This is a genomic window from Shewanella sp. S1-58-MNA-CIBAN-0166 (assembly GCF_040310085.1).
In the GTDB taxonomy this organism is placed as follows: Bacteria; Pseudomonadota; Gammaproteobacteria; order Enterobacterales; family Shewanellaceae; genus Shewanella.
Genome location: NZ_JBEOPN010000003.1, coordinates 1 through 115343, shown reverse-complemented (window position 1 = coordinate 115343; position 115343 = coordinate 1). Strand labels below are relative to the sequence as shown.

Sequence of the window (115343 nt, the reverse complement as noted above, 5' to 3'; positions counted from 1 at the left end):
AATATTATCCAAAAAAAGGGTTACGGTACCGATTGAACGTTCAGGCAAAGTGCCTTTGCCGTATACTAAGTCACGAATACTATCGACTATGTCGGTATTGTGGTTAAACAACATCCCACCATCTAAATACCAAAATACATTTCCCGACTGATCGGCTATTGGCAGTAGCGTTCGACTTAATAAACCTCGGGTTTCCATGGTTTGTTTAGGGTTTTTAGCATGTAATGTCGGGATCAATGTAATTTGAGCTTGTTTTGCTAAACCTGAGTTAATTCTTTCGAGACGTTTGGCTGGCAATACCATTAAACCCGAAAAAACCTTCTGTTTGGTTTGATGTAACATCAAACGTAAATCAGGATCTCCAGCGGCATCGGCAACACTAATTAAACGTAAAAAGTCTAACCCTAACTCTTTTTTCTGTTGTGCCAAAAGAATATTTAATGCACTTATCGCACTTGGATTAGGTTGTTGCTCACTGTGTTTTATTAGCCTAAATGCATGTTGAAAATCCCATGATTCACTTATCGAGTCGAGCTTGTCTTGTTGGCGTTCCTGCACTTGCACCAAGGTACTATTAGCGACAACCAAGTCAGCCTTTACCTTCATAAACAATTGCTTACCTGTGTATATCACATTCCAGTAAATGGTAATAAATACTAAGCTAATTAAGGTTAATAAGATGGGTAATGATGTCAAAAACAAAATCCGATAACGCACTTTGGCTTGCATTTGCAGCCAACTAATACCGAAAACTCGCGTAAAAACACCAGTAGAATGCACCACTATTATTCTTCCTCAAGGCCTTGTTTTTCATGGGTTAGCCAATCTTTAAATTTTCTATCTAATGTTTTTCGTGACACTCCTAAATCTCGCGCTGCAGCAGATTTATTACCACTATGGCTATCGACCACTTTGGTCACATGTTGTTTTTCAACTTCTTTTAATGGCCAATTTAACGGGTAGCCCATCGCATCATTCACCATAACTGACACTGGTTTTTTCCAATATTCCGCAGGCGGTTTGCCTAATAAGATGCAACGTTCAATCATATTACGCAGTTCACGAATGTTACCGGGCCAATCATGCTGTTGCAGTACTTGTAGGTCTTCGTGACTCCAAATAACATCTTTAATACCCAGCTCTTGTGACAACTGCAAGGTAAAGTAATGAGTCAGCTCAACAACATCTTCTGGCCGAGAGCGCAAAGATGGAATAACAATGTTCAATACATTCAAACGATAAAATAAATCACGTCTGAAACGACCCGCTTCAACTTCATCAATTAATAAACGATTAGTGGCCGCGACAACGCGCACATTAATATCGATTTCTTTTTCACTTCCTACAGGACGAATAGCACGTTGCTCAAGCACTCTGAGTAAAGCGGTTTGCATGTTCATCGGCATTTCGCCAATTTCGTCCAAAAATATCGTGCCACCAGAGGCATAACTAAATAACCCTTCACGATTACCTTTAGCCCCGGTAAATGCGCCCGCTGTATGGCCAAATAGTTCACTGGCTAACAATTCAGGGGCGATGGCACCACAGTTTACTGGGACAAATGCACCACTTCGGCCACTCTGTAGATGTAATTGTCTGGCCACCAGCTCTTTACCTGTGCCTGATTCGCCCTCAATTAGTACAACTGCGTTAGTCGGTGCGATGCGTTCAATGACCTCTTTCACATCACGGATAGCTTCACTGTTGCCGATAATGGTGGATGACTGTCCGTGCGATAGTTCTCGCCTTAGCATAAAATTTTCACGCTTTAGCAATCGTTTCTCGATACAGCGGTCAACGGCGGTAATCATTTGTTCTAAGTGAAACGGTTTCATAATGAAATCAGAGGCGCCAGCACGTAATGCTTTGATTGCCACATCCATATCAGCATAACCGGTCATAAAAATGATATCTGATTGACGATCTGGATCATCTAGCGCTTCATGCCACTCGATACCTGAACGATCGGGCAATCGAATATCAACAATCAATAAATCGAAATGGCCGTGACTGCGTAATTCTTCTGCTTGGGCAATTGTGGAGGCGGTTTCTACCAAGGCAAACTTCTTTGCCAAGGCTTTCATCAAAAAACTACGCATGCCAGGCTCATCATCAACGATAAGAACCGACATAGTGGTCTTGCTTACTGGGGAAATATGTTCATTTGGACTCATAAATGGACTCTTATTTGGACATTTTGACGCGCTTTTCACTACTGTATCATCGAAATCACAACACTTGGTCACTATGAACCACAGAAAAGTGATCGTGGGACAATTTGTCTAAGATAAATGATTAAAGCTTGGGAGCAAGTTCACAGTTTCGATTTTATGCGTGAACTGTATTTGCATTAACACTGCTTGGCATCTAACTTGCTTATTGCATTAGTAATTAAGCAAAACGGCTTAATGTTTTGTACAAGTTTTCAGTATGAACATCATGATTATTAATATATCAAGGAGCGGCAATGTTAAAACTCAAAGCAAGCGTTAGTATTCTGTTGGCGGCATCGGTACTCAGTGGAGCAATGTTCAGCCAAACTGCACTCGCAAATGAAGTGATCAAGTTAGCGACCACAACCAGTACTGAAAACTCAGGATTACTTGGGGCGCTGTTGCCAAAATTTGAAGCGGAATCAGGCTATAGTGTACAAGTGATTGCTACGGGTACAGGTAAAGCATTGAAGCTGGCAAGTCAGGGAGATGTTGATGTTGTTATGACTCATGCTCCAGAAGCCGAAGCACAGTTTGTTGCTGACGGTTATGGTATTGAGCCTCGCGGTATTATGGAGAATGATTTCATTGTATTAGGGCCTAAAAATGATCCTGCTGGGCTCAAGTCGAGCAAAGATGCCACTGAAGCATTTAGCAAAATAGCTCATAAGCCAAGTAAATTTATTTCTCGTGGTGATAACTCTGGTACTAATATGAAAGAGTTAACCATTTGGAAAGATGCTGGCGTTAAACCTGAATTTAACGGCTATACCTCCGTTGGCCAGGGCATGGGTAAAACCTTATTAATGGCCAATGAGTTTCAGGCTTATACATTAGCGGATCGCGGTACGTTTATTGCTTATAAAGCTAAGCTAGACCTTAATATTAGTTTTGAAGGTGGCGCGGAATTAGCTAACCCTTACCAAATTATTTTGATCAACCCTACAAAATACCCAGACTTGAATCATAAAGGGGCAAGAGCATTAAGCGATTGGTTTATCAGCCCTGCAACGCAAACTATGATCAATAATTATAAAGTGCAAGGAGAGCAATTGTTTAAGGCAACTTATAAAAAATGAGTGACGGCTGGTTAGCCCTATTGCAGCAAGCATTTAGCTTGCTGCTATCTTTTGACCCACATGTGTGGGCAATTATTAACATCTCATTTTCGGTGTCTTTTGCCGCGCTGTTGATCACCATTATTCCGTCGATGATGTTAGGTTTTATCCTCGCGTTTAGTCATTTCAGAGGCCGCTGGATCGTCACTAATTTAGTGCAAACATTGCAATCCATTCCCACTGTCGTGATTGGTTTATTAGTGTATTTATTGTTAACTCGCAATGGTGTCTTAGGCGATTTAAAGTGGCTATTCACCCAAAAAGGAATGATTTTAGGACAGATGTTAATTTGTGCTCCAGTATTAATCGCATTGTCGCAAGCCGCTTTTGCCAGTGTAGATCGTAGAGCGTGGGAAACATCTCGTACATTAGGAGCTTCATGGCTACGCGCGGTTTGGACCTTATGTCGTGAACTGCGGGGCCCCTTACTACTCGCCATTATTGCAGCGTTTAGTCGCATTTTAACTGAAGTAGGTTGCTCGATGATGGTAGGGGGTAATATTATGAATGTTACCCGTAATATTCCCACCGCAATAGCACTTGAAACGAGCAAAGGCGATTTTGCACAAGCTATCGCGCTAGGATTAGTCTTATTGATATTAGCGGTAGTGTTAAACTTCATCTTAGGTTCATTGCGAGGCAAAGCCGTCCCGAGGAGTCATTAAAATGACATTATCACATGACTCAGACACCTCTTTGGCCAGTATTCATGCAACTAACCTACTGGTAACCTTTAATCAGCAGAGACTCTTTAGCGCAACTGATTTACATTTTAGCCAAGGTGATGTCATTTACCTGCAAGGTGACAATGGCTCGGGTAAATCGACCTTAATGAAACTCCTCGCTGGATTGATTAAACCAAACCAAGGCCAGATCACCAGCCAGGGTTTTGCGCCTCAAACGTGGTGGCGACCGTCATCTCTTTTAGGTAAAGCGGTTTATTTACATCAACATCCTTATCTTTTTGAAGGCACAGTAAAGTACAACTTAACCTACGCCTTGGATCAGCGGGCTTTAGTGCCTGAACAACGTAAAAAACGGATCCAACAGGCCATTCATATGGCTCAACTCACCGATTTACTGAATCATAATGCTAGCGATCTATCGGGGGGCGAGAGACAACGTCTTGCCATTGCCAGAGCTTGGATAGCACAACCTAAACTGTTAATGCTTGATGAACCGATTTCGAATATGGATAAACACTCACAGCGCTTAGTGCTCGCGATGATTAATCAACTCAAACAAGACGGCACAGGACTGCTAATTAGCAGTCATCAAACCTGTGGCCTGACCGCGTTGTGTCAACAACATTGGCATATAAAGCAACGCACAATTCATACCAGTATTCATGTACCCCAAACAGATGATTTACATGATACCCACACAACGGAATTACATTATGGCACCACAAATTGATGCGGTGATTTTAGCTGGCGGCATGGCAAGACGAATGGGCGGCAATGACAAAGGCTTAGTGGATCTCAATGGCCAAGCGATGATTTGTCATACAATTAATAAGCTGTCGACTCAAGTGGATCAGATCCTGATTAACGCTAATCGGAACCAAACTCAATATGAGCAATGGGGTTACACCGTTTTCAGCGATCAAGACAGTGGCTATTTAGGCCCTTTAGCTGGAATGGTGACCGCCTTAAAACAGACTCAAGCTGATTATTTACTTGTGGTCCCTTGTGACTGTCCTATGCTGCCAACCGACTTAACAGCAAGGTTATTAGCGGCTTTAGAGCAACAACAAGCCGACCTTGCTGTTGCTAGTGATGGTGAATATGAACAACCCGTAGTGTTATTGCTAAAACCACATCTGGCAGCATCGATGCAGGCTTTTTTAGATGCGGGAGAGCGCAAAATTGATTTTTGGTATCGCCAACATAAAGTGGCAGTAGAAAGTTTTGCTGACCAACCCAATGCATTCGTTAACATCAATACACCAGAACAAAAACAGCAGTTAGCAACGCAAATTGCCAAGTAATTCAGTAGAGGTACTTCATGACAGCATTATTTTCTAATCCATTGTCCATTCCCGTTTTGGGATTTTGTGCATACAGTGGCACAGGTAAAACCACTCTACTTAAACAGCTTATTCCGGCCTTAATTGAACGCGGTTTACGTTTAGCCGTTATTAAGCACGCACATCATAATTTTGATGTTGATGTTCCGGGTAAAGACAGTTTCGAAATGCGCAAAGCTGGGGCCAGGCAAGTATTGGTAGCGTCTCATGTGCGCTGGGCATTAATGACTGAAGATCCTGTTGATGACGACCCACAATTACAACATTTACTGCGTCAAATTGAAGCAGAAAAAGTCGATATCGTACTGGTAGAAGGCTTTAAAAAACTGGCATTACCTAAAATTGAATTACACCGTGCAGCACATAATAAACCTTTGATTCATATACATGATGACAATATCGTTGCGATTGCCTGTTGTGATGAAACCACAGTACCAGATTCATTAACGCGCTTAGATTTAAACAACGTGGCGCAAATTGCTGATTTTGTACAACACTATCAACAAAATTGGCAGGCAGAAGAGGTCCGCTTGCCGATTGATGCGAGCAAAGCAGCTCAAATGGACGATACGGAAAACAGTCCACATGGCATTAGTGTATCCCAAGGCGTTGCGGCGGTATTAAGTCAAGTTACCCCTATTGTGGACACTGAATTAGTCAGTCTTTTCGATATTGATAATCGCGTACTGGCACATGATATTATTTCTGAAATAAACGTACCTCAACAAACTAACTCAGCAATGGACGGTTATGCCTTTGCGTTTAGTAACTTATCTAATAAACCTCTTAAAATCGTGGCAGAAGTATTAGCAGGACATCATTACTCCAATATGCTGCAAGACGGCGAAGCCGTGCGCATTATGACCGGAGCAACAGTGCCAAAAGGCGCTGACACCATTCAGCCACGAGAGCTAGCAAACGAACAAGATAACCTGTTAACCCTTCTTGAGCATGAGCACATCGTTAAAGGTCAGCATGTACGTCTAGCAGGTGAAGATATTGCTAGCGGTGACGTCGCTTTAGCGGCAGGAAAACGCTTAGGTGCCGCTGAACTAGGTCTATTAGCATCACTTGGATTTGATCGACTACCTTTATTTAAACGCCCTACCGTCGCGGTATTTTCAACTGGCGATGAAGTCAGCCAACCAGGACAAACACTCAAACCAAACTGCATCTATGACTCAAATCGCTATACCGTATTATCGATGGCTAAAAAGCTCGGTTGTCAGGTTATCGATTTAGGCATTATTGAAGATGATGAACACATACTCACCGCGACGTTACGCAGTGCGGCAGAGCAAGCAGATATCGTCATCAGCTCTGGCGGCGTATCGGTGGGTAATGCCGATTACATTAAAACGGCACTCGCCAATGTGGGCAACACTCAATTTTGGCGAATTAACATGCGACCAGGTCGCCCTCTCGCGGTAGGGAATATTGACCAAAGCCTATTTTTTGGCTTACCGGGAAACCCTGTGGCGGTTATGGTGGCATTTTTACAGTTTGTGCAACCTGCTATCCGTAAATTAGCTGGCGAACTTCACTGGCAACCTCAGTTTATTCCTGCCATTGCACAGCATGCATTACGCAGTAAAACGGGGCGTACTGAATTTTTACGCGGTATTTATGCTATTGGGTCAGATGGCAGAGTCAAGGTAAGTACCACGGGTGCGCAAGGGTCTGGCATGCTCAGCTCAATGGTCAGCGCTAATTGTTTAATTGTTATTGGTGATGATACTGCCAGCATACCTGCTGGCGAGTCTGTGTTTATTCAACCCTTTGCTGATTTACTGTAAGTGCTGATATGAGCCAACTTATCGACAGCTTTCAGCGAAAAGTAGATTATTTACGCTTATCGGTAACCGATCGTTGCGATTTTCGCTGTGTATATTGCATGAGTGAAGATCCGATTTTTTTACCTAAATCACATGTTCTTAGTTTGGAAGAATTATCGTGGATAGCCCAAGCTTTTACAGAGCTTGGGGTAAAAAAAATACGCCTCACTGGTGGCGAGCCACTAGTGCGATCCGACTGTGACAAACTGGTCAAATTGTTAAAGCAATTGCCTGGTCTTGAAGAACTCTCTATGACCACTAATGGGTCTCGGTTATCTAAGTTGGCGCAGCCACTGTTTGATAATGGTCTTAGCCGATTGAATATCAGCCTTGATACCTTAAACCCCGATGTGTTTGCGCAGCTAACACGTAACGGTAAACTGGAGCGTGTCATCGCTGGCATTGATGCCGCAATAGCGGCTGGCTTTCGTAACATCAAAATTAATACGGTCATTCTACGCGGGCAAAACGATCATGAAGTATTAGATTTAGTTGAGTTCTGTCGCCAACGCCAACTCGATATTGCTTTTATTGAAGAAATGCCAATTGGACTCATGGATGATCGCCATCGTCACCGTCATTGCTCAAGTGACGAAGTCCGAAACATTATAGAAACGCGCTATCCCTTAATCGCTTCATCTAAACGCACAGGCGGCCCCTCTCGATATGTAAAGATGGCCGACAGCACGATTCGGATCGGATTTATATCGCCACACAGCAATGACTTTTGTCATCAATGTAATCGCGTAAGAGTGACTGTTGAAGGGCAATTACTCTTGTGCTTAGGTAATGACAATGCCATTGATTTAAAATCAATTGTGCGACAATTCCCCGCCGATATTGAACGCCTTAAACAAGCCATTACCGATGGAATGCAATACAAGCCGCACTCTCACCAGTTTAATCTCGACGCTGCTCCACAAATACTTCGCTTTATGAATGCCACTGGCGGCTAATTGTTTTTGCTATCGTCAGTGGTACACTTATGCCATGATTTACCGCTTCAAACTTGCGCGTTACATTACCAGTTTGAGATAGTTTTAATCCACATTAAGGTGATTTATGGCCCTGTCACGCAAAAATTGGAACTATATTATTATTGGTGCCAGTGTGTTTATGATTGTGGTGTTGTCTTTTATCAATGATAAAACCGTCAATGTTCCGGATGATACAGTGCCTTTATTTGATCTGCAGCTGCCTTTGAAACAATTACAACTTGATGGTATTTGGTTAAGTCAACAAGACGGACAGTGGCAGTGTCATTCGCAGGTGCTCAATTGTCAGCAATGGGCTTTATCATGGCAAAATATTAGTGTATCACCATTAAAAAATCAGCCTGAACATAGCCTTAAAGAGCAAACACTGTCTATTGCCATCGATAATATGCAAACAACACAATTATGGCGCTACTTTCCAAATGAAGGCTTGTTACAATCGTCCAGTCAAAATTGGTATCTAGTACCGCCGAGTTTACGAGCTGGGCTACAACCTATATTAGCCATACCTCCTCAATCAAAATAATGAGTCATTATGCCCGAATTACCAGAAGTTGAAGTGACCCGTCTAGGGATCAGTCCATATCTTATTGAGCAAACGGTAAGTGAATTGATTGTGCGCAATGCCTCACTTCGTTGGCCTGTGCCGGCTATTGCTCAAAACATTGTTGGTCAGCGTATTACCAATGTCCGCAGACGAGCGAAATACTTACTCATTGATACCAATGCAGGAATGACAATAGTGCATTTAGGCATGTCAGGCAGCTTACGTATTTTACCGCGCAATACCCCAATCGAAAAACATGACCATATTGATTTAGTACTCGAAAATGGGCGCATGTTACGTTTTAACGATCCACGTCGCTTTGGTGCTTGGTTATGGTATGAGTTACCAGAAGAAGCCCATCCACTGCTATCAAAGCTTGGCCCAGAGCCACTAAGCCCTCATTTTACGCCATTGCAATTGCAAGCAGCACTTGCGGGCAAGAAAAAGGCGATTAAGCTGTGCTTAATGGATAATCACATCGTAGTTGGAGCCGGTAATATTTACGCCAACGAAGCTTTATTTGCTGCCGGGATCCACCCAGAAGCCGCGGCAGGAAGTATTGATTTAGAACGGCTAACGATTCTTGTCAGTGAAGTTAAACAAATTTTGGCACACGCCATTGAACAAGGCGGAACAACATTAAAAGACTTTACTAATGCAGACGGTAAGCCAGGTTATTTTGCCCAAAAGCTGCATGTTTATGGCCGTGGCGGCAAAACCTGTACAGCCTGTGGCAATTTATTAAGTGAGATAAAACTGGGCCAACGTACCACGGTTTTTTGTGGTTTATGCCAACAGCGTTAGTCGGATAAATAACGCCTAAATCGCATGTCAATTTACACATAAAAAAGGGAGCCGTTGGGCTCCCTCATATCATCAACCTCAACTCGGGTTAATCAACCATAAGGCTTAAAACTTATATTCGTAAGTCGAAAAAACAGTGCCTTGAGTATCATCATCTTGTACTTCGAACTCTGAATTAGCCACACTGCCACCTAAGGTCAACATGCCGTTAAACATAGGCAAACGATATGACAATTCCAGCATCATGATATCTTCTTTCAATGGCTGTGGAGCCCAAACACTATCAAAGTTTTCACCGTCTTTATTAAGCTGAGCATATCGTAGTAACGTAGTAAACCCATGACTATTATCAAATTGGCCTATTAACCCTAAAACATACACATTAGCGTCACTGTCGTAGGTGCTTCCAAAAGCACGACCATAATAACGTGAGCCACTTTGGTATGTTGAATGCTCATAAAAACAGTTAAATTGATCTTTGTCTTCACCGCAATACACCATAGTATCGGTGTACTCGATAAATAATTTATATTGTTGTTTGGCAATATTAAAGCGTGTGTCTGCACCAACCATTTTACCGCAATCAACGATTTGCCATGGATCACCTTTTGAATCTTCGCAGGTGCGTTCTAAGTACAAACCAACAGGCACATCAAACCAGGTATCTGCATAACGGACATCAAAGCCCGCCATCTGGTTACCATAGTTTGAACAACCAAATTCATCGACATTATCTGCTCGACAATCACGCTGACCAGTAATGGATTTAACCGCGGTATTGAAGCTACATTCTTGGCCTTCACCGCAAAACTGTGTAGTCCAAGACAAACCAATTTCTAACTGCCTAAATGGCTTAATTACCCCACGAAGATTCCATAATAGGGTATGTGGAGCATAACGATCTTCTTCGGTCACACTCACGCCACCAGTTAAACTCCAATCGCCTATCCATGACAGCCAAGGCGTTTCAAATGCTTGTGAATTATTACGACTGATCATTAAAGACGGCATTGGACGAGCATTATTTGATTTATGAAGGGATGAGTCAAATCCAGGTCCCCACCATTGGCCGACGCTGCCGGCAGTGACAATCCAATTGCCTAGCACCACCGCAATATAAGAATCATCTAAACGGATTTCTTCGTCGTCCGCAGGGTTATAATTTGCCGATGCAGAAATCTTATAAGAAAATCGCTCTCCAGTGTATTCGTGTGAGCCTTGTAACTGGCCCTTTTCACGATAATCAGAGCCAAAATGTTGAAAACGCGCCTCATCAGATGCTGCTGCTACTTTTATACTGGTGTTACCACGATTCCCTACAGCATTTTGGTAGTAAAAATTAACTCGTGCAAATGCATCCACCAAATCTGGCGTTAACAAAGCAGGTTCAGCTTGAGCTAAATCAGTTCCAATACCAGACCACATCAATGGAAATGTATTAATAGGTGCACTAATCACTCCGGCATCAGCTAAGGCTTGAATATCTGCACGCACATAGATATCAGAAGTATCGACCCATGGTGCAGCTTGAGCACTGCTATAGAGCATCATCGCGCTTAATCCAAGTGCGGCAGCAACCTTAGTTGACTTAAATCCTTTTATCATGAAATTACTTACCTTCTTTATCTAATTGAATTTGTGCTACTTTCAGCTTTAATGCAGCTGCGATCTGTGGATGAACAAATTGACTCACATCACCCCCATGTAATGCCACTTCTTTTACTAACGTAGAAGAAATAAATGAGTTTTCTTCCGCTGGGGTTAAAAACACACTTTCAAGATCAGGGCTTAAACGGCGATTCATATTTGCCAACTGAAACTCGTATTCGAAATCAGATACCGCACGAAGCCCACGGATCAACACACTCGCATGTTGCTCTTTAGCGAAATCAACCAACAACCCAGTAAAGCCGACAACTTCGACATTTTTTAAATGTGCTGTCACTAAGTTAACTTGAGCGACACGTTCTTCGAGAGAGAAACGAGGCTGCTTAGAAGGATTTGACGCTATACCAATAATCACATGCTTGAATAAGCGGGCTGCACGTTCGATTAAATCGGCATGACCGTTAGTTACAGGGTCAAAAGTACCTGGATAAATTGCTCTTCTGTGCATAATATTTCGCCTTTACATCATTTGTAGCCGCTAGTTTAGCGACTTTTATCACCAGAATGAATCACCATTTGGTTTAGGTATGGGTTAATATCACATGGCGACATGACTATTTTTGTATTTTGGGAAGTGATGGCAGATGTTGTTTATGTTTCAACAATTTCAGCTCGAACTTCACTTTTTGCCAAATACGCAATAAATGATGACGTTCAACATGAGTACGTCTACCTTGTCGATTAATATCACTGTCTAAATCGGTTCCAATCACAGGAAAAGGTCTTACAACAAAGCAACGTAATTGTTTTTCGAACCAAAATTGAATATCAATATCAACAGGACGGGCAATAGGGTATGCCGTTGCTAATAATTTTTGTGCTCCAGCAAATGACACGCATTGGCCGCGGGTTGAAGCTGGTAACTTTAAACATGTGGATAAACTAAAGCGCTCATCAAGCACAATCGATTTTACAATACCTTTGGGCTTACGCCCGTGACACAATTTAATGTAATCCCAATCAGCAGAAAGATTATTAATGTGTTGTATCACCGTCATTAACGCAGGATCTAGGATAGAGTCATCCTCAAGAATTAAAGCGTAATCTAACTGTTGTTCAATAATCATTTGCCAACATTGGACATGGCTTAGGTAGCAGCCAATTTCACCCAAATTAAGCTTTTTGTCGTATTTTTGAAGGTTTGTTTGCGGATCATACACTTTCGCAATATCGATATCGTGCAAATCCTTACCGTATACGGCGGAAATACGTTGGTATTCGATACCTAATTGTTTTAGCTGCTCATCCATGAACGTAAATCGTTCAGTACTGTTATCTAAATTAATGAGAAAAACTTTACATTTCATATATTACTAACCCAAACACCCAATTTAATCATGTTCAACTACTGATATTTAACCCTAGAATATTCAGTAATGGCGACATCTGCTGAATAAAATGGTTGATGCTACCGTTAGGTTACTTTTACTAGTGACATTTGATTTAATCCATTGAATAAATTGAAAACAACCCTTAAGAAAACCGTGGTTGTTTTGCGTCCTTGCACTCACATGCATTTCACCATTTTTACAGTGAGAGGTTTGGGAGTATATCATTAATATTCTGGCTTTAGCTTGTTGTCAAAAAATTCATCACAATGGCTAGATTAGTTAACAATAGCAACCGATATTTGTTAACCCTTGATACAATTCCGCATGCAAACGATGAACAAACGGTCTTGAGTTGATATACTCTGTGACAGCTCTTGCGCCAATCATCATGGCCGTTGAGAGAATCGTTAAAAGTCACAATACAATAAGCCCCATCATCTGATGGAATTAAGTTAATATTTTATCTTTCAGACAGTCATATGAAAAAAATCTTAGTCATCAAACACGATAAAATTGGCGATTTTGTACTGACATGGCCAGCACTTTATTTACTCAGAAAAGCAATGCCCGAAGCGACTATTGATGTATTTGTCGCACCGGTTGTTAAGTCCTTTGCTGAAGCCTGTCCATATGTAGACAACACTATTATCGACTCAAAAGATGATACAGACATTGCTGAGCAAATTGCGAAGCAACATTACGATGCTGTAATCATTCTGTTGTCAGAATTTCGAATTTATAAAATTCTTAGCAAAAGCAATATTCCATATAAATTAGTACCTAAACATAATTGGTATCAATATTTATATAAACATCGAGCAAGCAATGAATACTTAAACAGTGAAGGCTGCTGGCGAGGTGCGTGTATGCTTGTAGAGCACTTCTTAACTCACCACGGTTATGCCATTCCTAAACTACCTGATAGATTTTGGGATATGAGTGATCGCAAAGAATATTGGCAACAACACTACCAAAAGTTAACCAACGAAAAGCTAATTTTTATTCATCCAGGTACCGGTGGCTCTTCTGGTTGCGTACCTGTAGAAAAGCTAGTTCAGTTAATGATAAATGTTGATCAACAAACTCAATCAGCATGCCATTTTATTTTAACATTTAACGGAAGTGAACTGGAGCTAGCAAAAGAAATTCAAACGTTACTGGCCAATACCTCAATTAAAATATCGCTGGCTAAGCCGTTAGACCGTTTGATTGATTTTTCCGAATCATTGGTAGCTGCAGACATGTTTATTGCCGGCTCAACAGGGCCTCTGCATATCGCGGGCTTACATAATGTGCCTACTGTTGGATTTTACGCAGGAAGACGCTCAACACCTCATATTAGATGGGGAACATTATCTGAACCAAGCAAACGATTTGCTTATACGCCTCCCGTAGGAAAAAGAACGGGTCGTAATATGGCATTAATCAATTTTGATCAGGTATCGAATGAAATAGCCGACTTTTTGAACAAACAATCTTAGATTGTCGCAGTGTGTTAAATTAGCTCATCGCGAGCAACAATAATGGAAATACGAATATGATAGTTGTGACAGGCGCAGCCGGGTTTATTGGTAGTAATTTAGTAAAACAACTTAATGCCATGGGCCGAAATGACATTATTGCGGTAGACGACTTAACTGACGGCACCCAGATGTTCAATTTAGCCGATTGTGAAATTGCTGATTATCTTGATAAAGATGATTTCATCAAGCAAATCAAAGCGGGCGATTTTGATAACAAACTTGAAGTCATTTTCCATCAAGGCGCTTGCTCATCGACCACCGAGTGGGATGGCAAGTTTATGATGGCCAATAACTATGAGTATTCAAAAACATTATTGCATTACAGCCAAGCTAATAACTGCCAATTTATTTATGCTTCTTCTGCATCTGTCTATGGTGGCAGCGAAAAGTTTATTGAGCAACGCGAACTCGAAAAACCGCTCAATGTCTACGCTTACTCTAAGTTCTTATTTGATCAATATGTAAGACAGCAAAAGCTCACTGGCCAAGTGGCAGGATTACGTTATTTCAACGTCTATGGTCCACGTGAACAACACAAAGGTGGCATGGCCAGTGTGGCTTTCCACTTTAACAATCAAATTAACGCTAATGGTGTGTGTCGTTTGTTTGAAGGTGTTGATGGTTATGAAAATGGTCAGCAACTTCGTGATTTTGTGTTTGTCGAAGATGTGGTTAACGTCAATTTATGGCTATGGCAGAACCCATCTGTATCGGGCATATATAACTGTGGAACTGGCCAAGCGCAAAGCTTTAATGATGTTGCCAATGCTGTGATTGCTTATCATGGTAAAGGGCACATTGAATACATTCCTTTCCCAGACAAATTGAAAGGCGCTTATCAGAGTTATACCCAAGCCGATTTAACTCAATTAAGAGCGGCTGGTTATCAAGCTGAGTTTAAAACGGTTGAGCAAGCTGTACCTGAATATTTAGATTGGCTTAAAACCCAACATTTTATTGGTCAATAACGGTTTATAGCTCTTACGAAGCGAAAACTAGCTTAACAGCAACATGCTATGGCGTTTTTTATCCATAGCATGTTTCTGTTTCATAGAAATGATGAACTCACTATCTAATTTCTTTAACGATCTCAATTAACATTGTTGTTGAAATCGCAGGGGTTCTTGGTAAATACACCACTTTACATAGATGAGATAGATGATCAAAACGTCCCTCCCAATCATCCCCCATCACTAAGTAATCAGCTTGATACTTTTGAATGTACTCGGCTTTAAGCTCTAATGACTCTTCAAGAAAAACTTGATCTACACAGGATAGAGCCGCGACAATTCTCATTCGATCGATTTCATCGCAAATAGGGTTTCGTTGTTTTTTACTAAAATTAAGAGCATCAGATGACACCCCAACAACCAACTTACCGCCTAACTCTTTCGCTCTTTCTAAAATATTTAAATGACCAATATGAAACATGTCAAAAGTACCGAATGTAATAATGTTCATCTAAATCCTTATTCTAATAAATAGTCAGTAATTCGTTGGCTACAAAGGCCATCAACAACACCCACTAGCTCTGCCGTATATTGCGTCCGTTGAGGCGCAAACAACTCTGGATGTGCTATCTGTTGATCAACAACTTGCTTTAATTCTTTATATGTTCTGGCGTGCGCAGCAATGTCTGCGTAGCGGTATAAATCTTGATCGACACGATTCTTAAACCTGAATTTAAAAATCCCACGATAAGACCAACGTAAGTGATAAAAATCACACCATACAACAGGTTTATTTAATGCGGCAAATTCAAATAAGGCAGATGAAGCATCGCTAATTAATACATCAGCAGAGACCATGAAAGGTAATAAATTTGCTTCTTCAGCAGGCGCTAAATAAACATTGTCGAAACTAGCCCAGTGAGTTAGCAGCGCTTTTTGTTTTTTATAATTTGATTTACTCAATGAAAAATAATGTGGTTTGAGCAATATATTATATTCAGAAAATTGAGATGGCCAATTTTTAGCCATTTCTTCAATGCTGCTTGGATAAAATGTTGGCGCATATAACAAGGTTTTTTTATTAGTATCTAATCCTAAAGAAGCTAAGTCTAAACCCTGTTCATCTCCTTGGATAATTGGATCTAGCTTGGCATAACCAGTATCAATGAACACTTTTTCAGGAAACATCTCCTGTAATCGCTTTAAACGATATTGCCCTTCCACAAAGCGAACTTCAATATCGCCTTTTGAAACAGTATAATATACCGACTTTGGCCCGACACCATGCTGCATCAAGGCAGTCTGACTGATCCCTTTTAATCGTGACGCTGAAGCAAATGCATTACCGAACACAACCCATTGAGGCTTGTTCAACAAATAAAATTCAAGCGCTTCTGATTCATCATTAACCCAGACAACATTTAGCTGATGCTTACTTACAAGCGCTTCCAATACCGACTGCTGATCAACACTCTTGTAGATAACATATGTCACAGGAACCGAACGCTTCTGTAGCTCTGCAGCGACAGGAAAGTATTGTGGTAAATAATAGGGATGTAAAACATCAAAACAAATCATCGCAAGTCAATTCCTATTAATAATTCCGCATCAGAATTTGCAAAGAGCACTAGTATAAATGATAACACGCCTCAATTTACATCTAATCCTCTCAACCGACCAATCTGATATCAAATGAAATCAATACATCTATTAGCTTTTCTCAAGGTATTGATTCAAAAAGCCCTCTTTTCAAGGTATTATTTCAAGTATAACTATCAACAAAGCTGTCTATTCATATGCCAATAGTGTCTATAAAGCAATTGCAAACATGTCAACGCTTACTGTTTATTTCGCCAGTTGCGTTAGGTGACTTTCTTTACTTAAAAACCTTTCTTATCGCTTTAAAAAAGCAATATTCTCATATTGAAATCGACATATGGTTAGATGATATTCGTTGTAATAGTGATAGCTGGCGCTTATCTAGAAGCAAAATTTTGCAACAATGGATGGATACAGAGGGTGCCTTTAAGCTCACTTACGGCTGCACTGATTCAAAATTAGCAATGCAAAGCCATGTGGAGCAAGCCAAATTGCGTAAGTATGACATTATTTTTTGTCATTCTGTCAGTAAAAGTCGACAATATTCACAAATCGCTCGCAGCATAAACGACAAAGCGTTTATCGTGTCGAGTATCCCTAAAAGTGCTTCATTTGGATGGTTAAACAAGATATTTTTTCGCCATTCAGACCATACTTTTATTTTAGATGAGAGTAACTTACCTAAGTCGCACCACATTACTGACAGATACAATATGATATTTAGTGAAGTTTTGGGGCTTACCTTAACTTCCGAGCAATTAATGCCGACGTTAAAGACCCCGGACGCAATTGAACCCATTACTCAGTCGTGGTTAAACTCCAAATTTAGTGACCCAGAAAAACAAGGGAAACTCATATTTTTAAATCACTTATCAACCAATGAGAAAAAAGATTGGAAATTATCACAATTATTCTCCCTCATTGAAAAAATATCGGCAATTGATTCTAGCCAACGTTTCATTATTAATGTCACTCAAGAAAACTTTGACTCTGTTAGTATTGAAACTGAAAAATTTACGGCTCGAACAAATACGCAAACGGCTGTTTTCACCGTTAACGAACATTTTTTTGAACTACCATCACTCATTGCACACTCTGATTTTGTGGTAACAGTCGATACGGCAATATTGCACTTTGCTTTTGCAGCTCAACGCCCTTTATTAGCAATGATGCGTGAGAAAAAGCCTTATTGGGCACCACCAGAAAGTGAGGTATCGCATGTCATGTATGCAACAGAAGGTAGAGGCCACATTGAAGACATCAGCGTTGACCGAGTATTCCAACAATATAAAAAAATGAACTCTCTCGGTTAAAGACTTAACACCCAATACATAAATATACGCAAGGTGAACGGATGAAGAAGGCTATTTTTACACTCGCTATTGGCGATAACCCAATGTATCGCGCTGCCATTGCCAGCTTTAAAGCTTATGGTAAAAGAATTGGGGCTGATGTCATCGTTTCAGATCAACTGCATTATAAAATTCATGTCAGTAACCCTAAATTTGATGCCAGCCCGGCATGGTCTGAAAAGCTATATATTTCAGAGATACTCAAAGAATATGATCGAGTACTGTATCTAGATGCAGATATTATCGTGACGCCATGGGCGCGAGATATATTTGAACTCTATTCTGACCTTGATACGGTTTATATGTTCAATGAAGGGGCTCATCGCGATCGCGGTGAGCAAGCGGTGCAAATTAATAATATCTTAGGCGAGGTCGACTGGCCAAAAGAAGACAATAAAATAGTTTATTACAACTCTGGGATGTTTTTGCTATCTAAAGAAACCGGACTATTTGATAAAGCCAATATTGAAGAAATGCAGGCCATTTGTAACAACGTTAAATTTTACGACCAAACCTATATTAACTATCTCATCAGGAGAGATAATATAAAAAGCATAGGTGTGGAAGCTAACTTTAATCGTATGCAGCTTTTAGGACATGATGATTATCAAAAAGCAGATTTCATTCATTATTCAGGTAGAGGTTACCGCCAAGATATCCCGATGAGAGAATTGAAATACATCATCGATTTCTGCGATATGTTCAACGATACATTAACAAATGAACAAATTCTTGAGTATAAAAAACAAGCTTGGAATTGGTACATACTCAAACAACATCGAAAAACAAAGTTACCTGTAGCACTTTTGAGTGCGATATTTGGTTTATTCCGTGGCAAGTATAAATATTAAATCCTAATTCAGATAATGACAGCTCGCTTCAAGGCGAGCTTTTTACTGCTTAATGAATTGATCAAACTGAGCCTTTACCTGATCAACTTCTATCATCACCATTAAATGCTCACCTTTAGCACGCGTGCCCCATTTAACAGGTGCATCAAATTGCTTGGCTATCACTTGTGGGTAAACACTGACAGTGTACTGGCGATAAAGGTAAGGTCCAGTTCGCCCTGGGTTTGAGTGAGCATATAGACCAATCACTGGCGTACCTTGAGTAACAGCCATATGCAAAGGTCCGGTATCGGGTGCTAGCACTAGCTTGGCTTGTTTTAACACTGCAAGCAGCTGAGTCAAAGATGTCTTACCTACTTGGTTCTCCAATGGCTGTTGGCTATGAGATTGAATCACATCCGCTAGATTTTTTTCTAACGCGGTTGGGCCGCCGCACAACATTACTCTGAATCCCTGCGTAATAGCATAATCAGCAACGGCAGCGTAACGCTCTGGCAGCCAGTTGCGTTCGGCCTTACTGGCTGCTGCGCAAATCACCATGACTTTATCATCGCCCACCAGTTGTTTGGCAAAGTCGGTATCGGCTTGTGGTACAGGAATATTCCAGCTTGGCGTTAAGTCTTCTACACCAATGGCTTTAGCAAAGCCCATAAAACCGTCTAACACATGCGGTGTCGTCAATGGCTCAACGGCGTGATTGGTCACCAACCACTGGCCTTCTTTGGCTCTGGCCTTATCAAATCCGACTCGAATTCGCGCCTTGATCATTAATGAGGCTATGGTCGCACGAAGTGCAACTTGCATATGTAGCAGCACATCAAAACGTTGGCCTTGTAAATCACGACGTAACTGAATATAGCTACGCCAGCCCTTGGACTTGTCGAAAATAACAAACTGGATCCCAGGCAAATGCTTGAGTAATTGATATTCAACCTTACCAATAATCCACGTAATACTCAGGTCTGGATACTGTTTTTGAATAGCCTGCACCATTGCTACTGCGTGGCAAACATCACCAATGGCAGACAAACGCAGTAAACATAATGAACGTATCGCACTAAAGTCAGCTTTCATTGATTATCCAATATGCTTGAGTGAAGAATTAAGGCGGTGAAGGCAAGTTAGTGATCTTAAGGTATAATGTTATTTCGATCCACAATCTAACCAATGCTATTGATAATTAGATGCAAATAAAAAACACCCAACTTGGCCATATTGCATGGTGTGAAACCACTGCCCAACACTTAGCACCGCAAGACTTCGCGGTTGATGGTTGGCGAGAAAAAAATGCAGTGGTGGGTCAGTCCAAAGGCCGTTACACCACATGGTTTGTCAAAACCGAAAACTCGGACAGCCCGCAAACATGGGTGTTACGCCATTATTGGCGCGGTGGAATGATGGAAAAATTCAGCCGTGATGCCTACTTCTATACCGGCCTACAACGAACCCGTGCTGTGGCAGAGTTAGCGATTCTTGAAGTTTTGTATCAAGAAGGATTTGCGGTTCCACGCCCTATTGCAGCGAATGTTGAACGTTTTGGTTTATGGTATCGAGCCGATATTATTATTGAACATGTTGCTGGTGCAAATGATTTAGTGGCTTACTTAAGCCATAACCCAATGACAGAATCGCAATGGTATTTACTAGGCGAAACCATTGCCAAATTTCATCAACGTGGGGTATATCACGCCGATTTAAATGCCAAAAACATCTTACTGGCACACGGAAAATTCTATTTAATTGACTTTGATAGAGGTGAATTACGCACACCACAGCCTACATGGCAACAGGCCAATTTAGACCGCTTGCTACGTTCTTTTAACAAAGAGCACGCTAAACTGACTACGCTGCAATTTAGTCAACAGCATTGGCAGCAATTACTTGCCGGTTATCAAAGCATAAACCTAATCTAAAGCTAACTCTGGTATGGAGTAGTAATAAAAATAGACGCTAACTTGCGTCTATTTTTATACGTTTTTGTTCAGATGGCTGGCAGCAAAATGTTAAACGACAAGCTCATTAATGAGGGTGAATTGCTTTAAAAGTGCGCCCCGATTTTGCTCAACGACCGCCAAGCCTGCAAAGGACGCGGATTGATACATATGGCTATCGGTAAACTTATTTTGTAATTCTTGCGCCAATTCATCCGCTGAGCTAATACAGGTCAATGCGCCAGCATCGGCAAGTAACTGGGTTATTTCAGCAAAATCCCAATGATTGGGACCGACATACACAGGTAGGCCCATGGCCGCAGGTTCAAGCGGATTATGACCACCGTTATTAATCAATGTCCCGCCAACAAATGCCTGATCCGCTGTACCATATAGCATGACTAACTCCCCCATAGTGTCACCAAGTAATACTTGAGTCTGGCTGTTAACCTCATCATTCATACTGCGTCTAGCTAACACCAATCCAGATTGGGTAATGGTAATAGCGGCTAAATTAAATTGCTCAGGATGTCGGGGCGCCATAATCAATAATGCATTAGGGAAACAAGCTAGAAGCTGTTTATGGGCGCTTAAAATGGCCTCAAACTCACCGGGGTGAACACTCCCTGCAACCCAAATAGGTGAATTAACCCGATCCCATTGGGCACGAAGCGTATTAGCTTGTTGTTTTTTGATGGGATCAATAGTGAGATCAAACTTTAAACTGCCGCACACATGTATGCGCTGAGTTGCCACTCCTAGGGTAATAAATCGTTCTGCTTCAGCTTTAGTTTGTACGGTAATCAAGTTGAGTTTGTTTAACATCGGCACAGCCAAACGGCGCTTTTTAGCGTATTTATTAGCGGACTTTTGCGACAAGCGTGCATTGGCTAAAATCAGAATCACTTGTTGCTGCTCTGCAAAGTGGACCAAGTTTGGCCACAGCTCAGTCTCCATGATAATGCACACTTTGGGTTGCAGTTGGCGTAAAAAACGTTTTATAGCATATGAAAAATCAAACGGTAAATAGCAATGCTGTACCGTATCGCCAAATGCTTTAGTCACTTCAGCAGACCCTGTTGGGCTGGTTGTAGTAACGGTAAAAGCATAATCTGGGTGCGCAGTCATCAGCTGCTTAATCAACGGAATCGCCGCTAACGTTTCTCCCATCGACACACTGTGGATCAACACATCCGTTTTGGTTAACTTAGCAAAACCGAAACGTTCAGACCAACGGCTACGATAGTCGACACTTTTTATGGCACGAAATGCTAAATAAAGAATCACCAGCGGAAACAACAAATATAGGAACAAAGAATAAACAATACGGTTCATGTAAGATGGGTCATCGATTTTTGCTTGTCAGATAAGCACAATGTTAACATACTCATATTAAGTCGGCTTAACGAATTATTTGAGCGACAATAAGCCAATAATGAATATGGAAATCACATGAAAACCCGCGATAAAATCATTTTTGCCAGCTTAGAACTATTCAATGAACACGGTGAGCGTAGTATTACCACCAACCATATTGCAGCGCATTTAGGCATTAGTCCGGGCAATTTGTACTACCACTTTCGCAATAAGGAAGACATTATTAATTCAATTTTCAGTCTATATGAAAGTCATTTAGAGTCAGGCTTTAAGCCTTATGATGATGTGCCTATTACGATTGAATTATTAATGGGTTATTTTGATGCCATGTTCTATACCTTATGGCAGTTTAGGTTTATGTATGCCAACTTAGCCGATATTTTAAGCCGTGATGATGCGCTAAAGAAACGCTACTTACATGCTCAACAACAAGTACTGACTCGCTCAAGTGATGTACTGCGCAAACTCAAAAAAGACGGTTTCCTAGACGTCGATGATAATAAAGTAACCGCGCTTGCCGACACCATTAAAATGATGGTCAGTTTCTGGATTAGCTACCAATTAACTCAATCGAGTACATCAACCATCACTAAAGCCACGCTATACGATGGACTATTAAGAGTCTTGATGATTTTTCAGGCTTACTCTACTCCCACTTCAAGCGCAACATTTTGTCGTTTAGAGCAACACTACTTAGACATAGCCAGCCAAGAACGCCATAGCGTCGCGCAAACATAAGCTAAGTATTTCGTTTACCTCGCATCGATTACAGAATTTCCAATCCGCCAATAACCAACTACAATTGAATCGGTTATTAGCGGATTAACTTAGGGTTATCACCCGCCTTTCATATCCAGTCACCAACCATGTTAATGATTAGTTTTTTTAATGTGAATAAGTCAATACCCCTAATCTAACTCATGTTGGTCTGACGACTAAAAAAAACGCTGTAGAGCGGCAAAAATAAAGGTTAGAATGCCAATAACTCCAAAACACCCTGTCATTTATCGCGGTGTTTTACTGCGTGATTTGGATAAGCATAATAACCATATTTAGGAGAACACAGGTGGCATCTACCTCTTTTTACGACCGAATTAATCAGCAAATTGTCGATGTAAAAGCCGATGGTTTATACAAAAGTGAGCGCGTCATTGCTTCCGCTCAGCAAACAGCTATTCAAGTTAACAGTGAAGAAGTGATTAACTTCTGCGCCAATAACTATTTAGGTTTAGCCAATCATCCTGAACTTATCAAAGCCGCAAAAGCCGGTTTAGACAGTCACGGTTTTGGTATGGCATCGGTACGATTCATTTGTGGTACTCAAGACATTCATAAGCAATTAGAAGCTAGCCTAAGTGCTTTTTTAGGTATGGAAGACACCATTTTGTACTCGTCTTGCTTCGACGCTAATGCGGGTCTTTTTGAAACCTTATTAGATGCCGAGGACGCTATTGTGTCCGACGCGCTAAACCATGCTTCAATTATTGATGGTGTGCGTTTATGTAAAGCTAAACGTTTCCGTTATGCCAACAATGACATGGCCGACTTAGAAACTCAGCTCATTGCAGCTCAAGCTGCTGGTGCACGCAACATTTTGATCGCCACTGACGGTGTGTTCTCAATGGACGGCGTAATCGCTAACCTTCAAGGTGTGTGTGATCTCGCAGATAAGTACGGCGCATTGGTGATGGTCGATGACTCTCATGCAGTAGGCTTTATCGGTCAAAATGGTCGTGGAACCCATGATTACTGTAATGTCATGGATCGTGTCGACATTATTACCGGTACCTTAGGTAAAGCATTAGGCGGCGCATCGGGTGGTTTTACTGCAGCGAAAAAAGAAGTCGTTGAGTGGTTACGTCAACGCTCTCGCCCTTACCTATTTTCAAACTCATTAGCGCCTTCTATTGTTAGTGCGTCTATCCGGGTGCTTGAAATGCTAAAAACAGGTCAAGACTTGCGTGAAGCAGTATGGGAAAACAGTCGTTATTTCCGTGAGCAAATGTCTGCGGTTGGGTTCACCTTAGGTGGTGCAGACCATGCCATTATTCCAGTCATGATTGGCGATGCTAAATTGGCCGGCGACTTTGCTAACCGTTTATTACAAGAGCATATTTACGTAGTTGGCTTTTCATTCCCAGTGGTACCAAAAGGCCAAGCGCGTATTCGTACCCAAATGTCTGCTGCGCACACTCGCGAGCAACTTGATCATGCTATCGGTGCCTTTACCCGTATTGGTAAAGATATGGGCATTATCTAAGCTAACTTGACTAATAAAAGCATAGGTTAATAGAAGCATAGATTAATAACAGCATCGCGTAACAGTGGTTAACGATAGCTCAGACTAAAAATAGGTCATCAACATGAAAGCATTAAGTAAGTTAAAGCCTGAAGAAGGCATCTGGATGGTCGATGCACCAAAACCAGAAATGGGTCACAACGACCTGCTAATTAAAATTCGTAAAACAGCGATTTGTGGTACTGACGTGCATATCTACAACTGGGATGAATGGTCACAAAAAACCATTCCAGTTCCGATGATTGCCGGCCATGAATATGTCGGCGAAGTGGTCGATGTTGGCCAGGAAGTACGTGGGTTTAGTATTGGCGATCGTGTATCAGGAGAAGGTCACATCACTTGTGGTTATTGTCGTAACTGTCGTGCTGGTCGTACCCACTTATGCCGTAACACTTCAGGCGTTGGTGTGAATCGTGACGGTGCGTTTGCCGAATATTTAGTGTTACCAGCGTTTAACGCATTCAAAATCCCTGCGGATATTCCAGATGATTTAGCGGCTATATTCGATCCATTTGGTAATGCTGTACATACTGCATTATCGTTTGATTTAGTCGGCGAAGATGTGTTGATTACCGGTGCGGGTCCTATTGGTATTATGGCTGCTGCGGTTTGTAAACACGTCGGCGCTCGTCATGTTGTGATTACTGATGTAAATGAATACCGACTTGATCTTGCCCGAAAAATGGGTGCGACTCGCGCGGTTAACGTCGCAACAGAAAACCTTAAAGATGTTATGAAAGAACTTGGCATGACAGAAGGCTTCGACGTCGGTTTAGAAATGTCAGGCGTACCATCGGCATTCCACGCGATGTTAGACACCATGAACCACGGTGGTAAAATTGCCATGTTAGGTATTCCTGGTGGCGAAATGGCCATTGATTGGAGCAAAATCATTTTTAAAGGGTTGATCATCAAAGGTATTTATGGCCGTGAAATGTTCGAAACTTGGTACAAAATGGCAAGCTTAATCCAATCTGGCTTAGACTTGTCACCCATCATTACTCATCACTTTAGTATTGATGATTTCCAGAAAGGCTTCGATGCAATGCGTTCAGGTCAGTCAGGTAAAGTTATATTGAACTGGGATTAAGCTTTACTGTCTCAGTATTGTGGCTTAATGAGTCAGTACACCAACAAGGGGTTGTATTTATACAACCCCTTGTTGCAAACTGGCGCTAAGCACATCGCTATTTGTACATTTTTATAGGTAATATCATGTCTGGTTTTAAACATTTGTCTATCAATGAGCTTATCCATATGTCGACTGAATCTAACGACATACAAGTTGTTGATATTCGCGACGCAGCGAGTTTTGCTGCTGGCCATATTGAAGGTGCGACCCATTTAAGCAACGAAAACCTAGCTGACTTCATTGGTGGTGCTGATATGGACAAGCCGGTAGTTGTTGTCTGCTACCATGGAATGAGCAGCCAAAGCGCAGCCAGTTATTTAAACGAACAAGGTTTTGACGACATCTACAGTTTAGATGGTGGTTATAGTGCCTGGAGCTTGGCTCACGCATGATAGAAATCGGCCAACTACCTAATGCGCGTGCAGCACAAGCATTTATTGACCACCTCAAAGGGTTAAATATTCAATGCCATGCAGTGACTCATTCTCAGGGTGTTGGCCTAATAATCACTAACCCCGCCGACGAAAACCAAGCTCGCGCCGAGTTAATTGAGTTTGCTAAAAATCCATACGATAGTAAATACTTGCAAGCCTCTTGGGACAACGGTGCAACAGATACCAAATTTGACTATGGCCCAGGAACTAAAGGCTTAATTCAACAGTTTATGACAGGCGCAGGCCCACTGACATTAGTGTGCTTTTTTGCTTGTGTTGCCATTTTCGCGGGCATGAACCTTGGTTTTGCCGATGCCATCTTCACTAAGTTATCTTTTTTTAGCGCCGTTGCAGACAGTGATGTAAACCAAGTGTGGCGCGTATTCACCCCAAGTTTAATGCACTTTTCTGCTATGCATATTATCTTTAATTTGCTGTGGTGGTGGTACTTAGGCGGTAAAATTGAAACCAATTTGGGGACTAGACCGTTACTGTTTTTATTAGTTGTCGCGGGCACTTTGCCTAATATTGTGCAGTTTTACATGACAGGGCCTAATTTTGGTGGCTTGTCTGGCGTCGTATACGCTGTGGTAGGTTACACTTGGCTAATGGGTATTCGTAAACCTAGCTGCGGTATTAGTTTGCCGCAATCTTATATGGGATTTATGCTCGTTTGGTTGGTTCTCGGCTTTACTGATGTGTTAGGCATGCCAATTGCGAATGGCGCCCACATTGCAGGGCTTTGTGTTGGATTAGCCCAAGCATTATTTGATAGTAGAACCTCACCTACCACTAAAACCAGCTAACTATAAATAAAAATGCCACTTTAGGTGGCACTCTTTTTATCATTAATCCGCTCATATTCACAATGCATCTCAGCCCAAATCGCTAAGCCATTTCGAGTACTTTATTAACCAACTTCTCAATGCCAATATGTGCCTCTAAAATTGACGTTGCTAGCATATACGCAGGTGTACTGACGATTTTATTGACTTCATCAACGACAATATCTTCAACTTGCACATTTTTATGCTTACCGCCCATTTCAGTAAATGCATGAGCCGTCTCAGAATCGGTTCCAATTGTGCCTATAGCGCCTGCGCCGTAAATATGAGGGATCATCACCGGTGAAATACACACAAAACCGACAGGTTTATGCGCTAACGCAAACTCACGAATAAAGTTTTCTACAATTGGCTGAATATGGCAATTACTGCCTGTGGTTGCAAAATTGGATAAGTTTTTAGCCGCACCAAAACCACCAGGGATCACCAAACCATCAAATTGACTTACCTCTAATGTACTGGCATTAAGCACTTCCCCACGAGCGATCCGTGCAGACTCAACTAATACATTACGGGTTTCGTCGGTGTTGACCTCACCGGTTAAATGATTCACCACATGCATTTGGGTAATATCTGGAGCAAAGCATTGATATTGAGCACCCGCTCGCGTAATCGCCAGTAGGGTTAATACAGCCTCGTGAATTTCAGTTCCATCAAATACACCACAGCCACTCAGTAAAACAGCAATCTTTTTCATGACATCTTCCTTCAACTTTTAATTGATAATGTAAAATTTACAACAAAAAACCAACAAAACGATTGATCTGATTAAAAATCGTGCTAACTTAGAACGTCGAATTTGCTAGATGCCTTTTTTTTAGTCATAAAACATCACTGAATTCGATTGTGACTTAACTGACATCAATAAAAAAGTCCACAAATTAGTAATATTTATTAGAAATAATATTTAGCTCACAAAAAATAAAAAAGAACATATAACTCAACTAGTTACTGATTTCATTTCAAGCCGTAAGAAAATCTATCCAGCAACGTTGATTAATTCACTCACAGACTTATCCACAGGCTGAGAGTCTTTTGGCGTGGCTGATTGTTGGCTTTTCTCTATAAAATTGCCCAAAAAACCTCACTGGATACACAACGAGTCAAACGTTACGATTATTGATACTATCTTGGGTAAATAACTGACAATCTCACAAGCATCTTGAGGTGCTATGGGTATAATGTCATCCTATTAGTCTCGCAAAATACTGAACACGAAAATTAATTATGCCAACAATTCCCAATAACCCGCTCATCTTAGTTGATGGCTCATCTTATCTTTATCGCGCTTATTATGCGCCACCTCATTTAACCAATTCAAAAGGTGAAGCAACAGGCGCGGTTTACGGTGTTGTTAACATGCTTCGTAGTTTATTAAGCCGTTACAGTCCTAGTCATATCGCTGTTGTTTTTGATGCTAAAGGCAAAACTTTCCGCAACGATATGTACAGTGAATACAAAGCCCAGCGCCCACCTATGCCCGATGATCTGCGTAATCAAATAGAACCATTACATAGAATCATTCACGCAATGGGTTTACCTTTGATCAGCATTTCTGGTGTGGAAGCCGACGATGTGATCGGTACCATCGCCCTTCAAGCGAGTAAAGAAGGCCGGGCAACATTAATCAGTACCGGCGATAAAGACATGGCACAGCTAGTGAATGAGCATGTCACGTTAATCAATACCATGACAGATACCATTATGGGCCCTGAAGAGGTCAAAACGAAATATGGTGTCAGTCCCGATAGAATAATCGACTTCTTAGCACTCATGGGCGACAAGTCCGATAACATTCCAGGTTTACCTGGCGTCGGTGAGAAAACCGCGCTGGCGATGCTGCTTGGTGTAGGAAGTGTAGAAAATATTTTAGCCGATCCACAAAGCGTCGTTGAAGTTGGCTTTAGAGGCTCGAAAACCATGCCGGCTAAAATCATCGAAAATGCCGACATGTTAAAGTTATCATATGAACTGGCGACCATTAAAACCGATGTCGAGTTAGCACAAGACTGGCATCAAATGACGGTTAAGCCTCAAGACCGTGATGAACTCATTAAATGCTTCGGTGAAATGGAATTCAAGCGTTGGTTAGCGGAAGTACTCGATAATAAGCAACCCCGCGGTACCATCAGCCAAGATAGCGAAGAAGAAATCACCGTATCGCCAACCATTGAAGCTGAGTATGAAACGATTCTGACCATAGAAGCGCTTGATAAATGGATTGAAAAACTTAATAGCGCCGAACTGATAGCGATTGATACCGAAACCACAAGTCTCAACTACATGGAAGCGGAACTTGTCGGTTTATCATTTGCTACCGAAGCAGGTAAAGCAGCCTATTTACCGTTAGCACATGATTACCTTGATGCGCCGCAGCAAATTGATAAAGCCAGCGCGCTTGAAAAGTTGCGTCCGATCCTTGAAGGCGATAAACCGCAAAAAGTAGGTCAAAATCTCAAGTATGATATGAGTATTTTAGCCAACGCAGGCATTACCCTCAAAGGTATACGCTTTGACACCATGCTCGAATCCTATGTGTTTAATTCAATCGCATCGCGTCACGACATGGACGGTTTAGCGTTAAAATACCTTGGCCATAAAAATATTAGTTTTGAAGAAGTCGCTGGCAAAGGCGCAAAGCAACTGACGTTTAATCAAGTTCATTTGGATATTGCTGGGCCATACGCCGCTGAAGATGCCGATATCACTCTGCGTTTACATCAACATCTATGGCCAAGGCTTGAAAAAGAACCAGAACTGGCCAGTGTATTTAATGAGCTAGAATTACCCTTAATACAAGTATTGTCTGATGTAGAGCGCCAAGGTGTATTGATTGATTCAATGCTACTTAGTCAACAAAGTGGTGAGTTAGCCAAAAAGCTTGATGATTTGGAAAATAAAGCCTACGAAATTGCCGAAGAAAAATTTAACCTCGCTTCACCAAAGCAACTACAAACGCTATTTTTTGAAAAACTAGGTTATCCAATAAAGAAGAAAACCCCTAAAGGTGCGCCATCAACAGCAGAAGATGTATTAGTGGAGCTGGCACTTGACTACCCTTTACCTAAAGTTATTCTTGAACATCGTAGCCTAGCCAAATTAAAGAGCACCTATACCGACAAACTGCCACTTATGGTTAATGCCGCTACTGGCAGAGTGCATACTAGTTACCACCAAGCTAATGCTGCAACCGGTCGTTTGTCATCAAGTGAGCCAAACTTACAGAATATTCCAATCCGTACTGAAGAAGGCCGTCGTATTCGCCAAGCCTTTATTGCCCCTGCCGGTCGTAAAATTTTAGCTGCCGATTATTCACAAATAGAACTGCGGATCATGGCTCATTTATCTCAAGATGCAGGCTTGCTAACCGCATTCGCAGAAGGCAAAGACATTCATAAAGCTACCGCAGCGGAAGTCTTTGGAGTGCACTTTGAAGAAGTCACCACCGAGCAACGTCGCCGCGCTAAAGCGGTTAACTTTGGCTTAATTTATGGAATGTCTGCGTTTGGTTTAGCCAAACAGCTCGATATTCCACGCAATGAAGCACAAAAGTATATCGACACGTATTTTGCTCGCTATCCAGGTGTACTCAAATACATGGAAGAAACCCGAGCCATCGCCGCTGAGCTAGGTTATGTATCTACATTATTCGGACGTCGTTTATACTTGCCTGAAATCAACGACCGTAATGCAATGCGTCGTCAGGCAGCTGAACGTGCAGCGATTAACGCTCCGATGCAAGGAACTGCAGCAGACATCATCAAAAAAGCCATGATAGCCATTCACCAGTGGATTAACCAAGACACTCAAGGTGAAATCACCCTGATAATGCAAGTACACGATGAATTAGTATTTGAAGTGGATGAGGCCCAGGCTGAAACCCTCAAAACCAAAGTGTGCGATTTAATGGCGCAAGCAGCGTCATTAGACGTGACATTATTAGCTGAGGCTGGCATTGGCGACAACTGGAATGAAGCCCATTAGTCATTGGCTTAGGTTATGTTTGCAAAATAAACGTCTGTAGCTAAAACAAAAATACCGTATTCATTAGAATGCGGTATTTTTATTTGGACATTGTAACTATGGCTAAACTGAAATGAAATGAAATGAACTGAAATGAAATGAACGCTTAGCGCAATAAATATCCTCACCACCTATGCATCCTCTATTACTCAACCTATGCCTCAATGACCAATTTAATGATATATAACCGACTAGTTCATCGTTCTAAGCGGCAAATAAAGACTATTTTGAGTTTGCAGTCACAGTTATTATATCTTTTTATGAAAAACAGTTTTTCATTTTAAGGCGAATAAGCTATTATATTCGTTGTAGGGTACAGAGGTTAAGATGTTCAATCTTTCAAACCTTTATTTCACTAGCGATAGTGACTAGCCAAATTCGGCGCCCCAGCAACTTAGGTTGCTGGGGCTTTTTTTTGATTTTTTTTCATCATTAAAAATATTTAGAGTAAATACTTTAATGTTGGTTAAAAAACAGTTATTATAGGTTTATTGAGAGTCATCAAATTGAGTTGATGGCACTTGAGTCTTGTTGAATTTAGCTTCTCCCCAAAAGAGCTAATTTATTTGTACCGATGGCCGTTTGGTTATCGGTTTTTTTTTGCTTAAAAATCGCCATTGTTACAACGTAGAAAACTCAGACGAAAAAAAACCGACATATTTGCCGGTTCTTAATTTTGCTAATCTTTTATATCACTCGACCGCTACTCTGGTGCCAACTCCGACTCCGACGCTTGCTCTGCCTTCTGCTCAGCTAACCATTCTGGATGACACCAATCATTTAAGATGCTCAACACTTTGGGCTTACCGGTGCCTTTTAGCGACGATAGTGTCTCAACTTGCACTTTATCACCAAAATCTTTTAAGGCTGCACGCACATCATTAACGGTTTTCATTTTGACGCTTTGAGTCAATTTATCCGATTTTGTTAGCAATGCTAATACAGGAATGTTGCTTAATACTGCCCACTCAATCATTTGCATATCGAGATCTTTCAATGGATGACGGATATCCATCAATACCACCACGCCACTTAAACAAGCACGCTTTTGTAGATATTCGCCAAGCGCCTCTTGCCATTTATGTTTTAATGCTAAAGGAACTTGCGCAAAACCATAGCCAGGTAAATCGACTAAACGACGATCATCATCTAGCTGAAACACGTTGATCAATTGGGTTCGACCTGGCGTTTTACTGGTTCGAGCTAAACTTTTTTGTTCAGTAAGCGCATTTAGCGCACTGGACTTACCGGCATTAGAGCGCCCAGCGAACGCAATCTCCACCCCGATATCCCCAGGAAGATACTGATCTAAATGCGCAATATCCGGCGCACTGATTAAAAACTTAGCCCTACGGAAATCGATACGAGATTCTGTCACTCTTAACTCCAATTAAATTACTTCTAGTAAACGCATTACCATAAATTTTTAACAATTGCTTACTTTTGCACATTTTCGTGTAAAATATTAGCCTGATCACATTATATACCCAAGCAACGCTGATATGTGTGATGTAGTCATAAATGATCTAGCTCTTCACGAGCATCGTAAACTACATCAGAGCGCTTGGAAAAAACATTTTACCACGCTTGCGGGTCTTCCTAGTAAGCTCAGGACAATAAATTAACTAGAAGTTGGAACGCCATGAAAAAGTTAGCTCTTGCGCTGTCTGTAGTCGCCGCTATGTCATCATCAGTTATGGCTGAAGGTAATGCTGAAGCAGGCAAAACTAAAGCAATCGTATGTTCTGCCTGTCACGGTGCTGACGGCAATAGCATGATTGATATGTATCCTAAATTAGCAGGACAACACCCTGCCTATCTTGAAAAACAATTAACCGAATTTCGTCTTGCTGCTAAAACCGGTGGTGCTGAAGGTCGCATGAACCCAATTATGATCGGTTTTGCAATGGGGCTCAGTGATGAAGACATCGCTGATGTTTCAGCATTCTTTGCAAGCCAAGTACAAGTTGTCGCCGATGTTGCCGACGTACCCGCAGCAGGTGAAAAACTGTATAAAGGCGGTGACGCCGCTCGTGGTATTACAGCATGTGTTGCCTGTCATGGTCCTGAAGGCAAAGGCGCAGCTGCTGCAGGCTTCCCTGTCGTGGGTGGTCAGCATGCTAACTATATCAAAATTCAGCTAACACAATTTCGTGATGGAGTTCGTCACAACGATTTAAATGGCATGATGCAAGATGTAGCTAAAAAATTATCTGATGCTGATATCGAAGCATTATCTAAATATATTTCAAGTATTAAGCACTAATACCCTTGAATATTTACTAATAAAAAAATGGGCTTTCTAGCCCTTTTTTTACGCCACCAAGTTGACGTTGACGTAAGCTTCATCGATTATTACTTGACAGTGTTCACACTTTTAGCGTTAAATACACCCCGTACCGAGGTAAACCCAACTGTTTGTAACATAAATCTAATAACATCAAGCAGGTTTCGGACTGATACATTTAAGATATAAGAATAAAGATAATTCATAATAATAATAATTTAAGACCACTCACTAATAATAATAATATGAGTCGAGATTTCATTTTGAAATACTGGTCGCAGAATTTGTAAGGAATAGACCGATTGGTCGACATGCTATTTAGCACTGCCTTACACAACAGAGTGACTGATAACCCAGAGCATTATTTGAAGGATTCAAATAATGGCAAACAAAGCTTATTGCTGAGGATGCACCCACTGGAAGCTTTATCGCTCGAAGGTATAAAGTAACAAGGATGGTTAACTAATGTCATTGAAGACAATTAGGATAATGATGCGTCATTGAAGACCATCTACGGAAGCTGTAGTCAGGACGGCAACAGAATATAAAAAAGCGTCATTGATGACCAATAACAATTAAAAACGGCATGGAAAGCAGAAGAAATAAAGATCTGACCGGGATAGTCACATAGCAAGTACGGATACTTGGAATCAGAATAAAGTGCGTTAGGCACTATTTTACGAGGCGGCAGTTTATACTGCCGCTTTTTTTTATGCCCAAATAGCCTCAATATCAACTTCATTTCAAATACTTACTTTAAATTAACCACATTCGCTATATAATCGTTTATTAAGTCAATACTTAGGTAATGCTGTATTTGATGAACGTATGTCCGCTTTGTAATCATAGTGCTGATTTTTTTGTTCAAGACAAAAAAAGAGCTTTCTACATCTGCGAACGGTGTGGCTTAGTCTTTGCTAACCCAAAATCACATCTTATGCCAGATGTTGAGCGTCAGCGTTACGGTCGATCGCAAAAGTCATCGAGTCAGAAACCATTATCGCAATTTATTCTGCCACTATTAGCCCAAATATCTCAGCAACAGAGCGGTGCGTTAACTGGTCTTAATTTTGGCCGCTTACTTGACGAACAGAGCAGACAATCTATTGTTGATGCTGGTCATCTTGTTAATCAGTACGACCCATTCTTTGCTGCAGATCAGTCGGTACTGCAACATAGCTATGATTTTGTATGTTGTTACCGGGTATTCGAACACTTTCGTCATCCACACCGTGAATGGAAATTACTCAATCAACTGGTTAAACCCAATGGCTGGTTAGCAATAGGCACGCCTTTATTGACCGATCAAGACCATTTTGCCAAATGGCATTACAAAAACAATCCAACTCATGTAAGCTTTTACCAGCAGCAGACATTCGAATATTTAGCATTAAATAGTGATTTTGAGCTATTATTTGCATCGAAAGATCTGGTTTTGATGCAAAAATCATCAAAATCTGATATAAAGCGCATCCTTATTTAGTGCCTTGTAGAAATTGCTCTGCAAGGACGTGTTTAGAAAACCTAACGAGAACATCATGGCTCGCAGTAAAAAAACTCGCAAAGGCGGCGAAAACGGCGCTAAGTTTGCACCTAGAGTAAAAAAAGTTGATCGCAACGCGGTCGATGGTAAAAAATCTGAAACCGGCCGTAAATCAGGCAGCCGTCACAATGAAACGTTGCTTAAACAAGCATCAGGTAACACTTCGGTTAAGAGTAAAGATGTCCGTCATGGCAGCAAAAAGCCGGTAGCACTTACTTTACCTACGTCTGTTACCGCGCCATTAGTGGTTAAGCCTAAACAGCCTAAACTGACTGACGAACAGAAGTTACTGAAACTTGAAGATGATCCAAGACTAAATCAGTTACTTGACCAACTTGAAGAAGGTCGTGATTTATCTGACACTGATCAAAAGTGGTTGAATATTCAATTAGACAAAATTGAGCAACTGATGTTGAGCTTAGGCCTAACTGAAGGCGATGATACGCCAACACAAAGTCCTAAAAAGCAACTGAGTGACGATGAACTATTAAATCGTTTTGAATCAGGTGCCGATATGCTTAAAGATTATCAGCAGAAAGATTAATCTGCTCGATGAAAGTAATACCAAGCTATTTCTTGGTTTGATATCAAAAAACTGGCGCAAATCGCGCCAGTTTTGTATTCAAAAAAGGATAAATTGTGTCTACAACCGCCATCGTAATTGCTCTACTCATCATTGTAGCCCTTGCTACCTACGCAACACACTTACTGTTAACGCTTAAACGTACAACACAAGCTAATCAACAAGCACTTTCTGAGCGTAAGGCTAAAGCTGAAGAACGTAGACAACAAATACTGACTGATATCCGTTACATTGCCGCAGCAATGCTAGAAGATCGTTGTGAACTGTCTGAAGGCGTTATGCGCATAGGTAAATTATTTGATGCATTATCCTTGTCAGAACAAGTTGTGGCAGACTTCCCTAACCTGTTTACCCATTATGAGCTGATTAGAAACCATCCCATCATGGAAGCGCGTAATGAGCTACCAAAACAACAACGGATGAAGTTTGATTTTGAGCGGATGAAATCAGAAGCAGAGTTAGAACAGGTTATTCTAGACGAAGCAAAACACATCGCTGAGTTTGATAAGCCAACCACTCATTAGCGCAGCATATTAGTTAACCTGAACTCGAGATAAGAGTTCAGGAGGTCATAATAAAAAACATAATCTTAGTCACTATCGCTATCAAACTTGTTATTTATTCTGCTAACAAGATGAAATAACGCGTCAATAGCTAGCCAATGGCAAGTTTGTAGCAACTTAACTAATCACATTTATCTCATGCCTTAGCCCAATTGAGGTTAAGCATGAAATGAGTACGATTGCAGGCTATGCTGATAACACATCAGCTAAAGTACGCATCAGCAGATGCCACCAACAAATTAACGTCAATTAACCACACCAGTTTTGCTGACAAATTGAAATAACAAGAAGCTTAATAAAGCTCAATGATTGGGGTCGCACTATGTTCAGTTCACTTTGCTTAGGATTACTCAAAATACTGGGTTGGGAATTTGATGGCCAACTCGATAATACTAAGCCATGCGTCATTATTGTTGGTCCGCATACCAGTAATTGGGATTTCATCATTGGCATTATCGCCCGCAGCGCCTTAGGCACCAAAATTCATTTTTTAGGCAAGCATCAGCTGTTTATTCCGCCCTGGGGATGGCTATTTCGCGCCATGGGCGGTAGCCCTGTCGATAGACGTAAATACAATAATTTAGTTGATGGCGTGGTGCTGTTATTCCAACAAGATCCACTTTATAAACTGGCCTTAGCACCTGAAGGCACACGTAGCCCTGTAACTCGTTGGAAAAGTGGTTTTTACCATATCGCAGCCAAAGCGGATGTTGATATAGTGCCAATCGGATTAGATTTTGGCCGCAAAGCGGTTGTGATTGCCAAACCGTTAAGACCGACGGGAGATATTGAACGCGAAATAAATCAGTTAATGGATTTTTACCGTTCAATCAAAGGTTATCATCCAAAAATGGTTCCTGATTATCAGCAGAAATAGTACTGCAATAATTAACGTTCAATTAGCTTATATTGATTAATCAGAAGTGCGACAGTGTTGGATATACAAGAAGTGTCTTACACAGCATTCAGCGGTTTTTATAACACGCTTTCTAAACTCTCAGCGGCTAGCACATAGCTGCCGCCTAAACGTATAACGTGCGTTGGCGTATGGATCCGCACTAAAGATAGCACTAGCCGAGTCGACTCTTGCGAGATGAACACCGGAGACTCACCCCAAAAGGTTACCCCAGCTAAATCAAACCGACTGCGAGTACTGTTAATCTCACCCAAAAAATGAGTGTCTGTGGCACTAATAGTACTGCGGGCGATCTTCATCTTTTTCTGCTGCATACCTATGCGACTAGACTTGATGGTTACAATCGAGTCACTCATCGTGAGCTGGTTTACATCAACATTGTCAATGAACACCAATTTACAGTCTTCAATAATGAGCAGATCATAATGCCCAGAAAAATATTGTTGGCTTTCTTGATAGCATTTGCCAATACGCTGACTGCTATTTTCTGAATGTTGCTCACGAGCCAAAACATTAGCATTAGAAGGAAAAGTAGAAGTCGATGCTAGACCCGTTAATAACATTTGATTAAAGATGTGTGGATGCGATTTCATCGGTACATGCCCTGCACCAGCAATAACCTGCAGTTGTGCTGTGGGTAATACATGTAGCAGTGCTTGAGCGGTCCGTAGTGGCGCAACTTGATCATCTGCGCCCCAAATTAACTGCGTCGCAGGCATCTGTTGGTAATTAAGCACAGAGAAGTTTTGTTCCATTAATGCTAATGCCGCATTAGTGTTGGTTTGTTCGCCAATGGTCATATTACGAATAGACTCATTGTGACTTAACCATTTCGTTGGATCTAACCCGGTTCCAGTTTTCTCTAGTATCTTATCGGCAAAGTTATCAACCCGAGCTAACACTCGGCGTAAGCCTTGTGGTAATTCGCTACTAGCCATACCTCGTTTAGAAATCTGTTTTAGATACGCAGTCCGGTCTAAAATACCGGCGGCATCGACCAGTACGAGTTGCTCAACTTTGCCTGGGTACTGGCTCGCATAATATAAGCTAATCGCCGCCCCCATCGAATGTCCTACAAGATGTACCTGCGCGTTTGGATGACGATAATGGCTAATGACCCAATCGATCACCTTGGCATATTCTTTGGGTGAATAGGTAAATACCGCACCTTGCGATAAGCCAAAACCAGGTAAATCGATAGCAACAACATGATACTGCTTTGCTAACGCGGGAATAACCGTTAACCAGTCTTTAGAGGCTAACTCACCTAAACCGTGAATAAGCACCACAGTGTCACGGTGCTCAAGCCCTGCTTGTAACACAAACAGCGGAGTTTGATGGCTTGGTACTATTACTCGTTCAAATTGATAGTTTGTTGGGTAATCAGCTAGCTCTGCGGCGGTTAACGGCTCGGCAGTCAGTGATTTTTCAACGTCTATCGAGCGAACTTGCCTATTGATATCATTAAACCAATTAGCTTGCACGGGCATCGCCCACCACAGCAACAGCAACAGCAACAGCAATGATATTAATACCAGGAATTTAACCACTGCAAATATCGCTTATCTGGCGGCTTATCAATGCTGTTCGGTACATTGCTTTATGCTGCGAATGTCAGTACCTGTTGGGCTTTGAAACGCACGTAAACCAAACTCAGGTAACACGGCAAAAATGTGATCAAAAATGTCTGCCTGAATCGCTTCATAATAGGTCCAACGAATATCATTGGTAAAAATATATAATTCTATCGGCAAGCCCTCAGTGGTTGGAGCAAGCTGCCTTACCATCAATGTCATGTCTTTATGTACTTTGTCATGACGACGTAAATACTCTTGTAAGTATGCTCTAAATGTTCCGATATTGGTTAAATGACGGCCATTCACCTTCATCTCAATATCACTTATGTTGGCATTAGCAACACTGATTTCACTGAATACTTGCGGTAAATACTCTTTCAAATAATTGACTTTGCCTAAGCGAATACGTTCTTCATCGGTCAAAAACTGAATGCTATTGACGTCGATATTGATTGAGCGCTTAATTCGTCGACCGCCCGACTCGGACATGCCGCGCCAGTTCTTAAATGCATCAGACACTAATGCATAAGCTGGGATCATGGTGATGGTATTGTCCCAGTTTCGTACTTTCACTGTGGTTAAGGTTACATCTTCAACGGCGCCGTCTGCAGCGTATTTATCCATTTGGATCCAATCGCCTTTACTCACCATGCGGTTAGCAGCAAGTTGAATTCCAGCAACAAAACCCAGAATTGTGTCTCGAAACACCAACATAACCAAACCGGTAGCAACCCCTAAACCACTAAAGAAATAAATAGGCGACTGGTCGGCTAGAATAGCAAAGACAACAATTAACCCAATAAAAAATAGGAATAACTTAGTCAGCTGCACAAAACTTTTTACCGGTAAACGGCGATTAACATGATTAATATCAGCAATTTCATCAATCGCATTCAACCCGCTATACACAGCTCTAATCATAAAAAACACTAACAACGCGCTAAGGAAACGGTCAATAAAAGCGCTAATCAACTCATGCTCGGTGAGCACAATAGGGATCAATAAATCGAGGATTAAAATGGGGATCAAAATAGCGAGACGTTCAAACACATTAAAGCGCATGAAAATATCGTCCCAAGTCACCGAGGATCGGCGGATCACTGCATTCACACCGTGAACGACAAATCGATGGGTAATGTAATAACTTAAACCTGCTACAACCACACAAGCCAAAATTAATATCGATGTTGCGACACCATCCGATGGTTGGCTATTAATACCCAAACGGGTTAACCAAGCCGCAATTTCAATCCGCACTTCTGTATTCACAAACAAATCCTTAGCCACGTTTGCCCTTTACTCAATCAAAAGACGTAAATTAAACCGCATAAATGCAAGCAAACATTCACAGGCTTATCAGTGTGCTCATTATGCATGGTGTTGATGTATAACGTTACCGAAACATCGACTCTATCGGTCAAGATGATAAATTTAATGCAAGTTACTATTTTCACGATTATGTTAACAGTTGCAATGAATGTGAGTATACCCAAACAAGATTAAACAAAAATTAGCTTTGACGCGTGGGCAATAAAAGATAATAAAAAAGGACCTTGCGGTCCTTTATCAAATTACTCTAAACATATCCTGTTCATGACATGTAGTTTCGCTTAATTAAAAACTCGGTAACATGCCCTGCGGTAGCAATCGGTTAAAACTGGCGCCATACAACAAGTCGACCGAGTTCTCGATATCAGGTGAAAAGTAACGGTCTTTATCATAAAACGTCACTATTTCACGCAGTTCAGCTTTGGCCAGCGCCACAGCTGCGCTTGGTTGCAACGGCTTTCTAAAGTCGAGTCCTTGTGCAGCAGCTAACAACTCAATCGCCAACACGCCACGGGTATTTTCACTCATGTAGCGTAAACGTCGTGCAGCAAAGGTCGCCATCGACACATGATCTTCTTGGTTTGCCGATGTCGGTAAACTGTCTACCGAGGCCGGATGCGCATAGGTTTTGTTTTCCGATGCGAGTGCAGCTGCAGTGACCTGGGCAATCATAAAGCCAGAATTCACCCCACCGTTATCCACCAAAAATGGTGGTAACTTAGACAAGCTAGAATCAATCAACAACGCCATTCTGCGCTCCGAAATAGAGCCCATTTCAGCAATCGCAATCGCGAGGTTATCAGCCGCCATCGCAACGGGTTCGGCATGGAAGTTACCGCCCGAAATAATATCGCCCGTATCTTGGAACACCAATGGATTATCAGTAACACCGTTTGCCTCAGCGCCAAGCACTTCTGCTGCTTGACGGATTTGGGTTAAGCACGCACCTAAAACCTGTGGCTGACAGCGCAGTGAGTATGGATCTTGTACTTTTTCACAATTAGTGTGACTTAAGCTAATTTCAGACTCACTTGTTAATATATGACGGAAAATAGCTGCCGAATCGATTTGACCTTTTTGCCCGCGCGCAGCATGAATGCGTGCATCAAATGGACTACGGCTGCCCATCGCGGCTTCAACACTCATGGCACCAATGATTGAACTGGCGGCAAACAAATCTTCTGCATTAAACAAGCCTTCAAGCGCCAGCGCTGTTGAGGCTTGCGTACCATTCAGTAACGCTAAGCCTTCTTTGGCTGCTAATTCAATAGGTGCAAGCCCGGCAATCTCAAGCCCTTCCGCTGCTGAGATAATCAGCCCTTGATAGCTCATTTCACCTTCACCTAACAAAGGTAAACACATGTGAGCTAATGGCGCTAAGTCACCCGATGCCCCGACTGATCCTTTTTCTGGCACACACGGATACACACCAGCATTCACTAGCTGGATGAGAAACTCGATAACCTCTAAACGAATACCTGAAAAACCGCGGCTTAATGAGTTAATTTTTAACACCATCATTAAGCGCACGGTAGCATCTTGCATGTATTTTCCTATGCCAGCGGCGTGGGACAATACAATAGAGCGTTGCAATAATTGCAGATCTTCTGGAACAATTTTAGTGTTGGCTAACAAGCCAAAGCCAGTATTGATACCGTAAACAGTACGGCCTTCACGTAATACTTGTTGGACGATTTCAGCACTTTGATTAATGTCTTTAATCGCTTCTTTCGCAAGGGTAAGCTTGACACTATTACGGCTGATCGCACGAGTCTGCGCCAGTGTTAACGTACCTGGAATAAGTTCAAATGAATAAGTCGACATGGATTAAGCTCCTAACATTGGCAGGTCTAAGCCTTGCTCTTTGGCACATTTTTTTGCAATTTCATAGCCAGCATCTGCATGACGCATTACCCCAGTAGCAGGGTCGTTCCACAATACTCGGCCTAATCTCACGGCAGCTTCATCGGTTCCGTCGGCCACTATCACCACTCCAGAATGTTGACTAAAGCCCATACCAACGCCGCCACCATGATGCAATGACACCCAAGTTGCACCACTAGCCGTATTGAGTAAGGCATTCATTAATGGCCAATCTGACACCGCATCGGAGCCGTCTAACATGGCTTCTGTTTCGCGATTTGGGCTGGCAACTGAGCCAGAATCTAAGTGATCACGACCGATAACAATTGGTGCCGATAACTCACCGTTTTTGACCATTTCATTAAAAGCTAACGCTAAGCGGGCACGATCTTTAAGCCCTACCCAGCAAATGCGTGCAGGTAAGCCTTGAAACGCAATACGCTCACGCGCCATGTCGAGCCAATTGTGTAACTGCGGATTATCTGGAATCAGCTCTTTGACTTTGGCATCTGTTTTGTAGATATCTTCCGGATCGCCAGACAAGGCTACCCAACGGAATGGTCCAATACCTTCACAAAATAATGGCCGTACATATGCTGGTACAAACCCAGGGAAGTCGAACGCATTCGTGACGCCTTCTTCAAAGGCCATTTGGCGAATATTGTTACCATAATCTGTGGTTGCTGCACCGGCTGCCTGTAATGCCAACATTGCTCTAACTTGCACTGCCATTGACTGCTTCGCCGCTTTAACGACTGCCGCTTCGTTAGTTTTACGCATTTGATCGGCGTATTCTAAAGTCCAGCCTTGAGGTAAATAACCGTTTAATGGGTCGTGCGCGGAGGTTTGGTCTGTCACCACATCAGGCACAATGCCGCGGGTCACTAGCTCTGTAAACACATCGGCGGCATTCGCTAATAAACCGACCGAAACCGGCTTGCCGCTTTGGTTTGCTTCATAAATCATCGCTAATGCTTGATCTAATGAAGTGGCTTTTTTGTCGACGTAACCAGTGCGCATGCGAAAATCGATACGGGTTTCATCTACTTCACAGGTTAATACCGAATAGCCCGCCATAGTACCAGCCAGTGGTTGTGCACCACCCATGCCGCCTAAACCGCCAGTTAAAATCCACTTACCCGCTGACGAGCCATTAAAGTGCTGTTTAGCCATGGCGACAAACGTTTCGTAAGTGCCTTGAACAATGCCTTGCGAACCAATATAAATCCACGAACCCGCAGTCATTTGGCCATACATCGCCAAACCTTTTTTATCCAGCTCGTTAAAGTGTTCCCAATTCGCCCAATGTGGCACTAGGTTTGAATTAGCAATAATGACCCGTGGCGCATTGCTATGAGTAGTAAACACCCCAACAGGTTTACCAGACTGCACTAATAAAGTTTGATCGTCTTCAAGACGTTTAAGCACCTCAATAATTTTGTCGTAACTTTGCCAATCGCGTGCGGCGCGGCCAATGCCGCCGTACACCACTAAGTCTTCTGGGCGTTCGGCGACATCAGGGTGTAAGTTGTTCATTAACATGCGCATCGCAGCTTCGGTTAGCCAACTTTTACACTGTAATTGGGTACCGTGTGGCGCAATAATGCGACGGCTTGGATCGTGTCGTTTATCCATATGTTCCTCTTCAACTGAGTTTATTCAGTTTGGTTTTTTATTGGTCTTGTTGTTTATGTTTAATGTCTTACGGTTTTCATTTTCGATACCACCATTTAACGCGCAAAGGTTAAATGGCCGCCTAGTTTGAATTTGCTGCCCGGATGAACTAAACGAGCAAAACTGACCACACCTTGGCGTGACCAGGTACGACGTAAAATTTGTAAGCAAGGTTCCGTTGCAGCAATCGACAACCTTTGTTGTAACAGCTCGTTAGCCATAATGGCTTCAACGGTATGCTTGGCCTCTGTCAGTGGCGCTACTGCCGACAAATATTCATGGGGAGTATGTGAGCTAAAATCTTGTTGAAGGTAATCAGGCACCAGCTGTGGGTTTACATAACGCTCTTCCACTTGTAATGGTAAGCCTTGTTCGCAATGCACCAACACCGAATAAAATACAGGGCTGCCCAATTCCAACCCCAGTGCATTAGCCACTGTTGTGCTAGCCTCGATTTGTCTCAATTCAAGCTGGTTAACACTGTAGCCATGGCCACGATCTTTTATTTCGTCGGCAATATTACGAATAGCCAGTAATGACGATTGCGACTTTAAACCTGCCACAAAGGTGCCTACCCCTTGAGTGCGCTCTAATACGCCCGAGTCCACCAGCTCAGTTAACGCCCGCCTTGCTGTCATACGGCTACAGGCGAACAATTCAGTTAGCTGATTTTCAGACGGCACTCGGTCGTTTTCTTGCCATTCGCCCGTTTCAATACGGCTCAAAATGAATTGTTTTATTTGGGCAAACTTTGCTTGGGCCATATCAGCAGCTCTCGGTTTTTTAGACAATAATGTCATTGCTGTTTAAAAACACATCATTCATCCTACCTTGTATATACAAGTTAAAACAAGTATTGTTTAGCAATCAATAATTAATGCATTTTTAGGGGTTTTCATGTCGTGGGATCAAGTGTGGATTGATGTAAACGTGGCCACCATGGATACCCATATCCAAGGGGCTTACGGCGTAATACCTCAAGCGGCTATTGCTATAAAAGATGGCAAAATTGCTTGGGTTGGCCCGCGCAGTGAACTACCTGAATTTGATGTACTGGCAACCCCAGTTTACAGAGGCAAAGGCGGCTGGATAACACCAGGACTTATCGATGCACACACCCACTTAGTCTTTGCCGGTAATCGCGCCAATGAGTTTGAACAACGCTTACAAGGTGCGAGTTACCAAGATATCGCACGGGCTGGCGGCGGTATTATTTCAACCGTTAACGCCTGTCGTGAAGCTGATGAAGCTGAGTTATTTGAACTGGGTCGACAACGCTTAAACGCCCTCGCCAGAGAAGGCGTCACCACGGTTGAAATTAAATCTGGTTACGGCTTGAACACCGAAACAGAACTTAAATTATTGCGCGTTGCGCGTGAGCTAGGCGAACATCATCACATTGATGTAAGCACCACCTTCTTGGGCGCCCATGCTATTCCGCCAGAATATAAAGACAATGCAGATGCCTATATTGACCTCGTCATTAATGACATGCTCCCCGCGGTAATCGCCGAAAACCTTGCTGATGCCGTCGATGTATTTTGTGAAAATATCGCCTTTAATCTTGAGCAAACTGAGCGAGTATTAACTGCGGCTAAACAGGCAGGTCTGCAGATTAAACTGCATGCTGAGCAATTAACCAATATGGGCGGCAGCGCCTTAGCAGCCAAGCTTGGGGCTAAATCGGTCGATCATATTGAGTTTCTAGATGAAGCAGGTATTAAAGCCATAAGCGAAAGTGGTACCTGTGCAACCTTGTTACCCGGCGCATTTTATTTTTTACGCGAAACCCAATTACCGCCAATCGACTTAATGCGTCAATACAAGGTGCCAATGGTTATTGCCAGCGATTTTAATCCGGGGTCATCGCCTATTTGCTCCACTTTATTGATGCTCAATATGGCTTGCACCTTATTCAAACTCACCCCAGAAGAAGCCTTACAAGGTGTAACCATTAATGCTGCAAAAGCACTTGGTATCGACAATAATGTCGGCAGTATTACCGTAGGTAAACAAGCTGATTTTTGTTTGTGGGATATCACCACTCCAGCACAATTAGCTTATGCTTACGGAGTGAACCTGTGTAAAACCGTTGTAAAAAATGGTCAGGTAGTTGCGCTACCCAATTAAACAGTTAAATAATTGGGCTCAACTTTTCTCAATCAAATAGCCACAACGTCAACTAAAACTCACTACTAATAGCAGTACCACTGGCGATAATGTCTATCTCCAGTGGCGCTGCTATGTACGTCACCTCAAATCCCGAGTTCAGATTTATTAAACTACTGGGCAATAAAACCGTGATTTTAAGGTCAGTTTCATTTAGGCTGACTATATTAATGAACAATTGTTCAACTTGTTATCGTCAGTATCACAGACAACAATAGTGAGATGAATACTCGATAAGTTCTTTTCAACCAACATCACATTGCCAGAGGTTTTATGAAAATCCGTGTTTTAATATCGCTTGCGACAGCTTTTTTTATGCTTAATACCAGTAGCGCTTTTGCTAAAGATCTAGCAGATACTGCGGTGCAAGCACCATTAGTTAAGCCTAAAGTGATTATTTTTGATGTGAATGAAACCTTGTTAGATCTTGAAAATATGCGCGCCTCTGTGGGTAAAGCGCTTAATGGCCGTGAAGATTTACTGCCATTATGGTTCTCAACCATGCTGCATCATTCTTTAGTAGTTTCAGCTACAGGTGATTACCAAACGTTTGGTAGCATTGGCGTTGCGTCACTGCAAATGGTAGCCGAAATCAACGGCATTGCCATTACACCAGAACAAGCTAAAACCGCCATTTTAACGCCACTTCGTTCATTACCCGCTCACCCAGATGTTGCGGAAGGTTTAGCTAAATTGAAGGCCCAAGGCTACAAACTAGTCACCTTAACCAATTCATCATTGGAAGGCGTAACCTTACAGCTTAAAAATGCTAATTTAAGCCAGTATTTTGATGCCAACTTAAGCATAGAGTCTGTTGGAGTATTTAAGCCGCATTTAAAAACGTACCAATGGGCCATTAAAGATTTAGGTGTTAATGCAAATGAAGCGTTAATGGTTGCCGCGCACGGCTGGGATATTGCCGGTGCAGATAAAGCAGGCTTACAAACCGCCTTTATTCGTCGCCAAGGTAAAGTGTTGTTCCCACTAGCAGCACAACCAGACTACAACGTACTGGATGTAAACGAATTAGCCAGCACCCTAGCTAAGTTCAACTAGCCTTAACGATTATCGCCCAGTATTAGCTGGGCGATAAATTTACACAGCAATGAGTATTTCCTCTATATAGCCCCATCAATCTCCCCCCCCTTAAGACGACTTGCACTGCCCCTTGCCATTAACCATTAATTAACATTTAATGGATGCTGATTAATCGTCGTCATAGAAAGGGAAAACAAATGAGAAAGGAATATTTAGCGCTATCAGTGGCATTAAGCTTGGCTAGTTTAAGCGCAAACACCATGGCACAAACCACACTGATGCATCACGTTAATGGCTACACGCTCGTTGACGGAAAACTGCAAACCTTCAATGCTATCCAATTTACTGACGACAAAATTGATCGACTATTTACCTTAAACCAAGCCTTACCGAGTGCAACTGATATCACCTCAATTGATGGTAAAGGTAAAACCTTATTACCTGGATTAATCGACGCCCACGGTCATGTGCTAGGTTATGGTTTGAGTTTATTAACCGCAGACTTAACCAACACCAGTAGCGAACAACAAGCTGTTGAACGTGCAAAAGCATTTAGTAAAAACAACCCAACTGACGGATGGCTAATGGGCCGCGGTTGGAACCAAGAATTATGGGACAGCAAACAATTTCCGACTAAAGAAAGTCTAGATAAAGCCTTTAAAGCTAATCCAGTGTCATTTGGCCGAGTTGACGGTCATGCCATTTGGGTTAACAGCAAAGCGTTAGCGCTCGCGGGAATTTCGTCAACCACTGTGGCACCAGAAGGCGGTGAAATTGTCAAAGACGAGCAAGGTAACCCTACCGGTGTATTAATCGACAATGCGATGAACTTAGTGTTTAACATAGTCCCCGATCTCAATCAGCAGCAATTACAATCAACCTTAACCCTAGCGATGGATAGCCTAGCGTCATACGGGCTAACCAGTGTGCACGATGCCGGCATCAACATCGACAACATCAAGGCATACCAACAATTAGCAGCGAACAATGCCATGAGCGTGCGGGTTAATGGCATGCTATCGGTTGAAGACCCTCGCTTTACCACCATCTTAAAGCAAGGCCATATCACCACTGCTAATGACATGTTTAAAGTCGACAGCGTTAAAATATCAGCCGATGGCGCGCTTGGCAGCCGTGGTGCGGCGTTAATCAAAGAATATTCAGACCAACCCGGCCATAAAGGCTTAATGCTGTATTCAGACGATCAACTCGGCAAACTGATTTTACAGTCGATGAAAGCAGGCTTTCAGGTTAATACCCACGCTATTGGCGACAACGCCAATCAAGTGGTACTCGATAAATACCAAACCGCCATTGCAGCAACCGACTCAAAAGCATTACGCCATCGCATTGAACATGCACAAATTCTCGATTTAGCCGACATACCGCGTTTTTCCCAACTTGGGGTTATCGCATCGATTCAAGCAACCCACGCCACCAGCGACAAAAACATGGCAGAAAACCGTTTAGGTAAAGCCCGCTTGGCCGGTGCTTATGCGTGGCGCAAGCTGTTAAACGCTAATGCCGTCATCGCCAATGGTTCAGACTTCCCTATTGAATCGCCCAACCCATTTTTTGGATTGCATGCATCCGTAACCCGCCAAGACCATGTTAACCAACCACTAGACGGCTGGCTCGCCACTGAAAAACTATCACGCATCGAAGCACTCAAAAGCTTCACCATCGACGCCGCCTACGCGGGCCATCAAGAACAGTTATTAGGCTCATTAGAACCCGGTAAAAAAGCAGACTTTATCCTAGTCGAAGATGACTATTTTACAATCGACCCACAACAGATCTGGCAAAACAAAGTCATCGCCACCTGGGTAAACGGCCGTAAAGTATTTGCAAAAGAGTAAGCTGCGTTGAGTATGGTTTATTGATAAGTAGAATTGGCCTAACGCGTTTTAAGGGGAAACGCGTTAAGGCTAATACCTAAAGACTGGCGGGAGCTCATATTTGTTAGGTATTTTGTAACTCAGGCATAATTTCCATTAATTTAGAGAACCAATTTTTTACTAACTGATTGGTTTTATAAATAGGAGTAAAACCTGAACCTGTAGGTGTTAAATAAATAGTATTTTCAACTGAATCAACTATATAACTAATCTTAATACAGTTTAACTTAAAAGGTTTTGCAACCCGAGAATAGTGAGATATTTCAATGTTTTTTATTGAGCTACGAGTAATGGAATAATTATTTTTTTTACCGAGGTATTCTAAACCATCATTTGTAAGTGAAAGCTGACCTTTGTCGGTGTATAGATAAATATACTTTCCATAAAATGTACTTTGATGTTCTAGCGTAGATACATAACAAAATTGGTTCTGAAATTCTGATCCCACGAAATATTCCTTTATTAGTGGACATACCAACACCTCATTAAGAGGAAAATAATATTTTGGCTAAAATAAGTGACATAGAAGCAAAACCCAACTGTTATTTGTCCTGATTCATCAAATTGTTAACAGTAATTTACTAGATTATGATTCTTCAATACACTTAAAACGAATTTCGGTTTTAGGGAAATTACCAAATATAAATGGCGGTTTTGCATCGATAGTTTCTAGAACCTTAACCATTTTTTTTGACTTTTGACACTGTGCATACGCTTCTGTCATAGCCTCTGCTTTTAGCGTACCCATACCAGTAAAACCTGTAGCAGCTTGACGAGAAACCATATAAGTTTCACCGCCCATTGGAATGATGCCTGAGTTTTGAGCGCAACCAGCTAAAACAAGAACTAAAGGTATAATGGCATACTTCACGAGATGTAGATTCCTTTTACTGTTAACAACTTATTGAACTGCTAGCCAAATAAAGTCGGACATTTAAGTTATTGATTAATATACATCCTACATTTGCTATCTATTTAGTGTAAAGCAATTAAATCTATTCATGTTGCCTTTACATTTAGACTACTAAGACTACAAACAAAAAGAATATGTGAGCAGACTAAAACCACCAGGATTCAATAACATTGAGGGCGTTGAAGAAAATAGCGTGAGTCCAGACATGGATGTCTGGCTAGCTTTCGAGGTACAGGATGTACCACCGAAAGCGTTAGCATTTTCGAATAAGGCCGAAGAACACCAAAACGAAGTCAAAAGCTGGATTCAACCACGTCGCGAAATTATCGCTTTTCAGATAATTTTGATGTGGCGGCTGGGAGTTCCAAGAGGGAACAGCCGTTGGTTTCCTCTTGGTCTGGTGTGGGCGAAGCGCCACGACCTTAGTGGCCGCAGGCCATAAATCAAAGATAATAAAAACAAATAAGAATTACTGAGATAACAGCAAGAAATTGACCATGTCGTCACAATCTAAATACCGACATGGCCAAAAAGCTGAATAAACGAATTAAGCTTGGGTAAACAACTGATACAACTTATCTTTTAATACCAAACGGTCAAGCTTTGCTTGCTCAATAAAGTCATCACTTGTTGGAGTATTGCGTAACTCCAGCTTACGAATTTCAGTATCTAATTTATGATACAGCTTCGCATCTTCAGCAAACTCAGTATCATTGGCGGTTAACAATGAAATCTTGTCTTGATACTCAGGGAAATCAACTAATAACGCATGGCTTTCACCTAACATACTTCTCTCCTTTTCATGTCAATGTCTAATAATGTTAGACCATATTTACACCTTATCGTCAAACTTACTCTCATGTTTTTCAATAACAAGCATATAAAAACTGCAACAGCTTAACCGCTATAACTGTTAGGATATGCTTATATTCGTACTTGAATACCGCTATTAACTTAATGAGTAATCAATGAAAAAACTTCTCAATGTCTTAATCATCAGTCTGCTCGTCAGCGCATGTTCAGATCCAGCAACACCTGAAAATAATTCCAACTCTATCACCGCAACAGCGGGAAAGTCTGCTACTAAGCTCAGTCTTAAGCAGCAAGTAGAGTCGATCACTAAAGACTATTTTGTACTCAGACCTGAAATTGCCACTTATTATGGCGTGAGCGACGCAAGCATCAATGCCAAAGTGATGTCTAAACTCACCGACTACAGCCCATCGGGTGAAACCCATCGTCGCAAAGGGCTTAAGGCAATACTGAGTCAACTCAACGATATTGATGCAACAAGCTTAACTCCCTCAGAAACAATCAGCTTAAACGCGATAAAGTCTGAAGTGAAAGGTGCTTTATTACCTGCTCAAACAGTGAATTATGGCACGGTATTAGGCGAGTATGGCGTGTGGTTTTTACCCTATGCCGTAAACCATTTATCGGGTTTGCAAATTGAATTCCCCGGTTACATGGAAGACAAATTTTCCGTTACCAATACCGATGAAGCGAACGCTTATTTAAACCGTTTAAGCATATACCCTGCAGCGATGGGGACGCTTATCGATAAGCTTAACCATGATGCCGACATAGGCGTCATTCCACCAGACTTTGTCATTGATAACACACTGCGTGGGTTACAGGCCCAAATCAGCGGCCCAGCAAACAGCCATCCTTTAGTGACCAGCTTCAACGCTAAACTTAACGCAGCCAAAGTGGTCGATAGCGATACATTGGTAAAGTCTGCTACGGAACTGGTCGAGACTAAATACTATGCCGCCACCCGCCAACTGATCAACGCCTTAGAAGCCGTACGTCCAAAAGCAACTCATGAAGCAGGCATTGGGCGTTTACCCCAAGGGGCGAAGTTATATCAAACGCTTATCCAGCATTTAGGCAATTCGACCAAAACTGCTGATGAAATTCATCAACTCGGATTAGCTGAAGTCGTCCGGATTACTGCCGAGATGGACGGGCTACTCAAAGAAGTCGGTTATGTTGATGGCACCGTCGGTGAGCGCATGCAGGTGTTACTCAACGACCCACAATATCTTTACCCTAATACCCCTGAAGGTAAGCAACAGCTAATGGCCGATATTGATGCCGACTTAGCCTTGGTTGATGCAAAATTACCACAGTGGTTTGGTCGCTTGCCTAATCAAGATGTGGCTATTGAAGCGGTACCAGACAGCCGTGCAGCTTCTACTAGCGGCGCATTTTACGATGCCCCTTCGCAAGATGGTTCGCGTAAAGGCACCTTCTGGATCAGCTTGTATGACACGGCATCACTGCCATCTTATTCATTACAAACCTTGACCTACCACGAGACTAATCCTGGTCATCATTTACAAACCATTATTGGCTTATCTGATGAATTACCACTGCTAAGCACAGTGTTTTACTCCAATGCGGCTGGCGAAGGTTGGGCTTTATATGCCGAACGTTTAGCGGCCGAAATGGGCATTTATGCTAATGACCCTATCGACAACATTGGCCGGTTGCAGTCAGAGTTACATCGTGCAGTTCGCCTGGTGGTTGATACAGGCATGCACGCCAAAGGCTGGAGCCGTGAACAAGCCATTGACTACGCGGTGGCAACTGAAGGGATTCATTTATCAGAAGCCACCGGCGAAATTGAGCGCTATGCCGTTTGGCCAGGCCAAGCACTCGGCTATAAGTTAGGTGAGCTGAAAATTATCGAACTACGTACCAAAGCCAAGCAAGTCTTAGGTGATAAGTTTGATATTAAAGTGTTCCACGATCGCTTATTAGAAAATGGCGCATTGCCATTAGATTTAATGGAGCAAAAAATTAATCAGTGGTTAGCCAGCGAAACGGCTGCGTAATCAACCTCAGCTCGAAATAATAAGCTTCCGCTCAGAATAATACTGTTTGAGCAGGCTACACAATAAAGCCACAGGGCGAATACTCGTGCTGTGGCTTTATTGTCATTTATCGTTTTGCAGCTTGGCTTAACTTAGATCAGTTTTATTTAGCTTGGTTTTGAAACTCTGCTAATTTTTTAGTGTATTTGTTTTGATAGAACGGATGGTCGGTACTTGCTAACGCTTGTTGTTCAGCTTCAATAGCCTGAGTCATTTTACCTGTAGCGGCATAAACGCTGGCTAACTCATGGTAGGCCGAATGTGCTTTAGGGTAGGCTTTCAGCGTATCTTGATAAACCCCAATCGCTTGCTGTGGTGCTGCTTGAACTAAACTATTACCTAAAGCTAACAGCGAATCAATTGCTGGCACATCAAAGCCATAAACCTCATCAGACAACCGTTTATAGTAGGCTAGAATCGCTTTAGATCCTTGTTGCGATACTTCTGAATCCGCCGCTAGAACAGTGTGAACATCGTTAAATATCTTCTCGATACCTAATGCCGTCGCCAAGATAGGCTGAGTCATATAATAGCTGCCGTCAAAACGCTTTATTTGATAGTTCAATCTACCATTGGCATTGGTTTGAATAATATCTTCAAGCCTAGCAAACGAATCCAGCTGCCTTTGTTCAAAGTCGCTATCACTGGTGCTAACAAATAGAAATCTTGGTTTGCCTTGCATGCTTTTGAGTTTTTTAGGCGCATCATTGAGCACATAAGCAAAGTCTGTTGATAACACTGGGCTGGCAGCAATATAAGCATTAAATAAACTAGGACGATTAATTAAGCTGTATAGCACTAAACCTGCATTGCCAGTAAAGCCGTTAAAAATACGAAAGCCATTGGTGCGATAGCGTTTATCAATTGCGGGCAGTAAATCTTGCTCAAAAAAGTCCAGTAGTGCTTGGTCGCCTTGCTGCTCTATCGCACGCTGTTTTAACTTACCCAAGCCTTGATGGCCGTCGGGCGCGGTAACAATAATGGTTTCTAACCACGGCCAACCGCCGTTATGACTCATCCAGTCATGCATACCCGCTAAATACAAATGGCTACGAGGATGTAAGTCAAATAACACCACGTAGCGCTTATCGGTTTGCTTGGTATAACTGTTTGGTAAGGTCACCAAAAAATCGGCTGGCTCGCTAAATAAAGTGGACTTCACACTCAGGGTTTCGGTCGTTGGCGGTAACATTTCAGCAGCAAACACCACACTAACGTGGAAAAAGCTTAGTAATAATAAGAATATAGACAGACTTTTAGCCCATAAGCTCGGCCATTTGATATAACGTTTTTTCCCTATTGTAAGCATGGTACCTTCCTGGTGAAACGTGACAATTAAGTTAACCCGAAGCTACCAGACCACATCACACAAGGCAATTTAGTAATATCTAAACTTAGCTCACATCTTGCATTCAAAGTCATCTAACTAGGGTGCAATATCACGAATAGCACTAGCCTTAATCGCCAATAAAGCTTAGGATCATCATTACGTTAATTTATTGTTTTGGAGTAACAAATCTTATGAGTATTAGAGCTATTATCGTTGATACCGCCGGTACCACTACCGATCTTAACTTTATTCAGGATGTGTTATTTCCTTACTCAAGAAAAGCGATGGCTGAATTTCTTGAGCAAAACCAACATAACGTTGTGGTTGATTACTGTATCAGCGATGTTAAAGATATTGCCTTAGAACCAGACGCGACACTCGAACGAGTCACTGAGATTTTACAGCAATGGATCGATGAAGACCGTAAACTAACACCACTTAAAACCCTACAAGGATTAATCTGGAAACAAGGTTATAACCGCGTAGAGTTTACTGGCCACATTTACCCTGACTTTATTGATAACATTGAGCGCATTAAAGAAAAAGGCATTCGTATTTACAGCTTCTCTTCTGGTTCTGTCGAAGCGCAAAAGCTGTTATTTAGCCACACCGAAGCAGGCGATTTAACCGGTTCGTTCAATGGTCACTTTGATACTCGCACAGGCAATAAATTAGACAAACAAGCCTACTGTAATATTTGCAACACCATTAGCTTGAAACCAAAGCAGATCTTATTTGTATCGGACGTAGCAGAAGAGCTCAAAGCTGCAGAAGCCGCCGGCATGACAACTTGCCAAATGATCCGCTTCGCCGACCAACGCCAAGCCACGTGCAAAAAAATAAGCAGCTTTAGTGAGTTAGCGTTCGATTAACACTGACTGATTAGACATAAAAAAACGACCATCTAGGTCGTTTTTTTTATGTCTGCAAAGTGCCTGTTAACTGGGAAATGCAGGTGAAATACATTTTTTCACTTCAAAATGATAACCATATTCCGCATTGATATCGGGTGTTATTTCAAGGATCTCATAATCATTAAGCTCGACCACATGCGACAACGGTAGTTTTTGACAGCGGGATTTGGCATTCGCCTCCAACTGAAACGCAAACAACGCAATTGCTTTACGCACACTGGTAAAATACTGGCTACGTAAATGACTGTAAGGCTGCTTGGCGATTTCATCAATGGCGTCCAGTTCTTGCTCGCGTTCAACTTGTTTCGCTGTTTTGGGTTCAGACTTGGGTGGTTCTTTCTTAGCAGGGTCTGTTTTAACAATGATCGACAAGCCATCATCAGCAAGTATTTCCGCTTCGGTTTCGGCTTCAACTAGTTGCACCACTTGTGGATCATCCAACGCTTTTTCAACCTGACCATAAAGGTCCATCAGCATGGCGAGGTGATACAACACCACTGCAGCAAGAATCACTCGCACCCAAAAGGTTGTACGATGAAAATGCACATGATTAATCAAGCGAAAGTTGGTCACACCAAAGGGGCGGAGTATAAAAGACACACCAAACATTAGCGGAAAAATAAGCTGTAGTAATAACAGCACAATACAGCTCATCACCACACTCCATGCCGGAATGTAGAGCAAAATGGCGAAGTTATGGGTGTAATTAAAGCTACTGGCTGCTACGCCAACCACATCGTTAACCACTGAACTTGAGCTAGCCAGGGCAAAATTGGCCACTATCGCATAAAACAGTAACAACACCGCTTTGCCAGCCAAGCTGTGCCACATACGTTCAAATAAATTCCAGAACTCAATCGACATCGCTATCACGCTGATAATGGCCACCCACGCCACCGAGTCTGTGGCAAACAGTAAGACTATCGCCACCAAATACAATTTCTGCGGCAAACTCAGTTTGGTTTGTAATTCAGTAAATCGGCTACTAAACACCGTCCAACATGACGATATCCATAAATTTGATGTTGTTAAAAAAGTCTCTTTTCGCAAGGTGAAAATCCTTATAAGTTCACTGGATATACTCACTGTAATAGCCACTGTCCCTTGTTGTTCATCGTCCAGACTGTTAAATTAACAGATAGAATTTAAACAAGCGTTTAATTTATTAATTCATAACAGAGAACCGCCATGAATGACTTTTTAGCTCAACATTCTATCAGTACAGACATTCAAGTAGCATGGGGTGAAATGGATGCACTGCAACATGTAAATAATTCGGTGTATTTTAAGTATTTTGAAACTGCTCGTCTCGATTTCTTTAACCAAATTAACCTACTCGACGATCTAAAAACTACGGGTGTCGGTCCGGTACTAAGCGAAACCAATGCCCGCTTTAAGCGCCCAGTAACCTTTCCGGACTCAATTGTTGTAGGGGTAAAGATCAGCGATATCAATGAAGACCGCTTTGTGATGCATTACACCGTGTTCAGCAAAGCACAGCAAGCAGTGACGACTATCGGCTGGGCAAAAGTGGTGATGTTTAACTTTAAAACCGGCAAAAAAGCCAAACTCACGCCAGAATTACTCAGTGCTTTATTGGAACATGAGTAACAGTATGAGTCATAACATCAATAGCCACATAAATAAGCGGCATTACAAGTAATAGGACAACACACTATGAGCAATCAAGACACCGTAACCGTGCAACACCAAGCTAGCCAACATCGTTTTGTGGTTATCACACAAGGTGTTGAGGCGGTACTTGAATATCACTTAGAGGGTCAAAATATTGATTTTAGTCGCACCTTCGTACCACCCGCTTTACGCGGCCAAGGTATTGCTGAAAAGCTAGTCCGAACTGGACTGGCTTGGGCGAAAACAGAAAAACTTAACATCAGTGCCAGTTGCAGTTACGTAGCCAAGTTTTTACGTTAACACCTTCTTTTGTGTTAGCCCTAAGCTGCACCGGTTAATGCAGCCAATTGCTGACGAACAAGCTCAGCAAGCGGTTCGCTTTTTTCAGTTTGGTAATTGTAATGCACCATCGTGGTGGTCGCTTCAGCGGTTTTTTTACCGTGCTGCCAACAGCTTTGTAATATATCAAAGCTGCTATTGCCTAAACGACTAATGTGCGTTTTAACGATAACTTCTTTGCCATAATACGTTGGCGCGGTAAAGGCGATAGTAAAACCAGCAATGATCATGTTCCACTTGGTTAAATCTTGCCCTGGATTTACGATTTCAAAAATCGGCTCACGAGCCGCTTCAAACCACACTGGGATAACCGTGTTATTAATGTGTCCTAACGCATCGGTTTCACAAAAGCGCGGTTTGAGGGTCATGCTAAATTGAGTCTCTGTCACAAAAAAGTCCTTTCTTATTATTTTGAGTTCATTGACGTTTTGCTCGATGAACAAATGTCATTAGCCCATTCTAACGACACATCTCACTCGAGGTCATTAAAAAAGTCTGTATTGCGAAGGAATTATGGGGAGTGCAAGGAAAGTACCGGGGGACAGACCACTATATTATTTTAGTTTATAGAATCCTTACTGGCGTCGATAACCTCTGGAGATTTTCGCTGTTGTGCAACGACAATATCAGCCTCAGCCTGTATATTCTTCCAATTTTGGACTGCATCATGCTGCTTTTTAACAAAAGCGAGATATATACTACTTTGTATAATCCATATTGATAGTATTGGAAAAGTTAAACAAATAAAGTTTACAGCAATGGAAGTAATCTCAAAACTGCGCATAAACATGGAAGGTAAAAAGAAAAAAATTAAAATATATAATGTATATTTTAATATCTTCACAGCTCGGAATGAACCTCTCACAACTCGAAAATTGACAACAAAAAAGTATATTGTTGCAAAACATAATATAACGAGCATTATTTCAGGACTTAGTGAAAAATACTCGTGAATAGAAAATGATAGAATCAAAGCAATTGAAACTGTCATTAATAAAGACGCCATGAGAAAAATGATCATTCCTTTGGCATAAGAGAAAAGACCAACAGATTCATCCTTTGTAATATCATTACTCATTCTGGAGGAAACTCCTCATAAATACCTACGGCTACTGCTAAAGATCTTAATGTTCCGGATGAAACACTACCAGTAAAGCTCATAGAAGCACCTACAGCATCGACTATCTGAAGCCGGAAAGATGCTGTTATGTGTTTTGTTGAATAGGATTTATATCCGGGTCTTTTTCTTATACTTTTCAAAATTTTGTTGGATACTCCTGGTATATTGGCTCTAATTATTTCGTTATTCAACCTTCTTTGCTCTGGTCTTGACAAACTCTTAAGCATATCTAAAGTCGATCTTCCACTATTTGCCTGCATAATCTTAATTGTTTTGATTGTTACAAAAGCAGAAGCAGAAGCACCCGCTAACGACACTAAATCTACTGCCATTGTTGCGTTTTCATACCATTCTTGATTATCTAAATAATCATTTCTTTCAGGTGCAATAAATTCATTTGTGCCCCTAACAACACCATTAATACATTGTAAGGTACCAGCAATTGTAGCAGCTGAAGCAAGGTAAGTAATTGCAGTGCTTAATCCACCAGTTAAGGGAATCGATACGGTACTAGTTGCAATTACAAACCAACCAACCATTGCAGTCCCACAACTCCAAGCAGCATTTCCCAATTCACCAACTAATTTAGATTCACGGATATTACCTTGGCTACCTTTTAAATGGGAGGCAAACTCAGCCTGACTCATTAATTGAGGCGGCTCCCTTAGAACGATTTTAATCGGATTTAGTTGGCAAACAGGTTCGAATTTTCTTAATTCAATAATGTTGTACTTGCTATCAATATAAACGATTCCTGCGCCCGCAAGCCCTGGTATCGCATCAATTTTTTTAAAAAGAGTTTTTGTATCGATATTAGCCAACACTTTTTGGCTAAATTGATTGTCATAAAACGACTGAGTGCTAGATCTAAAAACAGGCTTTCCATTTACCGTGATAATTTCCATAGTTCCCTCTATGTTGCCTAATTTTAAAATAGAGTATTGTACCGCTTCTGGAAATACAGGCAATTATCACTAAGTATTACGAAAAAGGACGCTAATGCGTCCTTTGGTATAAAGATTGATGGTTAATTACTTGCCATACATGGCATTAATTTCACTGTGATATTTGCTGTAAATCATTTTACGACGTAGCTTTAATGTCGGCGTAATGAGTCCAGATTCCATCGAAAATGCTTCATGTAATAAGGTGAATTTTTTGATTTTTTCAAACCCAGCTAGCTCATGTTGCAACTCGATTAATCGCTGCTCGAAATGAGCCACCACTTGTGAGTGACGTAACAACTCAATTGGGTTTTCAACATGAATACCTTGCGCTTTAGCCCAAGTATTTAATGCTTCAAATGCTGGCACAATTAGGGCTGATACATAGTTACGCGCATCAGCAACAATAGCAACTTGTTCGATAAACGGGCAACAAGCCACCTTACCTTCAACCCGCTGTGGTGCAATGTATTTACCGTTTGAAGTTTTCATTAACTCTTTAATGCGATCGGTAATATACAAGTTACCTTGCTCATCAATCCGCCCTGCATCACCCGTTTTTAACCAACCGTCTTCAAAGGCTTCGGCGGTATCTTGTGGGCGGTTGTAATAACCGCGCATCACAGTGTCGCCACGCACTAAGATTTCATCGTCTTTGCCAAGCTTGATTTGCATAGCTTCTAATGGCTTACCGTTTGAACCTGGTACACGATTATCTAAAGTATTACAGGTTACCGTAGCGCAGGTTTCTGTCATGCCATAACCACACAATACCGGTACACCTATACTGTGAAAAAAGCTGGCCACATTAATATCGAGCGCGGCACCGCCCACGGGCATAAACTTTAACCGGCCACCCAACACTTGCTGTAACTTGCTGTAAACCAGCTTGTTAGCCAACTTCCACTGTGCACTTAACCACAAACTTCCTGAAGCACGACCTTGGCTAACTTCAAATTGGCGTTTACCTACCCGCATCGCCCAAGCAAATAATGTTTGTCTCGCTTTAGGCGCTTGGCCGACTTTATCGTGCACAGCGCTGTAAATTTTTTCTAAAAACCGCGGCACAGCACACAAGGTATGTGGTTTAACCGCAATAAGGGCTTCTTTAATGCGATTAGTGTCGTTTAAATACACATTGTGGCCGCCACGACACAATACATACATGCTCCAACCACGCTCGAACACATGGCTCAGCGGTAAAAATGCCAACGACACATCACCCGCAGTAAATGGCAACTCACTGTCATGCTGGTTAATCATCGAGGCAAAATTACGGTAGTCGAGCATTACACCTTTAGGATTGCCGGTGGTGCCAGAGGTATAAATAAGCGTGAATAAGTCGTCTAGGTTGCTATTGGCGAGTCTAGTATTGAGCTCATTGGTAATCAGCGGATTAAATTGCGCCGCTAATACCTGATCAAAATACACATGATTATCGGCATTAAGGGTAACGTTAGCATCAAAGACTACAATGTGTTGCACGCACTCAGCTTGGGCTGCCACTGTGCAAGCCATGTCGTATTGCTGTTGGTTACCCGCAAAAATTAATTTAGCTTGAGAGTCGTTAACAATGAATACCGCTTGCTCTATGGTGCTGGTTGGATATACCGGTACCACAACATTACGAGCCTTAAGGGCACCAATATCTGCACAGGTCCACTGTGGACAGTTTTGCGCTAAAATCACCACTTTGTCTTGCACTTGTAAGCCAAACTCAATTAACAACTGTGCGACTGAGTCTGTAACCGTATCAAATGCGCCCCACGTTACGGTATGCCAAGGTGCAGGCATATCAAAGCCTTCAAGGGCAATGTTATTGCCTAATGACTGACCTTGCTGTTGCAGGAGTCGAACTACGTGGTATTGATCTAATGACATATGATAGTGGCCTTTTAGCTTACAAGTGTTCCGCTTTTTGCATTCTACCTGAAGTCGCTAAAAACCATAAGAGCTTTTGCTCTATTTTTGAGCTTACGGTCACGTTTGTCAGTTATGCTCGATGATTTACGGGGCCAAAATGCCATGTTGCCACAAACGTTTTTTACCCCAAATTAATGCGCCAACACCAACAATAATTAGTGGCACATCCATAAGCAACCATACCCATAAGCTGTCACCGTCTCGCACTGCGGCGAAACTCAACGACACCAATATCGAATGGAGTAACACTATTAGCATTGCTGCTGTGGCTTGCAGGCTATTACGGCTTGCCGCACCCATTCCCAGCATAATGGCACAGCCCCAAAAAGTGCTTAGGCCTAAATGCAGTACAAATAATCCGCCATATTGCGGGTCAATCAAGCTATTGGTAAAACCTAGCACGCTGACCATAGCCACTAGCACAGCGATGAAACGATACTGGCTGCGGTAAAATGCATCGCGCAATCCACTCAAGCCGCTATAACAAGGCAATAAAAACAGCGTTTCTGCCGCGCGCCAACGCTGAATTCGGCTCCAATGAACAATGGCACAACTGATCACGGTAAATTGCACCAATAAAAATAATGCTGGTACATCAATATCAAATAGCCACGACAGCAGTATTAAACCAAGGGTGATCAACGGTAAACAAAGCAGCATCATCGTTAGCACTGGGCCGATAAAAAAGTTCATCGGATGAAACAACCGCTCAACACGAGTAATCCAGGTGAATCCTTTTATGCTCGGCAGCCACATCCAGCCCATTTGCACGGCGTTGAGGTACACCACACGCGCCTCGTTATTCCAGCTAAGTTGGCGACATAAATGGATCACCCAAGACAATAGCCCAGCAATCAGTATTAGCATCATCCACGTCGGTATCGTGAGCGCTAATTTATCTAAAAATGGCACTGTTATGAATAATAAAAACGATAAATGAAAACTGTTACTGCGCCATAAACAGGCCCATACAAATAGCAAGCTGACCACAATGGCTAGCAGTAGTCTGGGGATGACATCGTAAGCAGCAAAACCAATACAGGCAAATAGTTGTATCAATAACATACCGACTGCGATGGACGCCGCCTGTATGAATACGTGCTTTTGATAGCCAGGTATTAGACCGGTCACCTCGGTTGCTGCTAAGCGATTAAACTGCCAAGCAATTGCCGCCCCCGTAGACAGTGTTGCCATGGAAAAAACGAGGCTAACAACCTCAGTTTTACCCGTGATAAAACACAAAAAACCCAACATTAGGCCTAATCCTGCGGCACCAATAAAACCGACACTGCCTAAGTCATATAACCACAACCGCAGCATGCCACGGTAAGGTTTACGCCATGCTGAAAGTTGACTGTTTTGCAACGACTGATTCATCGATGCAGCTCCATAAATAACTGTTCTAGGTTGAGTGATTTTTCACTCTGCACACCCGCAATATTCGATGGGTTACCTTGCGTATCCACCAGCACACTTTGTCCGGTTTGGCTCAATATTTTATAATGTGGCGGTAACTGAGCGTTTTCGGCTAAGTTGAGTAATTTAACCTCTTCACGCAAGGCGTCGATTTCTTTAAACAGTATCAGTTGGCCTTTTTTAATCAGGGCAACATGGCTGGCAACACGTTCTAAATCTGAGGTGATATGCGATGAAAATAACACTGCTGAACCTGAATCGAGCGCGAGATCGAACAAGTCGCTCATAAACTGACGCCTGGCAATGGGATCTAAGCTGGCAACGGGTTCGTCGAGTAATAGTAAGGTTGGCCGATACGCCATAGCCATGATCAATGCTAATGATTGACGCTGGCCCACTGATAATTTTTGCACCGCTTGCGTAACATCTAAATCAAAACGTTTAAGCCAATCTTGCTCGAGTGTCATATCCCAATTTGGATAGAAGCTACGGTGCAACTCTAATGCTTTATCAATAGTAAAGCCTTCATAACCAAAAGGCTGCTGGGGTACGTAACCAATACGTTCTTTTGCTTGAATAGATAAAGCGGTAGGCGATTCGCCAAGGGTTGAAATATCACCTTGTTCGATGCCCACAATGCCTAATGCACAACGCATTAACGTCGATTTACCCGCACCATTTTGGCCTAATAACCCGACCACCATACCTGGATAGAGTGTCATCGATAGATCGACCAACACCGCATGACCTGCTGCAGACTTGTGTTTTGCAGCAAAGGTTTTGCTCACATGATTAAAGCGTAAAACGGGCTTCTCTTCGGCTTCCATTATCGACTTCCTAGATGATGTCCTTAAAAATTAGCTCAACTGTGGCTATTCTTTATTCCAAAATTGTTCCAACAATACTTGTAACTGGTCATAATCGACCCCTAGCTGCCGTGCCTGCTCAACTAATGCAGTTAATTGTGGAGCCAACAAACTGCTGCCTGAATCATTATTGGCCGCAGTTCTGGCAGCCACGCGTGACGGCTGACCACGACGGCGCTCAACCCAACCTTGGTCGACTAGTTGCTGCATAGCACGTGATACCGTCATCGGGTTTACCGCTAAATGCTCGGCAAGTTGGCGCACCGAAGGCAGAACATCTTCGGGGTGCAATTGCCCGCCGACAATTAAGCGCACGATTTGATCGTGCAACTGTCGATAGATGGGTTCACCACTGCTGGGGTTGACATTTATTAATTCTAACATTAGCCTTTAACAACTGTATTAATACATTGATACACTCATACACTAAGTGCTAAGGTATCATAATCGTCATGAAATGCAAAAAGGAAACGTTCCGATGATCAACAGGAAGTTTATCAACACAGTCTTAGCCAAGCGGTCAACCCGCTCTGGGTTATGCCAATCGGCAACACGTACTAGCCGATGGCTCGCGGTCGCTATTGCAATTTTACTCGCCAACAATAGTTATGCTGATACATCGCAAACCAATGTGGCAGCACCCGCTAAAACCAGTGCTTGTTACTTAGACGGTTTAGACGAGCAATTACAGTGCGGTAAAATAACTGTATCGGAAAACCCTCAGCTACCGGACGGTAAGCAAATCGACATTCATTTTGCTATTTTGCCAGCAATTAAAAACACTCACCCAAATGAAGCATTACTGGCAATCGCAGGCGGACCGGGCCAGTCAGCCATTGAAAATGCCGCCTTCTTTAATCGCATGTTGACCAAAGTTCGTCAGCAACGCGATATTTTACTGATTGATCAGCGTGGTACCGGTAAATCGAACATTTTATCTTGCGACGATGACACCACTGAATTACTCAGTATGAATGATGACGATCTCGATATCATTGCGATGACAGAAAAATGCCTAGGTCAAATTGATGCCGATGTAAGCCAATATGGTAGTAATACCGCGTTAACAGACTTCGAAGCAGTACGCGAATATTTGGGCTACCAAAAACTGCATTTATACGGTATTTCCTACGGAACACGTATGGCACAGCTTTATATGCGCCATTACCCAGAAGCCTTATTAACAGTGACACTGGATGGCGTAGTGCCAATGCAACAAAGTGTCGTGGCGATTGGTGACTCAATAGAACGTGGTTTAAATGTGTTATGGCGCGACTGTATAAGTACCCCTGCTTGCCAGCAACAATTTCCAGACTTGGCTGACGAATACAATAAAGTCGACCAACTGCTGGCCACCGCTCCGATAAGCCAACAAGTACGTGACCCACAAACAGATGAACTCAGCGAGTTTTTACTCACCCGCAGCAAGTTTAGCGGCGCTATTAGAATGGCGATGTACATGGCAAACATCCGTGCACTTATCCCGCATGCTATTCATCAAGCGGCACAAGGTAATTACCAACCGATATTAGGTATTTACACATTAACTGCTGATAGCACAGGTATTGCGATGGGCATGCACGCATCCGTTGTGTGTGGCGAAGACATTCACCGCATTACTGATCAAATGCGTAAAGATGCAAAAGAGTCGTACATCAGCGGTAATATGTTAGATGGATTAGAAAAAACCTGCCAAGCCTGGCCGATACCACAAGTAGATGACAACTTTAGTGAGCCAATTCTCAGTGATATACCCACCTTACTGTTATCTGGCGAACTCGACCCGGCAACACCGCCAAACTGGGGCGCAATGGCACAAGAAAAACTGACAAAATCAAAGCACTTCATTGCACCTTACGCAACACATGGCGTGGCAGGCCAAAGCTGTGGCAATGACCTCGTCGCCCAGTTAGTTGACCAAGGTTCAGTAAAAGACATCAACGGTGAATGCTTACAAAAAGATGTCCGTCGTAGCTTTTACCTTAATGCCAATACCGTTGAAGCGCTACCGGTTATCGACACGCCCACTGACATAGAAACAACAGCACCAGCGAATACCGCTGCGGATAAGGAATAGTCATGATTACTGTTGCAAACTTAACCAAAAAAATTGGCGATGTGCAGGCCTTAGATAACTTAAGCTTTAGCGCTGAGAATGGCCAAATTACCGGTTTACTTGGCCCAAATGGTGCCGGTAAAACCACCTGTTTACGCACCTTATTTGGTTTACTTAAGCCAGACTCAGGCACAGCTACCGTTGATAACATAGATGTTGCAGTTGATCCAATTGGCGCCAAAAAGCAGTTAGGCTTATTCCCCGACCCTTTTGGTTTATATGAACGTTTAAGCCCGCGTGAATACATTAGCTTCTTTGCCGAACTCAGCGGGATGTCGCGCAAACAAGCGAAAGAAGCCACCGCAGATGTGATTGCACAATTAAAGCTGGAAGACATTAGCGACCGTCGCTGCAAAGGTTTTTCTCAAGGCCAGCGGATGAAAACGGCATTAGCACAAGCCATTGTTCATAAGCCAAGTAACATCATTTTAGACGAACCTACTCGCGGGCTTGATGTGATGAGTACCCGTTTGTTGCGTGACATTTTATTGCAGCTCAAAGACCAAGGTCATTGCGTGCTGTTTTCAAGCCACGTGATGCAAGAAGTCGCCGCCTTGTGTGATCGCGTTATCGTGATGGCTAATGGCAAAGTGGTCGCCATCGGTAGTCCTGACGAACTGTGTCAGCAAACAGGTAAAGACTCACTAGAAGATGCATTTATCGAACTTATCGGTACCGACGAAGGGATTGCAGCATAATGAAAATGATACTCGCAATGGTGCGCAAAGAACTCATCGACGCCGCACGAGATAAACGATCTGTTATGGCAGGTTTATATTATGCCATTGGTACGCCGCTGATCATGTGCGGCATGTTTATGGTGTTAATTGGTCAGCTGTCTAGTCCAGAAGATTTAAACATCAATATCAACAATGCCGATAACGCTCCAGATTTAGTGCGCTACTTAAGTAATAACGGCATCAACCACGGTGAAGATGAACAGGCGAACAAAATAATCTTAACCATTAGTGACGATTACGCCGCCAACATGGCCAAAGCTAAACAAGCTGAAGTGATATTAATAGCCGACAATTCAGATGAGAAGCTGCAAAAATCAATTCGTCGACTAGAGCGTCAACTGCAAGCATATAGTGCAGAAATGGGCAGCATTCGCTTAATTGCCCGCGGTATTAATCCCCGGATAACTCAGCCATTAAAGGTCAATATCGAAGACAAAGCCACACCAGACTCTAAAGGTGGGATGATTTTAGGCATCGCTATATTCACCATGATGTACTCGGTATTTATTTCCGGTATGAACCTCGCTATCGACACCAGCGCAGGTGAGCGTGAGCGTAACTCACTAGCACTATTGTTAAGCCACCCAATGAGCACCCGCGAATTAGTCATCGGTAAAATTATTGCCGTAACCTGTTTTGCTTTGCTCGGGTTAATCTTGATTTTACTGGTATCAAAAGTGGCTTACCCCTTTGTACCGTGGCAAGAAATTGGCTTTACCGTCAATATCACTCCAGACTTTATGGGCTTAATGTTCCTTGTGGGTATTCCAGTCGCCTTGATGGCCGCAACCTTACAACTGTATGTATCGTTTATGGCTAAAACCTTTAAAGAGGCGCAATCATACTTAACCATGGTGTTATTTGTACCACTGGCACTGTCAATGGCGGCCAGTTACAACATCGCCCCAGACGTATTGCAGTGGTTACCCGTATCTGGCCAGCAACAAGCATTAATGGACTTTATTAAAGGTCGTGAGATTCCAATGATGCAATTAATTATTTCATCTGTGACCACACTGATCATTGCCATTGCATTAGCCGCGGGCTTAGAAAAGTCGCTTAAAAGTGAAAAAGTCGTCTTTGGTTTATAACCGTTAGCTTATAACGACGAGCCTCAGCCTTAACGAGTAGAGATAAGGCTGAGGTAATTAGCAAGAGAGATTAGCTAGCGCTTTTAATAAGAGTAAGTCAGATAAGAAAGTCAAAAATCTATTAACAAAAGAGCATTAATTAGGAGTCATTATGGAAAATGATATCGCCATTATCGCGTTGGTCTTCATTATTGTGGTTGGCACCACTGCATCTGAAATGTTTAAGTATTATATGAAGCATAAGCAGCAAACTGACACGGGCAGTGTTAGCGATCTACAAGCACAAAACCAAGCATTGATTGAACGAGTACAAGTATTAGAGAAATTAGTAACTGACAGTGATTTTGATTTAAAGCAGCAGTTTAAACAATTGTAGTATTGATGCTGAAGTATCATCAATAAGATCGAATAAAAATGCCGTCAAATTTAGACGGCATTTTTAATCAAGTCAGTTATTACTTCGCTTTAGGTCTAAACGGCTTTATCACCGCTTCATCACAGACTAAAAACGGTCCGTCCATTAAATCGATGCAATAAGGAATTGCAGGGAATACAGCGTCTAAACATTCACGGATAGACTTAGGTTTACCGGGTAGGTTAACAATCAACGAGTCGGCACGAAGACCCGCTGTTTGACGAGACAAAATAGCGGTTGGTACAAACTTTAATGATTCGGCGCGCATTAGTTCACCAAAACCAGGCATCATTCTATCGCACACTGCTTCGGTAGCTTCTGGCGTTACGTCGCGTTTTGCTGGGCCCGTGCCACCAGTGGTCACGATTAAACAGCAGTCTTGGTTGTCAGCTAAATCAATCAATGTGGCTTCAATAACGTCACGCTCATCGGGGATCACCTTGTAAACAGGTTCCCATTCCGAGGTTAAATACTCATTCAATACATCAATAATCGCCTTACCAGACAGATCTTCATATATGCCAGCACTGGCACGATCGCTAACGGTAACGATGCCTATTTTAGCTTTGCTCATGGTTATCTTTCCCTTATGTGGGGTAAAAGCAGTAATGCAAATATATGCCGACAATCTACCAAAAAAATCGACATTCACAAAATGTTAAACTGATAGATAGATCACCGATTTAGGATTCCATTGACCAAGGCAAACAATGACTTCTGTCTGTGGGGTATTCATACTGAAATAATTGAACTGAGTAATACGGGTTAATGTTTTGGTTTGGCAGCTATTTAATATGCCCAGCGATAAGCGATGAATACCATTAGATTCGTCATAATGTATTACCTAATAACAATCGGTATAGCGTAACAACATAAAGCGAGTGAGTTCTATGCATACAAGTAAACAGCGCGGGTTTACCCTTATCGAATTAGTGGTAGTGATCATTATTCTTGGCATTTTAGCCGTGGTTGCCGCACCTAAATTTATCAATCTCAAAAGTGATGCGCTTATTGCCAGTTTGAAGGGATTCCAGGGGGCATTAAAGTCAGCCAATACCTTAGTTTATTCAAAAGCGGTATTGTCGGGTCAAGAAAAGCTCGATCCAGGTTCGGTGATACTCAATGGTGTAAATATTAGCACTACTGTGGGATACATAACGCCTCTGGCTGATAATATAGCCAAAGCACTTGATGGTTCATTTGAGGTAGTTGTTGACGCAAGTAAAACGGATATTACCGCTGACTGGGCTATTTTTTATAATGCCGGCACGAATCCATCAGTATCTATTTACCCTAAGGGATTCACTTCTTTTGCAAACTGTAACTTACGTTATTTGGCAGGTTCATCTGTTTCGGCTGATCCAACATTTTATGCCCTAACCACAGGCTGTTAATTGTAGAAGCAAGACATAAATTGGTTTGGTTTGAACTTGGCCGCTAACATCAATAAAAAAAGATGATGCTTCCTGTTATAAAAACACTGTCAGACAGCGTCTTTTAAAGACGCTTATTTCACGGCTGAATACCCTATGACATGTTGGGCTAAAATGCCCGTAACTGCCATTTCAGCAACATGGCGTAAATCATCATGTGTCGCGCCATCAGCAGCTTGGATAGACATGCCTTTAAATAAGGTCACGATCAAGGTTGCTAACACTTTCGGCTGACAATCATCAGCTAATTCGCCTCTTTGTTTAGCCTCAGCAAACTGATCAATTAATTCAGATTGATGTTTAGTTTGCAGCAGATGAACCGCTTCTTTAATCCCTTCGCTTGCTTCATTGCATGACAACGCACTATTGATTAGCGCACAACCTTGCGGGTGGCTACAATCGGTGAACTGCGCTGCTGCGCCCACTAATAAAGCTCGAATAACATCGGCAATATGCTCATGTTTAAAAGCGGTATTAAATAGCGAATCGGGACGGTTTTCATAAAGCTCAATGGCTTTTAAGAACAACTGCTCTTTATTACCAAATGCGGCATATAGGCTGGGTTTTTTAATTCCCATCACCTCAGTTAATTCGCTTATAGAGGTACCTTCATAGCCATTACGCCAAAAAACATGTAGCGCTTGCTCTAATGCAAAGTCGATATCAAACCCACGAGGGCGTCCGACGCAAGCTGCTTTAGTTATTGTCATCAATAGTACCTCTTATATTAACGAATCATTATTTATCATCACGTTAACTGACTAATTTACGGTAGATAATTCGTACATCTTAGCACAACGCTAAATCATAGAAAGGGTTAATAATAAGCAGATTAAGCGCTTTTTTTCATCTTTTTCAAGTATTGATTAACGCTATTTCATCGTCACTAGCCACGCTTGCATGCCATGAAGCTATTTCATCATGTTGATTATTAATCACCTTGTCATAATAATTTAATACCTATCGGTACAAAACTAATTGACAGTTGTATTTTAATCTATATATTACCGTGCGGTACAGAACAATTTGTACCAGTTGGTATAAAAACATAGCCAAAGACAAAAGTAACGCACCCAATAGCTTGTTAAATAACGTAAATGCTATGGATTAGAGGACAGCACCATGAAGACGTTAAAATCAATTAAAATCACTTTGTTAGTAAGCCTAACGGCATTGCTATTAGTGGCGTGCGGAGAGCAACCTGCACAACAAGCGAATACACCCGCAGCGCCGAAGGTAGATGTTGCCAACGTACTTTATGAACGCATTACTGAATGGGATCAATTTACTGGACGCTTACAAGCACCAGAAAAGGTTACTTTGGTACCTCGCGTGTCAGGTTATATTGAATCGATTAACTTTAAAGAAGGCGCGCTAGTGCAAAAAGGCGATGTGTTATTTACCATCGACTCGAGTGTATTTACTGCTGAATATGAACGCCTTAAAGCAGAATTAACCAGTGCAATATCAGCTAACCAACTTGCTGAAAATGATTATGAACGAGCCAATAAGCTGTTCCATCAAAAAGCGGTTTCAGAAGAGCTTATTGATACTCGTCGCTCTAATATGCATCAAACTGCCGCTGCTGTAGCATCAGTTAAAGCAGCATTAACTAGCGCCCAACTTAACGTTGAATATACCCATGTTACCGCCCCAATTACGGGTCGTGTATCGTATGCCAATGAAACGGCAGGTAACTATGTCACCGCCGGACAAACACATCTCACCAGCTTAGTCTCTACATCGCATATGTACGCTTATTTTGATATCGATGAGCAAACGTATTTAAAATATTCCGCGTTATCGTTTGAGAACAAACGTCAAAATCCACGTTTAGGTAACAACGCTGTGGTTATGGCTCTGGCAAATGAAACCAGCTTTAATCATCAAGGTGTGATCGACTTTGTCGATAATACCGTTGATCAGCAAACTGGTACTATTCGGGTTCGAGCTAACTTTGCCAACCAAGAAAATCAATTATTACCCGGCTTATTTGCCCGTATCAGCATTGCTGGTAGTGAGTCATACGACAGTATTTTAATTGACGACAAAGCCATTTTTACCGACTTAAATAACAAGTTTGTTCTGCTGGTAAATGACAAAAACACCCTTGAATATCGAAGTGTCAGCCTAGGTGAAAAACTTCATGGCTTACGTATTATTACTGCTGGCTTATCACCTAACGACACCATAGTGGTAAACAGTCTGCAGAAAGTGCGCCCTAATGTCACTATTGAGCCAAACCTAACCGACATGGCTGATAGCGAAAAATTAGAAGCATTACATCAAGCACAACGCCTCCTCGATAACCAGCCATTAACAGCACGTGTTGCTGATGACGCAAGTCAGGGTTAAGGAAACTACATAATGTTGTCTCAATTCTTTATTAAAAGACCAATTTTTGCCGCTGTTTTGTCGCTGCTGTTCTTTATTTCAGGCGCACTAGCAGTATGGCAATTGCCCATTACCGAATACCCAGAAGTGGTACCACCTACCGTGGTTGTTACGGCAAACTACCCAGGTGCTAACCCTAAAATCATTGCTGAAACGGTTGCATCCCCGCTAGAACAAGAGATTAACGGCGTAGAAAACATGTTGTACATGTCTTCGCAAGCCACGTCTGATGGGCGCATGACGCTAACCATCACCTTTGCGATTGGTACTGATGTTGATTTAGCTCAAACCCAAGTCCAAAGCCGGGTAGAACGGGCAAAACCTCGTTTACCAGAAGAAGTACAACGCTTAGGCATAGTCACAGAAAAGTCATCACCTAGCTTAACCATGGTGGTGCATTTAACCTCGCCCGACGATCGTTATGACATGTTGTATCTGTCTAACTATGCGGTATTAAAAGTAAAAGATGAATTAGCCCGTATTACCGGTGTGGGTGCTGTGCGTGTGTTTGGCGCTGGCGATTACAGCATGCGTGTGTGGCTAGACCCTAACAAAGTAGCGGCAATCGGATTATCACCGAGCAATATAGTTGCCGCTATTCGTGAGCAAAACCAACAAGCCGCAGCCGGCAGTTTAGGCGCGCAGCCTAGCGGCGACAGTGATTTCCAATTACTGATTAATGTTAAAGGCCGTTTATCCAACGTTGAAGAGTTCGAAGACATTATTGTTAAAGTGGGTGATCAAGGTCAGATCACTCGTTTAAAAGATGTTGCCCGGGTTGAATTAGGTGCATCGACTTATGCTTTGCGTTCAATGTTAGACAATAAAGACGCGGCTGCATTACCGGTTTTCCAAGCATCGGGCTCTAACGCGATTCAAATATCTGATGATGTCCGTTCTAAAATGGCTGAGTTGTCTAAATCATTCCCAGAAGGTTTAGCCTACGACATCGTCTACGATCCAACCGTGTTCGTGCGTGGCTCAATTAAAGCTGTGGTACAAACACTGGTTGAAGCATTATTGCTGGTTGTATTAGTGGTGGTGCTGTTTTTACAAACATGGCGCGCATCCATTATTCCATTAGTGGCGGTTCCGGTATCACTTGTGGGTACATTCGCCTTTATGCACCTAATGGGCTTTTCGCTGAATGCCTTATCACTGTTTGGCTTAGTGCTGGCGATTGGTATCGTGGTCGATGATGCGATTGTAGTAGTTGAAAACGTTGAGCGAAATATCTCAGACGGATTATCGCCCGTTGCTGCCACTCAAAAGGCAATGAAAGAAGTGACCGGTCCGATTATTGCCACCACCTTGGTACTGGCGGCGGTATTTATTCCAACGGCATTTATGTCAGGCTTAACCGGGCAATTTTATAAGCAGTTCGCGTTAACCATTACCATCTCCACCTTTATTTCGGCGATTAACTCGTTAACCCTTAGCCCTGCATTATCGGCATTATTGCTTAAAGGTCATCACGAGAAAAAAGATATGCTGACCCGTGGTATGGATAAGCTGCTCGGAGGCTGGTTATTTAATCCGTTTAACCGCCTATTTGCGCGTATGTCTAACGGTTACGGCTGGTTAGTGAAGAAAATCATTCGTTTTGGTGCTGTCATTGGTATTTTGTATATCGGTTTAGTCGGCTTAACAGGCTTACAGTTTGCCAATACCCCAACAGGTTATGTGCCTGGGCAAGATAAACAATATCTTATTGCCTTTGCCCAACTACCTGATGCTGCATCATTAGATCGCACTGAAGCTATCGTGAAAGAAATGTCACGTATTGCACTTGAGCAACCTGGTGTCGCCCATGCTGTAGCCTTCCCAGGTTTAAGCATTAATGGCTTTACCAATAGTACTAACAGCGCCATTTTGTTTACCCCGCTGGATGACTTTACCGATCGCAAAGATCCATCATTATCAGCAGGTGCTATAGCCGCTGCGTTAAATCAAAAATTTGCCTCGATTAACGGCGCATTTATTGCGATTTTCCCGCCACCGCCAGTGCAAGGCTTAGGCACCATCGGTGGCTTTAGATTACAAATTCAAGATCGTGCTAATTACGGTTACGAAGAGTTGTATAAAGTGACCATGCAAGTGATGCAAAAAGCATGGGCAACGCCAGAGCTAGCGGGAGTATTCTCGAGTTATCAAGTCAATGTGCCACAACTTGAAGTAAACATCGATCGTACTAAAGCCAAGCAGCAATCGGTGTCGTTAGACGAATTGTTCTCCACCCTGCAGGGTTATATGGGTTCGGTTTACGCCAACGACTTCAACCAGTTTGGCCGAACTTATCAAGTGAACGTTCAAGCAGATGAGCAGTTTAGACAAACGCCTGAACAAATTGCCCAACTAAAAGTACGTAACAACCAAGGTGAAATGGTACCTATTGGTTCATTTATTAATGTCACCAATTCATCTGGTCCAGATCGAGTCATGCATTACAACGGTTTTACCACTGCGGAATTAAATGGTGGTGCTGCACCTGGATTTAGTAGCGGTGAGGCGCAAGCTGCAATTGAAAAGATTTTATCTGAAACCTTACCTAACGGTATGACCTACGAGTGGACTGAGATCACCTACCAACAAATTTTGGCAGGCAATGCGGGCGCCTATATTTACCCATTAATTATCTTGTTAGTGTTTATGGTATTAGCCGCGCAATATGAAAGTTTAAGCTTACCAATAGCCATTATTCTGATTATCCCAATGACACTGTTATCGGCATTAACAGGGGTACTTATCTACGGTGGAGATAACAATATCTTTACCCAGATTGGGTTAATTGTACTGGTGGGGCTGGCAACCAAAAATGCCATTCTAATTGTTGAGTTTGCCAAAGAGTTACAAGATGATGGCATGGAACCATTAGAGGCCATACTTGAAGCCGGGCGCTTACGTTTACGGCCTATTTTAATGACCTCGATAGCCTTCATTATGGGTGTGGTACCTATGGTGTTTTCTAGCGGACCTGGTTCAGAAATGCGTCAAGCAATGGGTGTTGCAGTATTCTCAGGCATGATTGGGGTGACGATTTTTGGCCTTATCTTAACGCCACTGTTTTATTATGCCCTCGCAAAACGAGGCAAAAATAAAACCGAGTTAGCCGAATCGGCCATAACGCACGATTAACCGCGTTATTGATTCAATGATAAAAAAGAGGTCACCTAAGGTGACCTCTTTTTTATTGCTCAATAACTCATTTACACAAATTTGATTCACGATTGCACTTGCGCCAAAACGGGCAGCGCAGGAAAAGCACCTTTTGTCGTACACGTTATCGCACCACACTTAATTGCAAACTCGGCAGCAGTTTGAACGTTCACTCGATTAAGCAATTTTTGCACTAAAGGCCCAGGAGTAAAATATCCTTCATCACGGCCGAGTTCAAATAAGAACCCCGCAACAAAGCTATCTCCGGCGGCAGTAGTATCTATGGCAACAATTTTAGGCACCGACAACTCAAAGGAAAACTCAGCACTGTGGCATAAAACGGACTCAGCACCATTGGTGACCAAAATTAACCTCACCCCTTGTGCAATACAGAATGCTAAATAATCGTCAAATGATCCCCCACGATCCAGAGCCAAATAGAGTGCTTCTTCTTTACTCATTTTCAACAGGTGTGTGTAACCAAAACATTGCTCCACTAGAGCTGATAGCAACCGAGTGTCTTGCCATAGTGACAAGCGTAAATTGACATCAAAACTGACTAACGTTTGTTCTTTATGCGCTTTTTTAGCACCATAGAGACTGGCGGTGAAAATGGCCTTTTCAGTAAATGTATTTGAACAAAGATGAAAAATATCAATTTGAGACCAATCGATAGCATCAAAATCAGCTTCACGGTATAGCATGTCGGCAGTGCTTTGCCGATTAAAGCTAAACGACCGTTCCCCTTGAGCATCTAAACTAACTAACACGGTGGCAGTAGCAGCATCTGGCACTAATGTTAAACAACTGACATCCACACCTTGTGCTGCCAAGGCATCTTGCAACATCACGCCATAATGGTCAGCACTAATGCCACCAGCAAAAAAACTCTTGCCGCCTAATTTTGCGTAACCCACAGCGACATTGGCAGGCGCGCCGCCAGGGATAGGCTCGTGAACCAAACCAGAATGGCCCACTGGCAATAGATCAATTAATACTTCACCAAAACTCAATAATGTACTCATATAAAACGTCCAAAAAAAAGCCCATTTGCATGGGCTTGTTAACAGGGATTTCTAAAACTAATGCAACTAATACCATTGCAAATAAGATGACTACAACTAGCTGACTAAAACTAGCTGACTAAAACTAGCTGATTACAACTAAGGCAATGACAATAAACGATTAAAACTCGTACTTAACCGTGGCGCTGGTTGTACGGCCGTTAATGGTTCTGGCACGAATAATATTGTTATCGGGTACCGAACCTTCTTCAGCTTCGGTAATACCGACAGTATCAAACAAGTTATTGACGTTAAGCGCGACCGATAACATATCGGTTAGCTGGTACGACGCAAACGCATTGACTTGAGTGTAACCATCAAAACTTAGGTCATTGTTATCTTGAGCATAAGACTCAGTGGTACCAATCAAATTGACCCCAACAGAGCCTTTATCAAAGTTATAACGGCCCATTAGAGAGTAAATAAAATCTGCTTGGCGACGTGGTGTGTTGCCGATTACGCCTGGGTTAAGGGCATCTTTAACAATTTCAGCATCGGTCCAGGTTACGTTACCGCGGAAGTCGAAATCGCCAACGTAGTAAGCACCTTCTAGCTCAATCCCTTTGGCTTCATATTTACGGTCAAAGAATATTTGGCTTGTGGCTTCAAAGTTTTGCTCTTCGGTTTCAGAGTAAAATGCTGTCGCAAATACCGACATATTATCGTAACGATACTTCACACCCACTTCGTACTGGTCTACTTCATCCACTGAGTCTTCGTCAGAAACTGAACCATCAGGACTCACCTTACCAAATAATAAACGGTCAGCATTAGCACGGCCACCATGACTGATACGACCAAATGCAGCTAAATCTTCAGACACTTGGTAGTTAGCACCTAATGAGTAAGATAAGTATCCCCAGTCATAATTCACTAACTGTGGGTTAGCATTATCAATTGACGACACACTTAACTCAGGCTGAGAAATCACCCCATCACGGTTCATGTCCACTTGTGATTGCACATTACCCGCATAGTAACCACTGGCATCGCCAGAGTCATAGCGCACGCTACCGTCTAACGATAAATCGCCAAACTTAGATGACGCAGCAATATACGGTGCTTTAATGGTGTAGTCTGAATCATAATTACGTTGGCAACAATTGCCCCAATAAGGCACGCCATAAGCATATAAACCATTATCAGAGTAAGACGTACCATCTGCGGCAACCACATCTAAAAGTGCGGCATTATCACCTTGCACTTCCATTAAGTAAGAGTTCCACATCCACGTCATATTGATATTTTGTGTAGCAGTATAAAAACCAAAAGTGACGTTAGAATCATCAAACGTCTTGGTTAATTTCATGTCATTGACGATAGAGCCAAAGTCATTCATGGTCACATCAAAACTGTGCACCCGCATGGCTAAATCACTATCAAATGCTTGACCTGCTTTAGCGCCGTTAGCATAAATAAGTGTCGAACCAGCGCCGCCAATACTGCTAGCAATACTTGAGCTGTTGCCCACTTCTGCTGGCATTAACGACATAAAATTACCACTCACATCCGAGATACGGAAACGGTTTTCCACTAACCAATCGTCACCTAAATCAAATGAGGCTTCTAGTCCCACCGAGTTAACAATCGGATTCATACCATCACGCATATCACCACGGCTAATATTGCCGTTAGCATCCAAGCGTAGGGTTGATAACATGTTAGCTGAATGAACCGTATCAGATTGAGCATCAAATCCAGGTATTGAGCTGCCATCGGAATACATTGGCATCGGCAAATAACCAATGCTTTTATCATTTAAGTGCTTTACATATAAACGCACATAACCAGAATCAAACTCTTTGGTTAAGTTAGCTTTAATTTGGCCACCCTTGTTTGCGGTGTAACCAGGATCACGCGGACCATCACCGGTGCGCACAAAGCCACCGATGTGAAAACGCATCGAGTCATTAATGCTGGTGCCGTATTCAAAATCAGTACGCAAAGTATCGTAATCTAGACCCACAGTAGATGAAATACTGCCAGCATCACTGGTACCGGTTTTACTGATGACGTTAATAATACCGCCTGGTGCATTACTGGCAGCTGTTGATGCTGAACCGCCACGGATTGATTCAATAGTTTGTGTTGTAGAATCAATACGTAAGAAAATATCCGCATTACCAAATGCAATATCACCAAACTGTAAAATAGGTAAGCCATCTTCTTGAATTTGCAAGAACTTAGCTCCACCTGAGGCAACAGGCAAACCGCGTACCGCAATGTTGGCGTTACCTTCACCACCAGTCGATTCAACCTTCATGCCCGGAATAATACGGAACGCTTCGGCTGATGAACGAGGTGAGCTAATCGCTAAATCTTCTGGCGACACACTGCTCACCGACACGCTCGAGTCCATTACACGTGTACCACGGGCTACACCCGTTACCACAATGCGCTCAAGGCCAATGGCGTCTTTCTTGGTTTCCGCAGTATCTGCTTCAGCAGCCCACAAGCTCGAACTAACCATCACCGCTAGCGTACTCAATACAAATTTTTTAGATGTGCTTATTATCATTTTTATGTCCCCACATAGAGTGTATTGATGTTGTCTTATCTCCCCATAACAACATCAGTAATATATTCATCAATCGAACTAAGCCCCCAAACTAGCTCAGTAGCGAGTCAAAAGGTTAAGGTTAAAGTTAAATTCAAGCCTTTACTTAATCGATTAAGTTACAAGTTAGCAACTAAACAGTAAATTGCAAGTACAATTTATGTTCAATTATCGTTAACAGGATTAAAAAATCGTCTAAGTAGATGTTTATTAGATTAAATATTTATAATCGCAGAGGTTCATTATTTAGCGTCAGCGGTCAATAAATGTCCTGACGGATCACGAAGCAGATTGTAGGCTGCTAATAAGCACAACATAAATGCAAAGCCAGTTGCTAAATAAAACCCGTATTTAACATGACCAAATATGTCGCCTACCACTCCCATCAACAATGGACCTAATGCAGCAGAAAGCGCAGTAAAGAATAAAATAACCCCAGCAACTGAACCGTGCTGGTCAACAGGGAAACAACTGATCCCTTTAGAGTTTAATGTTGGATACATCATTGACATAAACAAGCCTGATAAAGGCAATAAAATAACCGCCGCAGAAATGCCATACATCATTGCACCTAAATAACATAGGCTAATTGCTAGGCTGAACCAAAACATCACTTGCTGCCAACTGTATCGATTGAGGATCCAGCCACCTAAGAAACGTCCCAGTGCCCGTAATGTGAAAAAGATTGTTAATGCATACGTCGCGATTAATGCCAACTCACCTTCATAGTTGAGTAATAGCGTCGGCATCCATACATAAATGGCCACTTCAGTAGCAACATAAAGCCCAATCGCTAAAGAGTAGCCCAATGCATAAGGGTTCCTCATCATGCTAAACGTACTGGCTAGATTAATATCTTGAGTAGATGAGCGCTTAAGTTGCGGGTATTCAGCCTTATAAGCTAGCCAACATAATATTAAACAAAACACCCCTGCACCAAAATACAGATACTTCCACGACACCCCTGTTATCAATAAATAGCTGACAATCGCCGGGCCGACCATGGCACCCACACCAAAAAAGCCTTCGACGGTATTCATGGTACTTGAGTGTTGTTTTGAGTTAGTTGAAATATCACCAATTAATCCTAGCGCACCCGTTTTGAACACCCCAATAGCAATACCGACTAACGCCAATAAACATAGAAAATAATAAAATGACTCACCTAATGCGAACATAAAACTGGCTAGCGCAAACAGCAGTAAGCCAATTAAAATTGTTATTTTCCGGCCTAACTTATCCGCCAGAAAACCCAAAAATAGCCCACTTAATGCGATAAATAGCATTGGCATGTAATGAAATGCACTCGCTTGAGACATCGATAAATCAAATGTGTTAATCAGCTCAGGAATAATCACTCCCACCGCATCAGAAGTCATCGCGAACATAAAAAACATTAAATATGTTAGTATTCTTATCCTAGTGTTACCACTATTCTCATTACTCTTCATATGGTTAACCATACTTTTTACCTTATTGTTATATGTTTTCTTTGTGGTCACACAGTCTATTTATGGCGACACATTCGTCTTCTCCCACAGAAAACGAATTCAATATTTAAACAAAGCCCTTGAATAATGTTTCATATTGGTTAAATATACAACTTAATCGATTAAGTTTTTTTTAAATACTTACTTTAAGAGTCACCAACATGAAAAATAATGTTCAGCTGATCACTTACGTAGATCGTATAGCGCACTCAGACTTAAAAGGACTCAAACAGGTTCTCGACACAGAACTGCATGATCTCTTTGGTGGCGTACATCTGTTACCTTTTTATTATCCGATTGACGGCAGCGATGCTGGCTTTGACCCTATAGACCATGCAAAAGTAGATGAACGTCTTGGTGATTGGAATGACGTAAAGCAGATTGGTCAACAATACGACATCATGGCCGACTTAATCGTTAACCACATGTCTGCAGAGTCTACCGAGTTTCAAGACGTGCTTGCCAACGGTAAAAGCTCAGTTTATTGGGATTTATTTTTAACCAAAGATAGCGTATTTCCAGACGGTTTAAGCGCAGAAAACCAAGCTAAAATTTATCGCCCACGTCCGGGGAGTTGTTTCACCACCTATAAACTCGCCGACGGTACACAAGCCGAGTTTTGGACGACCTTTACCTCAAATCAAATTGATATTAATGTGCATACCGCTGCAGGTCAGGCACATTTAAACAAGGTGCTAACGCGTTTTCATGAAAGCAAAGTCGATCTTATTCGTCTTGACGCTGCGGGTTATGCCATTAAAAAACCAGGCACTAGCTGTTTTATGATTGAAGAATCATTTGAATTTGTCGATGAGTTAGCCAAAAAAGCCAACAGCCTAGGCATGACCACCCTTGCCGAAATTCACTCGCATTACATGACCCAGCTCGATATCGCTAAGCGCGTAGACATGGTGTACGACTTTGCGCTGCCACCATTGATTCTCCACAGCTTATTTAGCCAAGATGTCAGTGCATTAAGCCATTGGCTATCCATTGCCCCACGCAACTGTGTCACGGTATTAGATACTCATGACGGCATTGGCATTATTGACGCTGGCCCGGTCGGCAATAAAGCAGGTTTATTAACAGCGGCAGAAATTGATAACTTAGTTAACCGCATCCATAGCAATAGCAAAGGTGAAAGCTTACAAGCAACGGGCGCGGCAGCCAGCAATGTCGATCTATATCAAGTTAATTGCACCTACTACGATGCGCTTGGCCAAAATGACATTGATTATTTAATCGCTCGAAGCGTGCAATTTTTTGCTCCAGGTATTCCGCAGGTGTATTACACCGGTTTACTGGCAGTGCCTAATGCCATGGAGTTACTGAATCAAACTCAAGTAGGTCGCGACATTAACCGCCCTTATCTACAGGTAAGCGACATTCAAACTGCCATGCAAAAACCGGTTGTTAAAGCGCTATGTGAGCTGATCACTCTACGCAATAAAGTCGATGCCTTTAATGGTGAGTTCACCATGACAAACCAGGCTAATCAGTTAGATCTTTGTTGGGTGCATGGCGACAGTTCAGCCAAGTTAAGCGTTAATTTTGCCACCAAAGAAGCCCATATCAACATCGTTGAATCTCAGCAATCGACTCACATTGTACTGACTGATTTACTGGCTAAACACCGCGGTTAATCTGCCGTTTGATTTAAGCTTAAACGTAAACAAGGCGCCTAATTAGGCGCCTTGTTGGTATCGATATGATTGTCTCGATCTGATTGTCTCGATATATTTGTATCGAACTGTTTGTATCAAACTGTTTGTATCAAAATTCGTCCGGTCATCAATATTACATCAACAACTGCCACCACGAGAAAGTTCATAACCTAACACTTCAGCATGATGGGCATCAGCAATAAACATTTCTGCGGCTTTACGACCTTTTTGTTCTGAATGCTGGAACACGGTTGTCAGCGGCGGGATAGCTCGTGAGCCTTCATCAATACCATCAAAACCCACCACACGAATATCTTCAGGGATCCGCAAACCTTGTTGGATTGCCTCGCGCATTAAACTCAAGGCAATGAGGTCACTCATGCACAAAAATACATTAGGACGCGGTACACAATTAAGCGCTTCTTTGGCTGCTATAGCAGCAAAGTCGGCATTACTTTCAGGAATATTCCAAATGCGATCATCACCAAGCTTAACCCCAGTATCACCAATGGCATCCAAATAGCCTTGCAAACGCTGATGTGCTACTGAAGTGTCGATTTCCATAGAATGAATATCATACACGCGACAGGTTAAGTGAGTGTCGAGCAAGCGTAATCCAAGAATTGCGACCTGATCTTGCTCAGATTGAATTGCCAATTTAGCCACTTCATAGGCACCGGCTTTATTATCGATACTCACCGAAGCACTACGATGAATATTAAAGTCGACCGTCACCACTTTTTTACGGATTTTTTTTAATTGCTCGGCCAATAAACGGTTGCGAGGACGGCCATAACAAATAAAACCATCGACAAAATCATTTACGCCATTCACATTGTCAGAACTGCCAGAAAACAACAGTAAATTAATTTTATGTTGCTCAAAAACTGCCGCAACGCCTTTCATAAACTTACTGGCCACGGGATCAGACACCATGTATTCAATACTGTCCGACAACACTAATGCTACCGTATCAAATTTGCCACGCCTTAAAGATTGCGCTGCTTTATTCGGTCCAAAATATCCGAGCTCGTTACAGGCAGCTAGAATGTCTATTCGACGTTTTTCCGACAACTGATCTGGACGATTAAACGCATTAGATACCGTCGCATTCGACACACCTAATTCTTTGGCAATACTTTTTAAGGTCCAATGCTTGGAGTCTGGCATAGTGGGTCCGTTTATGTCGTGGCGTTAGCCTAAAATAGCTATAAATAACATGGATATACTGACGCTAGGCGGTAGAACATCAAATCTGAATTTCAGATACTGGCCTAGCGTTTAAGCGAAAAACGGCACCAGCTAGTTAAACTGCTGCCAAATTATAAATCGTCTTGCTGTTGAACATGATCAACAAGACTAGCGATCGACATATTTTGCTCAGCAGTTGGGTTTTTTAAGCGTTTTGCAAACCAAAAACGAGGTTTCCAATAGATATTATTCAAACTCGAAATTTTTACCCCTTTTTTAGTCGAGGCATGTAAAAAACGGTCATTGCCCATGTAAATACCGACATGACGAACGGTTCGGGTGGTTTTGAAAAAAACGAGATCGCCAGTTTTTAACTGATTACGCGGTATTTCTTTACCTAAAATACGTTGCGAGTTCACGGTACGAGGTAACTTGTCGCCAACAATATTCAAGTAGGCCAAATACACAAACCCTGAACAATCTACGCCATTTCTACTCAGGCCACCTAAACGATATGGAGTGCCTTTCCATTGATTATGAAAACTCAGTAGGTTTGACTCACTCCACTTAGGTGGTTCTGGCTTAAGCATGGGAGGAACCACCATGGGCTTAGACGCGATAACCACAGCAGGCGAAGACGCACATGCAGATAACAACAGCACTAAACAACTAAACAATAATCTTTTAGCCAATTCAACCCACTCCAAACCCCGAAAAATCATCCGAAATATAAATATTTTTGCTGCAATACACAATAAAAATAACCGCCGCACCGCTTAGCGTTAACGAGTCATCATTTGTATGCACTGCACTAAAGCCCGTTTAGCTGCCATTTTATCGATTTTAATTTGGCAGCGTAGCATAGTTCCTTGCCAATTTGACCAAAAAACACTCGCTAACGTTGATGCCGGTAAGTCCGCACGAATATGCCCTTGTTGCTGCCCTTGTTGAATAAGTGCACTCAATAGGCCGATCCATTGATCATAAAGCTGATTCAAGGTTTGATGCAGTTGCGGCGACTGACTACTGACCTCTACCATCAAGTTACCCATCAAGCAGCCGCGTGGTTCACTGCCACTAAACAGCTCGTCAATGAGTTGATGATATCCATTTAGCACAGTAGATAAATTGGTTTTAAAGTTTACGCTTGAATCGATAGCGATAGGTTGAATACGTTGCTGGAAATAATGTTCGGCCACGGCTGCGGCAAATGCTTCTTTACTGGCAAAGTAATGATAAAAAGAACCTTTAGGAATACCCACTTCGTCGAGAATCAATTTAATCCCCACTGCACTATAACCGTGTAACGCAAAAAGCTTTTCACCTACGACGCATATTGACTGTCTACTCGCTGCACTTTTATTCATTTAGCCTCCCTTTTTTAGTGATAGGATAACTAAGAATAGACCAGTCGGCTAACTTTAGTTACGAACAAACAAAAACATGTGCTTTTATCTATAAATTGTTCTACTAAATTAATTATTTGATGATCAATTTCCGTATCAACCCATCATCTATATACACAACCTAAACATGTTTACGACAAGACTTAAGCTCAGTAAGCGGGCCTTGAAACAAACAATTATCTATTAATACGGCTGCGTTAAACCCAGTTTTCTCCACAGAAGTGTTCAACATAAAGGTAATTAACATCAGTCAGGTTTCTGATAAGAAAAAAGCCTACGCAAAGTAGAACGAATAAGACTGTCAATAGATGGTAAGAAATTGCTTGAACCATTCTGAATGAAACAGCATTAATCACTATGGGTATTATTGGCTATCGACTCTTGTAATAACGGCATATTGTCATCACGTCCATCACGATAGCTATTGTCCATATGCTTATCTACCAACTGTTCACAACGCTTTTGGGCTTCATATTGCTTGAGGGGATCCACTTCTTTATCGGTTTGCGCTTGGCACAACACACTAGCCAAAGCCAACCACGGCATGACATTTAACAGCGGTTTTATCACATGGTTTGTCACAGAAAAATGCATCCATAAGTTATACCAATCCTATTAAATATGTGATCTTTCAGCGGGAGTTCAAAGTACTGTAGGCAAGGCAGATGATTGAAGCGAATAGTGATTCTATTTTGAAAACATCTAACGCAGCATAAAGTACTTTGAAACCCGCCAGAATGGAGTCTCTCAGGTATTCCACTTCTGTGTTGCATCGATTTAAAAGGGAACAGCCATTTCTACATCAATGCGCCTTGAATTAAAAAACCTGAGAGACTCTGAACTGATCAGATATTTAATGAGATTGGTATTAAGTGCTACACATGCTTTTTAGGCATAAAAAAACCAGCCCAAAGGCTGGTTTGAGTATAACCGAATAGATTATCCTGTTACACGTAACTCATCGACTACATCTTTTACGTCATCGGTATTTTTAGCTATGGTTAAAGCTAAATCACGTTCTGCATCACTCGACACTGTGCCTTTTAATGTCACTACGCCATTAGCGACATCGACGTTAATATCGGAACCTGACACGTCAGCAGAGAATAATAATCGGGTTTTCACTACAGTAGCAACTTTCGAATCTGTGAGTGAGTCACTTAAATCTTTGCTGTCTTTATCACTGTGCTGCTTCATCACCGAAAGCTCATTGTTAACGTCTTTTACGCCATCTAAGCTTTTAATTAACTCTCCAGCAAGTGACTTATCAACACTGCTGTTAACTTTACCTGTTAGGGTCACGTTGCCATCATGCACGTCGGTATTAATATCAAATGAGTTCAGATTTGCATTTAACAAAAGTGTGGTTTCAGCTTTACCATCGATCCACGCATCTTTTGCATCATCTTGCCAATCTTGTGCTGCATTTGCACCGAATGCCATTGAACCTAACATAATGCTCATTACTACAGATAATGTGGTCTTGTTCATAAAGTTTTCCTCCGTTGTTAATCTCAAAGAATACAATGCGTGAACCATGCCAACTTTCATAACCAACTGTTAAAGTTAACAATAACTGGTTTTAGTGTTTATTTTAATAAACTTTATGGACAACGATATCGGACTTTTTTACCGACGCTAGGTAAATTTTTCATCGTCGCAATGGGTGTTAATGGATCTCAATGTAGATTCGCCAAAATCAACCTGATCTCTCATTCAATAAACTCTCTAGATATTGAGACTATGGCTAATTCAATAGATACAAAACCATTATGTTACCAGTCAGAAAAACACGCGTTAGCCACTAATTAACAACACCCCGAACAATAAAAAAGCGCATGACAATATTGATTATCATGCGCTTTTTTAGTGCGTGCATATGACTAGGTATGAGCAACGGAGAGGTTTTTCATGGTGTCACAGCTCATTTGCAGCCAAGCAATACCTTCGGCAAGTTGGCTAGCAACACGCTGGTTTTTAGTTTTTCTAGCCGTTTGCTTTAAATGAGCCAAGACCTGTTGTTCGGTTTCAACCAATACCGCTATCGCTTGGGGTAACGGCTTATGCTGTATAACCTGCTCAGCCTTAGCATAGTGTCGATGTGAGGATTGTTGATGATAAGTTTGACTGTCTATCGGCCTTGCTTGGCTTGAACGCACCACGCTAAACAATGGTGTTAAACGATCCAGCATGCATTTTCGAATGTCGGCCATGTGGATAAAAATTCGTTTGATGTTGTAATCGTCGGTCCCCAATGTGGCTTGGACATAAAATTGTTGTCCTTCCTGGCATAAATCAATAGCCTCATGCAATAGCCATACATCGGACTCAGCCTGTTCGTCTCGAGTAAATGATTTCAATGTAAATCCTCCTGCATTCGATAATTTTACTGGCACTTTGTTGGATGGGTTGTGTAACATATACGGGTACAGCACACCTTATTAAGCAAAAACTAAACCATGAACACCCCATGTACATGGGCAAAAATTAATTAACCTTCTAATAGTTAAAGTTATTATAATTTGTCCGGGTCTGAGTTAATTACCTAATTACACGGAATGATCACTGGTGATTGTCAACACGACATCACTGGTAAACATTAGACTTAACACCACAGGGAGTGAATCGGTATGCCACGTCCAACACTTTTTTATCATCTACACCGTCGTCAAGAAGGTGAAGCACGACTCCTTGCCTTACCGAGTTGCCAACACTTTAATAAGATTGCTAGTTCAGTTGACCAGCCCTGGTTAGACCAACTGCACAGTAACTCGATAGATGTTGCGATCATTGAATTATCGCAATTAAGCCAACTAGAATACGCAGAGTTAACTGACAGTGCGTTAATGTCTGATATTGAGTTCATCTTCTTAAGCGAAGGTAAACCGAATCCTAACTTAGATTACTTAATGTCAAAAAGCGCTGGTTATCATTTTCGTCAGCCTTACGATGCCGACGCAATCAACGACACCTTAGAAGACTTTGCCCAAGACTTGCAGTCACAATCGACAAAACAACAACAGCCATTTTCTAGTGAACTAGACCAATACGGTTTGTTGGTTGGTTCATCGCGGGCAATGCACAAGTTGTATCGTACTATTCGTAAAGTTGCCGTAACCGAAAGCAACGTACTTATTGTCGGTGAAAGCGGTGCGGGTAAAGAGCTTGTAGCCAACACCATTCACCTGGCCAGTCACCGAATCAACCAACCATTTATCGCCATTAACTGTGGTGCATTAAGCCCTGAACTGGTCGACAGTGAGCTGTTTGGCCATGTAAAAGGCGCTTTTACCGGTGCTCATCGTGATCACCGTGGTGTATTCGAGCAAGCAGAAGGCGGTACCTTATTTCTTGATGAAGTCACCGAAATGCCGCTAGAACATCAAGTAAAATTGTTACGCGTACTCGAAAACAATGAATATCGCTCTGTCGGCTCACAACAGCTTAAAAAAGCCAATGTTCGCATTGTTGCTGCCACCAATCGCGATCCAGCTGACGCTATTGATGCTGGGCGTTTCCGCGAAGATTTATATTTTCGTTTAGCGCATTTCCCTATCCTAGTGCCACCATTACGCGATCGTAGCAATGACATCAGTGGCCTAGCACAACATTTTTTAGCCTACCGAAATACTGCTGAAAAACTGACTAAAACCTTTTCAGATGATGCGATTAAACTTATCCAACAACAAAAATGGCCCGGAAATGTTCGCGAACTAAAACACGCAATAGAACGTGCATATATTTTGGCAGAAGATACTATTTTACCAAGTCATATCACGGTGACACCTCTGGAACCATCAACTGAGCCTTTAGCTGACGACGTACAAATACCTGCTGGTATGCGCTTAGATGAACTTGAAAAAGTAGCTATTTATCAAGCGCTCGACAACTCATTGGGCAATAAAAATGATACTGCCAAACAGCTCGGTATTAGCGTCAAAACCCTTTACAACAAACTCAGTAAATACGAAGACCAAACCGGTTCAGACGAACCATAGCGTCATTAAACGCCCATTCATTAAACGTGTTTGCTCGCTTCTGGCACAAGCACATTTAATGACCTGGGTTTGACTTTAATACACAAATCTTCTGATTCAAATAACTCACCATCGATCACATATTGGCAAGACGAATCTGTGTTTAAGTAGATTTTTTTTGCTTGCTCATGATGAATTTGACTCTGTTGATTATCTTCACGTTCTCCAGTTAAGCCTGCAAATAGCAACTCGGTCATACTCAATAACTGTTGTGGCGATGTCTCACTCGATTCAATCCAGGTAATATCTAACAAGCCATCGGTAATATTGGGCTCGCCATTACCTAGCGCTAACAAGCTGGTAAATGGCGCAGCATTGGCTATCACTAGGCTAGTGGTGTTAATCACTTTAATATCGCCACCATCGATCTGCACTCTTATCGACAATGGCTGGTTTTCGCCTACCGCCTCCCACAAACCATTAAGGTAGGCTAATTGTCCTAGGGCATCTTTTTGGTCACGATCAGCCTTCGCTATCATTTTTTGTTCAAAGCCTAGCCCCACCAGCAACAACATCAACTCATCATTACATGTAGCAGTATCAACACGTTGTGAATAACCTTGAATCAAAATATCAAGCGCTTGCGATACCGGCACCAATTTACTGGCGGCGCCAAACAAAGTATGACTTAGTGCATTGGTGGTTCCCATCGGAATAATACCTAAGAAAATATCGGTATCAACAATCACTGATGCCACCTCGTTAACCGTACCATCGCCACCACAGGCAACTATAATATCTGCGCCCTTTTGTTTAGCTTGTTTGGCTAATTGCACTGCAGACTTATCTTTGGCGGTATACAGCACTTCAAGCTGAAAGTAATCCGTCAAGGTTTGGGTAATATGGTCTGCTTCATCATGCCATTTACCACCACCAGACACTGGGTTAACAATCAACCAAGCACGTTTGTGAATATTAATTTGTTGCTGACTATGCATTTTTTCTATAGCGGCCAACTGCCATTTATTTAACCGTGCCGTTTGGCGGATACTATTGATGGATTTAAGCACATCATTAACATTACGATTTCTCTCACGGCAGACTAAATAAGCCGCTAATACCAACACCGAACGCCCCCGGCCTAGCGCGCAATGCACTACTACATTTTTACCATTACTGACTTGAGTGTGTAACCAATTAATGGCTTGATTTAACTGCGCGACAGTCGGTACGCTGTGATCTAATATGGGAATATTTAAATAGCCAATATTTTCATCAAACAAGGTCCACTCTAATGCGTCAAATTCGGCAGTAACATCCAAAATTGCATCAATTTTTTCATGCTTAAGTCGGTCAATATCACTGGGAAACAATCGGCAGGCTAAATACAACTGCTTATCTATTTTTTGGATTACGGGCACTTTGTCGTGCTTTCTTGCCCAGGCGTTATACAGCTGGCACCCCATTAAAAAGGGAACAAAACTCCAACTTATATACCAAGGAATGCTGCCATCTTGGCTTTTTCGGAAAATGCCTGCGCTATTAAACCAATAAGCTGAACTCACCAGCCCTAAAGATAATGCAATCCAAGCAAAAATAACCTTAAGTAACACATAAGGAAGCGCCACACATAAGCACAAAGCCAATAATGCGCCAACAGTATAGTAATATTTAATATGAATACGGGTTAGCATTGTGGTCCTCCTGTTGTAAAAAAAGCAGCACATGTGTGCTGCTTAGGCTAATACTTATCTTAATAACTATCTGGTCATTACGTCGTTGTCAGTCAAACATTCAACTTCGACTTACATTGGTTTAAATGGAGTTACTCTACCTAGAACAATGCATTTTGAGTTGTAACACTTAACGACTTAAACAAATAAAATAGTTAATTTGATTGGTACAATGCTTAACAGTCTGGATCTTCTGCTTTCATACCTTCTTTAACATCTTCACATGTATCTTCAACTGCATTACCGGCATCTTGCATCATTTCATCCACTTTCTCACCTGCGTTTTCAGCTTTGTTATCTGAACATGCTGATAAACCGGCCGTTAAAAACACCATTAAACTTGCCATTGTCAGTAGTTTTAATAAATTCATATTCATCTCCTGGATGATGGTTGTAATCGTATAAACTTGTTTAAGCAGCCTCAACTTGGATTAAGGTAAGGGGTTAATACTATCCTCGGGGAGCTTTGCCTCTAATCGCATTGGCTACTAACGAAATCACTAGTAACACAATAAAAATAAAGAAAATAATTTTCGCGATGCCTGCTGCTGCACCTGCAATACCGGTAAACCCCAATAGACCCGCTATAACGGCTATCACTAAAAACATTAATGTCCAGCCCAACATAAAAACCTCCTTGGTGTACGGTTTACATTGTGATGTGTGTTTAATTTACGCTGACGATTGATACAAATATCTTATCTCTATCGTAAAAATTAACGATTCACACCACGACTATGAATTAGTTAAAGCCAGCATCATGCCAACTTTTAAAAAAAAGCCATAAGACCATGATTTTTATGGCTTTAAAATTTAAAGCAAGAAAGTCAATAATGAGAAAGCCATAGATGAGCAGGCAATTTTTACCGATGATACGGTAAGAGTTTCAGGCTATCACGGTTAGATAACGAAATATCGATGTGTAAACAAAAATGCATCTAGCGGTTGCAATGGCTTACCTTTTATGAGGCAACTTAAGTGAAATTAAGGCAGCAAGAGCTATAAAACCACTCGATATCCATAAACAAGCTTCTAAGCCATAGGCTTGATAGACCCAACCTGACAGTATCGTTCCAATCAACCTTCCCATGGCATTGGCCATATAGTAAAAGCCCACGTCCAGTGACACGCCATCACTGCCAGCATAGCTAACAATTAAGTAGCTATGCAGTGATGAGTTAATCGCAAACACCGCGCCAAACATTAATAAACCGATGACGACACTTTCTAGCACATAAAAATCGGCATGTAGTGCGACTGCAATCGCGGCAGGAATGAGTAGTAAATAAGTTGCCCATGTAAAAGCAGCTCGGCCGCTCGGCACTTTTCCCTGTCGTTTACCGGTGAAATAAGGTGCAATGGATTGCACCACACCATAACCAATCACCCAGCTAGCCATAAAGCTACCAACACACCAATGATCCCAGCCAAAAGTTGTGGCTAAAAATACCGGTAATGCCACCACAAACCATACATCTCTGGCGCCAAACAAAAACATCCGCGCCGCCGAAAGGATGTTAATCGACTGACTTTTAGAAAAAATATCTTTGAATTTGGGTTTGTTTTTCGCTTTGCCTAAATCATCTTTTAAGGTCACTAAACTACATAACCATACAATGCCTAATAACGTGGCCATTAAAATAATGGCGCCTGTAAACCCTAGGCCTGTGAGTAACACACCACCTAAAAAGAATCCCACTCCTTTTAAGGCATTTTTAGAGCCCGTTAACAACGCAACCCATTGGTAAAGCTTACCTTCTGCATCTGCTGGCACTAAGGTTTTAATGGCACTTTTGGCGCTCATTTTATTCAAATCTTTGGCGATGCCCGACAGCGCCTGAGCAGCCATAACGTACATGACGGTTAGCATGTCAGCAGGTACAGTTAGCATAGCTAGTGCCACTATTTGCAGGCCTAAGCCAATATTCATAGTGTTATTTAGGCCAAGCCGTGCGCCTAACCAACCACCAACAAGATTAGTCACAACACCAAAAATCTCATAAAACAAAAACAACATCGCAATATTTAACGGGCTGTAACCCAATTGGTGAAAATACAACACCACCAGCATACGCAAAGCGCCATCGGTTAAGGTAAATGCCCAGTAATTACCGGTAATCAATAAGTACTGTTTTATCGATGGTGATAAGGTACGCAATGTATCCAGCCCCATGAAGCTTATTCCTTATCTGCTAAGCCGACTTTACGTGCGAGCTCAGCGGTACGATTAGCGTATCCCCACTCGTTGTCGTACCACACATACAGTTTCACTTGGGTGTCATTCACCACCATGGTCGACAACGCATCGATAATGCTTGAGCGCGGGTCGGTTTTATAATCTACCGACACTAATGGCCGCTCTTCATAACCCATGATACCCTGCAGTTCAGTATCAGCTGCTTGCTTCAATAGTTGGTTTACTTCTTCAACCGTTGTTCCACGAGCCACTTCAAATACACAATCGGTCAGTGACGCATTGGCTAACGGTACCCGTATCGCATGACCATTTAACTTACCTTTTAGCTCTGGGAAAATATGGGTAATCGCGGTAGCCGAACCCGTGGTAGTGGGTATCAAACTAATGCCACACGCACGAGCGCGACGTAAGTCTTGATGCGGTGCATCTAAAATAGTTTGGGTATTGGTAATGTCATGAATCGTGGTCATTGAGCCATGCTTAATGCCAATGTTCTCATGGATCACTTTTACTACAGGCGCTAAGCAGTTAGTGGTACAAGAAGCTGCGGTCACGATGGGATGGATGGCTTTGTCGTATAAATCATCGTTAACGCCCATCACAATATTGAGCACGCCGTCTTCTTTTACTGGCGCAGTCACCACAACCCGTTTTACACCTTGAGCTAAGTAAGCTTGTAGCAAGGCTTTGGTTTTTATCTTGCCAGAGGCCTCAATCACCACATCGCATTTTGACCAATCAGTGTCTTGGGTAGCAACATTACGGCTGCAAGGAATGGCTTTACCGTTAATAACAATAGCATCACCGTCATGTGTTGCCTCGTGGTGCCAGCGGCCATGGACTGAATCAAAGGTCATTAAATGTGCCAGCGTGGCGGCATCGCCAGCAGGATCGTTAATATGTACAATTTCTACATCGTCCCAATCATATGCTGCGCGCATTGATAAACGTCCCATACGGCCAAAACCGTTAATACCTATTTTTATCGTCATAATGGTGTCCTGAGCTTGCTCTCATTGTTAAGTTATCGTTTCAAAGGTTAATCACTACATGCTAACCATTAAATGCATCAAAATATTCACGCTGAACCGGATTAACTAGCGCCTTGGGCCGCAATGCTTGTACTGCATTAATGACTTTATCTTTAGGCCAGCCTAAGCTGACTAATATCAGACCAATCACCAATCCAGTGCGGCCCGAACCGCCTTTGCAATGCACTGCAATAATGCCTTGGTTATTTAACAATTCAATAATCTGGGTTTTATGGGCTAACCACTGGGTTTCAAACTCTTGCCCTGGCGCGGCATCGTCAGCAATGGGCAATTGCACCCAGGTAATGGCTTGTTTGGTACATTCTGCAGGTAAATATTCTGCTTCATTGCGTACGATTTCATCATCGAACATCAAGGTGACTAGCATTTTTGTACCTGCCGCCTTCAATGTAGCAACTGACGCAGATACAGCTTCATCTTTGGTACCAGGGCACGGAGTAAAAATCAGTTTGGCGCCATTATCTAACGTTAAAACATCATAAGGATGAGGTTGCATGGTTAACTCCAAAAAGTAACTTAAAAAATGCTTTCAACAAATTGGCTCATAAAACTGAACTCACAAAGCGACTAAATCAGTGATTAAACCAATGTTGAGTTCGATTAATAATGGCTACTAGCGATAACATCACCGGCACTTCAACTAATACCCCAACCACTGTAGCCAACGCGGCTCCTGAGTGCAGCCCAAATAGCGATATCGCCACGGCCACCGCCAGTTCAAAAAAGTTAGAGGTGCCAATTAAACAAGCTGGAGCGGCAATGTTATGGGATAATTTCAGCCATTTAGCGGCTATATACGCAATAATAAAAATACCGTAAGTTTGAATAATCAAAGGCACAGCTATCAAGCCAATGGTTTGCGGATCAGACACAATGACTTCAGCTTGAAAACCAAACAACAACACCACAGTGGCCAGTAAGCCGATAATCGACCATGGTTTTAAGGTGGCCAAAAATGAGTTAACTGCGGCTAATCCATGGCGGCGATTAAGCAAGTAACGTGTTGTCACTCCGGCCAATAGCGGCAACAACACATACAGTAGTACCGAAATAAGCAAGGTTTCCCATGGCACCTGAATATCGCTCACGCCCAGTAATAATGCGGTAATTGGCGCAAAGGCAAAAATCATAATCACATCATTAACCGACACTTGCACCAAGGTGTAATTCGCATCTCCTTTGGTTAGTTGTGACCACACAAACACCATCGCTGTACATGGCGCAACACCTAATAAAATCATCCCTGCTATATACTCTTGTGCAGATGCAGGGTCGACCAAATCGGCAAACAACACCTTAAAAAACAGCCATCCTAATGCCGCCATGGTAAAGGGTTTAATTAACCAATTAATAACCACGGTCAGCAATAATCCTTTGGGATTTTTACCCACATCTTTCATTGCCGAAAAATCAATTTGCACCATCATTGGGTAAATCATCACCCAGATAAATACCGCAACAACCAAGTTAACGTGGGCGATTTCAAGGTTTGCTATAGCTTGAAAGATATCTGGCTGCCATAAACCTAACAACACTCCGGCCAACATACTTAAACCAACCCATACCGATAAAAACCGTTCAAACATGCCCATAACAAGACTCCAAACAATGAGGGTACAACACAAAAATATTAATAATATTTTTTACAACACAGCATTAACGACAAAAACTCACCTTGTTCGGTCTATTTTGCATAATGTCTAACCGCTCTAATGGCGACATAATCAACCCAAGATTGTTTTCAGTGGTTTCTGCTATTACTGATTTGGCCCATAGAGGTAAGTTAGGATTGATGCGATAAAACACCCACTGACCGTGTTTTCTGTCGCTAATAATCGCAGCCTTTTTTAACAAGGCTAAATTGCGCGAGACTTTTGGTTGGCTTTCTTCATTTAGCGCTTCCATCAGCTCGCACACACACAATTCACCGTGGTAATGGGTCAGCATTAAGCTTTTTAGGCGAATGTCATCGGTAAGGCATTTATAAAATGTAATGGGATCGAAATCGATTAATCGTTCTGGGGCAGATTGATTGCGATCTTCGATTTTTGTCTCGATGATAATCTCATTCGAGGCCTCGGAAGTGACTTTATTTTCCACCAGCAAAAACATCGACAAACGATTGTTAAGCTCGGTCATGGTGCTTGAAAATGGATGATTACCTGTACGGGATTTAGGATCAGGGAAATCCCATGCCAATTGTTTACCTGCACCAGGGTAACTACGACATTCATTATTAGCTTTTTCGCAAAGGGTAATAACATAATCGAAGTCTTTGCCAGCAAAAGTATGCAAGTGCTTAGACACTAAATCACCCGCATCAATACCAAAGCGAGTAATAGCCTCAATAGTTCGAACATCGACTTGTTCTGGCGATGTCCCGGCACTAAACACATCAAATTGATCAGCCGCTTTATTGCGTAACAACGCCTCAGCCATTTGCGAACGCGCCGAATTGCCAGTACATAGAAACAACACAGTTTTCTTTTTCATAACGGATAAACAAGAAGTAAAAATATACGACCAAGTGTATATATGATTATTTATATATACAAGTAGAGATACAAAAAAACCGACTCAATATGAATTGATCGGCTTAAAGGATTAATGATATTAAAAGCGTCTTGGCGCGCTCATTTAAATATGCCCTTTTTGCTGCCACCAATTTACGTTAATGGTCAATTTGGAGAGCCTATTACATAACAATCAAACCATTTCCGAAGGTAAGGGTTTACTATACAAATAACCTTGTAAATTAGTACACCCCATAGCCTTAAGTAACTCATGCTGCTCTATGAATTCGACTCCTTCAGCTATCGTACTGAGTTCTAAATTAAGTGCTAACTGCACAATTGTGCGAGCAATAGCGGCATCTTTTTGATTACTCACAATGCCATCTACAAACGATTTATCTATTTTCAATGTATCAATGGGAAAGCTCTTTAAGTAATTTAATGAAGAGTAGCCGGTTCCAAAATCATCAATGGCTAACTTCACACCTAGTTTTTTTAACATAAACAGCAAAGCAATTGCCTCATCGACGTTACTGATGATGGCTGATTCTGTAATTTCAAGCTCGAGTAAGCTTGGTGGTAAGCCGGTTTCAACAAGTGCACTTTTAACGTGGTCAAAAATATTTGCATGGTTGAATTGCAATGCCGATAGATTAACAGCCATGCGCTGAAAATTCGCATCTGCAATGTGTATTGTCTTCGCTTTGTTACAAGCTTCAAGCAAAGCCCATTCTCCAATAGGGATAATCAAGCCGCTACTTTCAGCAATCGCGAGAAAATCTATCGGCGCTAACAAGCCTCTTGTTGGATGATTCCAACGTAGCAATGCTTCGTACCCCATAATATTGCCATTCACAGAGTCAACTTGTGGCTGATAATACAACATAAGTTGATTGCCTAATCTTACTGCTTCACGTAGTTCAGCTTCTATTTGAAGCCGATCCATTAATGACTTATGCATATCATGAGAAAACAATTGATAACCGTTTTTGCCGTTATTTTTCACTTCGTACATGGCTGTGTCTGCATGCTGCAACAAAATATCGCCGGTAGCGCCGTCATCAGGATAAAACGAAATACCTATGCTGGCCGAAATAAACGTTTGCTGTCCCTGAATAATATAGGGCTTAGAGAGTGCATCTAGCACTCGCTGAGCAATAACCGCTACATTATCGAACACTTCTAGTTCACATAAAAGTAGGGTGAATTCGTCCCCGCCCAAACGGGCAAGGTGTTCATTTTCATAATCTCCCCGACTCCCCACACTGAGCTCATCTGACATGCGTACCGAGTTTTTAATACGTGTGGCTGCTTCGCATAACAATTCATCTCCCGCTTTATGCCCCAACGTATCGTTTATTCTTTTGAAATGATCTAAGTCAATGAACAACAATGCTAATTTGGTTGTGTGACGCTTAGCTAGAGCAATCGCAGAGTCCAACTGCAACAAAAACTTACGTCTGTTCGGTAGGTCCGTTAAGGTATCGTAATAGGCATAATAAGCGATTTCTTGCTCTGATTTTTTCCGACTAGAAATATCATGCAAAGTGCCATTAATCCGTGGTTCGCCAAAATCGTAAGTGATATCGGTTCTATCATGCAGGGTAATCACCTCTCCACTACCATGTAACACACGATATTCAATATCATACGACTGCCTGGTTTTTAAGGCTGTTTTAACGGTTAGCTTTAAGAATTCTCGGTCATCTGGGTGGATGATTTCTAACAATTTGGAGAACGTAATATCAATCTCTTGAGGTTGCATACCCAGCATGCGATACACCTCATCAGAGCAGTCTAACTTACTGGATTTGAAGTTCCATTCCCACGAGCCCAAGTGAGCAATACTTTGTGCTCTGGCGAGTTTGTTTTTACTCTTAGTTAACTCTTTGATTGTTTTATTAGCTTTCAGCACATAGTGAATGCGGTGACTCAGCAGCGGCCACTTAACCGGTTTAGTCATGAAGTCTGTTGCACCTACATCAAAGGCCTTTTGAATATCTTGCGGCTGATCTAGTGCTGTCACCATAATAATGGCGACATTATCCCCTTCAGGTAATGAACGGATCATTGAACAGCATTCAAAACCATCCATGTTATCCATCGACACATCGAGTAATATTAAATCTGGAGAGTGCTCAGAAAAAAGCTGTATCGCCTCTTCACCACTACTCGCCTCAATAATACTACCCACTGACTGGTTTAATGCTCGACGCATCAGAATCCGAATGACAGGGTCATCATCAACGATTAGCACCACATCTTGAAGTGTATTTAATAACATTAAACAAACCTCGCTAACTTTAGCAATATTGCCTCTTTCGTTTGTTCAAACACCGGCAATAATGTGTCTGCGAGATGATTGGCATCGCTCAAGTCACCACAACGTGCAAACAACTCTATTTGGCTCGCTAACATTTGAATTTTTATCGCCCCGACATTGGCCGAACTGGACTTTAAAGAGTGTGCAGATTTAAAGACTTGGTCGGCATTATTGTCGACTACGCCTTCTATAATATTTCTAATTAACTCAGGTGCATTTTGTAAGTACAAATCCACTATGCTGTTAACAAGATCGTACGAGTCATCTGGCGAAATTTGTTGAATGTCATCAAGCGGTCCATCAACAAATACTAACGACGCCTCGTCCTGAGTATCTTCGACAACCTCGGAAAGACTCGCAGGTTCAAACACCCATTTATTCATACATTCAGATAGGTTCTGGCGGGTAAAAGGTTTTAACAACGTGTCTTTAGCGCCAGCATTACGGAATAGCCTTTTAACACTTGGTTGGATATCTGCAGTAAGTGCGATGATAGGGGTTTCATTATTAATACCATTCTGACCTAACTCAGTGATTGCTTTAGTTGCAACTATTCCATCAGCTATTGGCATATGGTAATCCATAAAGATTAAATCAAACTTTTTCTCGCTCGCTCGGACAATGGCTTCTTGGCCATTATTAACAATTTCACACTGATGCCCCAAAGACGCTAGCAGACTCTTTACCACCAGCTGATTGACCACATTATCTTCAGCAACAAGCACGGTTGTTGATCGATACGTTGCCTGAACACTCTTATCCGGTTCAACTACTGCAGGAGAAGCGATGAATGAGTTGTCTTGTGGTACAAGTGGAATGCTAAACCAGAAGTTGCTGCCTTCATTTAAGGTGCTTTCTACACCGTAACGGCCATTCATCAATACGACGAGTTGTTGGCAAATGGCTAAACCAAGGCCGGTTCCGCCAAACTCGCGGGTAATAGAGTTATCAGCCTGCATAAAGGGGGTAAAAATACTCTCTAGTTTAGCTGTCGCAATGCCAATACCGGTATCTTTAACTGTAAACGTAATAAAGGTATCTGAAGCCTCCATGTGCTCGTTTATCTGTACCGAAATAGCGCCTTGGTGTGTAAACTTTATAGCGTTTGAGACAAAGTTATTAATAATTTGTCGCACTCTGACGGAGTCACCCAAATAGTTTTCGTGGATCAATGGCGATATGAACACGTCAAAATTAAGGCCCTTTTTCTCTGCCGACACTTTATGAGAATGGCATGCAGAAGTGACAAGATCGGGCAAATTAAATTCTTTAATGTCTAAATCCATTTTATTGGCGTCTGCTTTCGAGAAATCGAGCACTTCATTCAACAGCACCAGCAATGTTTGTGCTGAGTCGTTGATCATTTGAACCGTGTTGGACACATTTTTATTTAATTTAAAAGAGGTCAGTAGATCTGAAAAACCAACAATGCCATTGAGTGGCGTTCTAATTTCATGGCTCATTACCGCTAAAAACTCAGATTTGGCCTGGCTGGCTTTTTTGGCAATCTCAAGGGTTTGTTGTAATTCAAACGTGCGCTCTGATACTCGATTTTCTAATTCATGGTTAATGGTTTCTAATTGTCTACCTCGAGCATCAACCTCGCCGATCATCACATTAAAGCTGTGCGCCAACTGAGAGAATTCATCATTAGACTTGAGGTTTACGCGTTGAGTATAGTCTTTATTATTTGAGATATGTTCTATCACTTCTAACAGGGTATTAAGTGGCTTGGTGAATAACGATTGCAACCAAAACATCACCAACAAGCTGGCAAAAATGGCAAAAATGCTGGTGGATAAAACAAGTACTAAATAGTCGTCTAGTTGCTTGGTGAATTCGTTCATATTATCGGTAATATGCAGTAATCCCACCACCTCACCTTCAAATACTAGTGGGGTATATGAATGCACGCCATCTTGATTAAACTGCGTCAGTTTTTTCTTGGAAGAAATAATATTTAATAACGTTTGCTGATCAATACTACTTTGATAAGCCTTATTGCCCTGATAAGTAGCAAATAGGCTCCCAGTAGGGTTATATATTGCCGCATGCATAATATCTGGTTGAGCAATAAGTGCAGATAAGGTTTTTTCTGCTGATGTTGGGTCATTAAAAATAACCGCTGACAGGCTATTGCTCGCAACAATATCACTTAACACCGCCAAGCCTTGTTCGGCCTTCTCTTTTGTCACGGCATATTGTTTAGTGATTAATGATGAAGAAATAATAACAATGACAATAATAGCGATCGCTAGCATTGAAAAAATCAACTTTGTTCGGATTGATGCAAAATTTATTATTTTCATCGCTTTACCTCAAGTGCTAATTTCAATACCTGTGAACTGATGTTTAAGCCTGATGCCTCTAACACCTTACTATTAATATTGAAATATAATCGTTTATCCTGCTCGATGATTTCAATCATGCCTCCTTGCACTGCAAACCCCGAGATATCCGAAACCGTTAAAATAGGTTTATTATCGACAGCCAAAAACAAACGACGGGTTAAATCTCTTGAGTTGGTATCAATGAAGACCACATCACATTGTGCGATTGCACTTGTTTCTGAAAGTTGAATGACTGCAATGGATTGACCGGCCAGTTTTTTATTAGCCAATTCAATAAAACTGTCACGATATTGATTACCAAAAAAACATATTTTCCACGCCGATTTTTCATGGAGACGCGATTCAGGCCACTGAGTAAATTTAGCAAAGTTATAGGTAAACGCCGCTTTTAAATCAAACGAGTCCTGGGCTATTGATGAACGCGGAAGCAGCACAAATACAATCAATAATGAATACAATATCTGTCGACTCAAATTAGCTTTTTTCATTGTCGCGACCTTAAAAAGTTAAAGTCATTTTAACAAAGTAACTTGGCCCTACCCGATAAGGGAATTGTAAGCTTTCTCCTTCATATTCAAGGTGGGCTGGATGAAGTAAATTTTTCCCGTAGGCCGATAGTGTAACCTCAGGCGTGATGTCCCAACTCACTCCAATATCAACACTATGATAGCTAGAAATTGTCTTTATAATTGTGCCGTTTTGGCTTATTAAGTTAGTGCTATCGACAAAACGCCATACGAAGTTAACATCAACATCATCGGTAATATTCCAATCAATTATGGTCGACAACATATGCTCTGGTGCGTCGGTATTCTGATTTAAACTGTCACCAAATTCGCTTTGGATAAAGCTGTAATTGACTCTAAACTGAAGCGCATCCGTTGCAGCCCATAACGAAGATAACTCAGCCCCATAGTTATATCCGTCCAAGCTATTTCCAAATAGGTAATGTTGCGAAATGTAATTAGGAAATGTACTGAAATCTGTTGCAGCTATTGAAGTACTGCGCAGTTTGTCATAATCGTTATAAAACACGGTAGTATCAAAAGACCATTGGCTTGCCGGAATAAAACGATACCCCATCTCGTATGAGATAATTTCTTCGGATTCAAAGTTGTCGTTACCCGACACCCATACCTTAACCAGTGGGGCCTCGTCAGAAGGCGGTATATTCAGGCCATTTACAGATATATTATTTTCTAATCTTGACGGGGTTCGCACTGCTCGAGCAATAGAAGTCCATACACTGTTTTTTGCATCTAACTGCCATCTAAGACGAATATTGGGTTGAACTTCAAAACCAGTGTAATCATTACGTTCAAAGCGCGAAGCCAGAGTAAGCCACAACTCGTCTTTAACTAACATAATATCGTCACTGATGAATGCACTCCACAAATCAGTATTTGTCGAGAAAGCCTCACTACTTTCTAGAATAGGGCTGGAGCCGAGATCATCTTGTATATAACGATATCCTAATCCCCAAACAACATTATGATTTTGTCCAACAATTAACTGATGTTGAAAATCAACATCAAATGTTTCACTGCTTAAACCATATAAATTTTCATCTCTATTTGCATAATCGTAATAGGTTTGTACGCTATATTCAGAGGTTGCCGATAATGCTTTGGTGTACTTTGATAACAGATTAAAGCCATCACTTTTGACTTCGTCAGTATAATACTCTCGGTATAGCGGCGCGTCTGTTGATGCAATATTAGGTGCTTGCTGCATCTTCGACGTATAAAAGTCGCTGCTTAACGTGAGGCTTGTGTCTGTCTCAAGCTGAATATCAATGCGCCCACCTAATTGCAGATGCTGCCAGCTATTATCTTTGCCAGCATCAGCAAATGGTACCAGTAAATCACTCTCAAGATCATTTGGGTCAAGCTCAAACGAATCTCTTTCATGGCCTTTTAAATATACTCTCGACGTGACCTTGTCAGACAATGTCGAACCATAACGAAAACCAGCAAAACCTTGTTCATAATCTCCGGCACCTAGCTCTGCATAGCCTCCTAATGTGTCGGCACTGTGTTTGGTAATAATGTTAATCACACCATTAACCGCATTGGCGCCCCACAAAGCAGCACTTGGACCACGGATGACTTCGATACGTTCAATATCTGCCATGAGTGTGTCTTGTACTTCCCAATAAACACCGGAGAAAGCTGGAGAATAAAGGGTTCTACCATCCATCAATACCAATAGTTTGTTATTGTAGCGGCCGTTAAAACCACGGCTACCGATGGCCCATTTTTGTGAATCAATCTGCGCAACATGCAGCCCTGGCACATCGCGAAGTGCTTGTGGGATTGAGGTTGCCCCAGAGCGACGAATACTTTCGCTGGTGACGACATAAATTGCAGCGGGTGAATTAGATAAAAGCTGTTTTTGCTTTGATACAGAAGTCACTTCAACATTCATTAACTCTTGTAGACTGAGATCCAAAGAGTCTGATTCAGCCGCTATAGCTGTAGAACTTGCAAGAAAAATACATAACGCAGAATAACAAGTCATTTTCAGCTTTAACATATTCAATAATTCCTTCGTCAAGCTAAAGGCAGGCATGCCAATCTGTTGATTAAATAATTTACATCACACCTTCAACTTATTCGATTAAGTTGAAAGTGTGTTGCACAATAAACATAGCAATATTACCTCAACAACTCACGAAAAATGAACCGTCGAAGGTCTCAATTTTGAACTTATGCTAATTTTTGAGGACACAAATATAAATATCGGCCAATGCAACAATATCATTAGCAAGTTGCCGTTTTTGGGCTGCGCCGAAAGATTAAACATAATCGCTGATAGAAAGATTGCTCACGATAATATCGCGTCATCCTGCGATGTATTATGCTAAACGATAACTTTTTTGCGGTGAACAATTAATGATGTTAACGCTTAACCTCAAGGGCTAATTTTAATACTTGGGAGCTGATCTTTAATCCTGACTTTTCTAACACTTGCATATTAACCTTGAATTGTAATCGCTTATCTTGCTCGACAATTTCAATCATCCCACCTTGCATTGCAAAACCGGTAATATCCGAAACCGTTAAAATAGCTTTATTCTCTACCGTCAATAATAAGCGATGTGTTATGTCTCTAGAATTAGCGTCAATAAAAACTACATCACACTGTTCGATTTTACTTGTGTCTGACAACTGAATAATCATGACAGATTGAGTGAACAGTGTTTTATCAGAGAGCCCCATAAAACTATCGTGATATTGATTGTTGAAATAACATATTTTCCACGCGGATTGTGCATCAAGACGCACTTCAGGCCATTGAGTAAACTTAGCAAAGTTATAGGTTAATGCCGCTTTTAACTCGAATACGTTCTGCGCCATAGAGACTTGTGGAAGCAAAATAGCTCCCACGACTAATAATGAATACAGTAACTGTCGACTTAAACTGGAACTTTTCATTGTTGCGACCTTAAAAGGTCAAAGTAGCTTTGAGGTAATAACTTGGCCCCACACGATAAGGGAGCTGATAACTCTCTCCTTCATACTCAAGATGTGCTGGATCAAGTAAATTTTTACCAAACGCTGACAGTATGACATCAGGCGTAACCTTCCAGTGCAGCCCTAAATCGACTCCGCTAGTGCTGGTAATTGTCTTAGTACTGAGGTCATTAATATTTAATACGTAAGCGTCACCAACAAAACGCCAAACTAGATTAAAGTCAACATTATCGCTAATACTCCAATCCATCATTGTCGATATCATATGCTCTGGAGCATCAGTATTTTGACTTTGACTTTCACCAAACTCATTTTGAGTAAAACTATAGTTTATTTTGAATTGGATAGTATCAGTGGCAGCCCACTGAGATGACAATTCAAATCCATAGTTATATCCATCAAGATCATTACTGAATGTTAAATATTGCGAAATATAATTGGGAAATGTGCTTAAATCTGTTGCGCCAGCTGGAGCGCTGCGCAATTGGTCATAATCGTTATAAAATATTGCTGAATCAAATGACCATTTTTTTGCAGGCGTAAAACGATAACCTACCTCATAAGAAATGATCTCTTCAGATTTATAATTATCATTACCAGCCACCCATATACTGACCAATGGCGACTGAACTGAAGGCGGTATGATTTGTGAGTTCACCGATAGATTATTCTCTATCCGCGACGGTGTTCTGACTGCGCGAGCAACAGAGGCCCACAGATTATTTTTTTTATTCAACTGCCACATTAGGCGAGCATTCGGTTGGACCTCAAAGCCAGTGTAGTCATAGTGTTCAAAACGTGACGCTAACGTCAGCCACAACTCATCTTCGACTAACGTAATCTCATCACGAACAAATGCACTCCACAAATTGGTTCGTGTCGATTCTGGCTCGCTACTTACGATAATACTGCTTTGGTCGAAATCATCTTGTATAAAACGGTAACCAAGCCCCCAGACAATACTATGATTTTGTCCAACAAGTAGCTGATGCTGAAAATCAACATCAACCGTTTCACTACTAAATCCGTACCAGTCATCATCTCTTTTTGCATAATCGTAGTAGGCTTGAAGGCTATATTGAGAGGTCGACGATAATGCTTTAGTGAGTTTTGATAATAGATTAAAGCCATCACTGCTTATTTCATCACGGTTAAATTCACGATATGAAGGCCCAACTAATGATGGGTAATAGGAGGTCTGCTGCATTTCAGTACGATACACATCACTGCTCAACATGAGGCTTGTGCCCGTATCAAGCTCCATATCAACGCGGCCTCCCACTTGAAGATGCATCCAATCGTTGTCTTTATCAACAGTGGCTAATTGCTCCGCAAGACCGCTATCGAGATCTTGCGAATTATACTCAAGCGAGTCTCTGCTATGGCCTTTTACATACACTCTTGATGTTGCATTATCTGATAATGTGGAACCATAACGAAAACCTGCAAATCCTTGCTCATAATCGCCAGCCCCCAATTCTGCATAACCACCAGATGTATCTGCACTGTGTTTGGTAATAATATTAATCACACCGTTTACTGCATTGGCGCCCCACATTGCCGCGCTAGGCCCACGTATAACTTCTATGCGTTCAATATCGGCCATCAGCGTATCCTGAACCTCCCAGTAGACACCTGAAAATATTGGCGAATACAGGGTTCGGCCATCCATCAATACGAGTAATTTGTTGTTATAGCGCCCATTAAAACCTCGGCTGCTGATAGCCCACTTTTGAGAGTCAATCTGCCCTACATGCAGCCCTGGTACATCGCGAAGCACTTGCGGGATTGAAGTAGCACCTGAATTACGAATATGTTCGCTTGTGATGACATAGATTGCTGCGGGCGAATTCGACAAAGACTGTTTTTGTTTTGATACCGAAGTGACTTCGACATTCAGTAACTCTTGCAGACTAAGATCGAGAGAGTTTGATTCGTTGGCAATTGCACTGTAACTAGCCAAAAAGGCTAATAGCACGGAATAAGAAACAAGGTTCAACTTTAACATTTTCAACAATTCCCTTATTAAGCTAACGACAATTGTGAGAGTTTACTGACTAAAGAATAAAAAGTTCACAATTAATTTACACGATTAACTTACACGATTAAGTTGAAAAAGTATGTTACAGGATAAGATATTAAGTAATTTTTGAGTGGTAGATCTTGTGCAGAACAATAAAAATTATTAGTGATCGAAATAATGACAAAAGAGTTTACCCATAAGGAAACCCTTTAATCAGCTTTTCGTTTAACGTCGTCCTGAATTCAGCATGTAGCATCGTTAAAAATGAGTTGGCCACTACGGGTCATTTGCACTTACGGGCAAACTTTATTGTCACTACACACAATTAAACTGCCAATCCTGCAGCAACACCAGAGCTCCAAGCCCATTGAAAATTAAATCCACCTAACCAACCACTTACGTCCATTACCTCACCAATGAAATACAAACCTGGTACCTTATTAGCTTGCATGGTTTTAGATGACAATTCATTGGTGTCAACGCCGCCTAAAGTCACTTCGGCAGTGCGATAGCCTTCGGTGCCATTCATAATAATAGACCAGTCGTTTAAGTCGTTAGCAAGTTTTTCACGCTCGCCGTGGCCGAGCTGATTTAAAGCTTTATCCAGTTGAGACTCGTCAAATAGTGTTTCAACCAAACGCTTAGGTAACCACTGGCTTAAGGTATTGCGTAGGCTTTGCTTTGGATGATGTTTTAGTGCAAATTCAATTTTATCTAACGCGTTTTCACCCGGTAATAAATTGATAGAAATTGCTTCACCTGGCTGCCAGTAATTAGAAATTTGCAGTACTGCTGGGCCTGATAGACCTCGATGAGTAAACAATAACGCTTCGCTAAATTGAGTACCATCTTGGGCGGTAATGGTTGTTGGCACGGCAATACCCGATAACGGCTCAAAGCGCACTTTTTGTTCGGCATGCCACGTAAATGGAACTAAACCAGCACTGGTTGATAACACCGTTAAACCAAATTGCTCTGCCAGCTTATAGCCATAAGGCGTAGCACCTAATTTGGGCATGGATAAACCGCCAGTCGCTATCACTAACGACTCGCAGCTAAAATCACCATTTGAGGTAGTTAAATTAAATCCTGTATCCGTTTTAGTAACAGATAGCATTTCAGTACGCAGCTTTACTTTAGCGCCGGCCCATTCGCATTCAGTCATTAACATGGTGACGATTTCTTTGGCTGAGTCATTACAGAATAACTGCCCATGCTCGCGCTCATGGTATTCAATACCATGACGTTCAACCAGCTCAATAAAATCGCTTGAACGATAGCGAGCTAATGCTGATTTTACAAAGTGTGGATTGCCACAAATAAACTGGTGCGGCTCAACCTTTTGGTTGGTAAAGTTACAACGTCCGCCACCACTGATAAGAATTTTTTTACCAGCTTGTTTGGCATTGTCTAGCACCAATACATCACGACCTCGATAGCCCGCAGTAGCAGCACACATTAATCCTGCCGCGCCGGCGCCGATAATAATTACGTCATGATGTTTCACGTTTTACTCCACACTTTAAATGGGTTGTTTTGTATTTAATTGATAAATATTAAATGCAAAAAAGGATGCTATTTTAGCATCCTTTTTAGTATCTATTCACGGTTAACTTAGCCGCTCTGTTGCACTATTTTTTCAGCGTTTCAGATTTCTTGTCTCGACTAAGTAACTCTTTTGCTGCTTCAACCGGTGCTTTACCTTGGTATAAGACTTGGTAAATTTGCTCGGTGATCGGCATTTCTACCCCTAGGCGTTTGGCTAAGGTAAACACTTCTTTAGTGTTTCGATAACCTTCGACTACTTGACCGATTTCTTCTTGCGCGGTGATAACGTCTTTGCCTTGACCTAAAGCCAAACCAAAACGACGATTACGCGACTGATTATCGGTACACGTTAATACTAAGTCACCTAAACCCGCCATACCCATGAAGGTTGATGCATCGGCGCCGATAGCTTCACCTAAACGGCTCAGTTCAACTAAACCACGAGTAATGAGTGCGGTACGCGCATTTGCACCAAAGCCAATACCGTCGGACATACCTGCACCAATGGCAATCACGTTTTTAACCGCTCCGCCTAATTGTATGCCGATAAAATCGTCATTTGCGTATACACGCAAGCGTTTTGGACTATGAAGCAATTCGACTAAGTCATGGGTAAACTGTGGGCAAGTACCCGCAACCGAAATAGCGGTAGGTAAACCAGCGGCTAATTCTTTGGCAAAGGTAGGCCCAGATAACACAGCTAGTGGATAATGTTCACCTAATTGCTCACGAGCAACATCTTGTAATAAACGGCCAGTTTCAGGCTCTAAGCCCTTGGTCGCCCACACAATACGTGCGTCGTCACGCAATAATGGTTTTGCTTGCTTAAGCACGTCACCAAATACATGGCTTGGTACAACAACCAAAATATTCTTGCTGGCGGCTAAGGCTTTGCCTAAATCAGCTTCGATGGATAAACAATCAGGAAACTGAATGCCAGGCAAAAAACGTTCATTACTGCGGCTTTCCGCTAATACTTGCATGCTTTTAGGATCGTGACCCCAAAGCAATGTCTTATGGCCATTGCTGGCTAAAGAAATAGCAAGGGCGGTGCCATAAGACCCCGCCCCTAATACCGTAATTTCGGCAGCGTTATTCATAAATTACGCAGTTGCTTCTTCAGTTGCAGCAGCTTGACGCTGTTGAACGTACTGAGCAAATAGAGCATCAAAATTCACTGGAGCAAGGTTTAGTTGTGGGAAAGTACCACGGCCAACTAAGTTGCCAACTAATTCACGTGCGTATGGGAACAATACGTTAGGGCAATATGCACCTAAAGAATGGGCAAGTTGTTGCTCAGTTAAACCCACAATCGAGAAAATACCCGCTTGCTGAACTTCACATAAAAATGCGGTGTCTTCGCCATTTTTAGCTGTAACAGTCAGTGATAAAATCACTTCGTATGTGTCGTCAGACAATTTGTTGCTGCGAGTATCTAAATCTAATTTTACTTCTGGGTTCCATTCTTTCTGGAAAACAGCAGGGCTGTTTGGCGTTTCAAAAGACAAATCCTTTGTATAAATACGCTGAATGTTGAACTGTGGTGCTTGTGCTTCGTTGTTTGCTACTTCAGCCATAATTTCCTACCTATCAATGTTATTTAGCTTTTCTGTGAAGCTAATTGTGTTGGGCTTTCACACTCAATGCATAAAGAATTAATCTAACATTAGTGCTATCCCGTAAAGTTGATCCAGCTCGATAAATGATAACGAACAAGATCTTGATAATAAACCGTGTTAACTCATACCCAAATTCGTTAACACCGAATACCATTAAGCAACCATATTAACGCTTGCTTTTAACTACTGGTAAATTAGCACCTTGCCATTCGCCCATGCCACCTTTAAGGTTAAACACGTTTTCAAATCCTTGTTTAGTAAGAAGTTGAGCTGCTTGTGACGATGTCATACCTGAGTTACATACTAATATAATGGGGCTAGTTTTAAACTTTTCAAGGCTAGTGACTTGATTATTTTTAATTTCTGATAAGGTCACATTGAGTGAATCAACAATATGGCCTTTCTTAAATTCTTCTTTGCCACGCACATCAACGAGTTTGGCATCTTGCTTATTCACCATGAGTGTTAGCTCTTGATGACTGACATTTTTCACTTTTGATGTACCAGATTTAATGACACTAACAACAAGTGCTACAAACAAGCCGACCCACGCTAAGCTTAACATTGGATTCGCTTTAAAAAATTCCATATATTCTTGCATAATTACTGATTTCTCTGACGATGACTAAGATGAGATGGCCTCGAGTATATCGTTTTGCTCGGCAGTTTTCATTAAAGAAACACCTAAAATAAACGGTTTACGCCGAGTTATTCGTGACTCGCCCCTCGTTATCAGCTGCTTTAGTTATATCTTCAAACCTATATGCCTTTTGCACACTATCGATAAGTAGTAATATTCATACAATTGAAATTTTATAACACTTCTATTTTAACTTAATAAGGTACTTGCAAATGGCTAAAAAACGTCCACTCGCATTACTTATCCTTGATGGTTGGGGTTACAGTGAAGACACGCAAGATAACGCGGTTTTTCATGCAAACACTCCTGTCTTAGATAAGCTCAATGCACAATACCCTCACAGTCTTATTTCAGGTTCTGGTATTGACGTCGGATTACCCGATGGTCAAATGGGTAACTCTGAAGTTGGCCATATCAATATTGGTTCTGGCCGAATTGTTTATCAAGAACTCACCCGCATCAGTAAAGCAATTGTAGACCATGAGTTTGAACAAAACGCAGCACTTTGCGATGCAGTAGACAAAGCCATTGCCGCAAATGGTGCTGTGCACATTATGGGGCTATTGTCTGCCGGTGGTGTACACAGCCATGAAGAGCACATTGAAGCTATGTGCCGTATGGCTGTTGAACGCGGCGCAACAAAAGTGTATTTACATGCCTTTCTAGATGGCCGTGATACGCCACCCCGTAGCGCTAAAAATAGCTTGATCCATTTTGATGAGCTATTTGCTGAATTAGGTCATGGCCGTACAGCCTCAATTATTGGTCGATATTTTGCCATGGATCGTGATAATCGTTGGGATCGCGTATCGCAAGCCTACGAATTAATCACCGAAGCTAAAGGTAAGTTTACTTATGCTTCTGCACCAGAAGCGCTTGAAGCGGCATATGCTCGTGATGAAAATGATGAGTTTGTTGCAGCATCTGCAATTGTTGATGCGCAAGGCAAAGCTGCCGTATTAAGCGATAATGATTCGCTGATATTTATGAATTTCCGTGCAGATCGAGCTCGCCAAATCACTCGCACTTTCGTGAATCCAGACTTTGACGGTTTTAAACGTAATAAAACACCAAAAATCAACTTTGTGATGTTAACTGACTACGCTGCAGACATTAATGCTCCGGTAGCCTATCCATCAAGTGATTTAGTCAATACTTTAGGTGAAACCCTGCAAAACTTGGATAAAACCCAGCTGCGTATTTCAGAAACTGAAAAATATGCCCATGTGACATTCTTTTTCAATGGCGGTAAAGAAGAGCCATTCGAAGGGGAAGATCGCATTTTAATTCAGTCGCCTAAGGTCGCTACATATGATCTGCAACCTGAAATGAGCTCGACTGAATTAACCGATAAATTGGTCGCGGCGATAGAATCTACAAAATATGATGTGATCATTTGTAACTATCCAAATGGTGATATGGTCGGCCATAGCGGTAACTTTGATGCCGCAGTTAAAGCGTGTGAAGCGGTTGATGCATGTATTGGTCGTGTCGTTGAAGCGTTAGCTAAAGTTGATGGCGAATGCTTGATTACTGCCGATCATGGTAATGCCGAAAAAATGAAAGATCCTTCTAACGGACAAGCATTTACAGCTCACACCAGTAACTTGGTACCGTTCGTTTATGTCGGTCGTGATGCCGTAATAAAAGATGGTGGACGCTTGAGCGATATTGCGCCAACTATGTTAACCTTGATGGGCCAGAGCATCCCGAAAGAAATGAGTGGACGCTGTATCATTGACCTTAAAGAGTAAACATTAACTCGTGATAACTCGTTTATTTATCAAAGCCAGCATTGTTGCTGGCTTTCTAATCTTTTCATTTACGGCAAATAGTGCTGATTTGTCTTCACGCCAGTCGGCTTTGAAGTCTATTCAAGCACAAATAAACCAACAACAAAATTCGCTCAAAGACACCTCAAGGCAACGCGAGAAGCTTATTGCGTTACTAAAAAGTGACGAGCAAGCGATTGCAAAAGCAGCTAAAAAAGTCAATCAATCACAAAATTCGTTGGCTGAAGTTAACGTCAAACTTAGCAACTTGGATAAACAGCAGATAGATTTAGCCAAGCTTAAAAAAAGTCAGCAAGACACCTTATCAAAGCAGTTATCTAGCGCTTATTTGGCTGGTAATCATGACTACACTAAGATGATGCTTAACCAGCAAAACCCCGCCACTGTTGAGCGCATGCTGGCGTATTATCAATTTCTCAACAATGCCCGCATAAAAGCTATTCAACAACTCAAGCAAACTAGCATTGATCTTAATAAAGTTAAGCAACAGCAAGTAACAGCAAAGCAAAAACTCAATGCTTTAGTGATAGATCAAAAGCAACAAGCGCTGCAATTAACCAAAGAGCAAGGCCAACGCCAACAAACATTGACTCAACTACAAAGAACCTTATCCAGTAAAGGTGCGGAATTAGAGCAACTGCAAATAGAAGAGGCAAGTTTAAAACGTATAGTGCAACAAGCAATGCTTGCCGCAAAAGCCAATCCAACTATGGATGGATTAGTCAGTCAAAAAGCCAAATTAAAATGGCCAACTAACGGCAGAGTGAGTAAACGATTTGGTAGCAACCGTTCTGGACAAATTGTTTGGAAAGGAACTGTACTTGCCGCACCTGAAGGACAAAATATCAATGCTGTGGCATCAGGAAAAGTTATTTATGCCGACTGGTTACGTGGTTTTGGTATGGTGTTAGTTATTGATCATGGTAAGGGTTATATGAGCCTCTACGGTCACGCCCAAACACTATTAAGACAACCTGGAGATATGGTGAAAACTGGCGAGTCTATTGCGCTTGTTGGCCGTTCAGGTGGGCAAAGCGAACCAGGGTTATATTTCGAAATCCGTAATAAAGGTAAGGCTGTCGACCCAGCTTATTATTGTCGTTAATAGCAAAACACGTATTGCTAATATTCAATGGTTCAACGTATTACAAGGTATAGCATTATGCCTTGCCAAAGAAAGCGGTTAACGGCCCGATTAATTAGCACTATATCAACGGGCATAACTGTGTCTATAATCACGCCGTTATATAGATATCATTGAACAATAAAACTCACACAACCAGATAAGCTAAATTCGTGCGAAACCTACTATTACTCCTACTATGCTTATGTAGCATCATGCCCGCTACAGCGACTAAATTAGCCATTATCATTGACGATATTGGTTATCGCCTAACTGACGAAGCAGCATTGTCATTACCCAATTCGATCACTTTATCGGTGTTGCCCCATACTCCGCTAGGACAAAAACTTGCGCAAGATGGTTATCATAAAGGTCATGAAATAATGTTACACCTACCAATGCAAGCCTTAAATGGCAAAGCTTTAGGACCTGGAGGGCTAACCAATGATATGAATGAGACACAAATTAAACAACAGTTACAAAGTGCGTTCTCTAATATCCCGTTTGCTAAAGGGGCTAATAATCATATGGGGAGTTTACTGACTCAAATGGATGAACCGATGTTATGGGTAATGCAGAGTTTAAAACAGCAGCAGTTGTTTTTTGTCGATAGTTTTACCACTAAATATACCAAAGCCAGCAACAAAGCGATGCAGCTTGGAGTACCATCACTGAGAAGACACATATTTTTAGATAACGACATTAGTGAACGTGCGCTTGAACGTCAGTTTCAGCAGATGATTACGCAATCCAAACGGCAAGATAAGCTGGTTGTTATTGCACATCCTTACCCAGAGACCATTCGATTTTTAAACGCTAATTTAGCTCGTTTGAACGATAATGGCATCACATTAGTACCAACATCTCAATTATTTGATGATATGAATGTCACGACAGCAAGTCTGCCTAATCCAACTGCAACACTGAAATAGATAAGTCAGGTAGTGTAGATAAAATTTCCGTTTTATTGGATACAATATCAGCTAAGGTATATTGATCAAGTACCGCCAGATAAGCTGTAACAGCCTGACCCAACACGCCTTTTAATTGACATATTGGCGTAAATCGGCAATAAGGTGAGTCACAATCAATAGGTGATAGTGAATGCTCTAAATCACGTACCAATTGCCCAATTAACACCTCATCAGCAGCTTTTGCTAATCTAAAACCACCACTTTTACCTCTGACCGTCTGCAAATATCCCTTTTTTCCCAATTGATGGATAATCTTGGCTACATGGTTTGAAGAAAGGTCAAACACACTAGTCACTTCAGCTATTCGAAACAAACTTTCGCGTTCAGATTGCACCGCAAGATACATCAAAATGCGAATACCAAAATCTGTATATCGGGTTAATTGCATGATCTAAAATATCCAAGGTAAGTAATAAACGCAGATTAGCATGTTGAAGACTCTAAATCAGTGATCAACCATAAAGCTTGTTCATTTGTGGTGCCGCACACATCAATACTTGCACTAAACTCAGCACAAACATCTGGACGTTCTGGTTGACCAAAAATCATACACAGATTATCGGCATTTAATTGAATACAACGCACCCCAGCAGGTTTCCCCATTGGCATGCCTGGTATTGCACTAGTGATAGAAGGCGCAATGCAGCAGGCACCACAACCCAAACGACAATCCATAACTTTACCCACTAAATAAAAAGCACTGTATTTTACAAGAATGTACTCTTAACGACATGTTTAATTACATTATTGGTATCGAGAATAATTGAAATAGTCGCCGAGCTAAGGCAAGTTACTCTCGAGCATTTCTTCAACCACTATGCCATTGTATATTAGATCACATTTTTAGTTCTTAAGCATTAAGCACACAACAGTCATAGTGGTACATTATACCCTCTTATAGAATAAGGAAATTACCCATGAAACGTCCTGTAATTCTCGACTGTGATCCCGGTCATGACGATGCCATCTCACTTATTTTAGCACTTAGCTCTACAAAGCTTGATGTATTAGCTGTCACCACCAGTGCCGGCAACCAAACACCAGACAAAACCTTAAACAATGCTTTACGTGTACTAACACTATTAGATCGTCATGATATACCTGTTGCAAGCGGCGCCCTTAAGCCATTAGCTCGTGATCTGATCATTGCAGATAATGTTCACGGCGAGAGTGGTCTGGATGGACCCAAATTGCCCGATCCAGCCTTTGCACCTGTAGAACAAACGGCTATTGAACTGATGGCCGAAAAAGTGCGTAACAGTAAGCAACCCGTCACACTTGTTCCAACTGGACCGTTAACTAATATTGCGCTGTTTCTAGCTGCTCATCCTGAGTTACATTCAAACATAGATAGTATCGTACTTATGGGTGGCGCTGCAGGTGTGGGCAATTGGACACCAGCTGCTGAATTTAATATTTTTGTCGATCCAGAAGCTGCAGATATGGTATTCAAATCTGGCTTGCCAATCGTAATGTGCGGACTAGATGTGACTCACGAAGCCCAGATTATGGATGAGGATATTGAGCGAATTAGAGCCATTAAAAATCCTATCGCGCAATGTGTTGCGGAATTACTCGACTTTTTTATGATTTATCACCGCGACCCCAAATGGGGATTCACTGGGGCACCACTACATGACCCTTGCACCATCGCATGGTTACTTAATCCATCACTGTTTACCTCGGTCGATTGTTGGGTGGGTGTTGAAACGAAAGGTGAATATACACAGGGAATGACGGTGGTTGATCGTTATCAATTAACCGGTAAACCACATAATGCAAAAGTATTGTTCAATATTAACCGAACAGGTTTTGTCGACTTTATCGTAGAACGTCTAAGCGATTACTAACAAACTCATGCCATGCAGATAAAAGTAACCTGCATGGCAGTAACTGCGGATAACAATTAATATCTTATTCGTTATCTGCAGTACTAATACCGAGCAAGCGTAACATTCAACTCTTTTTCTCTGCTTAAATAGTTACCAATTAATATTCCATACAAACTAGCTACAGCAATAAACAATGAACCAGCGGCCCATACGACAAAGACTATTTTATTATCTCTATAATCCACACCCAATAATAAATGGTACACAATCTCGATAAACTTTTAATCTAACTTAACTAACACTCTGCTTTTAGCTATGTATATCAATTTGGAGTTAATACCAATCCTATTAAATATGTGATCTTTCAGCGGGAGTTCAAAGTGCTGTAGGCAAGGCAGATGATTGAATCGAATAGTGATTCTCGGTAATAAGCTCCTGCGTTACTCTACCTCCAGCATCTGACCGCCATGGATGGTGGGAATGTCTTATTTTTTATGGAAAAAAATATACCATGCCGTCGTATTTTGAAATCATCTAACAAAGCATAAAGGACTTTGAAACCCTCCAGAATGGAGTCTCTCAGTTATTCCACTTCTGTGTTACATCAATTAAAAAGGCAACAACCATTTCTACATCAATGCGCCTTGAATTGAAAAACCTGAGAGACGCTGAACTGACCAGATATTTAATGAGATTGGTATAACACGTAAATTTCAGATACAAAAAAAGCCTCGTCGTTAGACGAGACTTTGATGTCATGACAAAGCAGACAATGATAATAAGAGTGGACCTAAACCCCCGGCGTGACTGGTCACTTTCTATTGATTGAGAGTCAACCGTCCAAATAGATTGGATGAATGCAAAGCAATACCGGGAA

103 protein-coding genes (1 of these 103 running past the window's edge) are annotated in these 115343 nt (G+C 41.8%); 44 read left to right on the top strand and 59 right to left on the bottom strand.

The genetic code is table 11. The features are described 5' to 3' along the window. A protein-coding gene (locus tag AAEY99_RS03345) for a sensor histidine kinase (protein WP_351009244.1) crosses the window boundary here: on the bottom strand, positions 1-729 show its beginning. The gene continues 1362 nt to the left of window position 1, outside the view; 729 of the gene's 2091 nt are visible here — the first part of the coding sequence; the start codon lies at positions 727-729; the stop codon falls past the left edge of the window. Between the two features lie 56 nt (positions 730-785). Then, entirely contained in the window at positions 786-2174 is a 1389-nt protein-coding gene (locus AAEY99_RS03340; protein WP_350978282.1) for a sigma-54-dependent transcriptional regulator, read from the bottom strand. A gap of 353 nt (positions 2175-2527) precedes the next feature. Here AAEY99_RS03340 and AAEY99_RS03335 point away from each other — a divergent pair, with 353 nt between their 5' ends. From AAEY99_RS03335 to mutM, 8 genes are all read left to right on the top strand, one after another. After that, the gene (locus tag AAEY99_RS03335) at positions 2528-3292 is read left to right on the top strand and encodes an ABC transporter substrate-binding protein (RefSeq protein ID WP_409085854.1); all 765 of its coding nucleotides are present in this window, start codon (positions 2528-2530) and stop codon (positions 3290-3292) included. Further along, positions 3289-3996 carry an ABC transporter permease gene (locus tag AAEY99_RS03330; protein WP_182744907.1) on the top strand — a complete coding sequence of 236 codons (708 nt, stop codon included), beginning with the start codon at positions 3289-3291 and terminating at the stop codon, positions 3994-3996. Before AAEY99_RS03335 ends, AAEY99_RS03330 begins: the two co-directional genes overlap by 4 nt. 1 nt (position 3997) lies before the next feature. Continuing rightward, positions 3998-4747, top strand: coding sequence for an ATP-binding cassette domain-containing protein (locus tag AAEY99_RS03325; protein WP_351009137.1), 750 nt, complete (start codon positions 3998-4000; stop codon positions 4745-4747). Continuing rightward, complete coding sequence (mobA, locus tag AAEY99_RS03320) at positions 4731-5321, top strand: molybdenum cofactor guanylyltransferase MobA (protein ID WP_182744905.1); 591 nt, start codon at positions 4731-4733, stop codon at positions 5319-5321. The genes AAEY99_RS03325 and mobA overlap by 17 nt, the downstream gene beginning before the upstream one ends. Before the next feature lie 17 nt (positions 5322-5338). Then, entirely contained in the window at positions 5339-7156 is a 1818-nt protein-coding gene (locus AAEY99_RS03315; RefSeq protein WP_351009134.1) for a bifunctional molybdopterin-guanine dinucleotide biosynthesis adaptor protein MobB/molybdopterin molybdotransferase MoeA, read from the top strand. A gap of 8 nt (positions 7157-7164) precedes the next feature. Next, entirely contained in the window at positions 7165-8151 is a 987-nt protein-coding gene (moaA, locus tag AAEY99_RS03310; protein WP_351009131.1) for a GTP 3',8-cyclase MoaA, read from the top strand. 106 nt (positions 8152-8257) lie between these two features. Next, positions 8258-8716: a hypothetical protein gene (locus AAEY99_RS03305; protein WP_182744902.1), complete on the top strand. Its 459-nt coding sequence runs from the start codon at positions 8258-8260 to the stop codon at positions 8714-8716. A gap of 9 nt (positions 8717-8725) precedes the next feature. Next, positions 8726-9541, top strand: coding sequence for a bifunctional DNA-formamidopyrimidine glycosylase/DNA-(apurinic or apyrimidinic site) lyase (mutM, locus tag AAEY99_RS03300; RefSeq protein WP_101088594.1), 816 nt, complete (start codon positions 8726-8728; stop codon positions 9539-9541). Positions 9542-9646: 105 nt separating this feature from the next. Here mutM and AAEY99_RS03295 read toward each other — a convergent pair whose 3' ends face one another. The 3 genes from AAEY99_RS03295 to AAEY99_RS03285 form a co-directional block, all read right to left on the bottom strand. Then, positions 9647-11146, bottom strand: coding sequence for a capsule assembly Wzi family protein (locus AAEY99_RS03295; protein ID WP_351009128.1), 1500 nt, complete (start codon positions 11144-11146; stop codon positions 9647-9649). Between the two features lie 4 nt (positions 11147-11150). Continuing rightward, positions 11151-11657, bottom strand: coding sequence for a pantetheine-phosphate adenylyltransferase (coaD, locus tag AAEY99_RS03290; RefSeq protein WP_011639335.1), 507 nt, complete (start codon positions 11655-11657; stop codon positions 11151-11153). A gap of 106 nt (positions 11658-11763) precedes the next feature. Further along, positions 11764-12516 carry a glycosyltransferase family 25 protein gene (locus AAEY99_RS03285; RefSeq protein WP_192116209.1) on the bottom strand — a complete coding sequence of 251 codons (753 nt, stop codon included), beginning with the start codon at positions 12514-12516 and terminating at the stop codon, positions 11764-11766. 503 nt (positions 12517-13019) lie between these two features. Here AAEY99_RS03285 and AAEY99_RS03280 point away from each other — a divergent pair. Together AAEY99_RS03280 and rfaD are read left to right on the top strand one after the other, a co-directional pair. Further along, positions 13020-14021 (top strand): glycosyltransferase family 9 protein, encoded by a 1002-nt coding sequence (locus AAEY99_RS03280; protein WP_182745106.1) that lies wholly within the window; start codon positions 13020-13022, stop codon positions 14019-14021. Between the two features lie 56 nt (positions 14022-14077). Next, on the top strand, positions 14078-15031 hold the full coding sequence (rfaD, locus tag AAEY99_RS03275) for an ADP-glyceromanno-heptose 6-epimerase (RefSeq protein ID WP_162024160.1): 954 nt from the start codon (positions 14078-14080) through the stop codon (positions 15029-15031). 100 nt (positions 15032-15131) lie between these two features. Here rfaD and AAEY99_RS03270 read toward each other — a convergent pair whose 3' ends face one another. Then, positions 15132-15524: an FAD synthase family protein gene (locus AAEY99_RS03270; protein ID WP_011639339.1), complete on the bottom strand. Its 393-nt coding sequence runs from the start codon at positions 15522-15524 to the stop codon at positions 15132-15134. A gap of 8 nt (positions 15525-15532) precedes the next feature. Then, entirely contained in the window at positions 15533-16591 is a 1059-nt protein-coding gene (locus AAEY99_RS03265; RefSeq protein ID WP_162024161.1) for a CDP-glycerol glycerophosphotransferase family protein, read from the bottom strand. A 218-nt stretch (positions 16592-16809) separates the two neighbouring features. Here AAEY99_RS03265 and AAEY99_RS03260 point away from each other — a divergent pair, with 218 nt between their 5' ends. Both AAEY99_RS03260 and AAEY99_RS03255 read left to right on the top strand, forming a co-directional pair. Next, the gene (locus AAEY99_RS03260; protein WP_351009124.1) at positions 16810-17925 is read left to right on the top strand and encodes a glycosyltransferase family 9 protein; all 1116 of its coding nucleotides are present in this window, start codon (positions 16810-16812) and stop codon (positions 17923-17925) included. A gap of 41 nt (positions 17926-17966) precedes the next feature. Then, positions 17967-18815, top strand: coding sequence for a glycosyltransferase (locus tag AAEY99_RS03255; protein WP_192116210.1), 849 nt, complete (start codon positions 17967-17969; stop codon positions 18813-18815). Positions 18816-18857: 42 nt separating this feature from the next. Here the strand turns inward: AAEY99_RS03255 and AAEY99_RS03250 are convergent, their stop codons facing one another. Further along, positions 18858-19889 carry a glycosyltransferase family 9 protein gene (locus tag AAEY99_RS03250; protein ID WP_351009122.1) on the bottom strand — a complete coding sequence of 344 codons (1032 nt, stop codon included), beginning with the start codon at positions 19887-19889 and terminating at the stop codon, positions 18858-18860. A 110-nt stretch (positions 19890-19999) separates the two neighbouring features. Here AAEY99_RS03250 and AAEY99_RS03245 point away from each other — a divergent pair, with 110 nt between their 5' ends. Continuing rightward, positions 20000-20728, top strand: a complete 729-nt coding sequence (locus tag AAEY99_RS03245; protein ID WP_351009120.1) for a 3-deoxy-D-manno-octulosonic acid kinase — start codon at positions 20000-20002, stop codon at positions 20726-20728. A gap of 90 nt (positions 20729-20818) precedes the next feature. Here AAEY99_RS03245 and waaA read toward each other — a convergent pair whose 3' ends face one another. Next, a complete protein-coding gene (gene waaA, locus AAEY99_RS03240) occupies positions 20819-22081 on the bottom strand; it encodes a lipid IV(A) 3-deoxy-D-manno-octulosonic acid transferase (protein ID WP_351009118.1) in 1263 nt (420 codons plus the stop codon). A 117-nt stretch (positions 22082-22198) separates the two neighbouring features. Between waaA and AAEY99_RS03235 the strand changes: the two genes are divergently transcribed. The 5 genes from AAEY99_RS03235 (at position 22199) to glpG (ending at position 26794) form a co-directional block, all read left to right on the top strand. Continuing rightward, positions 22199-22861 (top strand): TetR/AcrR family transcriptional regulator, encoded by a 663-nt coding sequence (locus AAEY99_RS03235; protein WP_059747035.1) that lies wholly within the window; start codon positions 22199-22201, stop codon positions 22859-22861. A gap of 328 nt (positions 22862-23189) precedes the next feature. Next, complete coding sequence (locus AAEY99_RS03230; RefSeq protein ID WP_351009116.1) at positions 23190-24383, top strand: glycine C-acetyltransferase; 1194 nt, start codon at positions 23190-23192, stop codon at positions 24381-24383. 103 nt (positions 24384-24486) lie between these two features. Then, a complete protein-coding gene (gene tdh, locus AAEY99_RS03225; protein WP_101088609.1) occupies positions 24487-25512 on the top strand; it encodes an L-threonine 3-dehydrogenase in 1026 nt (341 codons plus the stop codon). Positions 25513-25637: 125 nt separating this feature from the next. Next, on the top strand, positions 25638-25946 hold the full coding sequence (gene glpE, locus AAEY99_RS03220) for a thiosulfate sulfurtransferase GlpE (protein ID WP_101088610.1): 309 nt from the start codon (positions 25638-25640) through the stop codon (positions 25944-25946). After that, on the top strand, positions 25943-26794 hold the full coding sequence (gene glpG, locus AAEY99_RS03215; RefSeq protein WP_350998327.1) for a rhomboid family intramembrane serine protease GlpG: 852 nt from the start codon (positions 25943-25945) through the stop codon (positions 26792-26794). The genes glpE and glpG overlap by 4 nt, the downstream gene beginning before the upstream one ends. Positions 26795-26876: 82 nt before the next feature. On the opposite strand, the gene elbB is transcribed toward glpG, so the two are convergent. After that, positions 26877-27530: an isoprenoid biosynthesis glyoxalase ElbB gene (gene elbB / locus AAEY99_RS03210; protein WP_101088612.1), complete on the bottom strand. Its 654-nt coding sequence runs from the start codon at positions 27528-27530 to the stop codon at positions 26877-26879. 530 nt (positions 27531-28060) lie between these two features. Between elbB and polA the strand changes: the two genes are divergently transcribed. Then, complete coding sequence (gene polA, locus AAEY99_RS03205; protein ID WP_162024169.1) at positions 28061-30817, top strand: DNA polymerase I; 2757 nt, start codon at positions 28061-28063, stop codon at positions 30815-30817. A 742-nt stretch (positions 30818-31559) separates the two neighbouring features. On the opposite strand, the gene yihA is transcribed toward polA, so the two are convergent. After that, positions 31560-32234: a ribosome biogenesis GTP-binding protein YihA/YsxC gene (gene yihA / locus AAEY99_RS03200; protein ID WP_101088614.1), complete on the bottom strand. Its 675-nt coding sequence runs from the start codon at positions 32232-32234 to the stop codon at positions 31560-31562. Between the two features lie 264 nt (positions 32235-32498). Between yihA and AAEY99_RS03195 the strand changes: the two genes are divergently transcribed. From AAEY99_RS03195 to AAEY99_RS03175, 5 genes are all read left to right on the top strand, one after another. Further along, positions 32499-33122, top strand: a complete 624-nt coding sequence (locus AAEY99_RS03195; protein ID WP_350998334.1) for a c-type cytochrome — start codon at positions 32499-32501, stop codon at positions 33120-33122. An 841-nt stretch (positions 33123-33963) separates the two neighbouring features. Beyond that, positions 33964-34626, top strand: a complete 663-nt coding sequence (locus AAEY99_RS03190) for a methyltransferase domain-containing protein (protein ID WP_101088616.1) — start codon at positions 33964-33966, stop codon at positions 34624-34626. A gap of 55 nt (positions 34627-34681) precedes the next feature. Next, positions 34682-35230 carry a Der GTPase-activating protein YihI gene (gene yihI, locus AAEY99_RS03185; RefSeq protein WP_101088617.1) on the top strand — a complete coding sequence of 183 codons (549 nt, stop codon included), beginning with the start codon at positions 34682-34684 and terminating at the stop codon, positions 35228-35230. Between the two features lie 95 nt (positions 35231-35325). After that, positions 35326-35793 (top strand): DUF2489 domain-containing protein, encoded by a 468-nt coding sequence (locus tag AAEY99_RS03180; RefSeq protein WP_101088618.1) that lies wholly within the window; start codon positions 35326-35328, stop codon positions 35791-35793. Between the two features lie 361 nt (positions 35794-36154). Next, the gene (locus AAEY99_RS03175; protein WP_101088619.1) at positions 36155-36709 is read left to right on the top strand and encodes a lysophospholipid acyltransferase family protein; all 555 of its coding nucleotides are present in this window, start codon (positions 36155-36157) and stop codon (positions 36707-36709) included. A gap of 98 nt (positions 36710-36807) precedes the next feature. On the opposite strand, the gene AAEY99_RS03170 is transcribed toward AAEY99_RS03175, so the two are convergent. From AAEY99_RS03170 to hutC, 5 genes are all read right to left on the bottom strand, one after another. Further along, positions 36808-38232: an alpha/beta fold hydrolase gene (locus AAEY99_RS03170; RefSeq protein WP_351009113.1), complete on the bottom strand. Its 1425-nt coding sequence runs from the start codon at positions 38230-38232 to the stop codon at positions 36808-36810. Between the two features lie 93 nt (positions 38233-38325). Further along, a complete protein-coding gene (locus AAEY99_RS03165) occupies positions 38326-39594 on the bottom strand; it encodes a mechanosensitive ion channel family protein (RefSeq protein WP_101088621.1) in 1269 nt (422 codons plus the stop codon). 345 nt (positions 39595-39939) lie between these two features. Beyond that, complete coding sequence (hutH, locus tag AAEY99_RS03160; RefSeq protein WP_351009111.1) at positions 39940-41478, bottom strand: histidine ammonia-lyase; 1539 nt, start codon at positions 41476-41478, stop codon at positions 39940-39942. 3 nt (positions 41479-41481) lie between these two features. Continuing rightward, on the bottom strand, positions 41482-43152 hold the full coding sequence (gene hutU / locus AAEY99_RS03155; protein ID WP_351009110.1) for a urocanate hydratase: 1671 nt from the start codon (positions 43150-43152) through the stop codon (positions 41482-41484). A 95-nt stretch (positions 43153-43247) separates the two neighbouring features. After that, positions 43248-43955, bottom strand: a complete 708-nt coding sequence (gene hutC, locus AAEY99_RS03150; protein WP_101088691.1) for a histidine utilization transcriptional repressor HutC — start codon at positions 43953-43955, stop codon at positions 43248-43250. Between the two features lie 133 nt (positions 43956-44088). On the opposite strand from hutC, the gene hutI reads away from it, so the two are divergent. The 3 genes from hutI to AAEY99_RS03135 all read left to right on the top strand — a co-directional run bounded on the left by hutI (position 44089) and on the right by AAEY99_RS03135 (position 48257). Next, entirely contained in the window at positions 44089-45321 is a 1233-nt protein-coding gene (gene hutI / locus AAEY99_RS03145) for an imidazolonepropionase (RefSeq protein WP_351009108.1), read from the top strand. A 318-nt stretch (positions 45322-45639) separates the two neighbouring features. Next, a complete protein-coding gene (locus AAEY99_RS03140) occupies positions 45640-46416 on the top strand; it encodes a haloacid dehalogenase type II (RefSeq protein ID WP_409085826.1) in 777 nt (258 codons plus the stop codon). A 179-nt stretch (positions 46417-46595) separates the two neighbouring features. Then, positions 46596-48257: an amidohydrolase gene (locus AAEY99_RS03135; RefSeq protein WP_351009105.1), complete on the top strand. Its 1662-nt coding sequence runs from the start codon at positions 46596-46598 to the stop codon at positions 48255-48257. A 103-nt stretch (positions 48258-48360) separates the two neighbouring features. On the opposite strand, the gene AAEY99_RS03130 is transcribed toward AAEY99_RS03135, so the two are convergent. The 3 genes from AAEY99_RS03130 to AAEY99_RS03120 all read right to left on the bottom strand — a co-directional run bounded on the left by AAEY99_RS03130 (position 48361) and on the right by AAEY99_RS03120 (position 49996). Next, positions 48361-48744, bottom strand: coding sequence for a hypothetical protein (locus AAEY99_RS03130; RefSeq protein ID WP_351009103.1), 384 nt, complete (start codon positions 48742-48744; stop codon positions 48361-48363). Positions 48745-48882: 138 nt separating this feature from the next. Beyond that, on the bottom strand, positions 48883-49167 hold the full coding sequence (locus tag AAEY99_RS03125) for a hypothetical protein (RefSeq protein WP_243638288.1): 285 nt from the start codon (positions 49165-49167) through the stop codon (positions 48883-48885). 589 nt (positions 49168-49756) lie between these two features. Next, positions 49757-49996 carry an HP1242/YdcH family protein gene (locus tag AAEY99_RS03120; RefSeq protein ID WP_101088629.1) on the bottom strand — a complete coding sequence of 80 codons (240 nt, stop codon included), beginning with the start codon at positions 49994-49996 and terminating at the stop codon, positions 49757-49759. Between the two features lie 181 nt (positions 49997-50177). Between AAEY99_RS03120 and AAEY99_RS03115 the strand changes: the two genes are divergently transcribed. Continuing rightward, entirely contained in the window at positions 50178-52049 is a 1872-nt protein-coding gene (locus AAEY99_RS03115; RefSeq protein ID WP_351009100.1) for a DUF885 domain-containing protein, read from the top strand. A gap of 142 nt (positions 52050-52191) precedes the next feature. On the opposite strand, the gene AAEY99_RS03110 is transcribed toward AAEY99_RS03115, so the two are convergent. After that, the gene (locus AAEY99_RS03110) at positions 52192-53397 is read right to left on the bottom strand and encodes an alpha/beta hydrolase-fold protein (protein ID WP_351009098.1); all 1206 of its coding nucleotides are present in this window, start codon (positions 53395-53397) and stop codon (positions 52192-52194) included. 212 nt (positions 53398-53609) lie between these two features. On the opposite strand from AAEY99_RS03110, the gene mtnC reads away from it, so the two are divergent. Next, a complete protein-coding gene (gene mtnC, locus AAEY99_RS03105; protein ID WP_101088632.1) occupies positions 53610-54290 on the top strand; it encodes an acireductone synthase in 681 nt (226 codons plus the stop codon). A gap of 66 nt (positions 54291-54356) precedes the next feature. Here the strand turns inward: mtnC and AAEY99_RS03100 are convergent, their stop codons facing one another. Then, positions 54357-55382: a hypothetical protein gene (locus tag AAEY99_RS03100; RefSeq protein WP_351009095.1), complete on the bottom strand. Its 1026-nt coding sequence runs from the start codon at positions 55380-55382 to the stop codon at positions 54357-54359. Positions 55383-55520: 138 nt separating this feature from the next. Between AAEY99_RS03100 and AAEY99_RS03095 the strand changes: the two genes are divergently transcribed. Together AAEY99_RS03095 and AAEY99_RS03090 are read left to right on the top strand one after the other, a co-directional pair. Beyond that, entirely contained in the window at positions 55521-55943 is a 423-nt protein-coding gene (locus AAEY99_RS03095) for an acyl-CoA thioesterase (RefSeq protein ID WP_011639375.1), read from the top strand. A 66-nt stretch (positions 55944-56009) separates the two neighbouring features. Continuing rightward, complete coding sequence (locus tag AAEY99_RS03090) at positions 56010-56267, top strand: GNAT family N-acetyltransferase (RefSeq protein WP_182744659.1); 258 nt, start codon at positions 56010-56012, stop codon at positions 56265-56267. A 20-nt stretch (positions 56268-56287) separates the two neighbouring features. On the opposite strand, the gene AAEY99_RS03085 is transcribed toward AAEY99_RS03090, so the two are convergent. The 7 genes from AAEY99_RS03085 to AAEY99_RS03055 all read right to left on the bottom strand — a co-directional run bounded on the left by AAEY99_RS03085 (position 56288) and on the right by AAEY99_RS03055 (position 62959). Further along, positions 56288-56674: an acyl-CoA thioesterase gene (locus tag AAEY99_RS03085; RefSeq protein WP_409085827.1), complete on the bottom strand. Its 387-nt coding sequence runs from the start codon at positions 56672-56674 to the stop codon at positions 56288-56290. A gap of 191 nt (positions 56675-56865) precedes the next feature. Then, positions 56866-57384: a hypothetical protein gene (locus AAEY99_RS03080; RefSeq protein ID WP_351009089.1), complete on the bottom strand. Its 519-nt coding sequence runs from the start codon at positions 57382-57384 to the stop codon at positions 56866-56868. After that, a complete protein-coding gene (gene ssp4 / locus AAEY99_RS03075) occupies positions 57381-58394 on the bottom strand; it encodes an Ssp4 family T6SS effector (protein WP_351009087.1) in 1014 nt (337 codons plus the stop codon). The genes AAEY99_RS03080 and ssp4 overlap by 4 nt, the downstream gene beginning before the upstream one ends. A gap of 63 nt (positions 58395-58457) precedes the next feature. Continuing rightward, the gene (locus AAEY99_RS03070; protein WP_351009086.1) at positions 58458-60251 is read right to left on the bottom strand and encodes an AMP-dependent synthetase/ligase; all 1794 of its coding nucleotides are present in this window, start codon (positions 60249-60251) and stop codon (positions 58458-58460) included. A gap of 126 nt (positions 60252-60377) precedes the next feature. Then, entirely contained in the window at positions 60378-61670 is a 1293-nt protein-coding gene (locus AAEY99_RS03065; protein ID WP_351009083.1) for an ABC transporter permease, read from the bottom strand. Continuing rightward, on the bottom strand, positions 61667-62536 hold the full coding sequence (locus tag AAEY99_RS03060) for an ABC transporter ATP-binding protein (RefSeq protein WP_351009081.1): 870 nt from the start codon (positions 62534-62536) through the stop codon (positions 61667-61669). Before AAEY99_RS03060 ends, AAEY99_RS03065 begins: the two co-directional genes overlap by 4 nt. A 45-nt stretch (positions 62537-62581) precedes the next feature. After that, positions 62582-62959 (bottom strand): GntR family transcriptional regulator, encoded by a 378-nt coding sequence (locus tag AAEY99_RS03055; protein WP_011639383.1) that lies wholly within the window; start codon positions 62957-62959, stop codon positions 62582-62584. Between the two features lie 94 nt (positions 62960-63053). Between AAEY99_RS03055 and AAEY99_RS03050 the strand changes: the two genes are divergently transcribed. The 4 genes from AAEY99_RS03050 (at position 63054) to AAEY99_RS03035 (ending at position 66898) form a co-directional block, all read left to right on the top strand. Beyond that, positions 63054-64652, top strand: a complete 1599-nt coding sequence (locus AAEY99_RS03050; protein WP_351009078.1) for an alpha/beta hydrolase — start codon at positions 63054-63056, stop codon at positions 64650-64652. Positions 64653-64654: 2 nt separating this feature from the next. Beyond that, positions 64655-65389: an ABC transporter ATP-binding protein gene (locus tag AAEY99_RS03045; protein WP_059746052.1), complete on the top strand. Its 735-nt coding sequence runs from the start codon at positions 64655-64657 to the stop codon at positions 65387-65389. Next, complete coding sequence (locus AAEY99_RS03040; RefSeq protein ID WP_101088643.1) at positions 65389-66522, top strand: ABC transporter permease; 1134 nt, start codon at positions 65389-65391, stop codon at positions 66520-66522. Before AAEY99_RS03045 ends, AAEY99_RS03040 begins: the two co-directional genes overlap by 1 nt. A gap of 151 nt (positions 66523-66673) precedes the next feature. Then, positions 66674-66898 carry a hypothetical protein gene (locus AAEY99_RS03035; RefSeq protein WP_101088644.1) on the top strand — a complete coding sequence of 75 codons (225 nt, stop codon included), beginning with the start codon at positions 66674-66676 and terminating at the stop codon, positions 66896-66898. Positions 66899-66977: 79 nt separating this feature from the next. Here AAEY99_RS03035 and mog read toward each other — a convergent pair whose 3' ends face one another. Continuing rightward, positions 66978-67511, bottom strand: a complete 534-nt coding sequence (gene mog, locus AAEY99_RS03030; RefSeq protein WP_011639389.1) for a molybdopterin adenylyltransferase — start codon at positions 67509-67511, stop codon at positions 66978-66980. Between the two features lie 316 nt (positions 67512-67827). On the opposite strand from mog, the gene AAEY99_RS03025 reads away from it, so the two are divergent. After that, positions 67828-68331 carry a type II secretion system protein gene (locus AAEY99_RS03025; RefSeq protein WP_182744665.1) on the top strand — a complete coding sequence of 168 codons (504 nt, stop codon included), beginning with the start codon at positions 67828-67830 and terminating at the stop codon, positions 68329-68331. A 113-nt stretch (positions 68332-68444) separates the two neighbouring features. Here the strand turns inward: AAEY99_RS03025 and AAEY99_RS03020 are convergent, their stop codons facing one another. Further along, positions 68445-69080, bottom strand: a complete 636-nt coding sequence (locus AAEY99_RS03020) for a TetR/AcrR family transcriptional regulator (RefSeq protein WP_101088648.1) — start codon at positions 69078-69080, stop codon at positions 68445-68447. Between the two features lie 412 nt (positions 69081-69492). Between AAEY99_RS03020 and AAEY99_RS03015 the strand changes: the two genes are divergently transcribed. Together AAEY99_RS03015 and AAEY99_RS03010 are read left to right on the top strand one after the other, a co-directional pair. Beyond that, positions 69493-70725 carry an efflux RND transporter periplasmic adaptor subunit gene (locus AAEY99_RS03015; protein ID WP_351009074.1) on the top strand — a complete coding sequence of 411 codons (1233 nt, stop codon included), beginning with the start codon at positions 69493-69495 and terminating at the stop codon, positions 70723-70725. Between the two features lie 9 nt (positions 70726-70734). Continuing rightward, on the top strand, positions 70735-73899 hold the full coding sequence (locus tag AAEY99_RS03010) for an efflux RND transporter permease subunit (RefSeq protein ID WP_502959488.1): 3165 nt from the start codon (positions 70735-70737) through the stop codon (positions 73897-73899). An 86-nt stretch (positions 73900-73985) separates the two neighbouring features. Here the strand turns inward: AAEY99_RS03010 and AAEY99_RS03005 are convergent, their stop codons facing one another. The 3 genes from AAEY99_RS03005 to AAEY99_RS02995 form a co-directional block, all read right to left on the bottom strand. Continuing rightward, positions 73986-74945: a carbohydrate kinase family protein gene (locus AAEY99_RS03005; RefSeq protein WP_351009069.1), complete on the bottom strand. Its 960-nt coding sequence runs from the start codon at positions 74943-74945 to the stop codon at positions 73986-73988. 160 nt (positions 74946-75105) lie between these two features. Then, positions 75106-77502, bottom strand: a complete 2397-nt coding sequence (locus tag AAEY99_RS03000) for a TonB-dependent receptor domain-containing protein (protein WP_351009066.1) — start codon at positions 77500-77502, stop codon at positions 75106-75108. Positions 77503-77783: 281 nt separating this feature from the next. After that, on the bottom strand, positions 77784-79004 hold the full coding sequence (locus tag AAEY99_RS02995; RefSeq protein WP_101088653.1) for an MFS transporter: 1221 nt from the start codon (positions 79002-79004) through the stop codon (positions 77784-77786). 188 nt (positions 79005-79192) lie between these two features. Here AAEY99_RS02995 and gtfA point away from each other — a divergent pair, with 188 nt between their 5' ends. Further along, entirely contained in the window at positions 79193-80674 is a 1482-nt protein-coding gene (gene gtfA / locus AAEY99_RS02990) for a sucrose phosphorylase (RefSeq protein ID WP_351009063.1), read from the top strand. A 159-nt stretch (positions 80675-80833) separates the two neighbouring features. Here the strand turns inward: gtfA and AAEY99_RS02985 are convergent, their stop codons facing one another. From AAEY99_RS02985 to AAEY99_RS02960, 6 genes are all read right to left on the bottom strand, one after another. After that, positions 80834-81865: a LacI family DNA-binding transcriptional regulator gene (locus AAEY99_RS02985; protein WP_101088655.1), complete on the bottom strand. Its 1032-nt coding sequence runs from the start codon at positions 81863-81865 to the stop codon at positions 80834-80836. A gap of 152 nt (positions 81866-82017) precedes the next feature. Beyond that, on the bottom strand, positions 82018-82608 hold the full coding sequence (locus AAEY99_RS02980; RefSeq protein WP_351009240.1) for a C40 family peptidase: 591 nt from the start codon (positions 82606-82608) through the stop codon (positions 82018-82020). Positions 82609-82668: 60 nt separating this feature from the next. Next, positions 82669-83253 carry a TetR/AcrR family transcriptional regulator gene (locus tag AAEY99_RS02975; RefSeq protein ID WP_162024200.1) on the bottom strand — a complete coding sequence of 195 codons (585 nt, stop codon included), beginning with the start codon at positions 83251-83253 and terminating at the stop codon, positions 82669-82671. A gap of 387 nt (positions 83254-83640) precedes the next feature. Further along, positions 83641-83874 carry a hypothetical protein gene (locus AAEY99_RS02970; RefSeq protein ID WP_351009060.1) on the bottom strand — a complete coding sequence of 78 codons (234 nt, stop codon included), beginning with the start codon at positions 83872-83874 and terminating at the stop codon, positions 83641-83643. A 357-nt stretch (positions 83875-84231) separates the two neighbouring features. Continuing rightward, entirely contained in the window at positions 84232-84783 is a 552-nt protein-coding gene (locus AAEY99_RS02965; RefSeq protein ID WP_101088659.1) for a BON domain-containing protein, read from the bottom strand. 392 nt (positions 84784-85175) lie between these two features. Next, positions 85176-85652, bottom strand: a complete 477-nt coding sequence (locus AAEY99_RS02960) for a glutamyl-tRNA reductase (protein ID WP_182744962.1) — start codon at positions 85650-85652, stop codon at positions 85176-85178. 270 nt (positions 85653-85922) lie between these two features. On the opposite strand from AAEY99_RS02960, the gene AAEY99_RS02955 reads away from it, so the two are divergent. Continuing rightward, positions 85923-87290, top strand: a complete 1368-nt coding sequence (locus AAEY99_RS02955; protein WP_101088661.1) for a sigma-54 interaction domain-containing protein — start codon at positions 85923-85925, stop codon at positions 87288-87290. 20 nt (positions 87291-87310) lie between these two features. Here the strand turns inward: AAEY99_RS02955 and AAEY99_RS02950 are convergent, their stop codons facing one another. The 18 genes from AAEY99_RS02950 to AAEY99_RS02865 all read right to left on the bottom strand — a co-directional run bounded on the left by AAEY99_RS02950 (position 87311) and on the right by AAEY99_RS02865 (position 108705). Further along, on the bottom strand, positions 87311-88963 hold the full coding sequence (locus tag AAEY99_RS02950) for a diacylglycerol kinase family protein (protein WP_182744961.1): 1653 nt from the start codon (positions 88961-88963) through the stop codon (positions 87311-87313). A gap of 215 nt (positions 88964-89178) precedes the next feature. Then, entirely contained in the window at positions 89179-89373 is a 195-nt protein-coding gene (locus AAEY99_RS02945) for a hypothetical protein (RefSeq protein ID WP_192116240.1), read from the bottom strand. A gap of 79 nt (positions 89374-89452) precedes the next feature. Beyond that, positions 89453-89629 carry a DUF1328 family protein gene (locus AAEY99_RS02940; RefSeq protein WP_101088664.1) on the bottom strand — a complete coding sequence of 59 codons (177 nt, stop codon included), beginning with the start codon at positions 89627-89629 and terminating at the stop codon, positions 89453-89455. A 328-nt stretch (positions 89630-89957) separates the two neighbouring features. Then, positions 89958-91175 carry an organoarsenical effux MFS transporter ArsJ gene (gene arsJ, locus AAEY99_RS02935; RefSeq protein WP_351009056.1) on the bottom strand — a complete coding sequence of 406 codons (1218 nt, stop codon included), beginning with the start codon at positions 91173-91175 and terminating at the stop codon, positions 89958-89960. A gap of 5 nt (positions 91176-91180) precedes the next feature. Then, positions 91181-92191 carry an ArsJ-associated glyceraldehyde-3-phosphate dehydrogenase gene (locus AAEY99_RS02930; protein WP_351009053.1) on the bottom strand — a complete coding sequence of 337 codons (1011 nt, stop codon included), beginning with the start codon at positions 92189-92191 and terminating at the stop codon, positions 91181-91183. Positions 92192-92252: 61 nt separating this feature from the next. Beyond that, positions 92253-92747: a phosphatase domain-containing putative toxin gene (locus AAEY99_RS02925; RefSeq protein WP_351009052.1), complete on the bottom strand. Its 495-nt coding sequence runs from the start codon at positions 92745-92747 to the stop codon at positions 92253-92255. 76 nt (positions 92748-92823) lie between these two features. Continuing rightward, positions 92824-93843, bottom strand: a complete 1020-nt coding sequence (gene arsB / locus AAEY99_RS02920) for an ACR3 family arsenite efflux transporter (protein WP_162024208.1) — start codon at positions 93841-93843, stop codon at positions 92824-92826. Between the two features lie 64 nt (positions 93844-93907). Further along, the gene (locus tag AAEY99_RS02915; protein WP_351009050.1) at positions 93908-94744 is read right to left on the bottom strand and encodes a metalloregulator ArsR/SmtB family transcription factor; all 837 of its coding nucleotides are present in this window, start codon (positions 94742-94744) and stop codon (positions 93908-93910) included. 213 nt (positions 94745-94957) lie between these two features. After that, the gene (locus AAEY99_RS02910) at positions 94958-97048 is read right to left on the bottom strand and encodes a two-component system response regulator (protein ID WP_351009047.1); all 2091 of its coding nucleotides are present in this window, start codon (positions 97046-97048) and stop codon (positions 94958-94960) included. After that, entirely contained in the window at positions 97048-99396 is a 2349-nt protein-coding gene (locus AAEY99_RS02905) for an ATP-binding protein (protein WP_351009044.1), read from the bottom strand. Before AAEY99_RS02905 ends, AAEY99_RS02910 begins: the two co-directional genes overlap by 1 nt. After that, a complete protein-coding gene (locus AAEY99_RS02900; protein ID WP_101088672.1) occupies positions 99393-99926 on the bottom strand; it encodes a YfiR family protein in 534 nt (177 codons plus the stop codon). The genes AAEY99_RS02905 and AAEY99_RS02900 overlap by 4 nt, the downstream gene beginning before the upstream one ends. Before the next feature lie 10 nt (positions 99927-99936). Beyond that, complete coding sequence (locus AAEY99_RS02895) at positions 99937-101973, bottom strand: TonB-dependent receptor plug domain-containing protein (protein WP_351009041.1); 2037 nt, start codon at positions 101971-101973, stop codon at positions 99937-99939. A gap of 365 nt (positions 101974-102338) precedes the next feature. After that, entirely contained in the window at positions 102339-102875 is a 537-nt protein-coding gene (locus AAEY99_RS02890) for a YfiR family protein (RefSeq protein WP_350998462.1), read from the bottom strand. Positions 102876-102885: 10 nt separating this feature from the next. After that, the gene (locus AAEY99_RS02885) at positions 102886-104922 is read right to left on the bottom strand and encodes a TonB-dependent receptor plug domain-containing protein (protein WP_351009039.1); all 2037 of its coding nucleotides are present in this window, start codon (positions 104920-104922) and stop codon (positions 102886-102888) included. A 340-nt stretch (positions 104923-105262) separates the two neighbouring features. Further along, positions 105263-106444, bottom strand: coding sequence for a BaiN/RdsA family NAD(P)/FAD-dependent oxidoreductase (locus AAEY99_RS02880; protein ID WP_350998468.1), 1182 nt, complete (start codon positions 106442-106444; stop codon positions 105263-105265). Positions 106445-106568: 124 nt separating this feature from the next. Continuing rightward, positions 106569-107585 carry an NAD(P)H-dependent glycerol-3-phosphate dehydrogenase gene (gpsA, locus tag AAEY99_RS02875; RefSeq protein WP_162024215.1) on the bottom strand — a complete coding sequence of 339 codons (1017 nt, stop codon included), beginning with the start codon at positions 107583-107585 and terminating at the stop codon, positions 106569-106571. A 3-nt stretch (positions 107586-107588) separates the two neighbouring features. After that, positions 107589-108062: a protein-export chaperone SecB gene (secB, locus tag AAEY99_RS02870; RefSeq protein WP_011639424.1), complete on the bottom strand. Its 474-nt coding sequence runs from the start codon at positions 108060-108062 to the stop codon at positions 107589-107591. 208 nt (positions 108063-108270) lie between these two features. Beyond that, positions 108271-108705 (bottom strand): rhodanese-like domain-containing protein, encoded by a 435-nt coding sequence (locus tag AAEY99_RS02865; RefSeq protein WP_101088677.1) that lies wholly within the window; start codon positions 108703-108705, stop codon positions 108271-108273. Positions 108706-108956: 251 nt separating this feature from the next. Here AAEY99_RS02865 and gpmM point away from each other — a divergent pair, with 251 nt between their 5' ends. The 3 genes from gpmM to AAEY99_RS02850 all read left to right on the top strand — a co-directional run bounded on the left by gpmM (position 108957) and on the right by AAEY99_RS02850 (position 112592). Then, positions 108957-110498 carry a 2,3-bisphosphoglycerate-independent phosphoglycerate mutase gene (gpmM, locus tag AAEY99_RS02860; RefSeq protein ID WP_351009036.1) on the top strand — a complete coding sequence of 514 codons (1542 nt, stop codon included), beginning with the start codon at positions 108957-108959 and terminating at the stop codon, positions 110496-110498. A gap of 10 nt (positions 110499-110508) precedes the next feature. Beyond that, positions 110509-111642 carry a murein hydrolase activator EnvC family protein gene (locus AAEY99_RS02855; protein ID WP_351009034.1) on the top strand — a complete coding sequence of 378 codons (1134 nt, stop codon included), beginning with the start codon at positions 110509-110511 and terminating at the stop codon, positions 111640-111642. 191 nt (positions 111643-111833) lie between these two features. Further along, on the top strand, positions 111834-112592 hold the full coding sequence (locus AAEY99_RS02850; protein WP_409085888.1) for a divergent polysaccharide deacetylase family protein: 759 nt from the start codon (positions 111834-111836) through the stop codon (positions 112590-112592). On the opposite strand, the gene AAEY99_RS02845 is transcribed toward AAEY99_RS02850, so the two are convergent. Beyond that, positions 112567-113022: an Rrf2 family transcriptional regulator gene (locus tag AAEY99_RS02845; protein ID WP_101088681.1), complete on the bottom strand. Its 456-nt coding sequence runs from the start codon at positions 113020-113022 to the stop codon at positions 112567-112569. The genes AAEY99_RS02850 and AAEY99_RS02845 overlap by 26 nt on opposite strands. 35 nt (positions 113023-113057) lie before the next feature. Further along, on the bottom strand, positions 113058-113309 hold the full coding sequence (locus AAEY99_RS02840) for a YkgJ family cysteine cluster protein (RefSeq protein ID WP_011639430.1): 252 nt from the start codon (positions 113307-113309) through the stop codon (positions 113058-113060). Positions 113310-113551: 242 nt separating this feature from the next. Between AAEY99_RS02840 and rihA the strand changes: the two genes are divergently transcribed. Further along, positions 113552-114484, top strand: coding sequence for a pyrimidine-specific ribonucleoside hydrolase RihA (gene rihA, locus AAEY99_RS02835; protein WP_351009030.1), 933 nt, complete (start codon positions 113552-113554; stop codon positions 114482-114484). Positions 114485-115343 lie beyond the last annotated feature (859 nt).

Bases quoted from the DNA above. Each gene is read 5' to 3' on its own strand.
- AAEY99_RS03260 (WP_351009124.1), top strand. From the start codon at position 16,810: ATGCCAATAGTGTCTATAAAGCAATTGCAAACATGTCAACGCTTACTG.
- polA (WP_162024169.1), top strand. From the start codon at position 28,061: ATGCCAACAATTCCCAATAACCCGCTCATCTTAGTTGATGGCTCATCT.
- gtfA (WP_351009063.1), top strand. From the start codon at position 79,193: ATGAAAAATAATGTTCAGCTGATCACTTACGTAGATCGTATAGCGCAC.
- AAEY99_RS03025 (WP_182744665.1), top strand. From the start codon at position 67,828: ATGCATACAAGTAAACAGCGCGGGTTTACCCTTATCGAATTAGTGGTA.
- rihA (WP_351009030.1), top strand. From the start codon at position 113,552: ATGAAACGTCCTGTAATTCTCGACTGTGATCCCGGTCATGACGATGCC.
- AAEY99_RS02895 (WP_351009041.1), bottom strand. From the start codon at position 101,973: ATGTTAAAGCTGAAAATGACTTGTTATTCTGCGTTATGTATTTTTCTT.
- AAEY99_RS03005 (WP_351009069.1), bottom strand. From the start codon at position 74,945: ATGAGTACATTATTGAGTTTTGGTGAAGTATTAATTGATCTATTGCCA.
- AAEY99_RS02900 (WP_101088672.1), bottom strand. From the start codon at position 99,926: ATGAAAAAAGCTAATTTGAGTCGACAGATATTGTATTCATTATTGATT.
- moaA (WP_351009131.1), top strand. From the start codon at position 7,165: ATGAGCCAACTTATCGACAGCTTTCAGCGAAAAGTAGATTATTTACGC.
- AAEY99_RS02845 (WP_101088681.1), bottom strand. From the start codon at position 113,022: ATGCAATTAACCCGATATACAGATTTTGGTATTCGCATTTTGATGTAT.
- hutC (WP_101088691.1), bottom strand. From the start codon at position 43,955: ATGGCCCAAGCAAAGTTTGCCCAAATAAAACAATTCATTTTGAGCCGT.
- hutI (WP_351009108.1), top strand. From the start codon at position 44,089: ATGTCGTGGGATCAAGTGTGGATTGATGTAAACGTGGCCACCATGGAT.
- AAEY99_RS02995 (WP_101088653.1), bottom strand. From the start codon at position 79,004: ATGGTTAACCATATGAAGAGTAATGAGAATAGTGGTAACACTAGGATA.
- AAEY99_RS02985 (WP_101088655.1), bottom strand. From the start codon at position 81,865: ATGCCAGACTCCAAGCATTGGACCTTAAAAAGTATTGCCAAAGAATTA.
- mobA (WP_182744905.1), top strand. From the start codon at position 4,731: ATGGCACCACAAATTGATGCGGTGATTTTAGCTGGCGGCATGGCAAGA.
- AAEY99_RS03190 (WP_101088616.1), top strand. From the start codon at position 33,964: ATGAACGTATGTCCGCTTTGTAATCATAGTGCTGATTTTTTTGTTCAA.
- AAEY99_RS03285 (WP_192116209.1), bottom strand. From the start codon at position 12,516: ATGAAATGTAAAGTTTTTCTCATTAATTTAGATAACAGTACTGAACGA.
- AAEY99_RS03050 (WP_351009078.1), top strand. From the start codon at position 63,054: ATGATCAACAGGAAGTTTATCAACACAGTCTTAGCCAAGCGGTCAACC.
- AAEY99_RS03055 (WP_011639383.1), bottom strand. From the start codon at position 62,959: ATGTTAGAATTAATAAATGTCAACCCCAGCAGTGGTGAACCCATCTAT.
- AAEY99_RS03090 (WP_182744659.1), top strand. From the start codon at position 56,010: ATGAGCAATCAAGACACCGTAACCGTGCAACACCAAGCTAGCCAACAT.
- AAEY99_RS02840 (WP_011639430.1), bottom strand. From the start codon at position 113,309: ATGGATTGTCGTTTGGGTTGTGGTGCCTGCTGCATTGCGCCTTCTATC.
- hutU (WP_351009110.1), bottom strand. From the start codon at position 43,152: ATGGATAAACGACACGATCCAAGCCGTCGCATTATTGCGCCACACGGT.
- AAEY99_RS02955 (WP_101088661.1), top strand. From the start codon at position 85,923: ATGCCACGTCCAACACTTTTTTATCATCTACACCGTCGTCAAGAAGGT.
- AAEY99_RS03280 (WP_182745106.1), top strand. From the start codon at position 13,020: ATGAAAAAAATCTTAGTCATCAAACACGATAAAATTGGCGATTTTGTA.
- AAEY99_RS03305 (WP_182744902.1), top strand. From the start codon at position 8,258: ATGGCCCTGTCACGCAAAAATTGGAACTATATTATTATTGGTGCCAGT.
- AAEY99_RS02975 (WP_162024200.1), bottom strand. From the start codon at position 83,253: ATGAATAAAAGTGCAGCGAGTAGACAGTCAATATGCGTCGTAGGTGAA.
- AAEY99_RS02885 (WP_351009039.1), bottom strand. From the start codon at position 104,922: ATGTTAAAGTTGAACCTTGTTTCTTATTCCGTGCTATTAGCCTTTTTG.
- AAEY99_RS02950 (WP_182744961.1), bottom strand. From the start codon at position 88,963: ATGCTAACCCGTATTCATATTAAATATTACTATACTGTTGGCGCATTA.
- AAEY99_RS03020 (WP_101088648.1), bottom strand. From the start codon at position 69,080: ATGACAATAACTAAAGCAGCTTGCGTCGGACGCCCTCGTGGGTTTGAT.
- AAEY99_RS03135 (WP_351009105.1), top strand. From the start codon at position 46,596: ATGAGAAAGGAATATTTAGCGCTATCAGTGGCATTAAGCTTGGCTAGT.
- AAEY99_RS02965 (WP_101088659.1), bottom strand. From the start codon at position 84,783: ATGAACAAGACCACATTATCTGTAGTAATGAGCATTATGTTAGGTTCA.
- AAEY99_RS02940 (WP_101088664.1), bottom strand. From the start codon at position 89,629: ATGTTGGGCTGGACATTAATGTTTTTAGTGATAGCCGTTATAGCGGGT.
- gpsA (WP_162024215.1), bottom strand. From the start codon at position 107,585: ATGAATAACGCTGCCGAAATTACGGTATTAGGGGCGGGGTCTTATGGC.
- AAEY99_RS02980 (WP_351009240.1), bottom strand. From the start codon at position 82,608: ATGATTTTTCGGGGTTTGGAGTGGGTTGAATTGGCTAAAAGATTATTG.
- AAEY99_RS02910 (WP_351009047.1), bottom strand. From the start codon at position 97,048: ATGTTATTAAATACACTTCAAGATGTGGTGCTAATCGTTGATGATGAC.
- AAEY99_RS02930 (WP_351009053.1), bottom strand. From the start codon at position 92,191: ATGACGATAAAAATAGGTATTAACGGTTTTGGCCGTATGGGACGTTTA.
- AAEY99_RS03035 (WP_101088644.1), top strand. From the start codon at position 66,674: ATGGAAAATGATATCGCCATTATCGCGTTGGTCTTCATTATTGTGGTT.
- secB (WP_011639424.1), bottom strand. From the start codon at position 108,062: ATGGCTGAAGTAGCAAACAACGAAGCACAAGCACCACAGTTCAACATT.
- AAEY99_RS02890 (WP_350998462.1), bottom strand. From the start codon at position 102,875: ATGAAAAGTTCCAGTTTAAGTCGACAGTTACTGTATTCATTATTAGTC.
- arsJ (WP_351009056.1), bottom strand. From the start codon at position 91,175: ATGGGGCTGGATACATTGCGTACCTTATCACCATCGATAAAACAGTAC.
- gpmM (WP_351009036.1), top strand. From the start codon at position 108,957: ATGGCTAAAAAACGTCCACTCGCATTACTTATCCTTGATGGTTGGGGT.
- AAEY99_RS03120 (WP_101088629.1), bottom strand. From the start codon at position 49,996: ATGTTAGGTGAAAGCCATGCGTTATTAGTTGATTTCCCTGAGTATCAA.
- yihI (WP_101088617.1), top strand. From the start codon at position 34,682: ATGGCTCGCAGTAAAAAAACTCGCAAAGGCGGCGAAAACGGCGCTAAG.
- mutM (WP_101088594.1), top strand. From the start codon at position 8,726: ATGCCCGAATTACCAGAAGTTGAAGTGACCCGTCTAGGGATCAGTCCA.
- AAEY99_RS02905 (WP_351009044.1), bottom strand. From the start codon at position 99,396: ATGAAAATAATAAATTTTGCATCAATCCGAACAAAGTTGATTTTTTCA.
- AAEY99_RS03235 (WP_059747035.1), top strand. From the start codon at position 22,199: ATGAAAACCCGCGATAAAATCATTTTTGCCAGCTTAGAACTATTCAAT.
- AAEY99_RS02915 (WP_351009050.1), bottom strand. From the start codon at position 94,744: ATGAAAAAGAAAACTGTGTTGTTTCTATGTACTGGCAATTCGGCGCGT.
- AAEY99_RS03325 (WP_351009137.1), top strand. From the start codon at position 3,998: ATGACATTATCACATGACTCAGACACCTCTTTGGCCAGTATTCATGCA.
- arsB (WP_162024208.1), bottom strand. From the start codon at position 93,843: ATGGGCATGTTTGAACGGTTTTTATCGGTATGGGTTGGTTTAAGTATG.
- AAEY99_RS03315 (WP_351009134.1), top strand. From the start codon at position 5,339: ATGACAGCATTATTTTCTAATCCATTGTCCATTCCCGTTTTGGGATTT.
- AAEY99_RS03000 (WP_351009066.1), bottom strand. From the start codon at position 77,502: ATGATAATAAGCACATCTAAAAAATTTGTATTGAGTACGCTAGCGGTG.
- AAEY99_RS02865 (WP_101088677.1), bottom strand. From the start codon at position 108,705: ATGCAAGAATATATGGAATTTTTTAAAGCGAATCCAATGTTAAGCTTA.
- AAEY99_RS03295 (WP_351009128.1), bottom strand. From the start codon at position 11,146: ATGATAAAAGGATTTAAGTCAACTAAGGTTGCTGCCGCACTTGGATTA.
- mog (WP_011639389.1), bottom strand. From the start codon at position 67,511: ATGAGCAAAGCTAAAATAGGCATCGTTACCGTTAGCGATCGTGCCAGT.
- coaD (WP_011639335.1), bottom strand. From the start codon at position 11,657: ATGCACAGAAGAGCAATTTATCCAGGTACTTTTGACCCTGTAACTAAC.
- AAEY99_RS02945 (WP_192116240.1), bottom strand. From the start codon at position 89,373: ATGAATTTATTAAAACTACTGACAATGGCAAGTTTAATGGTGTTTTTA.
- AAEY99_RS03045 (WP_059746052.1), top strand. From the start codon at position 64,655: ATGATTACTGTTGCAAACTTAACCAAAAAAATTGGCGATGTGCAGGCC.
- AAEY99_RS03265 (WP_162024161.1), bottom strand. From the start codon at position 16,591: ATGATTTGTTTTGATGTTTTACATCCCTATTATTTACCACAATACTTT.
- AAEY99_RS03095 (WP_011639375.1), top strand. From the start codon at position 55,521: ATGAATGACTTTTTAGCTCAACATTCTATCAGTACAGACATTCAAGTA.
- AAEY99_RS03110 (WP_351009098.1), bottom strand. From the start codon at position 53,397: ATGCTTACAATAGGGAAAAAACGTTATATCAAATGGCCGAGCTTATGG.
- AAEY99_RS03015 (WP_351009074.1), top strand. From the start codon at position 69,493: ATGAAGACGTTAAAATCAATTAAAATCACTTTGTTAGTAAGCCTAACG.
- glpE (WP_101088610.1), top strand. From the start codon at position 25,638: ATGTCTGGTTTTAAACATTTGTCTATCAATGAGCTTATCCATATGTCG.
- AAEY99_RS03040 (WP_101088643.1), top strand. From the start codon at position 65,389: ATGAAAATGATACTCGCAATGGTGCGCAAAGAACTCATCGACGCCGCA.
- AAEY99_RS03255 (WP_192116210.1), top strand. From the start codon at position 17,967: ATGAAGAAGGCTATTTTTACACTCGCTATTGGCGATAACCCAATGTAT.
- AAEY99_RS03340 (WP_350978282.1), bottom strand. From the start codon at position 2,174: ATGAGTCCAAATGAACATATTTCCCCAGTAAGCAAGACCACTATGTCG.
- AAEY99_RS03070 (WP_351009086.1), bottom strand. From the start codon at position 60,251: ATGTCATTAGATCAATACCACGTAGTTCGACTCCTGCAACAGCAAGGT.
- waaA (WP_351009118.1), bottom strand. From the start codon at position 22,081: ATGAACCGTATTGTTTATTCTTTGTTCCTATATTTGTTGTTTCCGCTG.
- AAEY99_RS03335 (WP_409085854.1), top strand. From the start codon at position 2,528: ATGTTCAGCCAAACTGCACTCGCAAATGAAGTGATCAAGTTAGCGACC.
- mtnC (WP_101088632.1), top strand. From the start codon at position 53,610: ATGAGTATTAGAGCTATTATCGTTGATACCGCCGGTACCACTACCGAT.
- hutH (WP_351009111.1), bottom strand. From the start codon at position 41,478: ATGTCGACTTATTCATTTGAACTTATTCCAGGTACGTTAACACTGGCG.
- AAEY99_RS03085 (WP_409085827.1), bottom strand. From the start codon at position 56,674: ATGACCCTCAAACCGCGCTTTTGTGAAACCGATGCGTTAGGACACATT.
- AAEY99_RS03270 (WP_011639339.1), bottom strand. From the start codon at position 15,524: ATGAACATTATTACATTCGGTACTTTTGACATGTTTCATATTGGTCAT.
- AAEY99_RS03195 (WP_350998334.1), top strand. From the start codon at position 32,499: ATGAAAAAGTTAGCTCTTGCGCTGTCTGTAGTCGCCGCTATGTCATCA.
- AAEY99_RS03245 (WP_351009120.1), top strand. From the start codon at position 20,000: ATGCAAATAAAAAACACCCAACTTGGCCATATTGCATGGTGTGAAACC.
- tdh (WP_101088609.1), top strand. From the start codon at position 24,487: ATGAAAGCATTAAGTAAGTTAAAGCCTGAAGAAGGCATCTGGATGGTC.
- AAEY99_RS03115 (WP_351009100.1), top strand. From the start codon at position 50,178: ATGAAAAAACTTCTCAATGTCTTAATCATCAGTCTGCTCGTCAGCGCA.
- rfaD (WP_162024160.1), top strand. From the start codon at position 14,078: ATGATAGTTGTGACAGGCGCAGCCGGGTTTATTGGTAGTAATTTAGTA.
- elbB (WP_101088612.1), bottom strand. From the start codon at position 27,530: ATGAAAAAGATTGCTGTTTTACTGAGTGGCTGTGGTGTATTTGATGGA.
- AAEY99_RS02925 (WP_351009052.1), bottom strand. From the start codon at position 92,747: ATGCAACCTCATCCTTATGATGTTTTAACGTTAGATAATGGCGCCAAA.
- glpG (WP_350998327.1), top strand. From the start codon at position 25,943: ATGATAGAAATCGGCCAACTACCTAATGCGCGTGCAGCACAAGCATTT.
- AAEY99_RS03080 (WP_351009089.1), bottom strand. From the start codon at position 57,384: ATGAGTAATGATATTACAAAGGATGAATCTGTTGGTCTTTTCTCTTAT.
- AAEY99_RS03250 (WP_351009122.1), bottom strand. From the start codon at position 19,889: ATGAAAGCTGACTTTAGTGCGATACGTTCATTATGTTTACTGCGTTTG.
- AAEY99_RS03065 (WP_351009083.1), bottom strand. From the start codon at position 61,670: ATGAATCAGTCGTTGCAAAACAGTCAACTTTCAGCATGGCGTAAACCT.
- AAEY99_RS03330 (WP_182744907.1), top strand. From the start codon at position 3,289: ATGAGTGACGGCTGGTTAGCCCTATTGCAGCAAGCATTTAGCTTGCTG.
- AAEY99_RS03175 (WP_101088619.1), top strand. From the start codon at position 36,155: ATGTTCAGTTCACTTTGCTTAGGATTACTCAAAATACTGGGTTGGGAA.
- AAEY99_RS03060 (WP_351009081.1), bottom strand. From the start codon at position 62,536: ATGGAAGCCGAAGAGAAGCCCGTTTTACGCTTTAATCATGTGAGCAAA.